Source organism: Solirhodobacter olei, assembly GCF_004010155.1.
Classification (GTDB): domain Bacteria; phylum Pseudomonadota; class Alphaproteobacteria; order Rhodobacterales; family Rhodobacteraceae; genus Solirhodobacter; species Solirhodobacter olei.
The window spans coordinates 1-112,782 of the sequence record NZ_RRYH01000007.1 but is presented as its reverse complement, the minus strand read 5'-3'; the positions used below and the strand labels follow the sequence as shown (position 1 = coordinate 112,782).

Annotated in this window: 95 protein-coding genes, 1 tRNA gene and 1 pseudogene (1 of these 97 only partly in view); 50 read left to right on the top strand and 47 right to left on the bottom strand. The window is 68.4% G+C overall.

The window, feature by feature from the left end:
• The 8 genes from EIP85_RS06075 to EIP85_RS06040 all read right to left on the bottom strand — a co-directional run.
• Positions 1–546, bottom strand: the 5' portion of a protein-coding gene (locus EIP85_RS06075; protein WP_127901272.1) for a dimethyl sulfoxide reductase anchor subunit family protein. 330 nt of this gene lie to the left of the window's left edge; only the first 546 of its 876 coding nucleotides appear in the window; its start codon is at positions 544–546; its stop codon lies beyond the left edge, outside the window.
• Complete coding sequence (locus tag EIP85_RS06070) at positions 546–1,283, bottom strand: 4Fe-4S dicluster domain-containing protein (RefSeq protein ID WP_127901271.1); 738 nt, start codon at positions 1,281–1,283, stop codon at positions 546–548. Before EIP85_RS06070 ends, EIP85_RS06075 begins: the two co-directional genes overlap by 1 nt.
• A complete protein-coding gene (locus EIP85_RS06065) occupies positions 1,280–4,081 on the bottom strand; it encodes a molybdopterin oxidoreductase family protein (RefSeq protein WP_127901270.1) in 2,802 nt (933 codons plus the stop codon). Before EIP85_RS06065 ends, EIP85_RS06070 begins: the two co-directional genes overlap by 4 nt.
• 32 nt (positions 4,082–4,113) lie before the next feature.
• Positions 4,114–5,256, bottom strand: a complete 1,143-nt coding sequence (locus EIP85_RS06060) for an acetate/propionate family kinase (RefSeq protein WP_127901269.1) — start codon at positions 5,254–5,256, stop codon at positions 4,114–4,116.
• A gap of 3 nt (positions 5,257–5,259) precedes the next feature.
• On the bottom strand, positions 5,260–5,994 hold the full coding sequence (locus tag EIP85_RS06055) for a sulfite exporter TauE/SafE family protein (protein ID WP_127901268.1): 735 nt from the start codon (positions 5,992–5,994) through the stop codon (positions 5,260–5,262).
• Positions 5,995–5,998: 4 nt separating this feature from the next.
• Complete coding sequence (gene xsc / locus EIP85_RS06050) at positions 5,999–7,774, bottom strand: sulfoacetaldehyde acetyltransferase (protein WP_127901267.1); 1,776 nt, start codon at positions 7,772–7,774, stop codon at positions 5,999–6,001.
• Positions 7,775–7,838: 64 nt separating this feature from the next.
• Positions 7,839–8,753, bottom strand: a complete 915-nt coding sequence (gene argC, locus EIP85_RS06045) for an N-acetyl-gamma-glutamyl-phosphate reductase (protein ID WP_127901266.1) — start codon at positions 8,751–8,753, stop codon at positions 7,839–7,841.
• Positions 8,754–8,959: 206 nt separating this feature from the next.
• The gene (locus tag EIP85_RS06040; protein ID WP_127901265.1) at positions 8,960–9,445 is read right to left on the bottom strand and encodes a DUF2938 domain-containing protein; all 486 of its coding nucleotides are present in this window, start codon (positions 9,443–9,445) and stop codon (positions 8,960–8,962) included.
• Positions 9,446–9,689: 244 nt separating this feature from the next.
• Between EIP85_RS06040 and EIP85_RS06035 the strand changes: the two genes are divergently transcribed.
• The 4 genes from EIP85_RS06035 (at position 9,690) to EIP85_RS06020 (ending at position 13,783) form a co-directional block, all read left to right on the top strand.
• Positions 9,690–10,691 (top strand): taurine ABC transporter substrate-binding protein, encoded by a 1,002-nt coding sequence (locus tag EIP85_RS06035; RefSeq protein WP_127901264.1) that lies wholly within the window; start codon positions 9,690–9,692, stop codon positions 10,689–10,691.
• Between the two features lie 57 nt (positions 10,692–10,748).
• Positions 10,749–11,567 carry an ABC transporter ATP-binding protein gene (locus EIP85_RS06030; protein ID WP_127901263.1) on the top strand — a complete coding sequence of 273 codons (819 nt, stop codon included), beginning with the start codon at positions 10,749–10,751 and terminating at the stop codon, positions 11,565–11,567.
• Entirely contained in the window at positions 11,564–12,808 is a 1,245-nt protein-coding gene (locus EIP85_RS06025; RefSeq protein WP_127901262.1) for an ABC transporter permease, read from the top strand. The genes EIP85_RS06030 and EIP85_RS06025 overlap by 4 nt, the downstream gene beginning before the upstream one ends.
• Positions 12,809–12,910: 102 nt before the next feature.
• Positions 12,911–13,783, top strand: a complete 873-nt coding sequence (locus EIP85_RS06020) for a flagellar motor protein MotB (protein ID WP_127901261.1) — start codon at positions 12,911–12,913, stop codon at positions 13,781–13,783.
• 43 nt (positions 13,784–13,826) lie between these two features.
• On the opposite strand, the gene EIP85_RS06015 is transcribed toward EIP85_RS06020, so the two are convergent.
• Positions 13,827–14,675, bottom strand: a complete 849-nt coding sequence (locus EIP85_RS06015) for a helix-turn-helix transcriptional regulator (protein WP_127901260.1) — start codon at positions 14,673–14,675, stop codon at positions 13,827–13,829.
• 99 nt (positions 14,676–14,774) lie between these two features.
• Here EIP85_RS06015 and EIP85_RS06010 point away from each other — a divergent pair, with 99 nt between their 5' ends.
• Positions 14,775–15,671 carry an SDR family oxidoreductase gene (locus tag EIP85_RS06010; protein WP_127901259.1) on the top strand — a complete coding sequence of 299 codons (897 nt, stop codon included), beginning with the start codon at positions 14,775–14,777 and terminating at the stop codon, positions 15,669–15,671.
• A gap of 103 nt (positions 15,672–15,774) precedes the next feature.
• On the top strand, positions 15,775–17,322 hold the full coding sequence (locus EIP85_RS06005) for a flagellar hook protein FlgE (protein WP_338325338.1): 1,548 nt from the start codon (positions 15,775–15,777) through the stop codon (positions 17,320–17,322).
• Positions 17,323–17,372: 50 nt separating this feature from the next.
• Here EIP85_RS06005 and EIP85_RS05995 read toward each other — a convergent pair whose 3' ends face one another.
• On the bottom strand, positions 17,373–17,732 hold the full coding sequence (locus tag EIP85_RS05995; protein WP_127901258.1) for a flagellar biosynthesis protein FlgN: 360 nt from the start codon (positions 17,730–17,732) through the stop codon (positions 17,373–17,375).
• The gene (locus EIP85_RS05990; protein ID WP_127901257.1) at positions 17,719–18,018 is read right to left on the bottom strand and encodes a rod-binding protein; all 300 of its coding nucleotides are present in this window, start codon (positions 18,016–18,018) and stop codon (positions 17,719–17,721) included. The genes EIP85_RS05995 and EIP85_RS05990 overlap by 14 nt, the downstream gene beginning before the upstream one ends.
• A 1,973-nt stretch (positions 18,019–19,991) precedes the next feature.
• Here EIP85_RS05990 and fliK point away from each other — a divergent pair.
• The gene (fliK, locus tag EIP85_RS22740; protein ID WP_164871653.1) at positions 19,992–20,390 is read left to right on the top strand and encodes a flagellar hook-length control protein FliK; all 399 of its coding nucleotides are present in this window, start codon (positions 19,992–19,994) and stop codon (positions 20,388–20,390) included.
• Between the two features lie 11 nt (positions 20,391–20,401).
• Entirely contained in the window at positions 20,402–21,091 is a 690-nt protein-coding gene (locus tag EIP85_RS05980; protein WP_127901255.1) for a flagellar hook capping FlgD N-terminal domain-containing protein, read from the top strand.
• 9 nt (positions 21,092–21,100) lie between these two features.
• Here the strand turns inward: EIP85_RS05980 and ubiB are convergent, their stop codons facing one another.
• Positions 21,101–22,630, bottom strand: coding sequence for a 2-polyprenylphenol 6-hydroxylase (gene ubiB / locus EIP85_RS05975; RefSeq protein ID WP_127901254.1), 1,530 nt, complete (start codon positions 22,628–22,630; stop codon positions 21,101–21,103).
• Positions 22,631–23,383: a bifunctional demethylmenaquinone methyltransferase/2-methoxy-6-polyprenyl-1,4-benzoquinol methylase UbiE gene (ubiE, locus tag EIP85_RS05970; RefSeq protein ID WP_127901253.1), complete on the bottom strand. Its 753-nt coding sequence runs from the start codon at positions 23,381–23,383 to the stop codon at positions 22,631–22,633.
• 117 nt (positions 23,384–23,500) lie between these two features.
• Between ubiE and mutM the strand changes: the two genes are divergently transcribed.
• The 10 genes and pseudogenes from mutM to EIP85_RS05920 all read left to right on the top strand — a co-directional run bounded on the left by mutM (position 23,501) and on the right by EIP85_RS05920 (position 34,710).
• Positions 23,501–24,352 (top strand): bifunctional DNA-formamidopyrimidine glycosylase/DNA-(apurinic or apyrimidinic site) lyase, encoded by an 852-nt coding sequence (gene mutM / locus EIP85_RS05965; protein ID WP_127901252.1) that lies wholly within the window; start codon positions 23,501–23,503, stop codon positions 24,350–24,352.
• Positions 24,353–24,417: 65 nt separating this feature from the next.
• Positions 24,418–25,194, top strand: a complete 777-nt coding sequence (locus EIP85_RS05960) for an enoyl-CoA hydratase (RefSeq protein ID WP_127901251.1) — start codon at positions 24,418–24,420, stop codon at positions 25,192–25,194.
• A 109-nt stretch (positions 25,195–25,303) separates the two neighbouring features.
• Positions 25,304–25,570, top strand: a complete 267-nt coding sequence (gene rpsT, locus EIP85_RS05955) for a 30S ribosomal protein S20 (protein ID WP_127901250.1) — start codon at positions 25,304–25,306, stop codon at positions 25,568–25,570.
• Positions 25,571–26,158: 588 nt separating this feature from the next.
• Positions 26,159–27,556 carry a chromosomal replication initiator protein DnaA gene (gene dnaA / locus EIP85_RS05950; RefSeq protein WP_127901249.1) on the top strand — a complete coding sequence of 466 codons (1,398 nt, stop codon included), beginning with the start codon at positions 26,159–26,161 and terminating at the stop codon, positions 27,554–27,556.
• 98 nt (positions 27,557–27,654) lie between these two features.
• Positions 27,655–28,773 (top strand): DNA polymerase III subunit beta, encoded by a 1,119-nt coding sequence (gene dnaN / locus EIP85_RS05945; RefSeq protein WP_127901248.1) that lies wholly within the window; start codon positions 27,655–27,657, stop codon positions 28,771–28,773.
• 74 nt (positions 28,774–28,847) lie between these two features.
• On the top strand, positions 28,848–29,960 hold the full coding sequence (gene recF, locus EIP85_RS05940; RefSeq protein WP_127901247.1) for a DNA replication/repair protein RecF: 1,113 nt from the start codon (positions 28,848–28,850) through the stop codon (positions 29,958–29,960).
• Positions 29,957–30,376 (top strand): annotated as a pseudogene (locus tag EIP85_RS05935) (VOC family protein); the annotation flags it as partial. The gene recF and the pseudogene EIP85_RS05935, both read left to right, overlap by 4 nt.
• Before the next feature lie 150 nt (positions 30,377–30,526).
• Positions 30,527–32,944 (top strand): DNA topoisomerase (ATP-hydrolyzing) subunit B, encoded by a 2,418-nt coding sequence (gene gyrB, locus EIP85_RS05930; protein WP_127901245.1) that lies wholly within the window; start codon positions 30,527–30,529, stop codon positions 32,942–32,944.
• Positions 32,945–33,175: 231 nt separating this feature from the next.
• Positions 33,176–34,030 carry a universal stress protein gene (locus EIP85_RS05925; protein WP_164871652.1) on the top strand — a complete coding sequence of 285 codons (855 nt, stop codon included), beginning with the start codon at positions 33,176–33,178 and terminating at the stop codon, positions 34,028–34,030.
• Complete coding sequence (locus tag EIP85_RS05920) at positions 34,000–34,710, top strand: exopolysaccharide biosynthesis protein (protein WP_241559908.1); 711 nt, start codon at positions 34,000–34,002, stop codon at positions 34,708–34,710. Before EIP85_RS05925 ends, EIP85_RS05920 begins: the two co-directional genes overlap by 31 nt.
• A gap of 54 nt (positions 34,711–34,764) precedes the next feature.
• Here the strand turns inward: EIP85_RS05920 and EIP85_RS05915 are convergent, their stop codons facing one another.
• Positions 34,765–36,882 carry an FUSC family protein gene (locus EIP85_RS05915; protein ID WP_127901242.1) on the bottom strand — a complete coding sequence of 706 codons (2,118 nt, stop codon included), beginning with the start codon at positions 36,880–36,882 and terminating at the stop codon, positions 34,765–34,767.
• Positions 36,883–37,285: 403 nt separating this feature from the next.
• Between EIP85_RS05915 and EIP85_RS05910 the strand changes: the two genes are divergently transcribed.
• Complete coding sequence (locus EIP85_RS05910; RefSeq protein WP_241559907.1) at positions 37,286–39,925, top strand: cation-translocating P-type ATPase; 2,640 nt, start codon at positions 37,286–37,288, stop codon at positions 39,923–39,925.
• A 3-nt stretch (positions 39,926–39,928) separates the two neighbouring features.
• Positions 39,929–40,939 carry a sodium:calcium antiporter gene (locus EIP85_RS05905; protein WP_127901240.1) on the top strand — a complete coding sequence of 337 codons (1,011 nt, stop codon included), beginning with the start codon at positions 39,929–39,931 and terminating at the stop codon, positions 40,937–40,939.
• A gap of 44 nt (positions 40,940–40,983) precedes the next feature.
• On the opposite strand, the gene EIP85_RS05900 is transcribed toward EIP85_RS05905, so the two are convergent.
• Positions 40,984–42,177 (bottom strand): MFS transporter, encoded by a 1,194-nt coding sequence (locus tag EIP85_RS05900; protein WP_164871650.1) that lies wholly within the window; start codon positions 42,175–42,177, stop codon positions 40,984–40,986.
• Between the two features lie 386 nt (positions 42,178–42,563).
• Between EIP85_RS05900 and EIP85_RS05895 the strand changes: the two genes are divergently transcribed.
• The 6 genes from EIP85_RS05895 (at position 42,564) to EIP85_RS05870 (ending at position 49,427) form a co-directional block, all read left to right on the top strand.
• On the top strand, positions 42,564–43,451 hold the full coding sequence (locus EIP85_RS05895) for a helix-turn-helix domain-containing protein (RefSeq protein ID WP_241559906.1): 888 nt from the start codon (positions 42,564–42,566) through the stop codon (positions 43,449–43,451).
• Between the two features lie 301 nt (positions 43,452–43,752).
• A complete protein-coding gene (locus EIP85_RS05890) occupies positions 43,753–44,808 on the top strand; it encodes an ABC transporter substrate-binding protein (protein ID WP_127901238.1) in 1,056 nt (351 codons plus the stop codon).
• Between the two features lie 100 nt (positions 44,809–44,908).
• Positions 44,909–45,730 carry an ATP-binding cassette domain-containing protein gene (locus EIP85_RS05885; RefSeq protein WP_127901237.1) on the top strand — a complete coding sequence of 274 codons (822 nt, stop codon included), beginning with the start codon at positions 44,909–44,911 and terminating at the stop codon, positions 45,728–45,730.
• The gene (locus tag EIP85_RS05880) at positions 45,727–47,001 is read left to right on the top strand and encodes a sugar ABC transporter permease (protein WP_127901236.1); all 1,275 of its coding nucleotides are present in this window, start codon (positions 45,727–45,729) and stop codon (positions 46,999–47,001) included. The genes EIP85_RS05885 and EIP85_RS05880 overlap by 4 nt, the downstream gene beginning before the upstream one ends.
• Before the next feature lie 24 nt (positions 47,002–47,025).
• A complete protein-coding gene (locus EIP85_RS05875) occupies positions 47,026–47,754 on the top strand; it encodes an SDR family oxidoreductase (RefSeq protein WP_127901235.1) in 729 nt (242 codons plus the stop codon).
• Between the two features lie 26 nt (positions 47,755–47,780).
• Positions 47,781–49,427 (top strand): FGGY-family carbohydrate kinase, encoded by a 1,647-nt coding sequence (locus tag EIP85_RS05870; RefSeq protein ID WP_127901234.1) that lies wholly within the window; start codon positions 47,781–47,783, stop codon positions 49,425–49,427.
• A 10-nt stretch (positions 49,428–49,437) separates the two neighbouring features.
• Here the strand turns inward: EIP85_RS05870 and EIP85_RS05865 are convergent, their stop codons facing one another.
• Positions 49,438–49,890, bottom strand: coding sequence for a MarR family winged helix-turn-helix transcriptional regulator (locus tag EIP85_RS05865; protein WP_127901233.1), 453 nt, complete (start codon positions 49,888–49,890; stop codon positions 49,438–49,440).
• Positions 49,891–50,029: 139 nt separating this feature from the next.
• On the opposite strand from EIP85_RS05865, the gene hmgA reads away from it, so the two are divergent.
• The 3 genes from hmgA (at position 50,030) to EIP85_RS05850 (ending at position 53,083) form a co-directional block, all read left to right on the top strand.
• A complete protein-coding gene (hmgA, locus tag EIP85_RS05860) occupies positions 50,030–51,391 on the top strand; it encodes a homogentisate 1,2-dioxygenase (protein WP_127901232.1) in 1,362 nt (453 codons plus the stop codon).
• A 59-nt stretch (positions 51,392–51,450) separates the two neighbouring features.
• Positions 51,451–52,692 carry a fumarylacetoacetase gene (gene fahA / locus EIP85_RS05855; protein WP_127901231.1) on the top strand — a complete coding sequence of 414 codons (1,242 nt, stop codon included), beginning with the start codon at positions 51,451–51,453 and terminating at the stop codon, positions 52,690–52,692.
• 184 nt (positions 52,693–52,876) lie between these two features.
• A complete protein-coding gene (locus EIP85_RS05850) occupies positions 52,877–53,083 on the top strand; it encodes a cold-shock protein (RefSeq protein ID WP_127901230.1) in 207 nt (68 codons plus the stop codon).
• Positions 53,084–53,570: 487 nt separating this feature from the next.
• On the opposite strand, the gene EIP85_RS05845 is transcribed toward EIP85_RS05850, so the two are convergent.
• Positions 53,571–53,655, bottom strand: a tRNA-Leu gene (locus EIP85_RS05845).
• A 156-nt stretch (positions 53,656–53,811) separates the two neighbouring features.
• Between EIP85_RS05845 and EIP85_RS05840 the strand changes: the two genes are divergently transcribed.
• From EIP85_RS05840 to gltB, 5 genes are all read left to right on the top strand, one after another.
• Positions 53,812–54,798: a complex I NDUFA9 subunit family protein gene (locus EIP85_RS05840; RefSeq protein ID WP_127901229.1), complete on the top strand. Its 987-nt coding sequence runs from the start codon at positions 53,812–53,814 to the stop codon at positions 54,796–54,798.
• Between the two features lie 33 nt (positions 54,799–54,831).
• Positions 54,832–55,635, top strand: a complete 804-nt coding sequence (locus EIP85_RS05835; RefSeq protein WP_127901228.1) for an undecaprenyl-diphosphate phosphatase — start codon at positions 54,832–54,834, stop codon at positions 55,633–55,635.
• A gap of 166 nt (positions 55,636–55,801) precedes the next feature.
• Entirely contained in the window at positions 55,802–57,235 is a 1,434-nt protein-coding gene (locus EIP85_RS05830; protein WP_127901227.1) for an NAD(P)-dependent oxidoreductase, read from the top strand.
• A 154-nt stretch (positions 57,236–57,389) separates the two neighbouring features.
• Positions 57,390–58,130, top strand: a complete 741-nt coding sequence (locus EIP85_RS05825; RefSeq protein ID WP_241559905.1) for a hypothetical protein — start codon at positions 57,390–57,392, stop codon at positions 58,128–58,130.
• Positions 58,131–58,225: 95 nt separating this feature from the next.
• The gene (gltB, locus tag EIP85_RS05820; RefSeq protein WP_127901226.1) at positions 58,226–62,764 is read left to right on the top strand and encodes a glutamate synthase large subunit; all 4,539 of its coding nucleotides are present in this window, start codon (positions 58,226–58,228) and stop codon (positions 62,762–62,764) included.
• Positions 62,765–62,928: 164 nt separating this feature from the next.
• On the opposite strand, the gene EIP85_RS05815 is transcribed toward gltB, so the two are convergent.
• Positions 62,929–64,089 carry a M20 aminoacylase family protein gene (locus tag EIP85_RS05815; protein WP_127901225.1) on the bottom strand — a complete coding sequence of 387 codons (1,161 nt, stop codon included), beginning with the start codon at positions 64,087–64,089 and terminating at the stop codon, positions 62,929–62,931.
• Positions 64,090–64,159: 70 nt separating this feature from the next.
• Complete coding sequence (locus tag EIP85_RS05810) at positions 64,160–65,515, bottom strand: cytochrome-c peroxidase (protein WP_127901224.1); 1,356 nt, start codon at positions 65,513–65,515, stop codon at positions 64,160–64,162.
• Between the two features lie 128 nt (positions 65,516–65,643).
• Here EIP85_RS05810 and EIP85_RS05805 point away from each other — a divergent pair, with 128 nt between their 5' ends.
• A complete protein-coding gene (locus EIP85_RS05805; RefSeq protein ID WP_127901223.1) occupies positions 65,644–67,464 on the top strand; it encodes an autotransporter assembly complex protein TamA in 1,821 nt (606 codons plus the stop codon).
• Positions 67,464–71,006 carry a translocation/assembly module TamB domain-containing protein gene (locus EIP85_RS05800; protein ID WP_127901222.1) on the top strand — a complete coding sequence of 1,181 codons (3,543 nt, stop codon included), beginning with the start codon at positions 67,464–67,466 and terminating at the stop codon, positions 71,004–71,006. Before EIP85_RS05805 ends, EIP85_RS05800 begins: the two co-directional genes overlap by 1 nt.
• Positions 71,007–71,044: 38 nt before the next feature.
• Here EIP85_RS05800 and EIP85_RS05795 read toward each other — a convergent pair whose 3' ends face one another.
• From EIP85_RS05795 to EIP85_RS05785, 3 genes are all read right to left on the bottom strand, one after another.
• On the bottom strand, positions 71,045–71,878 hold the full coding sequence (locus tag EIP85_RS05795) for a YihY/virulence factor BrkB family protein (protein WP_127901221.1): 834 nt from the start codon (positions 71,876–71,878) through the stop codon (positions 71,045–71,047).
• 33 nt (positions 71,879–71,911) lie between these two features.
• Positions 71,912–73,165, bottom strand: a complete 1,254-nt coding sequence (locus EIP85_RS05790; protein WP_127901220.1) for a glycosyltransferase — start codon at positions 73,163–73,165, stop codon at positions 71,912–71,914.
• A gap of 93 nt (positions 73,166–73,258) precedes the next feature.
• Positions 73,259–74,260 (bottom strand): glycosyltransferase, encoded by a 1,002-nt coding sequence (locus EIP85_RS05785; RefSeq protein ID WP_241559904.1) that lies wholly within the window; start codon positions 74,258–74,260, stop codon positions 73,259–73,261.
• Between the two features lie 272 nt (positions 74,261–74,532).
• Between EIP85_RS05785 and EIP85_RS05780 the strand changes: the two genes are divergently transcribed.
• Positions 74,533–77,013 carry a calcium-binding protein gene (locus EIP85_RS05780; RefSeq protein ID WP_164871649.1) on the top strand — a complete coding sequence of 827 codons (2,481 nt, stop codon included), beginning with the start codon at positions 74,533–74,535 and terminating at the stop codon, positions 77,011–77,013.
• Between the two features lie 84 nt (positions 77,014–77,097).
• On the opposite strand, the gene EIP85_RS05775 is transcribed toward EIP85_RS05780, so the two are convergent.
• Both EIP85_RS05775 and EIP85_RS05770 read right to left on the bottom strand, forming a co-directional pair.
• Complete coding sequence (locus EIP85_RS05775; RefSeq protein ID WP_127901218.1) at positions 77,098–77,769, bottom strand: ABC transporter ATP-binding protein; 672 nt, start codon at positions 77,767–77,769, stop codon at positions 77,098–77,100.
• Positions 77,766–78,989, bottom strand: a complete 1,224-nt coding sequence (locus EIP85_RS05770; protein ID WP_127901217.1) for a KpsE/RkpR family capsule polysaccharide export protein — start codon at positions 78,987–78,989, stop codon at positions 77,766–77,768. The genes EIP85_RS05775 and EIP85_RS05770 overlap by 4 nt, the downstream gene beginning before the upstream one ends.
• Before the next feature lie 75 nt (positions 78,990–79,064).
• Between EIP85_RS05770 and EIP85_RS05765 the strand changes: the two genes are divergently transcribed.
• The 3 genes from EIP85_RS05765 to EIP85_RS05755 all read left to right on the top strand — a co-directional run bounded on the left by EIP85_RS05765 (position 79,065) and on the right by EIP85_RS05755 (position 83,136).
• Positions 79,065–79,871 (top strand): ABC transporter permease, encoded by an 807-nt coding sequence (locus tag EIP85_RS05765; protein WP_127901216.1) that lies wholly within the window; start codon positions 79,065–79,067, stop codon positions 79,869–79,871.
• Positions 79,872–79,963: 92 nt separating this feature from the next.
• Positions 79,964–82,144, top strand: a complete 2,181-nt coding sequence (locus EIP85_RS05760) for a glycoside hydrolase family 99-like domain-containing protein (protein WP_127901215.1) — start codon at positions 79,964–79,966, stop codon at positions 82,142–82,144.
• Positions 82,141–83,136 carry a hypothetical protein gene (locus EIP85_RS05755; protein ID WP_127901214.1) on the top strand — a complete coding sequence of 332 codons (996 nt, stop codon included), beginning with the start codon at positions 82,141–82,143 and terminating at the stop codon, positions 83,134–83,136. The genes EIP85_RS05760 and EIP85_RS05755 overlap by 4 nt, the downstream gene beginning before the upstream one ends.
• 73 nt (positions 83,137–83,209) lie before the next feature.
• On the opposite strand, the gene pip is transcribed toward EIP85_RS05755, so the two are convergent.
• Positions 83,210–84,199 carry a prolyl aminopeptidase gene (gene pip, locus EIP85_RS05750; protein ID WP_127901213.1) on the bottom strand — a complete coding sequence of 330 codons (990 nt, stop codon included), beginning with the start codon at positions 84,197–84,199 and terminating at the stop codon, positions 83,210–83,212.
• 70 nt (positions 84,200–84,269) lie between these two features.
• Here pip and ubiG point away from each other — a divergent pair, with 70 nt between their 5' ends.
• A complete protein-coding gene (ubiG, locus tag EIP85_RS05745; RefSeq protein ID WP_127901212.1) occupies positions 84,270–85,010 on the top strand; it encodes a bifunctional 2-polyprenyl-6-hydroxyphenol methylase/3-demethylubiquinol 3-O-methyltransferase UbiG in 741 nt (246 codons plus the stop codon).
• Between the two features lie 6 nt (positions 85,011–85,016).
• On the opposite strand, the gene EIP85_RS05740 is transcribed toward ubiG, so the two are convergent.
• The 5 genes from EIP85_RS05740 to EIP85_RS05720 all read right to left on the bottom strand — a co-directional run bounded on the left by EIP85_RS05740 (position 85,017) and on the right by EIP85_RS05720 (position 88,063).
• Positions 85,017–85,502: a DoxX family protein gene (locus tag EIP85_RS05740; RefSeq protein WP_127901211.1), complete on the bottom strand. Its 486-nt coding sequence runs from the start codon at positions 85,500–85,502 to the stop codon at positions 85,017–85,019.
• Between the two features lie 275 nt (positions 85,503–85,777).
• Entirely contained in the window at positions 85,778–86,224 is a 447-nt protein-coding gene (locus EIP85_RS05735) for a MarR family winged helix-turn-helix transcriptional regulator (RefSeq protein WP_127901210.1), read from the bottom strand.
• Positions 86,224–87,054: a carbon-nitrogen hydrolase family protein gene (locus tag EIP85_RS05730; RefSeq protein ID WP_127901209.1), complete on the bottom strand. Its 831-nt coding sequence runs from the start codon at positions 87,052–87,054 to the stop codon at positions 86,224–86,226. The genes EIP85_RS05735 and EIP85_RS05730 overlap by 1 nt, the downstream gene beginning before the upstream one ends.
• A gap of 3 nt (positions 87,055–87,057) precedes the next feature.
• Positions 87,058–87,315, bottom strand: coding sequence for a glutaredoxin 3 (gene grxC / locus EIP85_RS05725; RefSeq protein ID WP_127901208.1), 258 nt, complete (start codon positions 87,313–87,315; stop codon positions 87,058–87,060).
• A 31-nt stretch (positions 87,316–87,346) separates the two neighbouring features.
• Positions 87,347–88,063, bottom strand: a complete 717-nt coding sequence (locus tag EIP85_RS05720; protein ID WP_127901207.1) for a double zinc ribbon domain-containing protein — start codon at positions 88,061–88,063, stop codon at positions 87,347–87,349.
• Between the two features lie 29 nt (positions 88,064–88,092).
• On the opposite strand from EIP85_RS05720, the gene EIP85_RS05715 reads away from it, so the two are divergent.
• Both EIP85_RS05715 and hemH read left to right on the top strand, forming a co-directional pair.
• Positions 88,093–88,929 (top strand): methyltransferase domain-containing protein, encoded by an 837-nt coding sequence (locus EIP85_RS05715; protein ID WP_127901206.1) that lies wholly within the window; start codon positions 88,093–88,095, stop codon positions 88,927–88,929.
• Positions 88,930–88,989: 60 nt separating this feature from the next.
• Positions 88,990–90,075 (top strand): ferrochelatase, encoded by a 1,086-nt coding sequence (hemH, locus tag EIP85_RS05710; RefSeq protein ID WP_127901205.1) that lies wholly within the window; start codon positions 88,990–88,992, stop codon positions 90,073–90,075.
• A 120-nt stretch (positions 90,076–90,195) separates the two neighbouring features.
• On the opposite strand, the gene EIP85_RS05705 is transcribed toward hemH, so the two are convergent.
• Together EIP85_RS05705 and EIP85_RS05700 are read right to left on the bottom strand one after the other, a co-directional pair.
• A complete protein-coding gene (locus EIP85_RS05705; protein ID WP_127901204.1) occupies positions 90,196–90,387 on the bottom strand; it encodes a hypothetical protein in 192 nt (63 codons plus the stop codon).
• Between the two features lie 145 nt (positions 90,388–90,532).
• Positions 90,533–91,162, bottom strand: coding sequence for a L,D-transpeptidase (locus EIP85_RS05700; RefSeq protein ID WP_127901203.1), 630 nt, complete (start codon positions 91,160–91,162; stop codon positions 90,533–90,535).
• A 168-nt stretch (positions 91,163–91,330) separates the two neighbouring features.
• On the opposite strand from EIP85_RS05700, the gene dalA reads away from it, so the two are divergent.
• On the top strand, positions 91,331–91,849 hold the full coding sequence (gene dalA, locus EIP85_RS05695) for a divisome-associated lipoprotein DalA (RefSeq protein WP_127901202.1): 519 nt from the start codon (positions 91,331–91,333) through the stop codon (positions 91,847–91,849).
• A 63-nt stretch (positions 91,850–91,912) separates the two neighbouring features.
• Here dalA and EIP85_RS05690 read toward each other — a convergent pair whose 3' ends face one another.
• From EIP85_RS05690 to hslO, 7 genes are all read right to left on the bottom strand, one after another.
• The gene (locus EIP85_RS05690) at positions 91,913–92,404 is read right to left on the bottom strand and encodes a L,D-transpeptidase family protein (RefSeq protein ID WP_127901201.1); all 492 of its coding nucleotides are present in this window, start codon (positions 92,402–92,404) and stop codon (positions 91,913–91,915) included.
• A 65-nt stretch (positions 92,405–92,469) separates the two neighbouring features.
• Positions 92,470–93,681, bottom strand: coding sequence for a class I SAM-dependent RNA methyltransferase (locus EIP85_RS05685; RefSeq protein WP_127901200.1), 1,212 nt, complete (start codon positions 93,679–93,681; stop codon positions 92,470–92,472).
• Entirely contained in the window at positions 93,678–95,510 is a 1,833-nt protein-coding gene (locus EIP85_RS05680; protein WP_127901199.1) for an ABC transporter ATP-binding protein, read from the bottom strand. Before EIP85_RS05680 ends, EIP85_RS05685 begins: the two co-directional genes overlap by 4 nt.
• Complete coding sequence (locus tag EIP85_RS05675) at positions 95,507–97,357, bottom strand: ABC transporter ATP-binding protein (RefSeq protein ID WP_127901198.1); 1,851 nt, start codon at positions 97,355–97,357, stop codon at positions 95,507–95,509. Before EIP85_RS05675 ends, EIP85_RS05680 begins: the two co-directional genes overlap by 4 nt.
• An 87-nt stretch (positions 97,358–97,444) precedes the next feature.
• Complete coding sequence (locus tag EIP85_RS05670) at positions 97,445–98,590, bottom strand: CCA tRNA nucleotidyltransferase (protein ID WP_127901197.1); 1,146 nt, start codon at positions 98,588–98,590, stop codon at positions 97,445–97,447.
• Entirely contained in the window at positions 98,587–99,213 is a 627-nt protein-coding gene (locus tag EIP85_RS05665; protein ID WP_422067203.1) for an NUDIX hydrolase, read from the bottom strand. The genes EIP85_RS05670 and EIP85_RS05665 overlap by 4 nt, the downstream gene beginning before the upstream one ends.
• A complete protein-coding gene (hslO, locus tag EIP85_RS05660) occupies positions 99,200–100,195 on the bottom strand; it encodes an Hsp33 family molecular chaperone HslO (protein WP_127901196.1) in 996 nt (331 codons plus the stop codon). Before hslO ends, EIP85_RS05665 begins: the two co-directional genes overlap by 14 nt.
• Before the next feature lie 75 nt (positions 100,196–100,270).
• Between hslO and EIP85_RS05655 the strand changes: the two genes are divergently transcribed.
• On the top strand, positions 100,271–100,705 hold the full coding sequence (locus EIP85_RS05655) for an NUDIX domain-containing protein (protein WP_127901195.1): 435 nt from the start codon (positions 100,271–100,273) through the stop codon (positions 100,703–100,705).
• A gap of 99 nt (positions 100,706–100,804) precedes the next feature.
• On the opposite strand, the gene EIP85_RS05650 is transcribed toward EIP85_RS05655, so the two are convergent.
• From EIP85_RS05650 to EIP85_RS05620, 7 genes are all read right to left on the bottom strand, one after another.
• Positions 100,805–101,281, bottom strand: a complete 477-nt coding sequence (locus EIP85_RS05650) for an RNA pyrophosphohydrolase (protein WP_127901194.1) — start codon at positions 101,279–101,281, stop codon at positions 100,805–100,807.
• A 38-nt stretch (positions 101,282–101,319) separates the two neighbouring features.
• Positions 101,320–102,702, bottom strand: coding sequence for a S41 family peptidase (locus EIP85_RS05645; RefSeq protein ID WP_127901193.1), 1,383 nt, complete (start codon positions 102,700–102,702; stop codon positions 101,320–101,322).
• Positions 102,703–102,711: 9 nt separating this feature from the next.
• Complete coding sequence (locus tag EIP85_RS05640) at positions 102,712–103,857, bottom strand: murein hydrolase activator EnvC family protein (protein ID WP_127901192.1); 1,146 nt, start codon at positions 103,855–103,857, stop codon at positions 102,712–102,714.
• Positions 103,854–105,374 carry a 2,3-bisphosphoglycerate-independent phosphoglycerate mutase gene (gene gpmI, locus EIP85_RS05635; RefSeq protein ID WP_127901191.1) on the bottom strand — a complete coding sequence of 507 codons (1,521 nt, stop codon included), beginning with the start codon at positions 105,372–105,374 and terminating at the stop codon, positions 103,854–103,856. Before gpmI ends, EIP85_RS05640 begins: the two co-directional genes overlap by 4 nt.
• Positions 105,375–105,532: 158 nt before the next feature.
• Entirely contained in the window at positions 105,533–106,003 is a 471-nt protein-coding gene (gene rlmH / locus EIP85_RS05630; RefSeq protein ID WP_127901190.1) for a 23S rRNA (pseudouridine(1915)-N(3))-methyltransferase RlmH, read from the bottom strand.
• Complete coding sequence (rsfS, locus tag EIP85_RS05625) at positions 106,004–106,369, bottom strand: ribosome silencing factor (RefSeq protein ID WP_241559903.1); 366 nt, start codon at positions 106,367–106,369, stop codon at positions 106,004–106,006.
• Between the two features lie 312 nt (positions 106,370–106,681).
• On the bottom strand, positions 106,682–107,200 hold the full coding sequence (locus tag EIP85_RS05620) for a hypothetical protein (RefSeq protein ID WP_127901189.1): 519 nt from the start codon (positions 107,198–107,200) through the stop codon (positions 106,682–106,684).
• A gap of 268 nt (positions 107,201–107,468) precedes the next feature.
• Between EIP85_RS05620 and mtgA the strand changes: the two genes are divergently transcribed.
• From mtgA to EIP85_RS05600, 4 genes are all read left to right on the top strand, one after another.
• On the top strand, positions 107,469–108,227 hold the full coding sequence (gene mtgA, locus EIP85_RS05615; RefSeq protein ID WP_127901188.1) for a monofunctional biosynthetic peptidoglycan transglycosylase: 759 nt from the start codon (positions 107,469–107,471) through the stop codon (positions 108,225–108,227).
• 106 nt (positions 108,228–108,333) lie between these two features.
• Positions 108,334–108,999 (top strand): FtsZ-binding protein FzlA, encoded by a 666-nt coding sequence (gene fzlA / locus EIP85_RS05610; RefSeq protein WP_127901187.1) that lies wholly within the window; start codon positions 108,334–108,336, stop codon positions 108,997–108,999.
• A gap of 73 nt (positions 109,000–109,072) precedes the next feature.
• Entirely contained in the window at positions 109,073–110,116 is a 1,044-nt protein-coding gene (queG, locus tag EIP85_RS05605; RefSeq protein WP_241559902.1) for a tRNA epoxyqueuosine(34) reductase QueG, read from the top strand.
• A 102-nt stretch (positions 110,117–110,218) separates the two neighbouring features.
• Positions 110,219–110,419: a hypothetical protein gene (locus EIP85_RS05600; RefSeq protein ID WP_127901186.1), complete on the top strand. Its 201-nt coding sequence runs from the start codon at positions 110,219–110,221 to the stop codon at positions 110,417–110,419.
• Positions 110,420–110,422: 3 nt separating this feature from the next.
• Here the strand turns inward: EIP85_RS05600 and EIP85_RS05595 are convergent, their stop codons facing one another.
• A complete protein-coding gene (locus EIP85_RS05595) occupies positions 110,423–111,802 on the bottom strand; it encodes a cytochrome P450 (protein ID WP_241559901.1) in 1,380 nt (459 codons plus the stop codon).
• Between the two features lie 200 nt (positions 111,803–112,002).
• On the opposite strand from EIP85_RS05595, the gene EIP85_RS05590 reads away from it, so the two are divergent.
• Positions 112,003–112,692, top strand: coding sequence for a hypothetical protein (locus tag EIP85_RS05590; RefSeq protein WP_206615472.1), 690 nt, complete (start codon positions 112,003–112,005; stop codon positions 112,690–112,692).
• Positions 112,693–112,782 lie beyond the last annotated feature (90 nt).

Genomic DNA, 112,782 nt, shown 5'->3' with positions numbered 1-112,782 from the left:
GCCATCGCCCAGCCTGTAGCTGAAGATCAGCAGAAGCCCGAGCAGGACGCAGAGCGCCGCCGCCAGCCCCGCCTGCGCCGAAAGGATCGCGCCGCCAGTCAGTGCGAACAGAAGGAAGAGGGCCGGCGTCGTCCAGTGGTTCCAGCGCGGTACGGTCTTCAGCTGGGCATAGATCATCGATGTGCAGAACACCGTTGCCAGCGCCAGCAGCGCGCCGGGAAAGCCGAAAGTGGCCGAGGGGAAGCCCGCGAAGATCGCCAGCAGCGCCGCCGGCGCCATGACCAGCAGCGTCGCGACCGAGGTCCAGGCCTCGCGCGAGAGCCAGCTGGTGCGCCATTGCGTGAAGGCGCGCAGCGCCCGCTGCGGATTGCCGAGGTGAAGGGTCGAGGCCAGAAGCCCGGCCACGGCAAAACCATAGGCCAGCCCGTAGATCAGGAAGGCGTAGACCCCCGAGGGCCGGAGGAAGCCCAGGCCGAGATAGGCTAGAAACCCCAGCCCAAGACCCGAAAGCACGGTGAAGACGATGACGGAGGGCGCGGGATGCATCAGAGCTTCTCCAGAAGGCGGTCGAGCCATCCGGCAAGGCCCGTGGCCTGCAGATCGGCGATCGGGGAAAGCGGTTCCGCCGCCGGCCGGTCCTTCGGTTTCGGCGGCAGGTACTTGTTGACGGGCTTGGTGCCCAGTTCCGGCATCAGGTCCATCCCCTCGCGCTCGGCCACGAGGCGGCTGACGTCACTGTCCGGGTCGCCGAGATCGCCGAAATGGCGCGCGCCGGCCGGGCAGGTGCGCACGCAGGCGGGCAGGCGATCCTCCTCCGGCAGGTTCTGGTTATAGATCCGGTCGACGCAGAGGGTGCATTTCTTCATCACCCCGGCGGCCTGGTCGAGTTCGCGGGCCCCGTAGGGGCAGGCCCAGGCACAAAGGCCGCAGCCGATGCAGGCGTCCTCGTTCACCAGCACGATCCCGTCTTCCGCCCGCTTGTAGCTGGCCCCGGTCGGGCAGACCGTGACGCAGGGCGCATCCTCGCAATGCAGGCAGGACTTCGGGAAATGGATGGTCTGCGAGGGGCCCTCCGCCGGTTGCACCTCGAAGGAGTGGATCCGGTTCAGGAAGGTCCCCGAGGGATCGGCGCCATAGGCATCCATGTCCGACAGCGGCGCACCGTAATTCTCGGTGTTCCAGCCCTTGCAGGAGGTCACACAGGCATGGCAGCCGACGCAGATGTCGAGGTCGATGACCAGCCCCAGCTTCTTCTTCGAGGGGGTCGCGGGAAGTTGGGTCATTTCTCGCCCCCCCAGAGACGGTTCTTCGGCGCCTTCGGCACCGGCGACTTGATCACCGGGAAGTCCGGCGAGGTCTGCTCCTGCGGCGGTACCCGCTCGATCTTCACGCGCAGGTCGAACCAGGCGGCCTGCCCCGTCACCGGGTCTGAATTGGCCCAACGCAGCCCGTCGCCCTTCGGCGGCAGCAGCTCGTGGATCAGGTGATTGAGAAGGAAGCCCTTGGTCGCCTCAGGCGCGTCGGGTTCCAGCGCCCAGGCGCCCTTGCGTTTGCCGATGGCGTTCCAGGTCCAGATGGTCTTGCTGTTCAGCCCCGCCATCAGCGCGACCGGCACGGTGATCGAGCCATGCGGCGAGGTCACCTTGGCCCAGTCGCCCTCGGCAAAGCCGTGCTCCCTCCAGATCGCCTCTGGCAGGTAAAGCGGGTTGCGGCCGTGGATCTGGCGAAGCCAGGCGTTCTGCGTGCCCCAGCTGTGATACATCGCCATCGGCCGCTGGGTCAGCGCATGGATCGGGTATTCCCCCGCACCGGCATCACCAAATGGAGGATACCATGCCGGCAACGGGTCCATCGCGCTCTTGATCTGGTCGCGCAGGTGATCCGGCGGCTGGCGGTCGCCGTGACCCTCGGCGGCCAGCTGAAAGCGGCGCATCGGCTCGGAATAGACACTGAAGAGATAGGGCAGCGGCTTGTCGTAAAGCCCGATCGTGACCGCCCAGTCCTGATAGGCGCGGTTCCAGGGCTTGTAGTAGAGCCCCTCCTCCGGAACATGCGTCGCGAAGAAGCCGCCGTTGTCGATGTAGCGTTGCAGCTGCTCCGGGTTCGGCGCGCCCCGGCCGACATCCTCGCCATTGCCACGGAAGCCGGCGAGCGGGCCGACGCCGGGCCGACGCTCGTGCCGGACGATGTAATCGGCGTAGTCCTTGTACTTCGCCGCGCCGTCCTCGCCCACCATCCCCGGCAGCCCCAGCCGCGCGCCGAGGTCGAGCATCACCGACTGGAAGCCCCGCACGTTGCGGTCCGGCTCGATGACGGGCCAGCGGATCGCATCCGCCGCGGCATCGGCCTCGCAGATCGGCCGGTCGAGCAGGCTGATGCAGTCGTGGCGTTCCAGATAGGTCGTGTCCGGCAGGATCAGGTCGGCATAGGCCACCATCTCGCTGGAATAGGCATCGGAATAGATGATCCGCGGGATCACGTATTCGCCGCCCTCGCCCTTGTCGGTCAGCATCTCGATGACCTGGCGGGTGTTCATGGTCGAGTTCCACGCCATGTTCGCCATGTAGAGCAGCAGCGTGTCGATCCTGTAGGGCACCCCGGCATGGGCGTTCGAGATCACCATGTGCATCAACCCGTGGGCCGAAAGCGGCGCCTCCCAGGAAAACGCCTTGTCGATCCGGGCGGGCGTGCCGTCCTCCTTCAGCGCCAGATGCTCCGGCCCCTGCGGATAGCCGAGGTGCGGCCCGTCAAGCGGCGCGCCCGGCGTCACCTTGCAATGGGGAACGGGATGGGCCGTGGCGGGCTTCGGATAGGGCGGCTTGAAGCGGAAGCCGCCGGGCGTTTCGACGGAGCCGATCAGCACCTGCAACAGGTGCAGCGCGCGCGCCGTCTGGAAGCCGTTCGAATGGGCAGAGATCCCGCGCATCGAATGCATGGAGACCGGGCGGCCGACCATCACCTCGTGCCGCTCGCCGCGGAAGTCCGTCCAGGGCTGCCGCAGCTCGATCGCCTCCTCGAAGGCGACGCGGGCGATCTCTGCGGCAAGGCCCTTGATGCGCGCGGCCGTGATCCCGGTGCGCTCGGCCACCGCCTCCGGCGCGTAGTAAGGCGACAGGTACTTCTCTGCCATGTGCTGGAAGACGGTGCGATGACCGTTCCAGCTTGCCCCCAGATCGGGCCGGACGCCGGCCTTGTCATAGGCCGCGGGCTCGCCCGTCACCCGGTCGATCACCAGAAGCTCGCCTGCGGAATCGCGCAGCAACAGACCCTTTTCCGACCCCTCGGTCGCATTCACCAGGCAGCCCGCATTGGTGAATTGCGCGAGATAGTCCAGATCGACCTTCCCGGCCTTCAGAAGCTCGTGGATCAGCGACAGGATCAACAGCCCGTCCGAGCCGGGGGTGACACCGTACCAGTCGTCGGCCACGGCGTTGTAGCCGGAGCGGATCGGGTTGATCCCGATCACCTTGGCGCCGCGCGTCTTGATCTTGCCGATGCCCATCTTGATCGGGTTGGAATCGTGGTCCTCCGCCACCCCGAAGAGCAGGAACAACTTCGTGTGATCCCAGTCCGGCTGGCCGAATTCCCAGAAGGCGCCGCCGATCGTGTAAATGCCGCCGGCGGCCATGTTGACCGAGCAGAAGCCGCCATGCGCGGCATAGTTGGGGGTGCCATAGCTCTGCGCCCACCAGCTGGTGAAGCTCTGGCTCTGGTCGCGCCCGGTGAAGAAGGCGAGCTTCTCCGGCGCCGTTTCGCGCAGGGGTTTCAGCCAGCTCGTGGCGGTCTGAAGCGCCTCTTCCCAGCTGATTTCCTCGAACTCGCCCGATCCGCGCGGCCCGACCCGCTTCAGCGGCGCCCGCAGACGCGAGGGCGCGGTCACCTGCATGATCCCGGAGGAGCCCTTCGCACAGAGCACGCCCCGGTTCACCGGGTGGTCGCGATTGCCCTCTATATAGGCCAGTTTGCCGTCCTTCATGTGGACGTTGATGCCGCAGCGGCACGCGCACATGTAACAGGTCGTCTTGCGAACCTCGTCCGAAACGGGCGGAGAAAGGTCAAGCGCAGGCTGGCGATAGGGCATCACGGCCTCGGAATTTTGTCTGTGGCTTCGCATTAGGACGGGAAATCAGGCCGCGCAAGGGCATCTTGCGCGATAGTTTGTTCTTCATATGCCAAAACTTTCCAGATTGCGATGGCGCTCTGTTCGGCGTGCAGCCGCGCCGCCCCCCTGGCATTCGGCGCCGGATCGATCTTGGCCCCCAGCCAGCCCAGACCCTTCACGATCTCGGCCCGGACATGCGCGTCATGTTCGCCGATCCCGCCGGTGAAGGCGATCGCGTCGAGTCCGCCCATCGCCGCGATCATCGAGCCTGCGTGCCGGACTGCCCAGTAGCAGAAATGCCGGATGGCAAAGCGCGCGGCCTCGCCTTCCGCCGCCTCCAGCACATGCATGTCGGAGGCGCCGCCGAGCGCCTTCAGCCCGCTCTCACGGTTCAGGATCGTCCCGGCGCGGGCGATCCCGTGGTCCTCGGCCAGCCGCAGCACCGCCATGCCGTCGATCTCTCCCGCCCGCGTGCCCATGGTCAGCCCGTCGAGCGGCGAGTAGCCCATCGTGGTGGCGACCGAGCGCCCCTCCCGGATCGCGCAGAGCGAGGCGCCATTGCCAAGGTGCATCGCCAGAAGCCGACCGGGCAGCGGCGCGCCGGAGATGCCCGGCAGGCGGCCCACCAGCCCGGCATATGAGATGCCGTGAAAGCCGTAGCGGCGGATCCCCTTCGCATCCTCCGCTCCGGGCAGGGCATAGCGCAGCGCCTCCTCCGGGTTGGTGGCGTGGAAGGCGGTGTCGAAACTGGCAAATTGCGGCAACTCGGGCGCCAGCCGGGCCACCGCCCGGATCGCGGTCAGGTTATGCGGATTGTGGAGTGGCGCGAGGGGGACGCAGGCCGCGATCTCGGCTGCCACTTCCGGCGTGATCCGGCAGGGTGAGACCAGCTTTCGTCCGCCATGCACAACCCGGTGCGCAGCGGCGGTGAGGCTCCGGGCCGGGTGGCCCTGATCCGCCAGTGCCTGAAGGATCAGGGATATGGCGGCCTCATGATCGGGCGCCTCGACTTCGCGTTCCGTCTCGCCCAGGCGGAGGCGGGACTTGCCGCCGATTTCGGCGACCGAGGCGGAGAGGATCGGGGTCAGCGCGTCGTCGAACAGCAGCGTCTTGATCGAAGACGAACCGGCATTGACGACAAGGATCTTGCGCATCCGTCACACCAGAGAGTGAACCAGGCCCAGCACCGATAGCACGGCAAGAAGGCCGATCGCCATCCGCCGGAAGCCCTGCGGCGTGGCAGCGAGGAAATGGCGGCCGCCGGCCCAGATGCCGAGCGCGATCACCGGAAGCGAGAGGAGCCAGGCCCCGAGCGTCACCCGCGTCACGAGGCCCGCGCGGGCGAAAAGCGGCAGCGCGATGAGGTCGATGAGCGTCAGGTAGGCGACCATTGTTGCGCGGAAGGCCGCCGCCGGGACCGGCTGCGCGGCAAGGAAGGCCGCCACCGGCAGCCCGCCCACCGCCGCGCCGTTGCAGAGGCCGGATAGAAAGCCCACGCCTGCCTGCCCGGCGGCGCCGATCCTGCGGTGGATCGTCCAGCCCGTCAGCAACAGAAGGCAGAAGCCGAAGATGACTACCGAGATCGCAATTCGTGCCTGATCAGGGTCCAGTCTGGCCAGAATCGTCACTGCAAAGGGCATGGCGACGGCGGCCCCGGCCAGCATCGTCAGCACCCGCCGCCAGTCGATCTGGCCGCGGATGCCCCGGGCCTGCACGAGGGTCATCGTCAGTTCGCAAAGGAAGGCGACGGGGACGAAGGGCCTCGGGTCGGTGATGAGCCCGGCCGCGGCGATCATCAGGGCGGAGAAGCCGAAGCCGGAATAGCCCCGCACGAAGGCGGCCAGAAAGAAGGCCGCCCCGAGGGCCGCGATCTGGACCAGGGACAGGCCCAATGGGTCAGGCGCCGGCCTGCGGGCGCATATCCTCGCGCCGGACACCAGCCAGCTTGACCGGCTTCTTCATCGCATCCCGGCGGAACGGTTCGCCCAGCTCCTGGTTCAGCAGCACCTCGATGAAGGTCGTTTTGCCCAAAGCCTGGGCTTTCACCGCCGCGTCGAGCGCCGATGTCAGCTCTTCCATCGATTTCGCCTGCACCCCCTCCAGCCCGCAGGCCTTCGCGATTGCAGCATAGCTGACCTTCTCGTTCAGCTCTGTCCCGACGAAGTTGTCGTCGAACCAGAGCGTCGTGTTGCGCTTTTCGGCCCCCCACTGGTAATTGCGGAAGACGACCATGGTGATCGCAGGCCAATCCTCGCGCCCAATGGTTACCATTTCGTTCATCGAGATGCCGAAGGCCCCGTCGCCCGCGAAGCCGACCACAGGCACGTCGGAGTGGCCGATCTTCGCGCCCATGATCGCCGGGAAGCCGTAGCCGCAGGGCCCGAAGAGACCGGGCGCAAGGTATTTCCGCCCCTCCTCGAAACTCGGGTAGGCGTTGCCGATGGCGCAGTTGTTGCCGATGTCGGAGGAGATGATCGCCTCTTTCGGCAATGCCCGCTGGATCGCCCGCCAGGCCATGCGTGCGCTCATCCAGCCGGGCTTGGCGGCACGCGCACGGGCGTTCCATGTGGTGCCCTCGTCATCCGCCTCGTGATCCATCGAGGAAAGCTCCTGCGCCCAGGCGGATTTGGTCTGTGCGATCATGGCCTTGCGCTCGGCCCGCCCAGCCTCGCCCGCCTCGGGGGAAAGGCGCGAAAGCAGGCTCTCCGCCACCAGCCTGGCGTCGCCGACCACGCCGACCGTCACCGGTTTGGTCAGCCCGATCCGGTCGGGGTTGAGGTCCACCTGGATGATCGAGGCATCCTTGGGCCAATAGTCGATGCCGTAACCCGGCAGCGTGGAAAACGGGTTCAGGCGCGTGCCGAGGGCGAGGACGACATCGGCCCTGGCGATCAGCTCCATCCCCGCCTTGGACCCGTTGTAGCCGAGCGGACCGGCGAAGAGCGGGTGGGAGCCGGGGAAGGCGTCGTTGTGCTGGTAGCCGCAGCAGACCGGGGCATCGAGCCGCTCTGCGAGTGCCATGGAGGCCGGGATCGCGCCGGACAGGACCACGCCCGCACCGTTGAGGATGACCGGGAATTTAGCCTTGGACAGAAGCGCTGCCGCGCGGGAGAGGGCGTCCGCGCCGCCGGTCGGACGCTCGAATTCAACGACCTTCGGCAGCTCGATATCGATGACCTGCGTCCAGAGATCGCGGGGCACGTTGATCTGCGCCGGGGCGGAGGCGCGCTTGGCTTTCAGGATAACGCGGTTGAGGACCTCGGCGATGCGGGACGGGTCGCGGACCTCCTCCTGATAGGCCACCATGTCCTCGAAGAGCTTCATCTGCTCGACCTCCTGGAACCCGCCCTGGCCGAGGGTCTTGTTCGCGGCCTGGGGGGTGAGAAGGAGGAGCGGCGTGTGGTTCCAGTAGGCGGTCTTGATCGGGGTGACGAGATTGGTGATTCCGGGTCCGTTCTGGCCCGTCATCATGCAGATCTTCCCGGTGGCGCGGGTATAGCCGTCGGCCATCATGCCGGCGTTGCCCTCATGCGCGCAGTCCCAGAAAGTTATGCCCGCCTCGGGGAAAAGATCGGAGATCGGCATCATGGCGGAGCCAATGATGCCGAAGCAGTGTTCGATCCCGTGAAGCTGCAGAACCTTGACGAAGGCTTCCTCGGTCGTCATCCGCATGGCGTTCCTCCCTGGCCGGTTTTGCACCGAGCCTAGGCCGGAACGCCCTGCGGTGAAAGGCCGGTCAGAGACCGGCGGTTTCGGGCAGGCCGAGCATCAGGTTGAGGTTCTGCACCGCTGCGCCTGAGGCGCCCTTGCCGAGGTTGTCGAGGACGGCGACCAGAAGGGCGGTGCCGGTCTCGGGGCGGCCATGGAGGGAGAGTTCCAGCCGGTTGGTGCCGTTCAGCGCCTGCGGGTTGATGCGAGGGCCGTAGTGGTCGGCGGGGACGACGGCAACGAAGGGTTCGTTCGCGTAATGCGCCTTGAGCGCCGATTCGACCGCCGCGAAGCCCTTGGCGTCGAGGTGGAGCGGCAGGTGGACGGCCATGCCCTGGGCATACTGGCCGACGGAGGGCGCGAAGATCGGCGGGGTGGTGAGGCACCCGTGGGCCACGATCTCGGGCAGGTGCTTGTGGGTCTGACCCATGCCATAGAGGAAGCCGCCGGTGACCTCGCCACCCTCGAATTCCGCGATCATCGACTTGCCGCCGCCGGTGTAGCCGGAGACGCCGGCGAGGCTGAGCGCCTGCTCCGGGGCGATCAGACCGGCCTCGACGAGGGGCCGGATCATCGCGATGGCGCAGGTTGCCCAGCAGCCCGGATTCGACACTTTCGCTGCAGTTTTGATGATGTCCCGCTGGCCCTGGGTCATCTCCGGGAAGCCGTAGATCCAGTCGTCCGCGGTGCGGTGCGCGGTCGAGGCGTCGATCAGCCGGACGGGAAGATGCGCGGTCTCGGCCGCGATCTCGCGGGCGGCGGCATCGGGCAGGCAGAGGATCGCGACCTCGGCCTCGGCGAAGGCGGCGAGGCGGGCGGCGGGGTCCTTCCGCCGCTCGGGGTCGATGCGGATCAGCTCGATATCGGCGCGCGGGGCAAGGCGCTCGCGGATCTGCAGACCCGTGGTACCCGCTTCGCCATCGATGAAGACCTTATGCGCCATGTTCGCCTCCGTTTGCCGTTGGGATATGCGGCGGGGGAGGGAAAGTGCAAGAAAAACCTAAAGCCGCGCGCGGTGGGGCGGCGGTGTCATGCTGCGGCGCGACGAAATCCTGGGGTCAAGGTTCTGAAAAGGTGCGAAAAAACCGATACCGTTAAAGCACCGCTTTTGCACCGCTTTCGCACCGCACAAGACCGGCGTTCGCGGCCCTAGCCGAGCGCGGCCAGGACCAGCGCCGAAAGCCAGAGGCCGAGGCCGAAGACGACATGCGCGGCCAGCCCCAGCCCCCGCGCCGTCCAGGGATTCGGCGCGCGGGAGGCGGCGATGCCGTTGCCCATGCAGGGGCTCATCACCAGCCAGCCCAGAAGCACCGTGCCGACGCCGACCACCATCGCCGGGCCGAGCGTCGGCGCGGCGGCCCAGGCGGGGCCCTGCCAGATCAGGAGACCTGCCGCGAAGACGATGCCGGTGAGGTAATGGCCGAGCCAGCCGATCGCCGACTCGCCCCGTACCGGCGCCGCTGCGGAGATATCGGCATGGCAGAGGCGGCCACGGGCAAGATGGGCGAACCAGCGGCCGGGCAGTTTCCAGGCCGGTGGCGGCGTGCCGCGCAGGCGGGCGACGAGACGGCCCCAGAGATCGAAGAGGAGCGTCGTAGCGATGCCCATGAACAGGCTCTGTTCCAGCAGGATCATGCGTTTCCTTCCCCGTGAGCTTGGCGGCAGGCTGGCCGCAACGCGCGGCGGGCGCAATGCCAAAGCGGCAGGACCCCCCGCGGCGCGTGGGCCGGACGGGGCGCCCAAATAATGGGCAAAACGGGCATTTCGGGGCAGGGCGAGGGGAAAAGTCCGGCACGGCCTATGGGATTCCGGCGCCACCGGCGCTACAATCGGAAATTCGTGATTGCAACAAAACCAATAGAACAGGGGGGCTTGACCGATGAAGAGATCATGGTTCGCCGGGCTGATATTGGCAGGGATGCTGAACGTGCCTGCGGGCCCGGCGGCGGCGCAGAGCGGGATCACCATCGCATATTTCCAGGAATGGGCGATGCCGTTCGAATATGCCAAGGCCAAGGGCGAGATTTCCAAGGCGATGGGCGTTCCTGTGACCTGGCGCAGCTTCGACACCGGTACGGCGATGAGCGCGGCGATGGCCTCGGGTGACGTGCAGCTGGCGATCAGCCAGGGCGTGCCGCCCTTCATCGTGGCGGCCTCTGCCGGCCAGGACCTGCAGGTGGTCGATGTCGCGGTCAGCTATTCGGGCAACGACAATTGCGTCGTCTCGAATCGGCTGGACATCGACAAGACCAACGCGAAGGAGCTTGCCGGCAAGAAGGTCGCGGTGCCGATCGGCACGGCGGCGCAATACGATTTCCTGAAGCAGATGGCGCATTTCGGGGTGGATACCTCGGGCATGCAGGTGGTCGACATGGCCCCGCCGGAGGGCGCGGTTGCGCTGGCGCAGGGCAATGTGGACATGGCCTGCGGCTTTGGCGGCGGCCTTCAGCGGATGGAGCAGGTGGGCCATGTGCTGCTGACCGGGCCGGAGAAGGACGCGATCGGCCTGCATGTCTATGACGTGATCTCCTCTCCCGCGCAGTTCGTTGACGAGCATCCGGGCCTGGTGACCAAGTTCCTGGGCGAGATGCACAAAATGAACGACATGTGGAACTCCGGCGCGGCGGCGCAGAAGGAGATGCTGCCTGTCATCGCCAAGGACGCGGGCATGGATCTGCCGGCGGCGACCTCGATGATGAAGGGGTTCAAGTTCCTCAGCCTCGATCAGGCCCTGTCCAAGGACTGGATGGCCGGTGGGGTGGCCGCGAACCTGAAGGACGTGGGCGACTTCTTCGTGAAGACCGGGAACATCCCGAAGGCGCGACCGAGCTATGCGGATGCCGTCAACATCGGGCCGCTGAAGGCGCTGAAGGGCATGTAGCTCTGCCTGCCGGGCGGCCGTAACCCGCGGTCCGGCAGGCGTGAGATCGGGGAAACCATGACGCACGCGAATTCCGGCCTGTCGGTCCAGAGTGTTTCCATGCGCTTCGACCTGCCGAATGGGGTCTCCGTTCAGGCGCTGCAGGATGTCTCCATCGACCTCGCGGAGGGGGAGCTTCTGTCGGTGCTCGGCCCCTCCGGCTGTGGGAAGACGACCCTTCTGAACATCATCGCGGGCTTCCTGGCCCCAAGCGCGGGGCGCGTGACGCTGGACGGCAAGCCGGTCGAGGGGCCGGGGCCGGAACGGGGCATGGTGTTCCAGCAGGGCGCGCTTTTCGAGTGGATGAACGTCCGCAAGAACGTGGATTTTGGCCCTAGAATGAAGGGGATGGCCCGAACAGAGCGGGATCGGATCACCGATCATCTGCTCGACACCGTGGGCCTTTCCGGGTTCAAGGAGAAGGCGGTCTACGAGCTTTCCGGCGGGATGCAGCAGCGCGTGGCGCTGGCGCGGTGCCTGGCGAACGACCCCGAGGTGATCCTGATGGACGAGCCGCTCGGCGCACTCGACGCGCTGACGCGGGAGAAGATGCAGGGGCTGGTCCTGCGGCTGTGGAAGGAGACGGGGAAGACCGTCGTCCTCATCACCCATTCCGTGGAAGAGGCTCTATTACTGGGCGAAAGGCTCATTGTCATGGCGCCGCGGCCGGGGCGGATCTTTCGCGAATACCGCCTGCCCTTTGCCGAAAGGGGGGTGGGCGCGGATCTGCGCGAGGTGAAGAAGTCGGAAGGCTTCGCCGAGACCCGTGACGAGATCCTGGAGATGATCTGGGGCATGGAGGAGGAGATCATGGGCCGCGCGGAGGCGGCGCTATGATCCTGCTGCTGCTCTATGCCTGCCTGTTCGCGGCGGCTTTCGTCGTGGTGCAGTTCCTGCGGGGAAAGACCCAGAAAAAGGGTCTGTCCCGGCTGAAAACGGTTACATTCGGCGATGCGAGCGCGGTCGAGGCGGACCGGGCGGCCTCTGTCATCTCGGTGCTGGTGGTGTTCCTGGTCTGGGGGGCGTTCACCGGCTCCGCCTGGGTTCCGGTGCATGTGCCCGGGCCGTTCACGGGCACGACCTCCTTCACCTATACGCTGCGGGACCCCGCCGGGGCGAAGGCCGAGGGCAAGGTGGATGTGCAGGTCTACCGCGTCGGGCATGAGCCGACCCTTCCGAAGCCCGCGCCGGCGGCCGGCTTCGCGCCCAACGCGGTGGCCAAGGTCGCGGCCTGGCGCACGGTGCTGGTGCGCCACGGCGGGCCGAAGGGGGCCAAGGTCGTGGCCGTCGACGGCAAGCCGGTGGTCACGGACAAGCCGATGCGGGTGGCGGACGGCACGGTAACGGTGACACGGCGCGGATCCTTCAGCTTCGCGCCGGACCAGGGCATGCAGATGCAGCCGATCTGGCTGCCGCCGCCCGAGGCCGTCGTCGCCCGCTTCATCGACATCTCCGAGAACGGGTTCCAGAACATCCCGCTGTGGGTTCACCTCGGATCCTCGCTGATGCGGGTGCTGGCGGGCTTCGCGCTGGGCTCGATCGTCGGCATCCCGCTGGGCTATGCGATGGGCCTTTCGGGCTGGTGGAGAGGCTGGTTCGACCCGATCGTGGAGTTCATGCGCCCGGTCCCGCCGCTGGCGCTGATCCCGCTTGTCATCATCTGGTTCGGGATCTGGGAGACCGGGAAGATCGTGCTGCTGTTTCTCGCCGCGCTCTGGATCATGGTGATCGCGGCGCGGGCGGGGGTCTCCGGCGTGCGGATCTCGAAGATCCACGCGGCCTATTCGCTGGGGGCCTCGCGCTGGCAGATCCTGTGGCACGTGATCGTGCCGAACTCGCTGCCGGAGCTTTTCACCGGCGCGCGGGTGGCGATGGGGGTCTGCTGGGGCACGGTGGTGGCCGCCGAGCTGGTGGCGGCGCAGAAGGGGGCGGGGATGATGATCATCGTCGCCTCCAAGTTCCAGATGACCGACGTCGTGGTGATGGGGATCATCCTGATCGGCATCATCGGCTACGGCATCGACATGCTGATGCGCCTGGCCGAGCGGGCGCTGGTGCCCTGGAAGGGGCGCGGATGATGCCCCGCAAATGCCCCGTTTCCGCCTGTTTCGGTTAAAGCCGCGTTCATAGCGCGCCCCTACTCCTTCGCCCCGGGTGGACGAACAGGTGGGACACGGGACATGCAGGCGAATGCAGCGCCAATCATCATCAAGCGCAAGAAGGTCGTCGCGGGCGGCGGGCATCACGGCGGGGCTTGGAAGGTGGCCTATGCCGACTTCGTCACCGCGATGATGACCTTCTTCCTGCTGATGTGGCTTCTCAACGCGACGACCGAAAAGCAGCGCAAGGGGATCGCGGACTATTTCAGCCCGAACATTCCGATCAATCGCGTCTCCGGCGGCGGCGACGGTGCATTTGGCGGCGACAGCATTTTCACGGAAAAGACCATGGCCCACAGCGGCACCGGCGCATCGCGCATGCATCCGACCGCAAGCCACAAGGCCCGCGGCGTGACCGGCACGACCAGCGTCACCGCCCCGGGCCGGCAGGACAGCACCGCCGTCGCCGGGGCTCAGCCGAACACCGCCGCCGCGCTGAAGAGCGTGGAGAAGGACCTGCTGGGCACCAGCGGCGAAAGCAACGAGATGAAGGACCCGCTGCGCCATATCGTGACCCGGATCACCGACGAGGGGCTGATCGTGGAGATCTTCGACCTGCAGGATTCGCCTCTCTTTCAGCCCGAAACGGCCCAGCCGCGGCCCGTGATGCGCGATATCGCGAAGCTCCTGTCGCAGGCCTTCGGGATCGTCACCAACCGGGTCGCGGTGAACGGCCATGTGAAGAGCTACCCGGTGGTGCTGAAGAACAACCCGGTCTGGGACCTCTCCACCGCGCGGGCGCAAAAGGTGCGCGACCTGCTGCAGGGCGCGGGCCTCGACCGGATGCGGATGGAGCGGGTGACGGGCTACGCCGACCGCAAGCCCGCCGTCCAGAACCCCGAGGCGATCCGGAACAACCGCATCGACGTCATCCTGCTGCGCGACGGCAAGTAAGCTGCGGCCGTTCGGGGACTGGGCGGGGGTGCGGCCCTGCCCCTTACGGCGCTGCGGCCTGCGCCAGGATCCGGGCGGCATCCTCCGGATCGGTGGGGTTGTAGACGACCATCGCCAGGTCGGGCCGGCCATCGACCGAGAACGACGAATACTCGATCTCCACCTCCCCCAGCAGGGGATGCAGCATGGTCTTCAGGCCGCCGCCGAGGGTCGCGATCTCTGTCCCGCGCCAGAGCGCCTCGAACTCCGGGCTGCGGCGGCAGAGGTCGGCGACGCGGCGCTCGACCTCCTCCGCGCTGCCGGCGCGGGCGACATCGGCGCGGAAGGCACCGACGATGAACCGTGTCGCGGCGGTCCAGTCCGGAAAGCGGGAGCGCACCGCCGGATTGCAGAAGAGCTGGACCAGAATATTGCGGTCTTCAGGTGGAATAGAGCCATAATCGCCCAGAAGCACCGGCGCCGTCCGGTTCCAGGCCACCACGTCCCAGGCCAGGGTGCGGATCATCGCGGCGGCCGGCACCATCGCGTCGAGCACGCGCTGCAGGCGGGGCGAAACCCCGGCCTCCTGCTGGCGCAGATGTCGTTCCGGCGGGCGGCCGAGGCCGATCAGGAACAGATGCTCGCGCTCCGCGTCCGTCAGCATCAGTGCGCGGGAGAGCCGGTCGAGCACATCGGCGGAGGGCGCCCCGCCGCGGCCCTGTTCCAGCCAGGTGTACCAGGTCGGGCTGATATTGGCCCGTGCCGCGACCTCCTCCCGTCGCAGGCCCGGGGTGCGGCGGCGGCCGGGCGGAAAGCCGAACGCCGCCGGGTCGAGCTGCGCCCGCCGGTCCTTCAGGTAGCAGCCGAGCGGATTGCCGGCAGGCGAGCGCGCGGAGATGGGGCGGGCGGGCATAGGCAGCCTGTTAGCTTAAATAATAGGATAAAGTCACTACTTTAACAGGATAGCATGGGCGCCGAGATATGTCTCCAGTGAAACCAGGGAGACTCGGGCATGCGGGTTTTTGTGACAGGCGCCACCGGCTTCATCGGCAGCGCGACGGTGAAGGATCTGATCGCGGCGGGGCATGAGGTGACCGGCCTCGCGCGTTCGGCGGAGAAGGCGAAGGCGCTGGCGGCGGCCGGGGCGGAGGTGCTGATGGGCACGGTGGAGCAGGCGGAGATCCTGCGCCAGGGCGTGGAGCGGGCGGATGGGGTGATCCATACCGCGTTCAACCACGATTTCTCTCAATTCAAGCTGAATTGCGAGAATGACCGGCGCGTCATCGGCACCCTGGCCGAGGCGCTGGCGGGCAGCGACAGGCCGCTTCTGGTGACGTCGGGCACCGGTGCCGCCACGGGAGTGACGGGCCGACCGGTGACCGAGGAGGATTCGGCGCTGAGTGCAGACGAGATGCCCCGCGGCGCCTCGGAGGAGGCCGCGCGGGCGGCCAGGGCCGAGGGCGTGAACGTCACCATCATGCGGTTGCCGCAGGTGCATGACAGGACGCGCGCGGGGCTGGTGAACGTCCTGCTGGCGCTGGGGTATCAGCATGGCTTTCTCGGCTATCTCGGGGATGGGTCGAACCGATGGCCGGCGGCGCATGTCACCGACGTCGCGCGGCTCTACCGGCTGGCGCTGGAGGCGGCGCGGCCCGGTACGGTCTGCAACGCCGTGGCCGAAGAGGGGATCGCGGTGAAGCAGATCCTCGAGGTGCTGGGCACACGGCTGGGCATGAGGGTCGCCCCGGTCGCGCCCGAGGCGGCGGAGGGCTATTTCGGCTGGCTCGGTCCCCTTGCCGGCACCGACCTCGCCGCCTCGAGCGCGCTGACGCGGGAGCGGCTGGGCTGGGCGCCCGCGGGCCCTGCGCTGCTGGACGATCTGGCCGCTTTCGAGCCGGCGCAGGGCTAGGGCCGGGCGCGGCGGCGGGGGGGCCCGCCGCCGTTAGCCTCTTCTTAAGCCGCGGCTGCGAGAGTGCCGGCGTCAGACTCGACGCAGCAGAAAGGCGCAGCCGATGACGATTTCCTCCTCGCTCCACGCGGCCGTGGCCGGGCTGAACGTGAATGCCTCGGCGCTGGGCGCGATCTCGGACAATATCGCGAACTCGAACACCTACGGCTACAAGCGCACGGTGACCGATTTCGAGTCGCTGGTGACGACCGGGTCCGCCTCCACCGCCTCCTATTCCTCGGGTGGGGTGCGGGCGATCTCCAGCCGCGCGGTGGACCAGACCGCCTCGCTGGTATCGACCCAGAACCCGCTGGACATCGCGGTGAACGGGCGCGGGATGCTGCCGGTCACCAGCGCAGCATCGGTGGCGGACGGGACCGCCGAGCTGCCCCTGATGATGACGGCGACGGGGGCCTTCCACACCAATTCCGATGGCGTGCTGGAGACGACATCGGGCCTGGCGCTGCTGGGCTGGCCGGCCAATGCCGATGGCACGATCGACACCTTCCCGCGCGACACGATCACCGGGCTGCAGCCGGTGGTGATCCGCCCCAACCAGACCGCCGGCGACCCGACGACGAAGATGACGCTGGGGGTGAACCTGCCGGCGACGGCGACGGAATCCACCGCGAGCGGGGATACAGAGCCGCTTTCGGTCGAATATTACGGGAACCTCGGCGAGGCGCAGCAGCTCAATATCACCTTCGTGCCGACGATCCCGGCCACGGGCGCCTCCAACGAATGGACGATGACGATCAAGGATTCGGCGCAGGCGGGTGCGGTGATCGGGCAGTATACGCTGACTTTCGACGATACCCGCGGGGCCGGCGGCACGCTCGCCTCCGTCACCACGCTGTCAGGCGGGGCCTATGACGCGGCCAACGGCACGCTGGCGCTGACCGTGGCGGGCGGGCCGATCACCATGACCATCGGCAAGGTCGGCGATACGAACGGGCTGACCCAGCTTTCGAACACCTTCGCGCCGACCGCGATCACCAAGGACGGCTCTCCGGTCGGCAACCTGACCTCTGCCACGATCGACAAGAACGGGCTGATTACGGCGAGCTATGACACCGGCTTCACCCGCGTCATCTACCAGGTGCCGGTGATCGACGTGCCCAGCCCCAACGGCCTGACCGCGCTCGACAACCAGGCCTATGCCGTCTCGCCGCAAAGCGGTTCGTTCTTCCTCTGGAACGCCGGGCAGGGCCCGACCGGGACGATCTCCGGCTACGCGCTGGCCTCCTCCAACACCGACCTGGCGCAGGAACTCACGAACCTGATCCAGACACAGCGGGCCTATTCCTCCAACGCGAAGGTCGTACAGACTGTGGGGTTATCGCCGGCCATCGATACGGTCTTGCCGGTGGAGATCTGGTTTTGCACGGTGCCGAGCTGGTCGTTGATATTCTGCAGCGACTGCAGCGCAACCATGGCGCTGGAGTTGGTCAGGATTGAAGACATAGGGTTTCCCTTTGCAATGCGGCGCTTTTCGCCGGTTTGGAACGGCCGCGTTTGGCGGCGTTTCCGGCGTTCTGACCGGTACGGCGGGGATCGCCCGGCCGCGCCATCCTGCTTGGATGCGGGCCCATTGATGGACCCGGAATCCTAAGGCTTCGCTAAGGTTCCCTGGCCTTTTTCGGGCATTTCCGTGAAATTCGCCTACGCGCGCCGCTCGAGTTGACCAGCGCCGGGTGCGAGGCCATTGCGGCGGCCCTCTGCATCGTAGGTTTGCGGCCGGGTGGAGCCCGCGATCTCGGCCAGACGCCGGGCCGCCGCGCGCAGGCCCTGGCGCGCGGCCTCCAACGCGCCGGCATTGCGGAGCGCCTGGTTCCGCAGCCGTTCCAGCGCCTCGGGCGCGGGGGCGGGGCCGGCGAGGAGGGCGGCAAGCAGCGCCTCCTTCCGCTCGGCCACACCGTCGAGGCCGGGGAAATCGGCGCGTCGAATCAGGTCCATCTCGGACTCGAGGAGGTCGCTCAGCGCCTGCATCGGCCCCTCTGCGGCACTCTTAACGCCCGGCATCGGCGCGCTCCTTCAGCTCGGCATAGAGCTTGTCGGCGAGGCCAATTCCACCGTGTTTCACCATGGCCTCCGCCTGCGCCTGATCCAGGAAGGAGGCGAATTGCGCCTCCCCAATGCCTCCGCCGAAGGCCTGTGGCGGTTTGTTGACCCCGGCGAAGTTGAGCATTTCGGCGAGGAACGAAGATTCGAGCTGCTCCGCCGCCTTGCGCAGGGCGGCATCGCGGGGAGGCGGCAGGGGGGACGGCCCCGTCGCGGGTGCGGTGATGGGCAGGATGGCATCCGGCATCGCGGCTCCTTTCTCTGACTTTTCGGCAGGATGGCCGTGATCGGGTAAAGATCGGGTAACCTGTGGCTGTCACAGTGAGGGCCGTCGGGAGAAACCGGTGTGCCATGATCTTCGTGATGCCCAGTTCGGATACGATGCCCCGGAAGCCAGGGCGGTCCCACGCGCCTGCGGGCGGGGGCGGCGGGGCTGCGTTCCTTTCGGATATGGACGCACTGCTGGCCGTCGATTCTGCAGCTGGACAGGGCGCACCGGAGCCGGGGGCGGCAAAGCCGGATAAGATTGGGCCGGCGGATGCGGCCAAGGAATCGGCTCTGACTCAGCCTGATCGGGCAAAAGTGGCGCGGTCGGAGGGGCCGCTTAAGCGGAATCGGAAGGGGTTCGCTGCGGAACAGGCCGCAGCTGCGGCGGGATTCGTGGTGCCTGCCCTGGAGACGCCTGGCCCGCCCCCGGCGCAGGATGTGCCTGTCGCCACCCCCGGACAGATCCGGCTGGCGGTGCGTGCGGCGGCGGGGGGTGGTCAGGGTGTGCTTCAGCCGACCGTCGTGACAGGGCGGGTGGATTTGGAGCCGCCCGGAGCAGCGGCTGTGTCGACGGTGGACACCGGGAGTGAGACCGCTCCGGTTGTGGCATCTTCGACCCCGGTGCGCGCAGCGATTGGGGGCGCGGCGATGGCCGCAGCGGGGGCGCTGACAGATCATGTGGCTCAGTGGGTCGAAACCGTGCCAGCCAGGCCGCAGGCGGCAGCGTGGGAGTCGGGGCGGCTTCAGGCGCCGGGCGCTGAGTTGGCGAAACGCGCGGTGTCGCCGGTTCGGGGGCCGGACATGAACCCCGAAGCGGCGAGGCAGCAGCACGTGCCGGAGGGCAATGCACCGGTGCGGCGAAGCGATCATGGCGGGCGGGTTGCCCGGGCATTTGTGCCGGATGGGCCCGCTTTAGGGGTGGCCGGCAGCGCGAAGGCGAGGGTGCCGGAGGGAGGGCCGAAACCCCATGTGGAAGGTGCGCGCCCGCCGCGCGGTCGGGGACCGGCAAGTTCGGAGCGCGCGGCAGTGGGCTGGCGCCCTGAGCCGGAGACTGGCGGCGGCGATGCGGCCCGGGCGGAGGCCGCCGGAAGGCGGGCAACGAGGCTCTCCGGGACCGCCCGGAGGGTCGTCGCTCAGCCCAGTGGGGCGGGGCGAGTAGTTGTGGGGCATGTCCCTGACGGGTCGGTGGTGTCGGCATTCGATGTCTCTGTTAAAGCCAAAGAGCTTAAATCGATGGTCGGGTCGTCGTCTGGTCCTCCGGCCTCTCAAACGGACTCTGGAGCGTCCGGGCAGGACACTGTATCGGCGGCGCGGTGGCCGGTTGTGAGCGGACGCGAGGCGGCGGTGTCTGCCCCCGGGCAGGCGAAGGGGCAGGGCCTGGTTGTGCCGAGCGCGGCGCGCGGTGAGCCGCAGACCATGGCACGGACTGCGGAGGCAGGCCCCGTTTCTCCCAGCGATAAGACGGGGACGGTGGCGCCGATCGTCGCCGCGCCTGTCATGCCTCACGCCAGGCCCGGTGGCGGTGAACCGGCAATCGGGGCGAGGGGTCGGCGCGAGACGCCTGGCATTGGTCATGTGATGGACACGTCAGGTTCTGTTAAGACCGGGGCAGTTCAACCAGTCACGGCCGTTCCCGGCGAGGCGAGTTCCCGGCAGGTGCCCCGGGCGGCAAGCCAGACCCTTCGGGATCCGGCCGAGAGGGTGGTGGGACCGCGGCATGACGCAGACGCTCATGTGCAGGCCGGTGTCGTGACGCAGCAACCGGCACAGCCCCTGGGGAGCGCGGAAGAAAAGACCCAGGAAAAGCCGGATGTCGCACAAGGGGCGGTGACGGATGCAACTCCGGGGGCGGAGAACCTGGGGACCTCGGTCCTCGCTTCCGGGGGGGCGGTGTCTGCGCCCGGCCCGGTGGCAGCGGCGGCTCCCGGGCATGACGCGCCCCCGGCTTCGCCCATGGCGCAGATCGCGCGGCATGTGGCAGCCGATCCCTCGGCACGCTCGGTCGAGCTGCGGCTTTCGCCGGCCGAGCTGGGGCCAGTGCAGATGGTGCTGCATCATGCGGATGCGGGGCAGATCGCCGTTACGATCCATGCCGGCCGGCCCGACACGCTCGATCTGCTGCGAAACAACATCCATGTGCTGGCGCAGGAGTTCCGCGACATCGGCTTTTCCGGGACGAGCTTCTCCTTTGGGCAGGGGTCTCAGGGCGGGGCGTTTCAGCCGATGCCGGATCACGCCCCCGCCACCCCGCCGCCGGAGGCCGCCAACGCCTTGCCGGTTCCGGAGCGACCGTTTCCGCCGCCCGGTGCCGCGCGGGCGGCGGGCGGCGGCGGACTCGACGTCAGGTTTTGAAAGGAGCCGAGATGACCAGCGATATAGCCGGCGCGACGGCGCCCAGCCCGGGGGCGAATTCGGGGTCGGGCGCGGCAAGCGGCCCGGCCTCCGCGATTACCACGAATGACGCGAATTTCAACATGTTCCTGAAGCTGCTGACCACGCAGCTGAAAAGCCAGGACCCGCTCAACCCCATGGATTCGACAGACTTTGCGGTGCAGCTTGCGACCTTCTCGGGCGTCGAGCAGCAAACCAAGACGAATTCGCTGCTGCAGAATCTTGTCGACCAGCTCGGGCAGGGCGGCATGTCGCAGTTGGCCGGCTGGATCGGGATGGAGGTGCGCAGCAGCGCGCCTGCGGCCTTTTCCGGCACGCCTCTGACGCTGGCGCCAGCGCCGGAGGCGGGGGCGGATGCTGTGACGCTGGTGGTGAAGGGCACCGACGGCACCGCGGTGGCAAGCGGGTCGATCCCGGTTTCCTCCGATCCGTTCAAGTGGGATGGCAAGGATGCCTCGGGCAATCCGCTGCCCGCCGGAAATTACACGTTCGAGCTTCAGAACTATCAGAACGGCAAGCTCGTCGGCACCGACCCGGTGGAGGCCTATTCCCGCGTGACGGAGGCGCAGACCGGCGACAGCGGCCCGGTGCTGGTGCTGGCAAGCGGGGCCAAGGTTGCGGCTTCGGATGTTACCGCGGTTCGGGCCGCGACAGAGCCTTAAGGACCGCGCCTAGAGGTGCGCGCCGATCCAGATGCCGGCCGAAGCGATCACCGCGCCGCTGAGCATCCAGACGATCGGCAGCAGCCCGCGGCGCTTGGCGGGTGGGGCTGCGTGCTCCGTCTGGCGCAGAAGCTGCGATTCCACCAGATGCGGCAGGCGCGGGCCGAACCTGGCGAGCACGCGGGCGGTGCGGGCCAGATCGCGCAGCGCCGCGGCAGGGCCCACGTTCTGGCGGATATAGCCTTCGACGATCGGTCGGGAGACTTCCCAGATGTTGATATGGGGGTAGAGCGAGCGAGAGACGCCCTCCACCACCACCATGGTGCGCTGCAGCAGGATCAGCTCGGTTCGGGTCTGCATCCCGAACCGCTCGGTTACCTCGAAGAGATAGGCCAGGAGGCGGGCCATGGAGATGCGGGAGGCGTCCATGCCGAAGATCGGCTCGCCCACGACCCGTAGCGCCCGGGCAAAATCGTCCACGTTGCGGTCTGCGGGGACATAGCCGGCCTCGAAATGCACCTCGGCCACCCGGGTATAGTCGCGCTTGATGAACCCGTAGAGGATCTCGGCATAGACCCGGCGGGTATACTCGTCGATCCGGCCCATGATGCCGAAGTCATAGGTGACGATATCGCCGTTCGCGGCGACCTTCATGTTGCCCTGGTGCATGTCGGCGTGGAAGAAGCCGTCGCGCAGCGCGTGGCTGAGGAAGAGGCGCAGGACCCGCTCGCCAATCTCCGCCCGGTCGATGCCGGCGGCGTCGAGCTGTGCATTGTCGCCGATCGGCATCCCCTCGGCCCAGGTGATGGTCATCACCTGCCGGGCGGAATAGGCCCAGACCGGTTCTGGCACGCGGATGCCTTCGTCCTTGGCCGTGTTGGCGGCGAATTCGGAGGCGGCGGAGGCTTCCAGCCGCAGGTCCAACTCGCCCAGCACGACGCCCTCAAAATGGGCGACAACCTCGGTCGGGCGCAGGCGGCGGGTGCCGGGCAGGAGGAGCTCGATCGCAGAGGCGGCGAAGTAGAACGCGTCTATGTCGCGGCGGAAGGCGCGCTCGATCCCCGGCCGCAGGATCTTAACCGCCACCTCGCGCCCATCCTCGGCCAGCCGGGCGCGGTGCACCTGGGCGATGGAGGCGGCGGCGACCGGCTCGGAAAATTCCGAGAAGATCGCGTCCACCTTCACATCCAGTTCCTCCTCCAGCATGCGCTTGGCGGTGCCGATCGGGAAGGGCGGGAGCTTGTCCTGCAGGTAGCGGAGCTGGTCGGCCATCTCCTGGCCCACCACATCGGGGCGGGTCGAGAGGATCTGGCCGAACTTGATATAGGCCGGCCCCAGCGCGGTGATCGCGCGGGTCGTCGGCGGCAGGCTGGTGTCGCCCTTCAGGCCCAGCCATTTGAACGGCCAGCCCAGCACCCGGGCGGCGAGGCGCAGGCGGGGCGGGGCGTTTACCGCCTCGAGAACGGCATGCATCGCGCCGGTGCGTTCCAGCGTGGCGCCGGTGCGGATCAGCCGCCAGATGTTGTGGGGGCCGCGCACCTAGAGCTTCCAGCCCGAATGCAGCGCCGCGATGCCGAGTGTCAGGTTCCGGTATTTCACCTGTCCGAAGCCGGCCTGACGGATCAGGGTGGCGAAGCTCTCCTGATCGGGGAACTTGCGGATCGATTCCACGAGGTACTGGTAGCTGTCGCGGTCGTTCGCCACGATCTGGCCCATCACCGGGATCACGTTGAAGGAATAGCGGTCATAGGCCCATTGCAGCCCGTCGTTCGGGATCCGGCTGAATTCGAGAACCATCAGCCGCCCGCCAGGGCGCAGGACGCGGTAGGCCTCGGCCAGCGCGTCGGGGATGCGGGTGACGTTCCTGATGCCGAAGCTGATGGTGTAGACGTCGAAGCTGTTGTCGGCGAAGGGCAGGGCCATCGCGTCGCCCACCACCCAGTCGAGGCTGTCGGCCATCTGCTCCGCCTCGGCGCGGTGACGGCCCTCGACAAGCATCGATTCGGTCATGTCGAGCACGGTGGCCTGCGCGGTCGGGGCGCGCTTGAGAAACCGGAAGGAGATGTCCCCGGTGCCGCCGGCAACGTCGAGCAGCTTCTGGCCCGGCCGCGGCGCGAGCCAGTCCATCATCGCGTCTTTCCAGAGCCGGTGGACCCCGCCGGACATCAGGTCGTTCATCAGATCGTATTTCGAGGCGACCCGGGTGAAGACGCCATGCACCATGCCGGCCTTGTCTTCCTCGGCCACGGTCTGGAAGCCGAAATGCGTCGTCTTTGCGCTGTCTTCGCTCATCGGGCCTTGCCGTCGGTTCAAAGGTGCCCCCCTTATAGGCCGCCGGCGCGCCGACACAATGCGACAGTGCGGCGAGCCGCTGGGGCGAAAGTGACGGCGCGCCGCTTGGAGGGAGATATGCCGGAACTGCCTGAAGTCGAAACGGTGCGCCGCGGGTTGATCCCGGCGATGGAGGGCAGGCGGATCGCGCGGGCGGAGGTGCGCCGTCCCGATCTGCGCTGGCCCCTGCCGGAACGGATGGCCGAGCGTCTGACCGGCGCGCGCGTGGAGCGGCTGCGGCGGCGCTCGAAATACATCCTCGTCGATCTCGACACCGGCGAGACGCTGATCGTGCATCTGGGCATGTCGGGGCGGATGCTGGTCTCCGGTGCGATGCTGGGACAGTTCCACCAGGATCATCCGGCGCCCGCCAAGCACGACCATGTCGTGCTCGACATGGAGGGCGGCGCGCGGGTCACCTTCAACGACGCCCGGCGCTTCGGGATGATGGATCTGGCGCCCACCGCCTCTGCCGAGGCGCATCCGCTTCTGGCCGGGATCGGGCCGGAACCCTTGGGCAACGCGTTCAGCGAGGCCTATCTCGCCTCCCGGCTGAAGGACCGCAACACGCCGGTGAAATCGGCGCTACTGGACCAGAAGCTGGTCGCGGGCCTTGGCAACATCTATGTCTGCGAAGTGCTGTTTCGGGCCGGAATAGACCCTCGTCACCAGGCCGGGCGGATCGCCCCGGCCCGCGCGGCGGCGCTGGTGCCGGTGATCCGCGAGGTGCTGGGCGAGGCGATCGAGGCCGGCGGCTCCAGCCTGAAGGACTATCGCCAGGCCGATGGCGAGCTCGGCTATTTCCAGCATGCGTTCCGGGTCTACGACCGGGAGGGCGCCCCCTGCGTCACACCAGGATGCACAGGCACGATCCGCCGCGTGGTTCAATCGGGCCGTTCCAGCTTCTTCTGCCCGATCTGCCAGCGCTGAGCCGCGCCCCGGCTTGCGCGGGCGGTCGCGGCTGCTATGCAGGGGCGAACGCGAAGGAGGGCGGGATGGCTTACAACACCCTGATCGTGGAGATCGCCGAGGGCGTGGCGCTGGTTCGGCTGAATCGACCGAAGGCGCTGAACGCGCTGAGTGCGGAGCTTCTGTCCGAACTGGCCGAGGCGCTGGCCGCCCTCGACGCCGACGCGGCGGTGCGCTGCATCGTGCTGACCGGTTCCGAAAAGGCTTTTGCCGCCGGAGCGGATATCCGCGAGATGGCGGAGAAGAGCTTCGTCGAGGTGTTTTCCTCGGACCTCTTCACCCCCGAGACGGAGGCGCTGCTGCGCGTGCGCAAGCCGATGATTGCGGCAGTGGCGGGCTATGCGCTTGGCGGCGGCTGCGAGCTTGCGATGATGTGCGACTTCATCCTTGCCGCCGAGACCGCGAAATTCGGCCAACCGGAGATCAACCTTGGCGTCGTCGCCGGGATCGGCGGCACCCAGCGGCTGACCCGCTTCGTCGGCAAGTCGAAGGCGATGGAGATGCATCTGACCGGCCGGATGATGGATGCGGCCGAGGCGGAGCGGGCGGGTCTCGTCAGCCGGGTGGTCCCGGCCGAGAAGCTGGTGGAAGAGGCGCTGGCCGCCGCGAAGGCCATCGCGGCCAAGTCCGCCGTCACCGTCATGGCGGTGAAGGAGGCGGTCAACCGCAGCTATGAAGTGCCGCTGCGCGAGGGGCTCTTGTTCGAGCGCCGGCTCTTCCATGCGCTCTTCGCGACCGAGGATCAGAAGGAGGGCATGGCCGCTTTTCTGGAGAAGCGGCCGGCGAAATTCACCGACCGCTAGGCCCCGCCGCGAGGCCCCCGCGAAAATCCGCGTCGGGCCTGTTGACTTGCCACCGAGTCGTGCGTAGAAGCGCGGCTTCAGAATTACCCGGACGACATCGGAAGCACATATGGCCAACACGCCCCAGTCGAAGAAGCGCGCCCGCCAATCCGAGGCGCGTTATGCCGTGAACAAGGCGCGTCGCTCGCGCATCCGCACTTTCCTCCGCAAGGTGGAAGAGGCGATTGCCAGCGGGGACCAGAGCGCGGCTGCGGCAGCGCTGAAGACGGCCCAGCCGGAACTGGCGCGTGGCGTCACGAAGGGCGTGCTGCACAAGAACACCGTTGCGCGGAAAATGTCGCGCCTGTCTTCGCGGGTCAAAGCGCTCAGCGTCTGAACCTGTTGAAAACATTGAAGTTTCGCCAAGGGGCGTACCGGGTTCGGTGCGCCCTTTTCGCATTCTCCAAGGCCAGTTCGGGGCGACCGTGCCCTTTTTGCACGGCGCTTCGGATTCGCGGCACGGCAGGACGAGTCAAGCCAGAAGTTCTGTTGCGCTGCCTGAACCCCTGTTGCTAGCTTCCATACAGCGAGTCTGATCGCCTTGGGGGACATGACGCGGAGGACAGGCTCCGGACCCGGAATCGCACTGCCAAGTTGATTCCGACAGGGCCCGGAAACCCGGAAGCCGCAGCGCGGATGAGTCGGCCGAGTGGGCGCGGCTGTTCTTGTTTTGCGCGTTTGCACGCGCCGCTTCATTTGGCGGCGTTGTGGATATGTGTCCCAGGTCGAACCCTCGCGAGGGGATGTCACGCCAGGGCACTGCTCCCAGGCCGATACCCTCTTGCGCAGGCGTCCGTTTGTCCGGTGTGCGGGATGGCAGCACCGGATCTTCGGATCATCCGACCCGCAGTTGTGCGAGTTGATCGGCCCCGGGGAGCGCACCTCGAAGGCCAGTGCCTAAAATGCGCGAAGGTACGGGTGAAAAATGACAGAAGAAACCTGGGGGCAAGTGCGCGGTGAACTGCTGAAGTCGGTGGGCAAGAACAACTTCACGACCTGGATCGAACCGCTTCGCTTCTCCGGCCTGAACGGCGGCGTGGCCCGGTTCACCGTTCCGACCAATTTCTTCGGCAATTGGGTGTCGCGCAACTTTTCGGACCAGATCCTTCAGCAGCTGACCCGCGCGGGTGTCGTGGCCGACCGGCTGGAATTCGATGTCCAGAACGCGGCCGCCCGCCCCGTGAACGCCGCGACCCGCCCCGTGGCCGCCCGCGTCGCGGCCGGTGCCGAGGTCTCGGCCCCGGCCCAGGGCGCGCATTCGGCAGAAGCGCGTGACGAGGAGGGCCTCGGCGCCCCGCTCGACGGCCGCTTCACCTTCGACACGTTCATTGTCGGCAAGCCGAACGAGCTTGCCCATGCCGCCGCCCGCCGGGTGGCCGAGGGTGGGCCGGTCAGCTTCAACCCGCTCTTCCTTTACGGCGGTGTCGGCCTCGGCAAGACGCACCTGATGCACGCCATCGCGCATGAGCTGCGCACCCGCAAACCGAAGCTGCGCGTTCTCTATCTCTCGGCCGAGCAATTCATGTACCGCTTCGTCCAGGCGCTGCGCGAGCGCGAGGTGATGGGTTTCAAGGAGCTGTTCCGCTCTGTCGACGTGCTGATGGTCGATGACGTGCAGTTCATCGCGGGGAAAGACAGCACGCAGGAGGAATTCTTCCACACCTTCAACGCGCTGGTCGACCAGAACAAGCAGATCGTCATCTCGGCCGACCGCGCACCGGGCGAGATCAAGGATCTCGAGGACCGGATCAAGAGCCGCCTGCAATGCGGGCTCGTGGTCGACCTGCATCCGACCGATTATGAACTCCGGCTCGGTATCCTGCAGCAGAAGGCGGAGCAGTACCGCCAGCAATATGCAGGCCTTGTTCTGGCCAATGGCGTGCTGGAGTTCCTCGCCCATCGCATAACCACCAATGTCCGCGTTCTGGAAGGCGCGCTGACACGGCTTTTCGCCTTCGCGAGCCTCGTCGGGCGCGAGATCACGCTGGACCTCGCCCAGGATTGCCTTGCCGATATCCTCCGCGCCTCGGACCGGAAGGTCACGATCGAGGAGATTCAGCGCAAGGTGGCCGAGCATTACAACGTGCGCCTGTCCGACCTGATCGGCCCGAAGCGGGTGCGCACGATCGCCCGGCCGCGGCAGATCGCGATGTATCTTGCCAAGCAGCTGACCCCGCGCAGCCTGCCTGAGATTGGCCGCCGCTTCGGTGGGCGCGACCACACCACGATCATGCATGGCGTGCGCAAGATCGAGGAGCTGATGGGTCAGGATACCCAGATGGCCGAGGATCTGCTTCTGCTGCGCCGCCTTTTGGAAAGTTGAGCAACGGCCGCACCCGGCTGGCCCTTGACGCTCTCGTGAAAGTCTCGGACAGTCGCCGAACCGGCGGGTGCGCCCCGTCGCGACGAGAGGATTGAGGGATGAAGATCAGTATCGAGCGCGCGGCGCTTCTGAAGGCCGTGGCGCAAGCCCAGTCGGTCGTCGAGCGCCGGAATACCATCCCGATCCTGGCCAACGTGCTGATCGAGGCGGAGGGTGACACGGCCAGCTTCCGCGCCACCGACCTCGACATCGAAGTGGTCGACAAGGGCCCCGCCGTGGTCGAGCGGCCCGGCGCGACGACGGTGCAGGCGGTGATGCTGCACGAGATCGTACGCAAGCTGCCCGACGGTGCGCTGGTGCAGCTGACCGACGACGGTGCTTCGGGCCGGCTGACGGTGCAGGCCGGGCGCTCGACCTTCCACCTGGCCACCCTGCCGCGGGAAGATTTCCCGGTCATGGCGACCTCGGAATACACCTCGAATTTCTCGGCCCCGGCGCCGGTGCTGCGGCGGCTCTTCGACAAGTCGAAATTTGCGATTTCGACCGAAGAGACGCGCTATTACCTGAACGGCGTCTACATGCATGTGGCGCAGGGCGAGGATGGCCAGGCGCTGCGCTGCGTGGCGACCGACGGCCACCGGCTGGCCCGGATCGATGCCGCCTTGCCCGAGGGCGCCGCCGACATGCCGGGCGTGATCGTGCCACGCAAGACTGTGGGCGAGCTGCGCAAGCTGCTTGATGACGACGACATGCAGATCGCGGTGTCGGTTTCCGAGACGAAGATCCGCTTCGCCACGCCGCAGATCACGCTGACCTCGAAGGTGATCGATGGCACCTTCCCCGATTACAGCCGCGTCATCCCTACCGGCAATGCCCGCCGGCTGGAGGTGGATGCCGCCGAATTCGCAAAGGCGGTGGACCGGGTCGCGACCGTCTCCTCCGAGCGTAGCCGCGCGGTGAAGCTGAGCCTCGACGAGGACCGGCTGGTGCTTTCGGTCAATGCGCCCGACAGCGGGGCCGCCGAGGAAGAGCTTGCCGTGGCCTATGGCGACGAGGCGCTGGAGATCGGATTCAACGCCAAGTACCTGCTTGAGATCGCGAGCCAGGTGGACCGGGAGAACGCCGTTTTCCTGTTCAATTCCTCCGGCGACCCGACGCTGATGCGGGAAGGGAACGACACCTCTGCGATCTATGTCGTGATGCCGATGCGCGTGTGATTGGGCGCGGCGGCGGGGGGCTGTCTGCCCCCCGCACCCCCCGAGGATATTTCTAGACAGAAGAAGGACGGCCCGTGGGGGATCTGGTTCTTCTCGACCTCGGCCTGAGCCATTTCCGCTCGCATCGCGCGGCGCGGATGGCGCTGGATGGCCGGCCGGTCGCGATCTGGGGGCCGAACGGCGCCGGCAAGACCAACGTGCTGGAGGCGATCTCGCTGCTCTCGCCGGGGCGCGGGCTGCGGCGCGCCGGGGCAGAGGAAATGGCGCGGCGGCCCGAGGGGCTGGGCTGGAAGATCACGGCGACGCTGAAGAGCCTCTGGCAGGTGCACGAGGTCGAAACCTGGGCCGAGCCCGGCGCGGCGCGACAGTTGCGGATCGACGGCAAGGCCGCGACACAGGTGATGCTGGGCAATATCGCCCGGGTCCTTTGGCTGGTGCCGACGATGGACCGGCTATGGCTGGAAGGCGCGGAGGGGCGGCGGCGGTTCCTCGACCGGATCACCATGAGCTTCGAGCCGGGGCATGCCGAACAAGCGCTCACATATGAAAAGGCGATGCGGGAGCGGAACCGCCTGCTGCGCGAGGGCCTGGGCGATCCGTCCTGGTTTGCCGCCCTGGAGGGCCAGATGGCGGAGGCCGGTGCCGCGATGACCGCCGCCCGCCGTCGCAGCCTTTCACGGCTGGCCGCCGCGCAGGAAGGGGCGGAGACGGCCTTTCCCCGCGCCGACCTCGCGTTGCTCGATCCGGAAGGGGACCTGCCGGAGGATCCCGAGAGCCTCGCCACGCTCTGGAGCGCCGGGCGACGGCGGGACATGGCGGCGGGGCGTACCCTCACGGGGCCACACAGGGCGGATCTTTGCGGGGTCTATGCCGCCAAGGGCGCGCCGGCGGACCAGTGCTCCACCGGCGAGCAGAAGGCGCTGCTGATCTCGCTGATCCTTGCCAATGCGCGGGCCCTGGCGGGGGATTTCGGTGCGCCGCCGATCCTGCTGCTGGACGAGGTCGCGGCCCATCTCGACGCCGCCCGTCGCGCCGCGCTCTATGACGAGATCTGTGCGCTTGGTGCGCAGGCCTTCATGACCGGGACCGGCGTGGAGCTTTTCGAGTCGCTCGGGAACCGGGCGCAGGGCTTCGTCGTGAGCGATGTGAACGGCTGTTCTGAAATCAGCGAAGGGAGCCTGCCATGACCCCGCAACGCGTGACGCTCATCACCCTAGGTGTGGCCGATCTCGACCGCGCCAAGGCCTTCTATGCCGCGCTCGGCTGGCAGCCCGCCGCCGCGCCGGAGGGCGTTTGCTTCTACCAGATGCTGGGCGCGGTGCTGGCGCTCTTCGGGCGCGAGGATCTGGCGGAAGATCAGAACCGCCCGGCCGCGGCCCTAGGCACCGGGGCGATGACGCTGGCGCAGAATTTCGCGACTGAGGCCGAGGTGGATGCCGCCTATGCCCAGGCTATCGCCGCCGGGGCGGAGCCGCTGAAGCCGCCGCAAAAGGTGTTCTGGGGCGGCTATTCCGGCTACTTCGCCGATCCCGACGGGCATGTCTGGGAGCTTGCGATGAACCCGTTCTGGCCGCTCGGCGCGGACGGCAGCCTGACCCTGCCGGAGGCGCAGGGGGCTGAGGCGCCCGCCCCCCCGGCGGACCGGCAGGATTTCTGCCAAAGGCCTGCATTGACCGCAAAATCTTGTGGCGAAAGCGTGACAATCCCCCCCTGAGCGCCTATAACGCGGACGCAGGATCAGGAAAGCTTTTTCATGGCCGAAATCGAGCAGCCCGCCGCTGAATACGGCGCAGATTCCATCAAGGTTCTCAAGGGCTTGGAGGCGGTCCGAAAGCGGCCGGGTATGTATATCGGTGATACCGATGACGGCTCGGGCCTGCATCACATGGTTTACGAGGTCGTCGACAACGGCATTGACGAGGCGCTGGCCGGCCACGCAACCGAAGTGACGGTGAAAATCCACGCCGACAGCTCGGTTTCCGTGACCGACAACGGTCGCGGCATCCCGACCGACATCCATGCGGAAGAGGGCGTTTCGGCGGCCGAGGTCATCATGACCCAACTCCACGCCGGCGGGAAGTTCGACCAGAACAGCTACAAGGTTTCCGGCGGTCTGCACGGCGTCGGCGTCTCGGTCGTCAACGCGCTTTCGGACTGGCTGGAGCTCCGGATCTGGCGGGCCGGGAAAGAGCATGTCGCACGGTTTGAGCATGGCGAGACGGTGGAGCATCTGAAGGTCGTCGGCGATGCGGGCGACAAGCGCGGCACAGAGGTGCGGTTTCTCGCCTCGACCCAGACCTTCTCCAACCTCGAATATTCGTTCAAGACGCTGGAAAACCGGCTGCGCGAGCTTGCGTTCCTGAACTCCGGCGTGCGTATCGTGCTTGAAGACGAGCGGCCTGCCGAGCCTTTGCGAACAGAGCTTTACTATGAGGGCGGCGTGCGCGAATTCGTCCGCTACCTCGACCGCTCCAAGACCCCGGTGATGACCGATCCGATCTTCATCCAGGGCGAGAAGAGCGGCATCAGCGTCGAGATTGCGATGTGGTGGAACGACAGCTACCACGAAACCGTGCTTCCGTTCACAAACAACATCCCGCAACGCGATGGCGGCACCCACCTCGCCGGGTTCCGTGGCGCGCTGACCCGCACGATCAACGCCTATGCGCAGTCCTCCGGCCTCGCCAAGCGCGAGAAGGTGGACTTCACCGGCGACGACGCCCGCGAGGGGCTGACCTGCGTGCTGTCGGTCAAGGTGCCGGATCCGAAGTTCTCCAGCCAGACCAAGGACAAGCTCGTCTCCTCCGAGGTGCGCCCCGCGGTCGAGAGCCTGATGAACGAGAAGCTCGGCGAGTGGTTCGAGGAGAACCCCGGTCCGGCGAAGCAGATCGTCGGCAAGATCGTGGAGGCCGCGCTGGCCCGCGAGGCCGCGCGAAAGGCGCGGGAGCTGACCCGCCGCAAGACGGCCATGGACGTGGCCTCGCTGCCCGGCAAGCTCGCCGACTGCCAGGAGAAGGATCCCGCGCTTTCCGAGCTCTTCATCGTCGAGGGTGACAGCGCTGGCGGCTCGGCCAAGCAGGGCCGGGCCCGGAAGAACCAGGCCGTGCTGCCTTTGCGCGGCAAGATCCTGAACGTGGAACGGGCGCGGTTCGACCGGATGCTGTCGTCCGAGACGGTGGGCACGCTGATCACCGCGCTCGGGACGGGCATCGGGCGCGACGAGTTCGACATCGGCAAGCTGCGCTACCACAAGATCGTCATCATGACCGATGCCGACGTGGACGGCGCGCATATCCGCACGCTTCTGCTGACCTTCTTCTTCCGGCAGATGCCGGAGATCATCGAGGGCGGCTATCTGTTCATCGCGCAGCCGCCGCTCTACAAGGTCGCCCGCGCGAAATCCGAGGTCTACCTGAAGGACCAGGGCGCGCTGGAGGAATACCTGATCCAGATGGGCGTCGAGGGCGCGATGCTGCGCCTGGGGTCCGGCGAAGAGATCGTCGGCGCCGACCTTGCCCGGGTGGTGGAGGAGGCGCGCGTCGTCCGCCGCATCCTGCAGGCCTTCCCGACGCATTACCCGCAGCACATCCTTGAACAGGCCGCGATCGCCGGTGCGCTGGTTCCGGGCCGGATCGACAGCGACGCGCAGGGCGCGGCGGACGAGGTTGCCCGTCGGCTCGACCTCGTGGCGCTGGAATACGAGCGCGGCTGGCTGGGCCGGCCAACACAGGATCATGGCCTCCGATTCAGCCGCGTGCTGCGCGGGGTGGAGGAAGTCCGCACGCTCGACGGCCCCGTGCTACGTTCGGGCGAAGCACGGCGTCTGGCCAGCCATACCGAGGCGCTGCAGGATGTTTACGGCAAGCCGGCCATGCTGATCCGCAAGGAACGCGAGCAGGCGATCCACGGGCCGGTGGCGCTGCTGACCGCGATCCTCGCCGAGGGCGAGAAAGGTCTCAGCCTGCAGCGCTACAAGGGGCTGGGCGAGATGAACCCGGAACAGCTCTGGGAGACCACGCTGGACCCGGAGGCACGCACCCTGCTGCAGGTGAAAATCGACGACGTGGCCGAGGCCGACGACATCTTCACCAAGCTGATGGGGGACGTGGTGGAGCCGCGGCGCGAGTTCATCCAGGCCAATGCGCTGAGCGTGGAGAACCTCGACCTCTGAGGCCCGCGGACTCGGGCATGAATTGGCACTGGTAATAGCCAATACTGGTCTAATCGTTGTGCTTTTCCTCCTTTCCGCCTGAATGGTTTGATGGGTTCGCCCCCGTCCCGCCGGCGCATCTCGGAGATGCGTTGATCTGGGTCATGTCCGGTCGGCAGGTTTGCTGCCAGCATTCCCTTGTCCAGCCCGATGAAGGGTCAGGCGGCACGAAAGATCGGGGGAAAGGCGTCCATGACACTCAGGCAGATCCTCGTTGCGACAGACCTGTCGGAGCGGTCTGACCGTGCCGTAAGCCGCGCCTGCCTGCTGGCGCGCCAGACCGGCGCGGCGCTCCACATCCTCCATGTGGTGGACGAGGAACTGCCCGCTCCGGTCGCCGAGGCGGACATCGCCGCGGCCGAGGCTGGCCTGACTGAGCTCGCATCGGCCGGGCGCAACTTCGCCGGCCTGGATGCGAAGGTGGAGATATCGCCCGGTGACGCGTGGCGGACCATCGTGGAGAAGGCGGATTACCTCGACGCCGATCTGGTGGTCATGGGCAGCCATCGCCAGCGCGGGGTCGCGGGCATGTTCGAGGGAACCACGCTTGAACGGGTCGCGCGGGTGTCGCGGCGCGCTGTTCTGCGGGTGACGGCCCGGGCGCTGGGGCCCTATGGCAGGGCTGTCGTCGGTGTCGATTTCTCGGTCTGCGCCCGGCAGGCCGCGCGGCTCGCGTTCGAGCTTGCGCCAGAGGGCGCGGTGAGCCTGGTTCACGCCTATCACGTCCCCTATCGGGCGCTAACGATGCGCACGGGGCCGGAGGGCGATTTGTCGAAGGCAGAGAAGGACGAGATCGAGGCGGAACTTGCAGAGCCGATCGCGACCTTCGTCCGCGAGACTGCCCCAGCCGGTCGGGAGGTCCGAAGCCTCGTTGCCGAGGGCGCGCCGGACCATGTGCTCCGCACTCAGGTCGCAGCGATGAAGGCGGACCTGCTCTGCCTGGGGTACCACGCGCGTTCGTGGCTCCGTGACGCGGTTCTGGGCAGCACGGCGCGCGAGATGCTGGCGGACTGTCCGTGCGACCTGCTGCTGGCACCGGCGAGATAGGCCGCGCGTCCCGGCCAAGGCCCGGCGGGCAGGACAGACGGGAGGGAGTAGGAATCAAACGCGAAACGGAGGCCCGCGGCAACGCCACGCCGTCCCTATCGGAATTGCTGCGACAGCTGCAGGGATCCGGCCCTGACGAGATCACCATCGGTGAGCTGCTCGACCGGCTCTCGCCTAAGGGCTACCCCTTGATCATGCTGATCCTGGCTGTTCCGAACCTCGTCCCGATTCCGGCTCCGGGCCTCTCCGCCATCGTCGGCCTGCCGCTTACCGTGCTGATGCTGCAGATGTCGTTGGGGTACGAAACCCCGCGGCTTCCCCGCGCCCTTGAGCGCCGCAAGATCAGCCTGTCGCAGTTGCGAAGGACCTTGCTGCGCGCAATCGGATATGCGCAGCGGCTCGAGACATTCGTCCGCCCGCGCTGTCTCTTCATGCTGCGGGCGCCGATCGACCGGCTGACCGGAGTGACGGCAACGCTCTTATCTCTGATCATCATGCTCCCGGTCCCGTTCGGCAATGCCATCCCGGCCCTCGCAATATGCCTTATCGCCATCGGCCTGTTGCGGGGCGACGGGCTGACGGTGCTGATCGGGCTCGTCTCAGCGGCGGTCGGCGTCCTGTTCATCGTCTTGTTCGCAGGGGCCCTGATGGCCGCGGTCGGCAGGCTAGCGGAAATCTGACCTCGGACAACGTCGGGCCTCTCCCAAGGTCGGGCCGGGGGCCTTCGGTCGCCCTTACGCCGATGGCGATGTGATCATGTTCGCCTGCGCGATCAGGCGTTTCGCGCCATGTTCGACATGCAGCAGCCGCCGCCGCAGCACCGTCGGCGCGTCGGTATCCCGCAGCTCGAACCAGCCACGGCGGCGGAGTGTCTCCGGCGCTGGACGCGCACTTGTCGCCGAGAGGTCCTCGGCCACTTCCGCCCGGCTTTCGGCCAGGCGCGCCGCAAGGGTTCCGGCCTCGAACTCTCTCGCCCGGGCGCGGATCATGCCGTGGACGGAGGCGAGGTCAGAGGCGAAGAGATACCCCGCCGCCAGAAGCTCGTTCAGGCGGGCCAGCCGGCGGTCGTCGCGCGGAGGCTCGCCGCTCAACCGACGGGCGGTGGTGGCGAGCGCGGTGAAACTGTCGAGCGCCTGTTTGCGGGCGAGGCGGTAGGCGCCGTCCTCCCCCGCCTCGCTTAGCGCCTCGGCTGCGAAGGCGCGGTTGGCCGCGACCATCGCGGAGACGAGGCGCGGGACGTCGTTCCATTCCCAGCTGGGCAGCACATAGGCGAAGGCGGCAGAGAGGACGACGCCGATCAGCGTGTCGATGATCCGGTCGGCGACGTAGAAACTCTGCGGCTCCAGCAGATGCAGCAGCAGAAGCGCCGCAAGCGAGGCCGCGAAGGAGGTGATGCGGTAGTTTACGGTGGCGTAGGCATGGATCACTCCGACCCCGACGATCATGATTCCGACCACCGCGGCCGGAGGCAACACCGGCATCAGCAGGGCCGCCAGCGCGCAGCCTGCGAGCGTCCCGACCAGCCTGTCGTTCCTGCGCTGGCGGGTGACCGCATAGCTCGCCCGCATGATCAGCGCGACTGTCAGCAGGATCCAGCCGCCATGCACGTAACCCGGAAAGGCGAGGGTCACCGCGTAGCCTGCCAGCATCGCCAGCGTCAGCCGGATCGCGTAACGCATCACCGGCGAGGTCAGGCGCAGATGCCCGCGAAGCGTCGCCCGCCAGTCCGCGCGATGCGGAAGGAAGGCCGAAAGTGCGACATCCGGCAGCGCTGGCACCTCCGCCTCGGGCGTGGCGAGAAGCTCCGCCAGCGCCCGGCCACGCCGCAGCGCGCGCCCGAGTTTCAGGCGGGTCGGGTGCAGGGCCGCGCGGGCTTCCGAATGGCCCTCGCGGCCGAGCCGGGCGAGCGCCTCGTCGAGTGCCACGACCATCGCGTCCCGGTCCACTGTCGCCGGCATGCGGCCGGAGACGAGTGCCAGGGCGATCGCCTCCACATCCTCGGCCAGGGCGCGGTTCAGCGCCGCGATACGGCCAAGGGCCGCGCGGTCCGGCGTCTCACGCAGGGCCTCCCAGTCAGCGTCGCTCGAAAGGACCGCCTCGTAGAGGTCGAGAAGCGCGAGGAGCCCCGCGATCCACTTCCGCCGGGCGGCATTCGGGCGACCGGTGAAGATCATGTCGCGCGCGGACTGCAGGCGCTCCATCAGCACACCGTTGCGCTCGATGACGCCGTCCAGGGCCTCGGATCTGGCCGTGTCAGGGTCGAAAAGCCGGGCGCGGGCGCGAAGGTAGTCGGCCGTCGCCAGAAGCGCCTCGTTGAGGAACATCCGCCGGTCGCGGTCGTCGCGGGCGAACGCCAGCCCCATCGCGAGCGCGGTGTAGCCCGCGCCACCGGCAAAGAAGAGCCAGGCCTGCCACAGTGCCGCGGCCGGGTTGGCGGCCGGGATCGCCATGCCGATCACCAGCGCGATCACCCCGGCGATCGCCTGCGGCAGGGCCGAGCGGCCGAGCGCCGCCGCGACCGCAAGGCCGAGGCTCGTCAGCACCACGATCCCGGCCATGGCCAGAGCATGCCCGGTCGAGAGCCCGGCCAGAAGCAGGATCGCCGCGCTTGCGATGAGTGCTGCAAGGAGCTTTCGCAGCTTCGCGCGGGGCGAGCCGGGCCTGTCCGCCATGCTGACGCAGAACGCCCCGATCCCCGCGATCACGGCGGCGAGCAGACCGCCCGCCAGCGCCGCCGCGAGCACCACGAGCGCGACGCAGAGCGCGACCGCCGCCCCATTCTCGATATGGTGGCGCAGCAGAAGGCGGGCGGCGCGTCCGGTCAGATCTCTGGCGGCGGGACTCGGCGTCATCTCGGCTCCGGGGCGGCGGTGGCGGTCCGTTGTGATTACTCCCGCCGCGCGGGTCCGGGATCAAGCGGCAAACGTGTGGGGCCATTCAACTCCGCCCGAGCGCGAGCCGCGCGAGGTCCAGCGGGAACTGGGTCATGAGGAAGGTCGAGAACACTTCCGTCCCCGGCGGAGCGGCCGGTCGCTGGGTTAGCGGGTCTGGAGGCGGCGGGGCGCAACATGACGCTTCCGATAAACCGACCGCATGACAGTTTTGGTGCGGTGCTATGTCAGGGCGCTGGGCCCCCGCCAGCCTGTCCTGCGCCCATTCCGCCTTCGCACCGTGCGGCCTTGTCCCATGTCAATGGGCGCCCGCCTCAACTCGGCTAGGCTTCCGGGAAATGGATCAACCCCCGGGAGCGCCGAGGTGATACGAGAGGTCACGGACACCTGCCCGCCCTACGCGCGCGAGGCCCGGGATGTTCTCGATCTTCAGGGTGTGGACGCCACCCGCGGGCTGAGCGAGGACGAGGCCGAGATACGCCGCGCCCGTTTCGGCCCGAACAACGTGGCGGCGCGCGAGCGGGTCGGGCTTCTGGCGCTGATCCTCAACCAGTTCAAAAGCCCGGTCGTCGCCCTGCTTGCCGGTGCCGCCCTGATCGCCGGCTGGTTCGGCGAGCTGGAGGAGGCGTTGGCCATCGGCGTCGTCCTCGGCCTAAACACCGCCATCGGCTTTTTCACCGAGTTGCGCGCCGTCCGGTCCATCGAGGCCCTGCGCCGGCTGGAGGCGCAGACGGCCCGGGTGCGGCGCGATGGGCACGAGCGGGTGATCCCGGCCGAGCGGCTGGTGCCGGGCGACATCCTGCTGCTGGAGGCGGGCGACGCGGTGCCGGCGGATCTGCGCATCGTCGAGGCGTCGAACCTGAATGTAGATGAATCGACTCTGACCGGCGAATCCGTCCCGGTCGGCAAGGGCGTCCCCCCGGTTCCGGCGGCGGCACGGCTCGGCGACCGGCGCTCGATGCTGTTCAAGGGGACGGCGGTGATCCGCGGCAGCGCGCTAGGTGTGGTCACGGGCATCGGCATGGCGACGGAGCTGGGCCAGGTCTCGCGGCTGGTGACCGAGGCTGGATCGGGCAGCTCCCCGATCGAGCGCAAGCTCGCCCATCTCTCCGCGCAGCTTGTCTGGGCGACGCTGCTGATCGCCGCGGCAATCGTCGGTTTCGGCGTGCTCACCGGCAAGGACGCCCTGCTGATGGTGGAGGCCGGCATCGCCCTTTCCGTCGCCGCGATCCCCGAGGGGCTGCCGATCGTCGCAACGCTGACGCTGGCACGCGGCATGTGGCGGATGGCGGAACAGAACGCGCTGGTCGAACGCCTCTCGGCGGTAGAGACGCTCGGGGCAACGACGATCATCCTGACCGACAAGACCGGCACGCTCACCGAGAACCGGATGACGGTCCGGCGGGTCTGGCTGCCCTCGGGCGAGGTCACGATGGGCGATGAAGGTGCGGCCGGGCTGCCGGTGCGCGACGCCCAGATGGCCGCGCTGATGGAGGTGGCGGTTCTCTGCAACGCCGCCGCGCTCGACCGGCCGGACGACCCGGGCGCGGGCGACCCGATGGAGGTGGCACTGCTCCGCGCCGGGCTCGAGGCGGGCCTTAGCCGCGCCGATCTGCTGGCCCGGGCGCCCCGGGTGCGCGAACATCCCTTTGACAGTGTGAGTAAGCGCATGACGACGGTGCATCGCGTGGGCTCGGCCTACCGGTTCGCCGTCAAGGGCGCACCGGAGGCGGTGCTTCCCGCATGCGAGACGGTCTCGCCCGACGGCGCGCTTCGACCAATGACGGCACATGACCGGCGCGACTGGGCGGAGCGCGTGGCCGAACTGGCCCATCACGGGCTGCGCGTTCTGGCCTGCGCGGAGAAGACTTCGGCGGAGCCCGACGCGGAGCTGGACGCGGGGCTGACCTTCCTTGGCCTGATCGGGCTGGAGGATCCCGCCCGGCTCGACGTGCCCGAGGCGATCGAGGCCTGCCACCGTGCCGGGATCCGGGTGGTCATGGTCACCGGCGACCATGCCGTCACTGCGCGCAGCATCGGCCGCGCCGTCGGCCTTGGCCACCGCCCGGAGGATGTCGCGCTCGGAGGAGAGCTCGCCGGTCTCGCCAGCAACGGGTACCTAGACCGCATCGGCATTTTTGCCCGCGTCAGCCCGCGCGAGAAGCTGGATCTCGTCCGCGCCTACCAGGTAGCGGGAGAGATCGTCGCGATGACCGGCGACGGGGTGAACGACGCGCCCGCCCTGCGCCAGGCCGATATCGGTGTCGCCATGGGCCTGCGCGGCACCGATGTGGCGCGCGAGGCCGCCGCGATGGTCCTGCTCGACGATGCCTTCCCGACCATCGTCGCCGCGATCCGCGAGGGGCGGGTCATTTTCGGCAACATTCGCCGCTTTGCCGCCTACCTGCTGGCCTGCAACCTGGCCGAGGTTATGGTGGTCAGTCTTGCCGTCGCGCCCTCCCTGCCGTTGCCGCTCCTGCCGTTGCAGATCCTCTACCTGAACCTGATCACCGACGTCTTCCCCGCCTTCGCGCTCGCCCTTTGCGAGGGCGAGGGCGACGCCTTGAGCCGGCCGCCGCGCCCGCCGCGGCAGCCGATCCTCGGCCGGCCGCAATGGCGGCGCATCCTGGCGCAGAGCCTGCTGATGGCGGGCGGCACCTTCGGCGCGCTCCTTGCCGCGGGCGCCACCGGCCAGGGGGCGGAGGCGACAGTCACCATAACCTTCCTCACGCTCGCCTTCGCTCAGCTCTGGCATGTCTTCAACATGCGCTCAGATCGGGCCCATCCGCTGGTCAACGAGATCACCAGGAACCGCTGGATCTGGGCGGCGCTGATGCTCTGCTCTGCGCTGCTGGTCGTGCCGCCCTACCTGCCGCCGCTTGCCGATGTGCTGGGCCTGGTCCCGCCCGGGCCGGGCATGTGGGCGCTCGCGCTCGGCTTCAGTTTGCTGCCGACCGCGCTCTGGCAGGCCGCGGCCCTGCTGCGCCGCAAGGGGAGGGGATGAGCCATGACACCGGTGGTCCTGCCCTGGCTGGAACTCGGCCTCTGCGCCGCGGTGATCGCGGTGGCAGGCTCCGTCCTGACCCGCCATGCCGAGGTGCTGGCTCGCCTCACCGGGCTCTCCCGCTCCTGGATCGGGTTGCTGCTGCTGGCCACTGCGACCTCGCTGCCAGAGCTTTTCACCGGCATCAGCGCCGTCGCGGCCACCGGCGCGCCGAATATCGCGGTGGGCGATGCGCTCGGCAGCTGCGTTTTCAACCTGCTGCTGCTGGTGCTGCTGGATGAGCTGAGCCGCGCCGAGCCGCTCTACCGCAGGATCGACCAGGGCCATATCCTGACCGCGGGTTTCGGCGTCATCATGATCGGGGCGGTGGGGGCGCTGATCCTGCTCAGCCGCGAACAGCTGGACCTGCGGTTCCTGCATGTCAGCGGCTATACCCCGATGATCGTGGTGATCTACCTCGTCGCGATGCGGGCGGCTTTCGACTACGAGCGCCGCAGCAAGTCCCGCGACGCCGCCGCGGAGGAGACCGAAGGCCTGAGCCTGCGCACCGCGCTGCTGCGCTACCTGACGGCGGCGGCCTTCGTCGTCGCGGCCGGCAGCTGGCTGCCGTTCATCGGACAGGACATCGCCACCGCGATGGGCTGGAAGACGACCTTCGTCGGCACGCTCCTGATCGCGGGCGCGACCTCGCTGCCGGAGCTGGTGGTGACGATCACCGCGCTGCGCATCGGGGCGGTGGACATGGCGATCGGTAACCTGCTCGGTTCAAACCTCTTCGATGTCCTGATCCTCGCCATCGACGACATCGCCTATCTGAAGGGCCCGCTGCTTTCGGCGGTTGCCCCGGCCCATGCCATCACCGCCTTCGCGGCGGTGATCATGTCCGGGATCTTCATCGTGGCAATGCTCTACCGGCCCGAGACGCGGCTGCGTGGCACGATCGGCTGGGTCAGCCTGTCGATGCTGGTCGTCTACCTGCTCAGCTCCTACGCGATCTACCTGCACGGGCTCTGAGCCCCGGCGCGAGGGGTCGGGGCGGAACCGGGCCGCCGCCCGGCTCAGGCCGGGCGCTGCGCAGCGCCTTTCACCAGCGTCGCCCCCCAGATCACGGCCATGGCCAGGACGAAGGCCAGAAGCGCCGCCTGTCCGCCATGCTCCATGGCCAGTCCACCGACGGTGCCGCCGAAGAAGATGCCAATGAACTGCGAGCTCGAATAGATGCCCGAGGCGGTGCCTTTCGCCGTGGCGGGCGCCGTCTTGGTCAGCAGCGACGGCAGGATCGCCTCGAGCACCGTGAAGGCGGTGAAGAAGATGACCAGCGCCGCCACCACCGCGATGGCGCTGCCGCCGAGAACCAGCATCAGAAGTTCGCTCAGCCCGATCAGGGCGATGGCGAGCAGACGCACCTGGTTCATCCTGCCATGTTTCTCGGCGGCGATGACGAAGGGCACCATCAGCCCGGCGGCAGCGATCAGCACCGGCAGGTAGAGCACCCAGGCCGAGCCGCCATGCAGCCCCATGGTGGCCGAGACGATCCCCGGCACGGCGAGGAACAGCGCTGTCATCGTCGCATGCAGGATGAAGATGGCGAAGTCGAGCTGCAACAGCCCGCGGTTGGTCAGCAGCTGGCGGAAGCCGGTGGGCGCGATACCGACGCCGGCCTCGTGAATCTCGCGCGTCGGCAGCACCGACATGGCGATGGCGATACCGATGACGGCAAGTGCGGCGGTCAACCAGAAGATCCCGGCCAGCCCGGCGAAGGAGGCGACGAGCGGGCCAAGCACCACCGCCACCATGAAGGAGAACCCGATCGAGACGCCGACGATGGCCATGGCGCTGGTGCGCACCTCCGTTCGGGTCACATCGGCCACCGAGGCGAGCAGGACCGAGCCGATCGCCCCGGCCCCCTGCAGCGCCCGGCCCAGCAGGATGCCCCAGATCGAGCCCGACAGCGCCGCCACGATGCTGCCGATGCAGAAGACGATGAGCCCCAGCGCCACCATCGTACGCCGGCCCAGCTTGTCCGAAAGCAGCCCGAACGGGATCTGCAGCACCCCCTGCGTCAGCCCGTAGGCCCCAAGGGCGAGCCCGACGGTGGTCGGCGTGGCCCCGGGCATCCCTTCCGCGAAATGCGCGAAGACCGGGTAGATCATGAACAGCCCGAGCAGCCGCGACATGTAGATCGCTGCGATCGCGGCGGTGGACCGGAACTCGCTCTTGGTCAGGTTGGTTTTGTTTTTCTTGCGGCTCATGGTCCCTCGCTCGGTCGGTCGTCGGGTCTTTGGGTCGTGTCGTCTCCCTCTATGGCCGGGCGGGGGCCGGGGGTGAAGGGAAAAGGGACCAAACAAAACCGTGAGGTGGCCCGCGCGGAAGCGATCTGGACGATCTGACGCAGCGGCCGGCGCCCGGATCCGCGGCCGACAGATCCGGGCGCCGGCCGCTGCGAACCGGCGGGGCCGATGCAATCGCGGCATTCTGCATCCGCAAAATGACAAAAAAGTATCGGTGGGCCGATCGTGGCGTAGTAGCGTGGTCGTGAACAGGCGCGTTACCCTTCCAACATGCCGCAGTTCCACCAACGCTGCGGGGAAGCGAAGCGCGACAACGTACGAAAGCTGCGAGCGTGCTGGGAGGAGAGATGTTGGACCCGGATCTTGAAGTCGTCCAGATCGGACGCGGCGAGTCGTTCAAGGCGTGGGAGCACGGCTACCCGTTCCACACGGTGCGCTGGCACTTCCACCCCGAATGCGAGATCCACCACGTGGTGGAGACGACCGGCAACTATTTCGTCGGCGATTTCATCGGCGCGTTCGAACCCGGCAACCTTGTCCTCACCGGTCCGAACCTGCCGCACAACTGGGTCAGCGACCTGCCGCCCGGCGCCTCGGTGCCGCTGCGCGGGCGGGTGCTGCAATTCACCGAGCAGTTCATCCGCGATTCGGCGGCCCTGCTGCCGGAGCTGTCGGCTTTCCTGCCGGTGCTGGAGCTCTCCCGCCGCGGCGCTCTCTTTCCCGCCGCCACCGCAGCCCGCGTCGGCCCGATGCTGGCCGAACTCGTCGCGGCCAAGGGCATCCGCCGGATCGAGCTCTTCGTCGCCATCCTGGGCGAGATGAGCCGCGCCCAGGGGACAAGGGCGCTCGCCAGCGCAAAGTATCACCCGGACCCCTCGGGCTTCATGTCGACTGGCATCAACGAGGCGCTGGCCTTCATCAATCGCAACCTTACCGAGCCTTTCGGCGAGGCGGAGCTGGCCGCGATCTCGCGCCTCAGCCCGAGCTCCTTCTCGCGCAGCTTCCGGCGGCACACCGGCATGGCGCTTGGCCAATACGTGAACCGGCTCAGGATCAACCTGGCCAGCCAGATGCTGATGAGCGAGCCGGAGATGTCGATCACCGACATCTGCTTCGCCTCCGGCTTCAACAACATTTCCAACTTCAACCGCCAGTTCCTGAGGCAGAAGGGCATGCCGCCCTCGCGCTTCCGGGCGATGCTGGCCGAAAACGCGGGCGCCGCGCAGGCCGCCTGAGAAAGGAGGAAAGCGAAAGCGGCGGAACGCCGATCGCGCCGGGCCAGCCCCGGCAGCGCCGGGATACGACCCCGCCGACCGAGACCGCGACCCGAAGATGCCGGAAAGAGCGCAGCCAGCCGCTGCCGTAAGGAGGTCGGACACCGTTGGAGCGATGTCCGACCCGGAAGCGGATGGCAGGACCCTCGCGCCTCTGCCGGGGAACCTACCAGTCAGAAGAAACGCAGGCAACAACGCCGCCCGCGAGCGCATCCGCTCCGGCGATGGCGGCGGCCTGTCCATCGAAAGGGAGTGAGACCTGATGACGAAGACCACCACCAAGCTGATCGGCGCGACCGCGCTGACGATGAGCCTGATCGGCGCCAACGCGGCCTTCGCCGCGCCCAGCGGCACCGTCGCCTTCCTGATGCCCGACGAAGCCTCCACCCGCTACGAGCAGCACGACTATCCCGGCTTCAAGGCCGAGATGGAGAAGCTCTGCGCCTCCTGCAAGGTGCTCTACCAGAACGCCAACGCCCAGGCCTCGCTGCAGCAGCAGCAGTTCAACTCTGTGATCGCCCAGGGCGCCAAGGTGATCGTGCTCGACCCGGTGGACAGCACCGCCGCGGCGTCGCTTGTCCACCTCGCCCAGAGCCAGGGCATAAAGGTGATCGCCTATGACCGCCCGGTGCCCTCGACGCCCGCCGACTACTACGTGTCCTTTGACAACGAGGGGATCGGCAAGGCCATCGCGCAGTCGCTGGTCGAGCATCTGAAGGCCGAGGGCGTGCCGACCGACAAGGGCGGCCTGCTGGAAGTGAACGGCTCGCCGACCGACGCGGCCGCCGGGCTGATCAAGAAGGGCATCCACGAAGGGCTCGCCGGCTCGGGCTACAAGACGCTTTCAGAGTTCGACACGCCGGACTGGGCCCCGCCCAAGGCGCAGGAATGGGTCAGCGGCCAGATCACCCGCTTCGGCGACAAGATTGTCGGCGTCGTGGCGGCCAATGACGGCACCGCCGGCGGCACGATCGCGGCCTTCAAGGCGGCGGGCGTGAACCCGGTGCCCCCGGTCACCGGCAACGACGCGACCATCGCCGGCCTGCAGCTGATCATCGCGGGCGACCAGTACAACACCATCTCCAAACCGTCGGAGATCGTGGCCGCCGCCGCCGCAAAGATCGCGGTCGACTTCCTCGACGGCAAGAAGCCCGAGGCCAAGACCTCGCTTTACAACACCCCGTCCCAGCTCTTCGTGCCGGCCGTGGTCACCGCGAAGAACCTCAAGGCCGAGATCATCGACAAGAAGATCGAGACCGCCGCCCAGCTCTGCACCGGCCGCTATGCCGAGGGCTGCAAGAAGCTCGGCATCGAGTGATGCCGCTGGGGCGTCCGGCTTTCCCTAAGGCCGGGCGCCCCGCCTTCGCCCCGATCCCCGGGGCGCCCGCGCCCTCGCCTGCAACGAAAGGATCACGCGCATGACCGCCCAAGCCGCCAAGCGGCCCGAGCAGGGAGAGCTGGTGCTCAGCCTGCGGGGCATCTCCAAGCATTTCGGCGCCGTCTCGGCGCTCACCGATATCGAGCTCGACGTTCATGCTGGCGAGGTCGTGGCGCTGGTGGGTGACAACGGCGCGGGCAAGTCCACGCTGATCAAGGTTCTCTCGGGCGTGCATCAGCCCAGTTCCGGCACGATCAGCTTCCGCGGAAAGGAGGTCACGCTGGCCAACCCGGCCATGGCGCTCGACCTTGGCATTGCGACCGTGTTTCAGGATCTTGCGCTCTGCGAGAACCTCGATGTGGTGGCCAACATCTTCCTTGGGCGCGAGCTGAAGCCTTACCAGCTAGACGAGGTCTCGATGGAGGTTCGGGCCTGGACGCTGCTGAACGAACTTTCCGCCCGCATCCCTTCGGTGCGCGACGTGGTGGCATCGCTTTCGGGCGGTCAGCGCCAGACCGTCGCCATCGCCCGCTCGCTGCTTCTCGAGCCGCAGCTCATCATGCTCGACGAACCGACCGCCGCGCTTGGCGTCGCTCAGACGGCAGAGGTGCTAAACCTGATCGAGCGGCTGCGCGACCGCGGCCATGGCGTGATCATGATCAGCCACAACATGGAGGATGTGCGCGCCGTCGCCGACCGCATCGTCGTCCTTCGCCTCGGGCGCAACAACGGTGTCTTCACCCCTGACGCCTCAAACCATGATCTCGTCGCCGCCATCACCGGCGCGACCGAGAATGCCGTTTCCCGCCGCGCCAGCCGGCGCAAGGCCGAAACCGGGATCCAGCCGGAGGACCAGCCATGAGCCACGATCAGAAAGACGCCCCGCAGCCCTCCGCCACCCAGCCCTCCGCGCTGCTCGACCGCAGCGACGTTCGGGTGAAACACGCCGAAGGTCTCGGTGGCTGGCTGAGCGCCTTTGTCGAGCGTGTGCGCTCGGGCGATCTCGGCTCGCTGCCGGTGATCGTCGGGCTGGTCGTCATCTGGACGGTCTTCACCAGCCTCAACCCGATCTTCGTCTCTGCCAACAACATGGTGAACCTGCTATTCGACTGCTCAACTGTGGGGGTCATCTCTCTCGGCATCGTCTGCGTGCTTATGGTGGGGCAGATCGACCTCTCGGTCGGCTCGATGAGCGGCTTCGCCTCTGCGTTGACCGGGATGCTCTGGGTCAATGCCGGGGTGCCGGTGCTGGCCGCGATCTTTCTGGCTCTGGTGGTCGGCGCCGTGGTGGGGGCACTCTACGCGCTTCTCTTCAATCGGCTGGGGATGCCGAGCTTCGTCTCTACGCTCGCGGGCCTCCTCGCGATCCTTGGGATGCAGCTTTACGTTCTCGGGCCGACCGGCTCCATCAACCTGCCCTATGGCTCGGCCATGGTGACCTTCGGTCAGCTCCTGGTGCTGCCGCCGGCCGTGTCGCACATCCTCGCGCTGATCCCCGGAGCGGTGATGCTCTGGGCCGGGTTTCGCACCCGCGATCAGCGCCGCGCCGCGCGGCTCTCGGCCGCCTCGACCGGGGGCATCCTGCTGCGCGCCACGGCACTGACGGTGCTGCTGGAGGCGGTCGTCGCCTACCTCGACCAGGGCCGCGGCGTGCCCTTCATGTTCGCCGTCTTCCTTGGCCTCGCGGTGGCGATGAACTACGCGCTGACACGCACCCAATGGGGCCGCTCGATGATGGCCGTCGGCGGCAATGCCGAGGCCGCGCGGCGGGCCGGCATCAACGTGCGCCGGATCTACACCAGCGCCTTTGTCCTGTGCGCCACGCTGGCTTCGCTTGGGGGCGTCCTTTCGGCCGCGCGGCTCGCCTCGGCCAGCCAGCAGGCGGGGACGGGCGACGTGAACCTCAACGCCATCGCCGCGGCGGTGATCGGCGGGACCAGCCTCTTCGGCGGCCGCGGCAGCGCCTATTCGGCGGTGCTCGGGATCATCGTGATCCAGTCCATCGCCTCCGGCCTGACGCTTCTGAACCTGTCCTCCTCGCTCAGGTTCATGATCACCGGCGCCGTCCTTGCCATCGCCGTCATCGTCGACTCGCTGGCCCGCCAGTCCCGCGTCTCGCATGGCCGCGCCTGACCCCGAATGAAGGAGAGCCAAGACATGACCGACATCCTGACCGGAAAGGTCGCGGCAATCACCGGCGCCGCCTCCGGGATCGGGCTCGAATGCGCGCGCACGCTGATGGCCGCCGGCGCGAAGGTGGTGCTGATCGACCGGGCGGAGGACCGGCTCCGCCAGCTCTGCGCCGAACTCGGGCCTCAGGCGGTGCCGCTGGTGGTCGATCTGCTCAATCCCGGCGAGGTCTCGGCGATGCTCCCCCGCATCGTCGAGGCCGCGGGCGGGCTCGACATCTTCCATGCCAATGCCGGCGCCTATATCGGCGGTGACGTGGTGGAGGGGAACCCGGACGACTGGGATCGCATGCTGAACCTCAACATCAACTCGGCCTTCCGCTCCGTCCACGCCGTGCTGCCGCATATGGTGGCACAGAAGTCGGGCGACATCGTCTTCACCAGCTCCATCGCCGGCATCGTCCCCGTGGTGTGGGAGCCGATCTACACCGCCTCGAAATTCGCGGTGCAGGCCTTCGTCCACACCACCCGCCGCCAGGTCTCTAAACACGGCATCCGGGTAGGTGCCGTGGCGCCCGGCCCGGTGGTCACCGCGCTTCTCGACGACTGGCCGAAGGCGAAGATGGAGGAGGCTCTGGCCTCCGGCAGCCTGATGCAGCCGCAGGAGGTGGCCGATGCCGTCCTCTTCATGGTCTCGCGCCGGCCCGGCGTGACCATCCGCGACCTGGTGATCCTGCCAAACGCCGTCGACCTCTGATCCCTTCCCGAAGCCCGAGACCTGCCATGCCCTCCGCGCCCCCGCCCGCCTCCTCCGATGCCTCTCTCCCCTGCGTCATCGGCGTCGATGTCGGCACGGGCAGCGCCCGGGCGGGGGTATTCGACCTCTCCGGCCGGATGCTGGCGACGGCGAAGCGCGAGATCACCGTCCACCGCGCGGCCGGCAGCATCGCCGAGCAGTCGAGCACTGAGATCTGGGCAGCCATCTGCGCCTCAGTTCGCGAGGCCGTGGCGGCGGCGGGCATCGCGCCCGCGCAGGTTACGGGGATCGGGTTCGACGCCACCTGCTCGCTCGTCGTCCTCGCTTCCGGCGGCGTGCCGCTGCCGGTTGGGCCGTCGGAGGATCCCGACCGCGACATCATCCTCTGGATGGACCATCGCGCGGTGGCGCAGGCCGAACGGATCAACGCCGGGCATCACGCCGTCCTCGACTATGTCGGCGGCATCATCTCGCCCGAGATGGAAACGCCCAAGCTGCTTTGGCTGAAGGAGAACCGTCCTCAGGTCTTCGACGCGGCCTGGCAGTTCTTCGACCTCGTCGATTTCCTGACATGGAAGGCGACGGGGGACCTTTCCCGCTCCACCTGCACCGTCACCTGCAAATGGACCTACCTCGCGCATGAGCGCCGCTGGGATGAGGGGTATTTCCGCACCATCGGCCTCGGCGCGCTCGCCGACGAGGGCTTTGCGCGCATCGGCGAGCGCGTCGTCGATCCCGGCACCCCGCTCGGCGCCGGGCTGACCGCCGCGGCCGCGGCCGACCTCGGCCTCGCCCCGGGCACCGTGGTCGCGGCGGGGATGATCGACGCTCACGCGGGCGGTATCGGCACTGTGGGTGCCGCGGGCGATCCGGCCTCGACCATGGCCTATGTCTTCGGCACCTCCTCCTGCACGATGACTACGACGGCTGATCCCGCCTTCGTGCCCGGCGTCTGGGGGCCCTATTTCTCCGCCATGATGCCCGGCGCCTGGCTGAACGAGGGCGGCCAGTCCGCCGCTGGCGCCGCGATCGAGCGTCTCCTATCGCTCCACCCCGCCACGGCAGGGGCGGCGCGTGCGGCGGCGGCGGAGGGCCGCTCCCTCCCCGACCTCCTGACCGCGCTGGCGGCCGCGCCCGGCACCGATCCGGCCGAGGCCGTCCGCCGCGCCGGGGGGCTGCACGTGGTGCCGGAGTTCCTTGGCAACCGCGCGCCCTTCGCCGATCCCCATGCCCGGGCGGTGATCGCGGGGCTGGGGATGGAGGGGGACCGAGAGAGCCTCGTCGCGCTCTACATCGCCGGGATCTGCGGCATCGGCTACGGGCTACGCCAGATCCTGAACGCCCAGTGCAAGGCGGGCGCGGTAGTGTCCCAGGTGGTGATCAGCGGCGGCGCGGGGCGGTCTGACCTGGTGCGCCAGCTTCTGGCCGATGCCGCCGGCATCCCCATCCTCGCGACCCGGGCGGAGGAGCCGGTTCTCCTTGGCGCCTCCATGCTTGGCGCCGTGGCCTCGGGGGCGTTCCCCAACCTGCAGGTCGCGATGGCCGCCATGTCCGAGGTCGCCGCGACCTATCCGCCAGCGGACGGAGAGGTCTGCCAGATCCACCGGCGCCGTTTCGAGATTTTCGAACGCCTGCAGGCCATGGCGCGGGAGATCCGCGCCATCGAGGGCTGAGGGCGGGGGCCTAGCGCCTCGCGCCCAGCAGCGTCTCAAGCCCCGCGGCGAAAGCGGCGAAGCTCGCGCCCAGCCGCGCCTCGATCTCGCGCTGATAGGCCTCGGCGAGCGGCAGCAGTTCCGCCATCAGCGCCCGGCCCTTCGCCGTCAGCGAGAGCCGCACCAGCCGGCGGTCGGCATCGTTGACGGTCTTGCCGATCAGCCCCGCCGCCTCCAGCCGCGAGGCTGCCCGGCTGACCTTGGACTTCTCCATCGCCACCCGCGCCTCGATCTCTCGCACCGAAACATCGCCGCTGGAGGCCAGATGCACCAGCACCCGCCATTGCGGGATCGAGAGGCCGAAGCGTTCGCGGTAGACCCGCGCCAGTTCCTCGCTCACCCGTTCGGCCGCGACGGAAAGCCGGTAGGGCGTGAAATGGTCAAGGTCGAAGCCGGGCAGCGGCGGCAGGTCGTCGTCGGGCATCTCCAGCTCCTTGTCCTCGCTGCGGCCAATCTGCGCGCATTCGTTGCGTTTGCAACAAATAACTTGACTTCATTGCACATGCAACGAAACTGCGCCCATCGCCGCCCGGGAGAGGGCCGGCCTATTCGGAGGGTCATCCATGACGACGCAAGAGCCGCCGCGCGGCATGGTCCGTGCCACCGGAGCCACCGGCACGACCGAGGGTTACATGCCCGGCTTCGGCAACGACTTCGAGACCGAGGCCCTGCCCGGCGCCCTGCCACAGGGCCAGAACTCGCCGCAGAAATGCGCCTACGGGCTTTATGCCGAGCAGCTCTCCGGCACCGCCTTCACCGCGCCGCGCGGCCAGAACGAGCGAACCTGGTGCTACCGCATCCGCCCCTCGGTGAAGCATGTCGGCCGGTTCAGCCGGATCGAGCTGCCCTACTGGAAATCCGCGCCGCATGTCCGCGACGACATCGTCTCGCTCGGTCAGTACCGCTGGGATCCGGTTTCGCATTCCGAGGCGCCGCTCACCTGGCTCACCGGTATGCGCACAATGACGACTGCGGGCGATGTGCATACCAATATTGGTATGTCGGGCCACATCTACCTCGTCACCGCCTCGATGGAGGACGAGTATTTCTACTCCGCCGACAGCGAGCTCCTCGTCGTTCCGCAGGAGGGGCGGCTGCGCTTCTGCACCGAGTTGGGCATCATCGACCTGGAGCCGAAGGAGATCGCGATCCTGCCGCGCGGCCTTGTCTACCGCGTCGAGGTGATCGAGGGCCCGGCCCGGGGCTTCGTCTGCGAGAACTACGGCCAGAAGTTTGATCTGCCGAACCGCGGGCCGATCGGCGCCAACTGCCTGGCCAACCCGCGGGACTTCAAATGCCCGGTCGCCGCCTTCGAGGACCGCGACGCCCCCTCGCGCGTGGTCATCAAGTGGTGCGGCCAGTTCCACGAGACCTTCATCGACCACTCGCCCCTCGACGTGGTCGCCTGGCACGGCAACTACTGTGCCTACAAATACGACCTGCGCACCTACAGCCCGGTCGGCGCGATCCTGTTCGACCATCCCGACCCGTCGATCTTCACCGTCCTCACCGCGCCCTCGGGGCAGGAGGGGACGGCGAACATCGACTTCGTGCTGTTCAGGGAGCGCTGGATGGTGGCCGAGCACACCTTCCGCCCGCCCTGGTACCACAAGAACATCATGTCCGAGCTGATGGGCAACATCTACGGCGTATATGATGCCAAGCCCCAGGGCTTCGTGCCGGGCGGCATGAGCCTGCACAACTGCATGCTGCCGCACGGGCCCGACCGCCCCGCCTTCGAGGGCGCCTCTAACGAGGAGCTGGCGCCGAAGTACCAGGCCAACACAATGCAGTTCATGTTCGAGACCCGCTTTCCGCAGCACCTGACCGAATTCGCCGCGAAGGAGGCGCCGCTGCAGGATGACTACATCGACTGCTGGACGAGCCTGGAGAAGAAATTCGACGGAACGCCGGGGGACAAGTGAAGGGCGGGGGCACTTCCCCCCCAGGCACGGGACGTTTTCGCCAAGATGAAAGAGACGACATGGCCTTGATGCGCAGCTGGGTGGAAAGCGCGAATTCGCCCGAGACGGATTTTCCGCTGAACAACCTGCCTTACGGCGTGTTCGAGGCGGGTGGGCACGCGCGGATGGGCGTGGCAATCGGGGACAGGATCCTCGATGTCGGTGCGGTCGGGCATGGGCTCGATCCAGCACTTTTTGCAGAGCCGGCCTGGAACGCGGTGATGGCAGCGGGACCAGAGGTCTGGGCGGCGCTTCGCGCCCGGCTGACGGAGCTTCTGTCCGATCCCGCCCATCGCGCGGCGGTGGAGCTGCATCTGGTGGCGCAGGACAGTGCGCGGATGCTGATGCCGTTTCGCGTTAGCGAGTACACCGATTTCTACGCCTCGCGGCACCATGCCCAGAACGTCGGCACGATGTTCCGGGGCCCCGAGAACGCGCTGCCGCCGAACTGGCTTTCGATCCCGATCGGGTACAACGGCCGGGCCTCGTCGGTCGTCGTTTCCGGCACGCCGGTGACGCGTCCCTGGGGGCAGCTGAAGGGGCCGGAAGACACGCTGCCCCGATTCGGCTCCTGCGCGCGTTTCGATCTGGAGCTGGAGCTGGGCGCCATTGTCGGCCAGCCCTCGGAGGGCATGGTCAGCGTGGCCGAGGCCGACCGGATGATCTTCGGCTATGTCCTTCTCAACGACTGGTCGGCGCGGGATATCCAGGCTTGGGAGTACCTGCCGCTCGGGCCGTTCCAGGCCAAGGCCACGGCCACCTCGATCAGTCCCTGGATCGTCACCGCCGCGGCGCTGGAGCCGTTCCGCACCCCCACGCCGAAACGCGAGCGGCCGCTCCTGCCCTATCTGCGCGAGCCGGGTCCGATGCTCTACGATATCGATCTGGAGGTCGCCCTTGCCCCCGAGGGCGGGACGGAAACCGTCATCGCCTGCACCAATTATCGTGAGATGTACTATTCCGCGGCACAACAGCTATGCCACCACACCACCTCCGGCTGTCCGATGCGGGTGGGGGATCTGCTGGGGTCGGGCACGATCTCGGGCGCAGCGCCGGACAGCAGGGGCTCCTTGCTGGAGCTCAGCTGGGGCGGCAAGACGCCGGTGGTGCTGGCCTCTGGCGAGGAGAGGCGGTTCCTTGAGGACGGCGATACGCTGACGCTGCGTGGTGTGGCGCGGGGCGAGGACTACCGCATCGGATTCGGGGCCTGCTCCGGGCAGGTTCGGCCGGCCGTCGACCTGCCCGACTGGGCCGCCGGATGAGCCGGGCTCAGGGGCCGGCGGAGCCTTGCCAGCAGCGGCGCAACCCCTTCCCAATGCACGCTGAAAGTGTTAAAAGCTCCGCGCATCCTGATTTTCGAACCACTGTTCCCTTGCGGCCCAGATTTCGATCTCTAGGCGCCGGGTCGCTGCATACCGCGAGCGACATACAAGAAAGGGATTTCACATGGCCAAGGGCAAAGTGAAATGGTTCAACGCCACCAAGGGTTTCGGCTTCATCGAGCCGGAAGGTGGCAAGAAGGACGTTTTCGTCCACATCTCCGCGGTTGAGCGCTCCGGTCTGTCCACCCTGGCCGATGGCCAAGCGGTGACCTTCGACATCGAGCCGGGCCGCGACGGCCGCGAGGCCGCGACCAATCTGGCTCTGGCCTGATCGGTTCCGGGCGGGGGCGGCGTGCCGTCCCTGCCCACTCCGCTGCCTCTCGCCGGGCGCGTTACCTGGCAGTTACAAGGACCTGCGATAAGGGCCCTCTGATCGAGAGGTCGCGCAGATGTCCGATATCGCAGCCGCCCCGCGCGGCATGGCACATCCCCCCGCTTCACATCCGCCTAAGACGGCCAGTCGCGCTTTCGGCGCGGGCTGATCTTTGCGCTGGTTCTGCGCGTTTGGGGCGTGTGGGTGCGCGAATCCCGAGGACGCGTTCCGCCGGCCCCGGCATGGCGGCAGCGGGAGGTTGGTGAGGCCGGTCAGATTCCCGATGGATAACGAGGAGCTTTGCGTCGCAGGGGCGACGCGACTCGGGCCACTCCGCCTGAACGATGCGCAGCGGGTTTCCTGGACGGCCAAAACGCCCCGGCCCTTACCCGGGCGGGTGCGTCAAACGGCTTATTTTCTTGGGGATGCTTCCCTGCGGGAAGAATGGTGCCCAGAAGAGGACTCGAACCTCCACACCTTTCGGTACAGGTACCTGAAACCTGCGCGTCTACCAATTCCGCCATCTGGGCGATGTCGTGCGGCGGGGTCTATCCGGGCGCGCGGGGGCTGTCAACAGGTCGCAAGCGGAAACCGCAAGGATGAATCGCGCCTTGTTCACGTCCCCGCCGGGAGCTATTGACAGGCAGCGCGGGCCTGGCGCGAAGGACAGCTACGGAGGCTACGATATGTCGCAACTGGTGACCATCATCGGTGGGTCCGGATTCGTGGGGCGTTACATCGCCCGGCGTCTGGCCAAGGCGGGGTGGCGGGTCCGCGTGGCGGTGCGCCGTCCCAACGACGCGATCTTCGTGAAGCCCTACGGCACGGTCGGGCAGGTCGAACCGGTGTTCTGCAACATTCGTGACGATGCCTCGCTCAAGGCGGTGATCATGGGGGCGGACGCGGTGGTCAACTGCGTCGGCGTCATGGACCGTGGCGGCAAGAATTCCATGCAGCGCGTGAATGACGAAGGGGCTGGCCGCGTCGCCCGGATTGCGGCCGAGATGGGCGTGGAACGACTCGTCCATGTCTCCGCGATTGGCGCGGATGCGGCGGGTCCCTCCATCTACGCGCAGAGCAAGGCGGCGGGCGAGGCGGCGGTTACGTCTGCCTTCCCGGGCGCGGTGATCCTGAGGCCCTCGCTGATTTTCGGGCCGGAAGACAAGCTTTTCAACCGCTTCGCCGGGATGGCGGCGCGCGGCCCGGTCCTGCCGCTGGTTGGCGCGGGCACCAAGTTCCAGCCGGTTTACGTGGACGATGTCGCCGCGGCGGCCGAGGCTGCGGTGCTGGGCAAGGCGGCGCCCGGTGTTTACGAACTTGGCGGGCCGGACGTGGTGAGCTTCCGCGAAATGATGAAGGCCATGCTCGCGGTCATCCAGCGGCGCCGGATGATCGTCGGCCTGCCGTTCTGGCTGGGTTCGGTCATGGGCGCGGGCTTCGACCTGCTGCAGTCACTGACGCTGGGGCTGTTGTCGAACAAGGTGCTGACCCGCGACCAGGTGCGCAGCCTGAAGAGCGACAATGTCGTGAGTGCGGGGGCCAAGGGCCTGGCCGACCTTGGCATTGCGCCGACGCCGATGGGGGCGATCCTGCCAGAGTATCTGTGGCGGTTCCGCGTTTCGGGCCAGTATGCGGCAATCCGGGATTCGGCGAAGAACCTCCGTAAAGTCTGACCCGCCGCGGCGGCGCATAGCGAGTAAACCCATATGACCGAACACGTTTTTCTGGTGTCGGCCTTCCTCGGCCTGATCGAGGGGCTGACCGAGTTCCTGCCCGTTTCTTCGACCGCCCACCTTCTGATCGCCGCGCAGTATCTGCACTTCGACGCCTCGGGGAAGACCTTCGAGGTGGTGATCCAGCTGGGCGCGATCCTGGCGCTGCTCTGGGTCTATGCCGGCAAGCTGTGGGAGACGTTCTCCACCGCGCCGAAAAGCGCCGAATCGCGGCGGTTCATCGCCTCCGTCGCCATCGCCTTCCTGCCTGCGGCGGTGATCGGGGTGCTGGCCTATCACACGATCAAGACGGTGTTCTTCGAGTCGGACCTGCTGATCGCCTCGGCGCTGATCCTTGGCGGGATCGTCCTGCTGCTGGTCGAGCGGATGGACCACAAGCCGCGCCATTTCGATGCCACGAAATACCCGCTGCTGATGTCGCTGGGGATCGGCTTTGTGCAATGTCTGGCAATGATTCCGGGGGTTTCCCGGTCGGGCGCCACGATCGTGGGGGCGATGCTTCTGAAGGGCGACCGGCGCTCGGCGGCGGAATTCTCGTTCTTCCTGTCGATCCCGACGATGATCGCCGCGACCGGGTACGACCTCTACAAGTCCTGGCACATGCTGGACTGGAGCGCGCTGAACGAGATCGCGGTGGGCTTCGTGGTCGCCTTCTTCTCGGCGCTGGTGGTGGTGAAGACGTTCCTCGGCTTCGTGCAGCGCTATGGCTACCACGTCTTCGCCTGGTGGCGAATCATCGTCGGGCTGGTGGTCCTGGCGGGCCTCGTGATCCGGTGATCGACAGATAGGTAAACTATACTGACATAAAATTGGCCGGGCCGAGCAGAAATCTGACGGGGCGGGCCAAAAAAGCGATAATTAGGTCAGCATAGCTGACTTTTCATTTCCGCAGGCCGGATTTATCAAGGCGCACCCGCTCGTTTTGCCGCAGGGAGGCGCCGTCATGGCCAAGGAACCTATGCTCAAGTTCGTCTCCGTTGCGAAGGAGATGCCTGAGAAGCGTCCGCCCGATCTACGGGCGCAGGATTTCCATGAGATCTACCGGGAGTACGCCGAGGCCAAGGCGGGCGAGCAGGCCGGGCGTTGCAGCCAGTGCGGCGTGCCCTTCTGCCAGTCGCATTGCCCGCTGCACAACAACATCCCCGACTGGCTTCGCCTGACCGCGATGGGCCGGCTGGAGGAGGCCTACGAGCTTTCCCAGGCAACCAACACATTCCCCGAGATCTGCGGCCGGATCTGCCCGCAGGACCGGCTTTGCGAGGGCAATTGCGTTATCGAGCAGTCGGGCCACGGCACCGTGACCATCGGTGCGGTGGAGAAGTACCTGACCGATACCGCCTGGGAACAGGGCTGGGTGAAGCCGATCCGGCCGGCCGCCGAGCGTGGCGAGAGCGTGGGGATCATCGGCGCGGGGCCGGGGGGCCTGGCGGCGGCGGATGCCCTGCGGCGCAAGGGACTGCAGGTCACCGTCTACGACCGGCACGACCGCGCGGGCGGGCTGCTGACCTACGGCATTCCGGGCTTCAAGCTGGAAAAGACCATCGTCATGCAGCGCATCGAGCAGCTGCAGGCGGCGGGCGTGAATTTCGTGCTGAACTGCAACGTCGGCGTCGATCTGAGCTTCGACGCGATCCGCGGCCAGCATGACGCCGTTCTGATCGCCACCGGCGTCTACAAGGCGCGCGACCTGCGGGCGCCGGGCGTGGGCGTGCCGGGGATCGTCAAGGCATTGGATTACCTGACCCTTTCCAACCGCAGAAGCTTCGGCGACGAGATGCCCGAGTTCGACGACGGCACGCTTGACGCGAAGGGCAAACGCGTCGTCGTCATCGGCGGCGGCGATACCGCGATGGACTGCGTGCGGACCGCCGTGCGGCAGGGCGCGGTGAGCGTGAAATGCCTGTATCGCCGGGACCGCGCGAACATGCCGGGCAGCCAGCGCGAAGTGGCCAATGCCGAAGAGGAAGGCGTTGAATTCGTGTGGCTTTCTGCGCCGAAGGGCTTCACCGGCGCGCCGGTGGAAAGCGTCATCGTGCAGCGCATGCGGCTGGGAGAGCCGGATGCCGGAGGCCGCCAGATGCCGGAACTGATCGAGGGCGCCGATTACGTCGAACCCGCCGACCTGGTCATCATGGCGCTGGGCTTCGAGCCGGAGGACCTGCCGGGGGACTGGCAGGCGCCGGACCTGTCGGTGACGCGCTGGGGCACGGTGAAGGCCGATTTCCGCAGCCACCAGACCTCGGTCCCGGGCGTCTTCGCGGCGGGCGATATCGTGCGCGGCGCGAGCCTTGTCGTCTGGGCGATTCGGGATGGGCGGGAAGCGGCCGAGGCCATTCTCGACTATCTTGCGCAGCCCGCCGCCGTCGCGGCTGAATGAAACCTTAAGGGACCGGACTGGAAACACCGTAACAGCACCGCTTTCGCACCGCTTTCACACCGACGTGTCCCCGGCTTCTGGCCCAGGTGCGCAAAACTGGAACGGACGCGGCGAAATTTGGGACAGCAAGGCTGACCCGACAGGAGGCAATGGAATGAAGAGCATTCAGGCGGTGATGCGGCAGTTCGGCCTGCCGGCGGGGCTCGCGCTCGGGCTTTCGGCGTTCGGCCTTCCGGCCTTCGCGGCGGGGAACTTCACCCCGCCGAAGGGCTGCACGGGGTTCCTGACGGTGCAGATGCACGGCTGCATGGTCTCCAACCACTACCGCTGCGAGGGCGACCCGAAGGGCAACCAGTGGCGGATCGACTTCAACTCCGACGGGCCGGTCTTCGTCAGCCGGATCGATTATGAGACGCAGTGGCTGGAATCCTTCGATCTGGGCGCGGGGACGCATGACGTGCTGAAGCAGCCGTCGAAGGATCCGGCGTCGTTCAGCGATCTGCTGAAGACCGGCAAGGACACCTACGATTTCGAGACCGTCACCGACGGCGGCAAGATCCAGCACATCACCGGCTACGACAAGCTGACCGGCAAGACCAAGGTGCTGGGCGGCGAGACGCTGGAGCAGACCCAGTTCGACACCAAGGAGACCGGGGCAGACGGCAAGATGATCTGGCATTCGACGGGCCATGAATGGATCAGCCGGAAATGGCGGCTGTTCCTGGCCGGGGCCGGGATCTGGCAGGACGACAAGGGCAAGCTGCCCTACGACAACACGCCGATGCTGCTTTTGCAGAAGGGGCAGAAGGGCTTCATGTCCACCACCCCGGAATTCGACTGCAACTCGGTGATGTCGAGCCTTGTGCGGCCCACGCCGAAGAAGGCCGTGGACTAGATTTGAACACGGGCCGGGCGCGCGGGATGGCCGCGCCGGACGGCACGTGAGGATGTGACTGCCCTTCGGGGCCTCTTCGAAGAGGGAAGAGCGCGATGACCAAGTTTGACGATGCCTGGGTGGCGGCCGAGGAAGCCAAGCGCGCCTACATGAACGAGCAATCGCTTTGGCGCGAGGAGGACGAACACGCCTCCTGCGGCGTCGGGCTGGTGGTCTCGATCTCGGGCAAGCCGTCGCGCAAGGTGGTGGAGAACGGGATCGACGCGCTGAAGGCGGTCTGGCACCGCGGGGCGGTGGATGCCGACGGCAAGACCGGCGACGGGGCGGGGATCCATGTGCAGATCCCGGTGCCGTTCTTCAACGACCAGATCCGCCGCACCGGGCACGAGCCCGACCTGTCGAAGCTGATCGCCGTGGGCCAGGTCTTCCTGCCGCGCACCGATTTCGGCGCGCAGGAGCGCTGCCGGACCATCGTGGAGACGGAAGTCCTGCGCATGGGCCACTACATCTACGGCTGGCGGCACGTGCCGGTGAACACCGACGTGCTGGGCGAGAAGGCAAACGCGACGCGCCCGGAGATCGAGCAGATCCTGATCCGCAACGATACCGGCGTGGACGAGGAGGCGTTCGAGCGCGAGCTCTACATCATCCGCCGCCGGATCGAGAAGGCGGCCGCGGCGGCGCAGATCGCGGGGCTCTACCTTTGTTCGCTGTCGTGCCGGAGCGTGATCTACAAGGGGATGATGCTGGCCGAGCAGGTCGCAGAGTTCTACCCGGACCTGCAGGACGAGCGGTTCGAGAGCGCCTTCGCGATCTACCACCAGCGCTATTCCACCAACACCTTCCCGCAATGGTGGCTGGCGCAGCCGTTCCGGATGCTGGCGCATAACGGCGAGATCAACACGCTGAAGGGCAACGTGAACTGGATGCGGAGCCACGAGATCCGCATGGCGTCGTCGACCTTCGGGGAGTGGGCCGAGGACATCAAGCCGATCGTGCCGACGGGGGCGTCCGACTCCGGCGCGCTCGATGCCGTGTTCGAGGTGATGGTGCGGGCGGGCCGCTCCGCGCCGATGGCGAAGACCATGCTGGTGCCCGAGGCCTGGTCGAAGGTCGCGGGCGAGCTGCCGCAGGCCTGGGCCGACATGTACGCCTATTGCAACGCCGTGATGGAGCCCTGGGACGGGCCGGCGGCGCTGGCGATGACGGACGGGCGCTGGGTCTGCGCCGGGCTGGACCGCAACGGGCTTCGGCCGATGCGCTACGTGGTGACGGGCGACGGGATGCTGATCGCCGGGTCGGAAGCCGGGATGGTGCCGATCGACGAGGCGACGGTGCGCGAGAAGGGCGCGCTGGGGCCGGGGCAGATGATCGCCGTCGACATGAAGGACGGCAAGCTCTTCCACGACCGCGAGATGAAGGACCGGCTGGCCGCCGCGCAGCCCTATGCCGACTGGCTGGAGAAGGTCGTCGAGCTGAACACGCTGCTGCGGGACGTGCCCGAGGCCCCGTTGTTCGAGGGCGAGGAGCTGCGCCGCCGCCAGATCGCCGCGGGCTACAGCCTCGAGGACCTGGAGCAGGTGCTGGCGCCGATGGCGGAGGACGGCAAGGAGATGATCGCCTCGATGGGCGACGACACGCCGGCCGCGGTGCTTTCGACCGGGTACCGGCCGCTGAGCCATTTCTTCCGGCAGAACTTCAGCCAGGTCACCAACCCGCCGATCGACAGCCTGCGCGAAAGCCGGGTGATGAGCCTGAAGACGCGGTTCGGCAACCTGAAGAACGTGCTGGACGAGGACAGCAGCCAGACCGAGATCCTGGTGCTGGAGAGCCCGTTCATCGCCAATGCCGAGTTCGCCATGATGGTGCAGCAGTTCGGCGAGAGCGTCGGCGTGATCGACTGCACCTTCGCCGCCGGCGGCGAGCATGACGCGCTGCGCCACGGGCTGGAGCGGATCCGCGCCGAGGCGGAGGATGCCGTGCGTTCGGGCGCGGGGCACCTCGTGCTGACCGACGAGCATCAGGGCGAGGGCCGCGTGGCCATGCCGATGATCCTTGCCACCTCGGCCGTGCATAGCTGGCTGACGCGGAAGGGCCTGCGGACTTTCTGCTCGGTCAATGTCCGGTCGGCGGAATGCATCGACCCGCATTACTTCGCGGTGCTGATCGGCTGCGGGGCGACCACGGTGAACGCCTACCTGGCGCAGGATTCGATCGCCGACCGGATCCGGCGCGGGCTGATCGAGGGTTCGCTGGAGGACGCGATGCGGCGCTACCGCGCGGCGATCGACGCCGGGCTGCTGAAGATCATGTCGAAGATGGGCATCTCGGTGATCTCCTCCTACCGCGGGGGTCTGAACTTCGAGGCCGTCGGCCTGTCCCGCGCGATGGTGGCGGAGTATTTCCCCGGCATGCACAGCCGGATCTCCGGCATCGGCGTGCTCGGCATCCAGCACAAGCTGGAGGAAGTCCACGCCAAGGGCTGGGCCGGCGGCGCGGGCGTGCTGCCGATCGGCGGTTTCTACAAGGCCCGTCGCTCGGGCGAGAAGCACGCCTGGGAAGCGCAGACGATGCACATGCTGCAGGCGGCCTGCGACCGGGCGTCCTATGACCTCTGGCAGCAGTATTCAGCGGCGATGCGGGCCAACCCGCCGATCCATCTGCGCGACCTTCTGGACATCAAGCCCCTTGGCCGGCCGGTGCAGATCGAGGAGGTGGAGAGCATCACCTCGATCCGTAAGCGGTTCGTGACGCCGGGGATGTCGCTGGGCGCGCTGAGCCCGGAGGCGCACAAGACGCTGAACATCGCCATGAACCGGATCGGCGCGAAGTCCGACAGCGGCGAGGGCGGAGAGGATCCGGCGCATTTCCAGCCGGAGCCGAACGGCGACAACCCGTCGGCCAAGATCAAGCAGGTCGCCTCGGGGCGGTTCGGCGTGACCGCCGAATACCTCAACGCCTGCGAGGAGCTGGAGATCAAGGTGGCGCAGGGCGCGAAGCCCGGCGAGGGCGGGCAGCTGCCCGGCCTGAAGGTGACGAAGCTGATCGCGCGCCTGCGGCACTCCACGCCCGGCGTGACGCTGATCTCGCCGCCGCCGCATCACGATATCTACTCGATCGAGGATCTGGCGCAGCTGATCTACGACCTGAAGCAGATCAACCCGCGCGCCAAGGTGACGGTGAAGCTCGTCTCCTCCTCCGGCGTCGGCACGATCGCGGCGGGGGTGGCGAAGGCCAAGGCCGACGTGATCCTGATCTCGGGCCACAACGGCGGCACGGGCGCCTCGCCCGCGACCTCGATCAAATACGCCGGCCTTCCGTGGGAGATGGGGCTGACCGAGGCGCATCAGGTTCTGGCGATGAACAACCTGCGCGAGCGGATCACGCTGCGCACGGACGGGGGCCTGCGCACCGGCCGCGACATCATCATCGCGGCCATGATGGGGGCCGAGGAATACGGCATCGGCACCGCGGCGCTGATTGCCATGGGCTGCATCATGGTGCGGCAGTGCCAGTCGAACACCTGCCCTGTCGGCGTCTGCACCCAGGACGAGCGGCTGCGGCAGAAGTTCACCGGCTCCGCCGACAAGGTGGTGAACCTGATCACCTTCTACGCGCAGGAGGTGCGGGAGATCCTCGCCTCGATCGGCGCGCGGACGATGGATGACATCATCGGCCGGGCCGACCTTCTGACCCAGGTCAGCCGGGGGGCGGCGCATCTCGACGATCTCGACCTCAACCCGCTGCTGATCACCGTCGATGGCGCTTCGAAGATCCGCTACGACCGCTCCAAGCCGCGCAACGCGGTGCCGGAGACGCTGGATGCGGAGATCATCCGCGACGGCGCGCGCTTCTTCGAGGACGGGGAGAAGATGCAGCTGTCCTACGCGGTGCGGAACACCCACCGGACCATCGGGACGCGGGCGTCGAGCCATATCGTCAAGCGGTTCGGGATGAACAACAAGCTGCAGCCCGACCATCTGACGGTGAAGCTGTCGGGGTCCTGCGGGCAGTCGCTGGGCGCCTTTGCGGTCAACGGGCTGCGGATCGAGGTGCAGGGCGACGCCAACGACTATGTCGGCAAGGGGCTTTCGGGCGGGACCATCGCGGTGCGCCCGCCGATGGCCTCTCCGCTGGAGGCGGGGCGGAACACGATCATCGGCAACACGGTGCTTTATGGCGCGACCGACGGGCATCTTTTCGCGGCCGGGCGTGCGGGCGAGCGCTTCGCGGTCCGGAACTCCGGCGCGAAGGTGGTGATCGAGGGCTGCGGGTCGAACGGCTGCGAGTACATGACCGGAGGGGTGGCGGTGATCCTGGGCTCGATCGGCGCGAATTTCGGCGCCGGGATGACCGGGGGGATGGCCTATCTCTACGATCCCGACGGGACGGCGGAGGATTACATCAACGGCGAGACGCTGGTGACCTGCGCCGTGGCCCATCCGCACTGGGAGGCCGAGCTGAAGGGGCTGGTGGAACGCCACGCGCGCGAGACCGGCAGCCGGAAGGCGGCCGCGATCCTGGCCGACTGGGCCGAGGAGCGGGCGAACTTCCTGCAGGTCTGCCCGAAGGAGATGCTGGTGCACCTGGCCTATCCGCTGTCCGAAGGGGCAGAGGCCGTGCCGGCCGAGTAAGGCCCCCGACGGAACCCGCGCGCGCCGGACGACAGGCGCGCGCAGGAGACCGGCATGCGAACGGGATCTGCATGCGAACGAGATCGGCGCCCGGGGGAAACTCTCCCCACTCCCGGTGCCGCATTGGCCCCCCCGGTTCATCCGTGGGGGCCTTTTTTGTCGGCTCAGGCGGCGGCGCCGCGGGTTTCGACCATGCGGGCCAGAAGGGCCGCGCCGACCGGCAGGATCGCGTCGTCCAGCACGAAGCCCGCGTTGTGGAGCGGCACGTCGCCGCCATGACCCACCGTGCAATAGGCGCCGGGGACCTTGGCGAGCATGTCGGCGAAATCCTCCGATCCCATCACCAGGTCGGTCTTGCGGCGGGCGTTGGCGGCGCCGGTGATCTCGGCCGCGGCGGCGAGCATGTGCTCGGAGTGGTCGGGGTCGTTCATCAGGACGTCGAAGACGTTGCGCAGGTCGAGGGTGATCGTGGCGCCGTGGGCGCGGCCGAACCCGTCGCAGATCTCGGCCATGCGGCGGGCGACGATCTCCGCCGCCTCGCGGTCGAAATAGCGGATGGTGCCGCAGAGCGTGGCCTGTTCGGGGATGACGTTATAGGCCGCGCCGGAGTGGATCTGGGTGACGGAGAGGACGACCGGGCTGGTCGAGGGCACCGAGCGGGACACGATGGTCTGGAGCTGGCCAACCAGCGCCGAGGCGATCATCAGCGGGTCGATCGTGGCCTCGGGCCGGGCTGCGTGGCCGCCGCGGCCAGTCACGGTAATGTCGAAGAAGTTGGCGCCGGCCATCGCCGGGCCCGGCTTCACCCCGATCTCGCCCGGTCCGTCGAAGGGGGAGTTGTGCAGCCCGTAGATCTCGTCGCAGGGGAACCGCTCGAAAAGCCCCTCCTCGATCATCGCGCGGGCGCCGCCGAGGCCCTCTTCGGCGGGCTGGAAGATCAGAACGGCGGTGCCGGCGAAATCGCGGTTCTCGGCGAGGTAGCGGGCGGCGCCGAGGAGCATGGTGGTGTGCCCGTCATGGCCGCAGGCATGCATGACGCCGGGGGTCTTGGAGGCATAGGGCAGGTTCGTCTGCTCGTGGATCGGCAGCGCGTCCATGTCGGCGCGCAGGCCGACGGTGCGGCCGGGGCGGTTGCCCTTGATGACGCCGATCACGCCGGTCTTGCCGATGCCGGTCGTGACCTCGATCCCCCAGCCCTTCAGCTTCTCGGCGACGATGCCGGAGGTGCGGACCTCCTCGAACCCCAGCTCGGGGTGTTCGTGCAGGTCGCGGCGGATGGCGGTGAGTTCTTCGGCATATTCGGCGATGCGGTCCTGGGCCGGCATGGGCGTTCCTCGGCTGCTGGGTGGGTGTGCCCGCAGCTATGCATGGCGCCGGCCGGGGTGCAAGGCGGGCTCAGTCCGCGGTCAGCGTGGGGGGCGTGTCGACGGGCAGGCCGCTTGGCACCGCTTTCGGCACCCCGAGACGGCCCTTGAGCGCCTGCGGATCGGTCAGCGTGCCGAGGAAGGCGTAGATCGCGTCGACCTCCGCCGGCGAGAGCGTGACCGGCGTCGCCTTCACCGCGGAGAGGATCGCCTTGCGCTCTGCCGGGTCGTTCCAGGCGGCCCAGTCCTTAAGCGCGCCGGGGTCGTAGCCCTTGGGGAAGACCGCCGAAGGCTTGTAGGCCGCGGCCCCCGCCACGGGATCGGCGTGGTAGCGGATGAACTCCTTCAGGTCGCTGTGCGCGCCGTCGTGGCCCCAGGGGCCGGTCATCATCACGTTCCTCAGCGAGGGGGTGCGGAAGGCATAGATATCGGCCGGGTCGTTGGAGACCTTGTAGCGGCCGAGGTCGCGCTGGTTGGTCTCGAACCGTTCCGTCTTGCCGGGGCCGAGCTGCGGCTCGCCCATGGCGTGGAACTTGTTGTCCGTCAGGAAGGGCCCGGAATGGCAGCTGGAGCAGCGGGCGGCGCCGTAGAAGAGCTTGAGCCCGGCCATCGCCTCGGCCGGCAGGGTGGCCCGGTGGCGGAGGTAGGCGTCGAAGGGCGAGGTGTCGGAGCGCCATTCGACCTCGATGAAGGCGGCGAGCGCGTTGGAGATGTCGGTGAAGGCGATCGGTCGGCCCTTGGCGATCGCCGGGTAGACCTGCGCGAACCGCTCCTGATAGCCGGGTATGGCGCGGATCCGGGCGGCGAGCAGGTCCCAGGCGCCGCCGGGGCCGGAGATGCGGCCCTCGCGCACGACCTTGGAGACGTCGTTCTCCATCGCGTTGCCGGCCATCTCGTCCTGCGCCACCACTGGGAACATGGTTTGTGCGGCCAGCACGGAGGCGAAGCCGCGTACCATCTCGTCCTCCATCGGGGTGCGCAGGCCCGAGGGGCGGGAGGGATCGGCCTCGATCCGCCCGTCGTCGAACATGATGGTGAAGCTCTTGGCGCCGAGGTTGAAGAGCGAGGGCGCGTTGCGGGCGACGCGCCGCTCCGGCACGTTCTTGGGGTCCGGGTGGCGTGCGGGGCCAAGGCCGATGCCGCCCTCGCCGATGTCGAGCGAGACGCCGTCGGAGGTGCCGAAGCGGGTGTTGTGGCAGGTGTCGCAGGCGATGTTGCGGTTGCCGGAGAGGACGGGATCGTAGAACAGGAGCTGGCCGAGCCTAGCCTCGTCCAGGTTCACGGGATTGTAATCCTGCGCCGTGACGGGCGCCGGCAGGTCCCCCGCGCGGGCGGTTGCTGCGGTGCAGAGGGCGATGGCCAATGCGGCCGCGCTGATCCGGTTCATGTTGGCCTTCCTCCCTGCGGCGCAGAAAACCATGTCCGCGCCGCGCAGGGAAGGCCCACCGATGCCCGCCGCGCGCGGTCTTGTGCGATTGAAGGCCCGGCGGCGTCGTGCGAAACTTGGGGCATGACATGGTGGAGGCTGGTGTGACGGGGCGGCTCTGGCAGCGGCGCGGGGACGCGTCCCGAGGTGCGATCCTGGCGGTGGCGCTGCTGGCGGCGGCGCCGGCCGGCGCTGCGACGCTGAGCTTCGAGGCGCCGGGGGCGGACAAGGCGCTGCTGTCCGCGCTGAAGGCGGCCTCGCTGCTGGAATCGACGCAGGCGAACAAGGATGCCAAGGCGCAGGACCTGTTCGCCGCCGCGCGCGCGGATTACCGGCGGCTGGTCGGTGCGCTTTACGACGCGGGCTATTTCGCGCCGGTGATCCATATCCTCGTCGACGGGAAGGAGGCGGCGGGCATCGCGCCGCTCGACGCGCCGGCGAAGATCGGTGCGATCCGGGTCACGGTGGCCAAAGGGCCGCTTTTCACCTTCGGGACGGCGAAGATCGGGCCGCTGGCGCCGAACACGGTGCTGCCGAAAGCCTTCCGGGCCGGCGAGACGGCGAAGAGCGGCGCGATCCAGGCGGCGGTGGACGCGGCCCTGCTTGCCTGGCGCAAGGCGGGGCACGCGAAGGCCACCGTCAGCGGCCAGAAGGTGATCGCCGATGCGCGGACGCACCGGCTGAGCGTCGACATCTCGGTTCTGCCCGGGCCGGCGGTGATGCTGGGGCAGCTTGAGATCACGGGCGCGTCGCAGGTGCGCCGCAAGCGGATCGAGGCGATCGCGGGTTTTCCGGCGGGCACGCCCTATACGCCGAAAAAGCTGCAGGACGTGGCCAACCGGCTGCGGCGGACAGGCGCCTTCGCCTCTGTCGCGCTGACCGAGGCCGACACGCTTGGCCCCGGCGACCGGATGAACGTGACGGCCGCGGTGGTGGACCAGAAGAAGCGGCGGATCGGCTTCGGGGCCGCGATCTCCAGCTCCGAAGGGGCGAGCCTTTCGGCCTTCTGGCTGCACCGCAACCTTTTCGGGGGCGCGGAGAGGTTCAAGCTGAGCGGCGAGATCGACGGGATAGGGTCGCAGGCCGGCGGGCGGAGCTATACGCTTTCGGCGCGGCTGGACCGGCCGGCGACCTTCAACGCCGATACCTCGCTTTACGTGATGGGCGAGCTGCAGCGGAAGAACCTGACCGATTACAACGCCAATATCATGACCCTGGGGACGGGGCTGAGCCGGATGGTCAACGACCGGCTGACACTGAGTTACGGCGTGGGTTTCGACCGCGAGCGGGTGACGGATGCCTCGGGTACCTATTCCTACAAGGACGCGACGCTGCCCCTGCAGGCGGTCTATGACAGCCGCGACAACGCGCTCAACGCCAGGAAGGGTGTCTACCTCGACGCGGGCGTCATGCCGTTCAAGGGGTTCGGCGGCACCGGGACGGGCGCAAAGCTGACCTTCGACGCGCGGGCCTACAAGGCGCTGGGTTCGCGGATCGTGCTGGCGGGGCGCATCCAGGGCGGGTCCATCCTCGGATCGGCGCTGGCGGCGACGCCGCGGGATTACCTGTTCTATTCCGGTGGCGGCGGGACGGTCAGGGGGCAACCCTACCAGTCGCTGGGCGTCTACGGGCTGCCGGGGGGCGTGCGCTCTGGCGGGCGGAGCTTTCTCGGGCTTTCGGGCGAGGTCAGGGCGCAGCTGAAGGGGCCGTTCGGGCTCGTCGCCTTCTACGATGCGGGCTACGTGGGCGAGGGCAGCCTGGGCGGCAAGGGCGCCTGGCAGGCGGGCGCGGGCCTCGGGCTGCGCTATGACACCGGGATCGGGCCGATCCGGCTTGACGTCGGCGCGCCGGTTTCCGGGCATACCGGCAAGGGCATCCAGCTTTATATCGGCATCGGGCAGGCGTTCTGATGCGGCGGGGTATCCTCCTTCTTCTCCTGCTGCTGCTGCCGGGGCTGGCCTGGGCGCAGGACAAGGGATTCGTCGCCTCGACCCTGGAACAGAGCCTTTCGGGGCCGGGGCGCACGGTGACGATCACCGGGTTCGCCGGGGCCTGGTCTTCCAAGGCGACGATGAAGGAGATGACCGTCGCCGATGCCAAGGGCGTGTGGCTGACGCTGAAGGGCGTGACGCTGGACTGGAGCCGGGCTGCGCTGCTTTCCGGCGAGGTGAAGGTGAACGAGCTTTCGGCCGACGAGATCGATGTGACCCGCAAGCCGGTGAGCCCGCCGTCGAAGGCGCCCTCGGCCGAGGCCGGGGGGTTCAGCCTGCCGGAGCTGCCGGTTTCAGTCGACGTGGGCAAGATCCTGGCGAAGAAAGTGGAGCTGGGCGCGCCGGTGCTGGGACAGGCGGCGGTGGTGACGCTGTCCGGTTCGATGAAGCTGGCGGGGGGCCAGGGCGACGCCAAGCTGGAGATCAAGCGGATCGACGGGGTGCGGGGGGTGTTCTCGCTCGACGCGGGCTATGCCAACAAGACCGGCCAGCTGAAGCTGGATCTGACCGCCGACGAGGGGGCGCATGGGCTGATCACCACGCTTGCGGGGCTGCCCGGGGCGCCCGCGATTTCGCTGAGCGTGAAGGGGACGGGGCCGCTTGATGCCTACAAGGCCGATATCCGGCTGGCCACCGACGGGCAGGAGCGGCTGACCGGGGCGGTGACGCTGAAGACGGCGAAACCGGCGGAGGGCGCCACCACGCCGCCGACCCGTGCCTTCACCGCCGATCTCAAGGGCGATATCTCGCCCCTCTTCGCGCCGGAGTACCAGCCGTTCTTCGGGCCCGACATGCAGCTGGCCGTCAGCGGCACCCAGGCGCCGGGGGGGGACCTCGTGCTGTCGCAGTTGAAGCTGAAGGCGCGCTCCATCGACCTGGGCGGACAGGTGACGATCGGGCCGGACGGGCTGCCGACGCTGATCGACCTCAGCGGGCGGATCGCCTCGCAGGACGGCGGGCCGGTGCTGCTGCCGCTGCCGGGGGTGAAGACGAAGATCGGCGGGGCCGACCTGACGTTCGCCTTCGACGCCGGAAAGGGGCAGGGCTGGCAAGGCGGAGTGAAGATTCAGGGTCTGAACAGGCCCGATTTCGCCGCGGAGACGCTCGATCTGGCCGGGAGCGGCACGATCTCGCCCGCGGGCGGCGGGGCGGTGGACGGCACGCTGAAGATCACCGCCGCCGGGTTGAAGCCGCGGGATGCGGCGCTGGCGCAGGCGCTGGGCCAGGCGCTTTCGGGCACGGTGAAATTCGGCTGGAAGGCGGGCGCGCCGCTGGAGCTGCCCGAGGTGGCGCTGGCGGGCGACGGCTATGGGCTGAACGCCTCGGGCCATGTCGACGGGCTGAACGCGGCGCTGAAGGTCGACGGGCAGGCGCAGCTGCATGCCAGCGATCTTTCGCGCTTCGCGGCCCTGGCGGGGCGGCCGCTGGGCGGGGCGGGCGAGGTCTCGGTCAAGGGATCGGCCGCGCTTCTGGCGGGGAGCTTCGATCTGGATGCGACGGTCAAGGGGCAGGACCTGCAGATCGGGCAGGCGGAGGCCGACGGGCTGCTGCGGGGGCAGAGCCGGATCGTCGCTTCGGTGAAGCGGGACGCGGAGGGGACGCGGATCCGCAAGCTTGACGTGACGGCGGGGTCGCTGACGGCGGAGGCTTCGGGCCTGTGGAAGACCGGCGCCTCGGACCTGAGCGCGACGGTCGATTTCGGCGATCTCTCGGCGCTGGGCAAGGGCTTCGGCGGGGCGTTGAAGGCGAAGCTGGGCTACCGCCAGCAGGGTGGCGTCGACCGGGTGAGCCTGACGGGCGAGAGCACGGACCTCGCGGTGGGGCAGAAAGAGGCGGACCGGCTGCTGCGCGGCAAGACCTCGCTGGATGTCGAGGTCAGCCGGAAGGGCGGGAAGATCCTGCTCGACAAGCTGGCGCTCGACAATCCGCAGATTTCGGCCAAGGCCGGCGGCGGCACCTCGGCGGCGGGCGCGGGGCAGGGGCAGGTCGTCGACCTGACCGCGCGGCTGGCCGATCTGGCGCTGATCGCCCCCGGCTTTCCGGGGCCGCTGACGGTGAAGGGCACCGTCGGGCAGAGCGCGCAGGGCTACGCGGTCCGGGTTTCGGCGGCTGGCCCGGGAGGGCTGAATGCCGACATCGGCGGCGACGTGGCGGCTGATTTCGCCACTGCGGATCTGACGCTGAAGGGCGGGGTCGACGCCGGGGTGGTCAACGGGCTGATCGAGCCTCGCTCGATCCGCGGGCCGACGCGGTTCGACCTGCGGCTGAAGGGCAAGCCGGGGCTTTCGGCCCTGTCGGGCACGGTCACGCTGGGCCCTGCGCGGCTGGCGGCGCCGACGCTGGGGATCGCGGCTGATCCGGTGAATGCCACCGTCACGCTTGCCGGCGGGCGGGCGCAGGTGCAGGCCAAGGCCACGGTCGGCGGCGGCACGGTCACGGTGAACGGGCCGGTGACGCTGGCCGACCCATTCCCGGCCGATCTGACCGCCAAGCTTGCCAATGTGCTGTTCAAGAACCCGGATCTTTTCAGCACGCGGGTGAGCGGCGATCTGTCGGTGAAGGGCCCGCTGACCGGCGGCGCGCAGATCGCCGGTGCGCTGCGGCTGGGCCAGACGGAGATCCAGGTGCCCTCGACCGGACTGGGCGGCAGCGCCTCGATCCCCGACGGGCTGACCTTCGTGGACGGCACGGCGCAGGAACGGGCGACGCGGGCGCGGGCGGGGCTGGCCAAGCCCGCGGCGGCGCAGGCGACGAGCCGGGCGGCGCCCTTCGGCCTCGACATCACCGTCTCGGCCCCGAACCAGGTGTTCATCCGGGGCCGTGGCCTTGACGCCGAGCTTGGCGGGCGGGTGAAGCTGGGCGGGACGACGGAGAACGTGCTGCCCTCGGGCGGGTTCGACCTGCTGCGCGGGCGGCTCGACATCCTGGGCAAGCGCTTCGACCTGAGCCAGGCGAGCCTGCAGCTGGAAGGGCGGTTCGTGCCGATGGTGCAGATCTCGGCTTCGTCCGAGAATGACGGCGTGACCTCTACCATCACCATCTCGGGCGAGGCGAGCGATCCGAAGATCACCTTCTCCTCCTCGCCACCGCTACCGCAGAGCGAGGTGCTGTCGCAGCTTCTGTTCGGCAAGGGGCTGAACAAGATCTCTGCCCTGCAGGCGGCGCAGCTGGCCTCGGCCGTCGCGACGCTTGCGGGCAAGGGCGGCGAGGGGATCGTCGGCAAGCTCCGGAGCAACTTCGGGCTCGACAACCTCGACGTTCAGACCGGGACCAACGGCGGGGCGGAGGTGAAGGCGGGGAAGTACCTGTCGAAGCGGCTCTATTCCGAGGTGACGGTGGGCAGCGATGGCAAGAGCTCGATCAGCCTGAACCTGGACCTGACGAAATCCGTGACGGTGAAGGGGACGGCGGGCTCGGACGGCTCGACCGGGATCGGGGTCTACCTGCAGCGGGATTACTGAGGGGCGCGCGCGCCGACGGTGCGCGATGAATGCGCACCCTACGGGCCGTGGTGGCTTTCGAGTTCGGCGTTCAGCGCCGCGCCGAGGAGGATCACGTAGGCGCTGATGTAGAACCACATCAGCAGCGCGATGACGGCGCCGATCGAGCCGTAGACCCGGTTGTAGGACGAGAAATTGGCGATGTAGTAGGAAAAGCCGACCGAGGCCGCGGCCCAGAGCGCGACAGCGAGCAGTAGCCCGGGCGAGAGCCAGGGCGAGCGCCTGTCGGGCCGGTTCGGGCCGTAGCGATAGGCGAGACCGACACCGAAAAGCACCACGCCCAGCGAGATCGCCCATTTCACCACGCCCGCCGCCAGCGCCACGAAGGGGCCGAGCGGCACGATGGCCAGCAGGATCGGCACAAGGATCGCCGCGGCCAGCGCGACCAGCGCCACGCCGACGAGCACCAGCGTCAGCACCGCCGAGGCGAGGATATGGCTGACATTGCCGCGGTCGTTGCCGGCATGGGTGGCGTTCACCCCCTCGATCAGGGCCGCGACCCCGGCGCGGGCGGACCAGAGCGCGGCAAGGGTGGTGACGATGGAGGTCCAGCCAAGGGTCGAGACATGGGTGAGGACCAGCGCCTGAACCTGGGTCTGCACGATCTGGAACGCTTCGGGGGGCAGGAAATCGGCCAGGAGCTTTGCCTGGGTCAGCACCACCTGCGGATCGGCAAAATAGCCGAAGAGCGCGATGACGGCGGCAATGCCGGGAAAGACCGCGAGCATGGAGAAGAAGGCGACGCCCGCCGCGATCAGGCCCAGCCGCGCGTCGGCCACGATGCGGGCGACGCCGCGGATCGTGCGCAGGGTGGCGCTGAGATGGGCAAGCATGGGGGCTCCTCGCAGGGGTTCCGGCCTTCCGGGTTACCCGCTGGGCAAGCGGATGGCCAGCTTTCGGGGCAGGAGGCCGTTGATCTTTTCGATATGGACCGGGAGCGTTCGGGTGAGGAAATCGTAGCGCGCGACGGCGGTGCGGCGCGCGGCGGGGCCGAGATGGGCGAAATCGGCGGGGCGGGCGAGGACCTCCACCACCCGGGCGGCCAGCGCGGCGGGGTCGAGGAAATCGGTGAGGATCGCGGTTTTGCCGTGGCGCAGCACTTCGCGCACGGGGGCGGTGTCCGAGGCGACGATGGTTGCCTCCATCGCCATCGCCTCGATCAGCGACCAGGAGAGGACGAAGGGCACCGTCAGGTAGACATGGCAGCGCGAGATCGAGAGGATGCGCTGGAAATCGGCGTAGGGCACGCGGCCTAGGAAATGGACGCGGGACCAGTCGACACGCTCGCCCAGCTCGCGTTCCATCCGCCCGCGGTACCCGCCGCTTTCGCCGCTTGCGGGGCCGTAGGAGGTCTCGCTGCCGCCGATGAGAAGGGCGCGGGCGGCGGGGCGGGCCTCGAGGATCGCGGGGAGGGCGCGCATGAAGATGTGAAAGCCGCGCGCGGGCTCCATGTTGCGGGCCATATAGGTGAAGACCTCGTCCGCGCGGGTCAGCGGGCGGGCGAGGCGGGCCAGCGGGACGGCGGCCGAGGGGTTCGGCCCGAGGCGGTCGGTGCGGATGCCGTCGTGGCAGATGTAGCTCGCCTGGCGGAATGGCTTCGGGAAGGTGGCCATCTGCCAGTCGGTCGGGCATTGGCCGAGGTCGAGAACCGGCAGGCAGAGATGGTTCAGCGCGTTGCGGGCCCGGGTGGTTAGGGGCGCGGCCTCGGCGGCCGGAAATTCAGGATCGAAGCCGATCGGGCCGCCTTGGGCGAGGTAGTAGTATTCCCAGTAGCCGAGGATCGGGACGGCGGGCCAGACGTCCTTGAGGAAGGTCAGCTCGCCCCAGCCGGTGTGGCCGAGGATGAGGTCGGGCGAGAACCCCTCTTCCTTCAGCGCGCGGGCGGCGAGGAAGGCGCCGTAGGCGGTGCCCATCGCGGCCTCGAAGGGGCGGGAGAGGGCATAGGCCTCGGGCGCGGGGCTGTGGTGCGGGCGGTAGGTCCGCACGGTGACGCCCGGGGCCGGTGGCGGGGCCGCACGCTGGGTCAGGAAGACGATGCGGTGGCGGTCCCGGGCCGCAAGCCAGGCGACCAGCTCGCGGTACTGGCCGGGCATGTTCTGATGGACGAAGAGCAGGTTCATGGCGCTGTCCCGTCGGCCCCCCGGACCCGGCCGCGTGGGCCGTGAAACTGGCCCGGGACCGGAAAAACAGGCTCTATAGAAGCCAAAATCGCGCTACAGCAGCCCCAGCGCGGCGGTCAGCCAGAGGCCGAAGGTGCCGGCCCGGCCCTGGCGGTAGAGGCCGAGCGCCCGGAGCGTCTTCAGGCGCTGGCGTCGCGGGGCGCGGCGGGCGGCGGCGAAACGTTCGACAAGGGCGCGGTTCTCGGGCGTGAGATAGGGGGCGGCAAGCTCCAGCGCCTCGATGTTCGTGTCCTGAAGGCGGCGAAGCTCGCCCGTCAGCCCGAAGCGCATGAGGCCGGGCCAGGCCGCGATGCCATGGCGCGCGCCGATCGCGTTGCACGCGTGCTGGCGGTAGAAGAGGCCGGGCGCGGGGTCGTGGATCACCCGCCCGCCGGCGCCGGTGATCATCAGATAGGCCCACCAGTCGTGCGCGTAGAGCCAGGTGATCCGGCGTGAGGCGGCCTGCAGCAGCCGCAGCGCGGCGCGGTTGATCACGATGGTGTTGCCGGGCGCGATGTTCTGAACCAGCGCGTTGCGGAAGCCCGGCGCCCGGTCGCAGCGGGCGGAGGCACGCAGGCTGCCGAGCCGCTCGTCACAGATCAACCGGCGCGAGGTGTAGAGCGCGGGGGTGCCGGAGGGCACGGCGGACAGCGCGGCCAGGGCGCGTTCCAGCTTTTCGGGAAACCAGACATCGTCCTGGTCGGAGAAGGCGACAAAGGGCGCGTTCGATCCCGCCTCTGCCAGAAGGGCCAGGAAGTTCATCGCGAAGCCCCGGCGCGGGCCGAAGATCAGCCGGACGGTGCGCGGGGCCTGCTGGCTGGTCCAGTTCAGCAGGGTCGCGATGCTTTCGTCGGTCGAGCCGTCGTCGCTGACGATGAGCCGCCAATGGGCATGGGTCTGCGCCGCGATGCTGTCGAGCTGCGGGGTGAGGTAGGCGGCGCCGTCGCGCAGGGCGAGGAGGATCGTCACCTCCGCCGGGCCGGGCGGAGGCGGCGAGAGCAGCGTCACCGTTTCGGCGGGCTGCCAGGGCATCTGGTTCTGCGGCGGATGAGCCATCTGGTCCCCTCGGCGCTGAAGACCAGTGTTGCGGCAGAGGCGTTAACTAACACTGAAACAGAGCCTCTGGCGCGGGACGGCAGCGGCTAAAGGTTGAACGGATGCGGGCGCCCGGCCCCAGGATCTGGCAGTGGTGCCGGCGGCGATTGTCGCGAATTGTCGGGAAACTCCACCCCTGCGCCACAATCGGGCCATGGGCCGGATTTGCCCCGCTGCCATGTTGGCGCCGTGGTGGATTGCGGCCCGGCTGGGGCCGTTCGAAGGGGCTGATCATGGGTGCGTTCGCGAAGCTGCAGGTGCTGCCGGCCGATGCGTCGGGGTTTCTGACCAATGTTGCCGACATGCAGGTGATCGCGGGCGCGGCGGGGCCGATGCTCTATCTCGCGACCGACCGCGGCGGCGGGCTGAGCGCCTATCGTATCGCCGCCGACGGCACGCTGGCGCTGGCCAATACCACCGCCTATGCGGCGCAGTCGGCGCTGCTCGCCTCGACCTCGCTGACCACGGTCGAGATTCAGGGCAAGGCCGCGCTGCTGCCGGTCGGGGCCTATGACCAGCAGCTGACGGCCTATGGGCTGAACGCCGACGGCACGCTGACCGGCACCAAGGCGGCGGTGCTGACGGCGCCCTCGGCGCTGGCGACCGAGACCGCGCATGCGGTGGCCGTGACGCTGGGCGGGGCGAGCTTCGTCTACACCGCCCATGCCGGCATGGCTGCGCCGGTGGGCCATGAGATCGCGGGGGCGACCTCGCTTCTGGAGGTTCCGGCGACCCCCGGAACCGCGGATGGCACGATCACCGCGATGGGCGTGGTCGACACCGGGGCCGGGCAGGTGCTGATCGCGGGCTTCACGGGCGATGACCGGCTGACGAGTTACACCATCGGCGTCGATGGCGCGCTTGCCGAGCATGTCACGCTCGGTGCGCCGGAAGGGCTTTGCATCGCCACGCCAAGCGCCATCGCCTCGGCCGAGGTGAATGGCAGGACCTTTGCCATCGTCGCTTCTGCCGGAACCTCTACGCTGAGCGTGGTGGAGGTCGGCAAGGACGGCTCGATGGTGGCGGTGGACCAGGTCCTGGACGACCTGAACACCCGTTTCACCCATGCCGACCTGGTCTCGACGGTGGAGCAGAACGGCCATGACTTCGTACTGGCCGCCGGGGCAGACGACGGGCTGAGCGCTTTCGTCATGCTGTCGGACGGGCGGCTGGAGCATGTCGCGACCGTGGCTGACCAGACCGGCACGACGCTGGCGCATGTCTCTGCCCTCTCGGCGGTGGCTGCGGGCGATGCGGTAGACGTCTACGCGAGTTCGGCCACCGAGCCCGGGCTGACCGCGCTGAAGCTGGATCTGTCGCAGTTCGGCGAGATCCGCGAGGGCGCGGGTGGCACGGTCACGGGCACGGCGAAGGACGATATCCTGGTCGCCCGTGACGGCGCGACCCATCTGCAGGGCGGCGCGGGGGCGGATCTGTTCGTCTTCGACGCGGCAGGCGCCTCTGCCGACGGGCATCTGGGCTCTGTCGCCGATTACGCGCCGGGGATCGACCGGCTCGACCTGTCGGACCTGCCGATGCTCTACAACGTCGGCCAGCTGACCATCGACGGCACCGCGACCGGCGCGGAGCTGCATTTCGGTCATTACTGGCTGGACGTCATCTCGGCCGCCGGCACGCCGCTGTCGGCGGCGGATTTCTCTACCGCGAGCGTGCTGAACGTGACCCATCAGGCGGTGGGGATGGAGGCGGGCCAGACCTTCGAGGCCAACAGCCTGCCGACGACGCCTGCCGGGATCAGCTTCGACGGCACCTCTGGCAACGACAACGTCACGGGCGGGCTGGGCAACGACTCGCTCGGCGGCGGGGCCGGGAACGACACCATTGCCGGGCTCGACGGCATTGACACGATCCATGCCGGCGACGGCGCCGACGTGGTCGCGGGCGGGCTGGGCAATGACCTGATCTACGGGGGAGCGACCCAGGCCGACGGGGCGGACAGCATCGACGCGGGGGCGGGGAACAACACGGTCGACGGCGGCTGGGGCAACGATTCGATCGCCGCCGGCGACGGGTGCGACCTGCTGGTGGGGGGCGCGGGCAACGACTGGATTAACGCCGGCGATGGCGACAACACGATCCGCGGCGGCGACGGGCTCGACACGCTGATCGGCGGCGCGGGGGCGGATGTGATCCTTGGCGGCGATGATTCAGCGGACCTGCGCGACGTGATCTACGGCGGGGCGGGCCATGACACGATCGACGGCGGCTACGGCAACGACTCGCTTTACGGCGGGGCCGGCAACGACACGATCGACGGCGGCTTCGGGGCCGATTCGCTGATCGGCAACGACGGCAGCGACACGTCGAGCGGCGGCCCGCTGTCGGACCTGATCTTCGGCGGCCCGGGCGACGACTTCATCAACGGCGGGTTCGGCTGCGACCGGGTGAACGGCGGCGCGGGAGCGGACAAGTTCTATCACCTAGGCACGGCAAGCCACGGGTCGGACTGGATCCAGGACTATCATGCGGCGGAGGGCGACGTGCTGGTCTTCGGCAACACCGCCGCGACCGCCAGCCAGTTTCAGGTGAACCTTGCCGCGACCGCCGGCGCGGGCGATGCGGGGGTGGACGAGGCCTTCGTCATCTACAAACCGACCGGGCAGATCGTCTGGGCGCTGGTCGACGGCGCGGCGCAGGCGCATATCGAGCTGCAGATCGCAGGCCATGCTGCGGTCCATGACCTGATGGCCTGAGGCCCCGGGGACACGGGGCGGAAGGGCCGGGGGGAGGCGGGCATCGAGGGGCCCGCCTGCGCCCGCGCCCTGGCCGCGGCGACCTCAGGAGGTGCCGCGCGGCAGGCCGATCATCGCCTGGTAATGTGCGATGGCGGTGGCGATCTTCGGGTAATAGGTGAGCCGCCCGTTCTCCAGCACCGCGCCGGCGTCACAGATCCGCTCCAGCAGCCCGAGCGAGTGCGAGACCACGATCGCGCCGGCATTCCGGGTGCGGGCGCGGAAGACCTCCTCGCTCTTGCGGCGGAAGAGGGCGTCGCCGACCGAGGTCACCTCGTCCACCAGGTAGGTGTCGAACGGGATGCCCATCGAGCAGCCGAAGGCCAGCCGCGCCCGCATGCCGGAGGAATAGCTGCGCAGGGGCAGCGAGAAATGGGGCCCGAGCTCTGCGAAATCGGCGACGAATTCGGTCAGCTCGGCGGAATCCACACCGTAGATCCGGGCGATGAAGCGGGTGTTCTGCGCACCGGTCAGATCGGGGTGGAAGGAGCCCGCGAAGCCCACCGGCCAGGAGATCGTGCCGTCGGCGATCACCGCGCCCCGATCCGGCGCCATCGTACCCGAAATCAGCTGCAACAGGGTCGATTTTCCCGCGCCGTTGCGCCCGATCAGCCCGATCCGCGCCCCGGTCGGAAAGGTCGCGTGGATGTTGCGGGCGACGATCTTGCCGCGGCCCTGCAGGCGGTGCGTCTTGCAGATGTTCTGCAGCCGGATCATCGCCGGTCCCTGAGGCTGTAATAAACCAGCGCCAGCACCGACCAGATCAGGAAGCCGAAGATTGCGACGAGCGCCGTCAGCAGCGCCCGGCGGGGGTATTCCGCCTGCTCCGCCGCTACCGGCTTGCGATAGGCGGCGAGGTAGAGTGCCTGCGCCCGGGCCGAGGCCTCTGCCGCGTCGAGCGCGCCGAGCGCGGTGTCATAGGCCTTCTCGGCGAATGCGAGTTCGCTTGTCAGCCGTTCGAAGGTGCCGGTGAGGGCGGCGAGGGTCGCCTTCTGGCCCGGGCCGCCGGATCCGGCGGCGGACCGGCCGAAGCTGCGCCGCTCCTCGGCGATGCGGGCGCGGATGACGGCGATCTTGCGGGTCTTCTCGGCAAGCCGGGGATCGGTGGCGCCGGTGGTCTGGCGAATCATGTCGAGATCCACCAGCGCGGAGGCCAGCGCTTCCTGCAGGGCCGCGATCACCCCCATGCGGCTGGTGACATCCGCCGTCGGGTCGATCACGCGGCTGGTCTCGCGGAACCGCCTCAGCGCCGCGCGGGCCCGGGTGAGACGGGTTTCGGCATGGGCCAGTTCTGCCCGCGCGGCGCGGGTGGTGTCGCGCCGGGCGGCGTCGGAAAGGTCGTTGATCATCCGGCTCGCCTCGGCGAAGGCGGCAGCGGCGATGGCCTGCGCGTCCCGGGCCGCGAAGGCGTGAACCTCGAGCGAGATCAGCCCGGTGCCGTTGTCGAGCGAGAGCCGCGTCATTCGGTTCCAGTAGTCGGTCAGATCCTCGACGCTGCCGGGGGCGTGGTAGCCGAAGAGCGGGTCGCGCGCGGTGGGGCCGGAGAAGCGCTTGCGCAGGTTGAGCCGGGCGTCGAGCGCCGCGACGAGATCGCGGCTTTGCAGGTATTCGTAGACCATCGCCGATTGCGTGTCGGAGGCGCCGGTGAGCTGCGAGATCCCGCCCGGCAGGCTGAGCGCCGTTGCGGGCTGGGCGCTTTGCACGGCGAAGGCGACCGTGGCGCCGAACTGGTCCGCCGCGCGCAGCCAAAGGTAGCCGGCGGAGAGCCCGGCGGGCAGCAGCACGAGCGCAAGAAAGCTCGCCATGAGCCCGACATGGCGCGGCCGGCGCCGGGCACGGCCGACGGGCGGGGGCACCGGCGCGGGCGGTCGCGGCTTCGGTGCGGCCGGGCGGAAGGGGATCGGGCCGGCGGGGTCCTGCGGCGTGGCGTCGGTCATCGTCTACTCCCGATGCGGGGCCGGCGCGGCGGCCGGCAAGAAAGCGGAAAGGAGGAGGGGCGTATGGGAGGGGGCATGAGCGATGCGAGCCTTTCCCCCCTTCCCCGCCCCGGACTGCGGCCCCGGGCCACGCTGCGCACCGTCGCGGCCCTGATGCTGCGTGAAATGGCGACGACCTATGGCCGGACCCCCGGCGGTTACCTCTGGGCGGTGGTGGAACCCGTTGGCGGGATCGCGATGCTGTCCTATGCCTTCTCGCTGTTCCTGCACCGGCCGGCGCTGGGCGCGAACTTTCCGCTGTTCTACGCCACGGCCTATCTGCCCTTCATGCTTTACGCCCAGCTCGCCCAGAAGATCGGGCAGGCGCTGCAGTTCTCCAGACCGCTGCTGGCCTACCCGTCGGTCACCTTCATCGATGCGATCGCGGCCCGATTCGCCCTGAATGCGCTGACGCAGGTGGTGATCTTCGGCCTGGTGGTCGCGGGCATCCACGTGGTCTTCGGCCTGCGCGCCGAGCCGCGCTGGGAAGCGATCCTGACGGCGCTTGCCATGGCCGCCATGCTTGGCCTCGGCATAGGTACGATGACCTGCTACCTGCGCGGCGTCCTGCCGTTCTGGGACACGGTTTGGGGCATCATCAACCGTCCGATCTTCATCGTTTCGGGGCTTTTCTTCCTTTTCGAGGACGCGCCGCCCGCGGCGCGCGGCGTGCTCTGGTGGAACCCCCTGATCCACGTCACCGGCGAGATGCGGCGGGGGATCTATCCGGGCTATCAGGCCACCTATGTGTCGCCAGCCTATGTCTTTGCAGTGGGACTGGTGCTGCTGGCCCTGGGCCTCGTCCTGCTGAAACGCGCACATCGCGACATCCTCAACGATTGAGACACCAGCCATAGCGGCCCAGGGTTAACGCGATCTTCAGGGCGAAGCGGCTATCGCTGGGCGCGTGAGAGGCACGCGACGGGAGGGCAGCGATGGGACTGGGGCTGACCGGGCCGGCGGGGGGCATGGGGGCCTTCGGCTATCTGCGCGCGATCCGCCGGGCCGGGCATTTCGACCGCGCCTTCTACCGCGCCCGCAACCCCGACCTGCACTCGATCTACCGGGCCTGGCCGGAGCTGCACTACATCCGGTTCGGCGAGCGCGAGGGGCGGGAGCCGAGCGCGGATTTCTCCCCCTTCGCCTACCTGCGCTGCAATCCGGATCTACGGGACTGGGCGGGGCGGCCCTACCTGCATTTCCTGCGCTACGGGCGGCGGGAGAATCGCCCGATGTGGGACGCGCCGGAGGGCGAGGCCGATCTGCGCGCCGCCCCCGCCCTGCGCCCGCGCGCGGGGCCGCGCCAGCGGCAGGCGATCGTCGTCCATGTCTATTACCGCGCGCTGTGGCCCGAGATCGCCGCGCGGCTCGCGTGCCTCGATTTCCCCTTCGACCTCTTCGTCACGCTGACTGACCGGGGCGAAGACGTGGCCGAGCTTGCCGCCGAGATCCGCGAGGCCTTTCCCGGCGCGGTGGCCGTGCCGATGCCCAATCGCGGGCGCGATATCTTCCCCTTCGTGCATCTGGTGAACGCCGGGCTGCTGGACGGCTACCGCGCGGTGGCCAAGATCCACACGAAGAAATCGCCACATCGCGCCGACGGGGGGGCCTGGCGGCAGCGGCTGATCGACGGGATCCTGCCCGAGTCGGGGGCAGGCCGGGTGCTGGAACGCTTCCTGTCGGATCCGGAGGCCGGGGTCTGGGTGGCGGACGGGCAGCTTTTCCGCGGGGCGGAGAACTGGGGCCGCAACCTCGACATCACCGGCTGGCTGCTGCGCCGGGTCGGCATCCGCATGGTGCCGGAGGCGCTGGGGTTCCCGGCGGGTTCGATGTACTGGCTGAAGCCGGTTATGGTCGCGCTGATCAAGGGATTTCGGCTGGAACAGAGCCTGTTCGAGGCGGAATGCGGCCAGCTTGACGGCACGCTGGCCCATGCGTTCGAACGGGCGGTGGGCTATCTCGCCCAAGGGTCCGGCCTGACGGTGCGGGAACGCTCGGCCCTGTCGCTCCGGGCGCACGCGCCCGCAGCGACACGGGTGCGGCCGCGATACGTCTCTGCCTTCTACCTGCCGCAGTTCCACCGGGTGGCGGAGAATGATGCCTGGTGGGGGCCCGGCTATACCGAATGGCAGGCCGCCGCCGGGGCGCGGCCTATGTTCGACGGCCATGCCCAGCCGGCACTGCCCGGCGCGCTTGGCTTCTACGACCTGCGCGAGACCGGGGTGATGGGCGAGCAGGCGGCGCTGGCGCGGAGCGCCGGGATCGACGCATTCTGTGTCTATCACTACTGGTTCGGCGGCCGCCGCCTGCTGGAGGCGCCGATGGAACGGCTGCTTCGAAGGCCGGAGGTGGATTTTCCCTTCTACCTCTGCTGGGCGAACGAAAGCTGGCGGCGGAACTGGGACGGGCTATCGGGCGAGGTGCTGCTGGCGCAGGACTATGCCGAGGGGTTCGAGGAGGGGCTTGCCGTCTCGGCGCTGCCCTACATGCAGGACCCGCGCTACCAGCGGCCCGACGGCACCCGCCCGCGCTTCGTGATCTATCGGCCGGAGGACATGCCGGAGCCGGCGCGGAACGTCGCCCGGCTGCGCGCGGCCTGGCGGGCGCTGGGGATCGGCGAGGTGGAGCTTGGCGCGGTCCGCTTCCATGTCGAGGGGGCGCATCCGGTGGCGGCGGACCTCTTCGATTTCTGGGTGGAGATGCCGCCGCACGGGCTGGTTGGGGCGGAGGATTACCTGTTCGGCGGGCCGCAGGGCAACCGCATGGGCCATGGCCCGGTGCCGGGGTTCCGGGGGCTGATCTACGATTACAACCGGGTGGTGGACCGCAGCCTGTCGCCCGGGTACGCGGCGGGGCTGCCGCCGAACACGATTGCCGGCGCGATGCCCAGCTGGGACAACACCGCGCGTCGCGGGATGGAGGCGCATCTGGCCCATGGCGCCCATCCCGGATCCTTCGCGCGCTGGCTGCGGGGGCTGTCCGAGCATCGCCTCGCCGGTGCCTACCGGCAGGAGGTGATGCTGAACGCCTGGAACGAATGGGGCGAGCGCGCGGTGCTGGAGCCCGACCGGCAATGGGGCCACGCCTGGCTCGACGTGGTGAGGGACTGGCGATGACGTCGCGCATCATTCTGCATATCGGCACCCACAAGACGGCGACGACAACGATCCAGAACACTTTCGCCGCCAACCGCGCACTGCTGGCACGGCACGGGCTGGATTACCCGACGCTGAACGCGGTGCCGGGGCATCACGGGCTGGCGATGAAATGGCTCTGCCTGCCGGACGTCTATGCGCTGCCCGGCGGGGCGGAGGCGGGCTGGGCGCGGGTGGGGGCGCTGGCCCAGGCGGGGCGGACCGTCTTCCTGTCCAGCGAGGAGTTCTCGCGCGGGCTGCCCGCGCCGGGGGTCGACCTGGCGGAGCTGCGCGGGTTCCTTGCGCCCTTCGACGAGGTGCGGGTGCTCTGCACGCTGCGCGACCAGCTGTCCTACCTGCAGTCGATCTATCTGGAGCTGTCGAAGAAATCCGCGCCTCCGCCCTGGGCGCGGTTCCTGGCGGGTGCGCTGGAGACGGGATTCGGCGCGGGGCTGTTCCTCGACTTCAACGCGCTTGACGATCACCTGCGGAGCGCCTTCGGGCGGGAGGAGATCCGTTACATCGACTTCACGACCGCACGGGCGGGGGAGGGCGGCGTGCTGGGCGCGGTGCTGGCCGCCTCTGGCGTGGCGCTTGGGGCGGAGGCGCTGCGGAAGGCGGATGGCGGGCGGGCCAATGTGTCCCCCGATCCGCTGGCGGCCTGGGCGGCGAACCAGATCGCCATGCCGGGCGTGGCGCCGGCGGGGCTTCTGGCGCTGGTAGAAGGTGCCCTGGCAGAGGAGCGCGGCGCGCGGCGCTCGACGCTTTACACGCGGGAGGAGGAAGCGCGGCTTCTGGCCCGTTTCGCGCCGCTCAACGCGCGGTTCAGTGAGAGGATCGCGGCCTCGGTTCCCGGTTTCGCCGTGACGGCCCCGGCGGGCGGGGGCGGGCGGCTTTACCGCGATGACCTCGGCCCCGGTTTCTGGCTGCGAATCGCGCGGCGGCTGCACGGCGGGCGGGATCTGGCGGCGTGACCGGGTCTTTTCCTGGCCCTAGACAGCGGGCGAAGCCTGCCGGGCCAGCGCCCGTCCGCCCCCGAGGGCGGGCTTAGAGGCCCATCGCCCCGGCGCGGTGGCGCAGCAGGTCCATCGTGCGCACGAGCTCTGCGCTGATCCCGGGTTCGGAAAGCGCGTGGCCGGCGGCGGGTATCATGCGCAGCTCCGCCTGGGTCCAGCCCTCGGCCAGCCGCCAGGCGGAGACCGGCGGGCAGATCATGTCGTAGCGGCCCTGCACCAGGACCGAGGGGATATCGGCAATCCGGTGCTTGTTGGCCAGGATCCAGCCGTCCTGCTCGAGGAAGCCGTCATGGGTGAAATAGTGGTTTTCCAGCCGGGCGAAGGCGCGGGCGTAATCGGCCGGGCTTTCGGTCGGTCCGCCTGCCTGGTCCATCGTCGCCAGCGCGTTCTCCCATCCGGCCCAGAGCCGGGCGAAGCGCGTCTCTTCGCCGACCTGGCCGGAGAAGAGGCGGCGGGCATAGGCGGCGATCAGGTCGCCCTGCTCGGCCTCGGGGATCGCGCCGGCGAAGCGCGCCCAGTGTTCCGGCCAGAACGCCCCGGCCCCGCCACCGTAGAACCAGCGAAGCTCTGCCCGGGTCATCAGGAAGATGCCGCGCAGTATCAGTCCGGCCACCCGTTCGGGATGCGTAATGGCGTAGATCAGCGCCAGCGTTGCCCCCCAGCTGCCACCGAACAGCAGCCAGCGCGAGAGGCCGAGCGCCTCGCGAATCCGCTCCATATCCGCCACGAGATGCCAGGTGGTGTTGGCTTCTACCGAGGCGGCGGGACGTGAGCGGCCGCAGCCGCGCTGGTCGAACAGGATGATGCGGTAGGTCGCGGGGTCGAAATAGCGCCGCATCGCCGGGCTGCAGCCGCCGCCCGGCCCGCCATGGACGACGAGAACGGGAATGCCGTCGGGCGCGCCGCATTGCTCGACATAGATTCGGTGGCCGTCGCCCACGTCCAGCATGCGCTGATCGAAGGGCTCGATCGGCGGATAGAGAAAGGCGGCTGCGCTTTTTTGGCCTGCGGTTTTGTCCATGACCGTCCTATATAAGGAGACAGCCTGCCGCGCCATGGGGCGGAGAACAAGACGAAACCGCGAGAGGACTATGAGCGAGACGAGCGTCGACGCGGCCGAGGTCGCCAAATTCGAAGCGATGGCGGCGGAATGGTGGGACCCGAGCGGCAAGTTCAAGCCGCTGCACGAGATGAACCCCTGCCGGCTGCATTACATCACCAGCCAGATCGCGGCGGAGTTCGAGCGGAACATCGCGGAGGCGCAGCCTTTCGCGGGGCTGCGCATCCTCGATATCGGCTGCGGCGGCGGGCTGCTTTCGGAACCGATGGCGCGGCTCGGGGCCGAGGTGGTGGGCGCCGATGCGGCCCCGAAGAACATTCCCGTCGCGCAGATCCATGCCGAACAGTCGGGCCTGGCGATCGACTACCGCAACACCACCGCCGAGGCGCTGGCCGAGGCCGGCGAGCGTTTCGACGTTGTCCTGAACATGGAGGTGGTGGAGCATGTCGCCGATCCGGCCGCCTACCTTCAGGCCTGCCATGATCTGCTGAGGCCCGGCGGGCTGATGATCTGTTCCACCCTCAACCGCAATGCCAAGAGCTTCGCGATGGCCATCGTCGGTGCGGAATGGGTGATGCGCTGGCTGCCGAAGGGAACGCATGACTGGCAGAAATTCATCACGCCGGACGAGCTTTTCGATCTCATCCGGCGTGCAGGGCTGGAACCGCTGGATCGCAAGGGGATGGTCTTCAACCCGCTTGCATGGTCCTGGAGCCTGTCGGACCGGGACCTGTCGGTGAACTACGTTACCGCGAGCCGCCGGCCGGGCTGAGCCGGGTCAAGCCACCGTCCAGCGCAGGATCCCGGGACGGGAGAACAACGGCAGCTTCTCGGCCCAGGCGTCGAGCCCGCAGACATGACCGGCGCGCTTCACCATCAGCAGCGCGAGCACCCCGCCGTCGATGACGTGTTCGTCGACGATGAAGTTCAGATGGTTGCTGATGTAGGGGAAGTTCATGTGGGCCATCCAGTAGAGAAGCATCAGCAGGATCCCGAAGAAGGAGGAGATGCGCACCATGAACCCGAAGATCAGCGAAAGCCCGATCAGCAGGTGGCCGTATTCCACCAGCACCGTCAGGATCGGCGCGGTCGCGGGTCCGGCGAGCGGGGCGAAGAGCCAGTGGAAGGTCTTGGTGCTTTCGAGAAAGCCCGAGACGCTCCACCCCGGCACGAAGATCTGGTGGGTCGAGGCGTAGAAGAACGTCCAGCCCAGACAGAGCCGCAGGAAGAGGATGAGTTTCCGTTCGAATCCGGTGTCGGTCATTTTGGCCTCCCAAGCCTTCAGAATGGGGGGACGCTATGCCGCACCCCGTCGGCACCCCATGATGTGGATCAAAGGAAGATGTTGCGCGGCGCTGGGCGAGGAGGCTGGCCCGCGTAAGGATGATCCGGGCCGGGATCGGCGTCTGGGATCGAATAGAGCCATTAAATATCATTGGCTTGCTCAGACCCTGCGCTGACCGACGCGCCGGTGCCCGTTTTGCCGGCCGCGCGCGCGTCTTGCCGTGCGTCGGGGCCTTTTCACGCGTATGTGAACGGTCAGGGGGTTCCGCGTTCGAAGCGGAGCCGCATCTCGCGCAGCACCGGAAGGACGGCGCGGACACGCTCGGGGCCGAGATCGCGGACGACCTCGGACAGAAGCGGCGTGATGGATTGCAACGCGGCGTCGCGGGCGGCGCGGCCGGCCGGGCTGATGGTGACGAACTTGCGCCGGGCGTCGTCCCAGTCCGGGCGGATGTGGATATGGCCGGCCCATTCGAGCTTTGCCAGCGTGTTCGTCATCGCGCCCCGGGTAACGTGGAAGGTCTTGGCAAGCTGCGCGGGCGTGCGTTCGTCATTGATCCGGGCAAGGTGGTTCAGGACGCCGAAGTGGCTCAGCTCCATCCCGCGCGGCAGCGCCTTGGAGACATGGGTTCGCGCCAGCTGGTCGGCCATGAACAGCTCCGAGAAGAGCGCGTTGGCGATGTCCTCGGGTCGGTCCGCCATCACGGCCCCTCGAAGGCGCGGTCATGGCTGAGCGCGGGGACGCGGGCGCGGGCGCGGGCGACCTCTGCCCGGTCGATCTCTACAAAGGTGACGCCGGGATCGGTGCCTGCGTCGGAGAGGACCTCACCCCAGGGGGCGACGGCCAGGGCATGGCCGTGGGTCTGGCGCTGGCGACCTTCGGCTGCCCGGTGCGTGCCGGTCTGGGCGGGGGCGAGGACGTAGCAGCCGGTCTCGATCGCGCGGGCGCGCAGCAGGGTTTCCCAATGCGCGGCGCCGGTGACCGGGCTGAAGGCGGCGGGGACGGTCAGGATCTCTGCCCCGGCATGGGCAAGGGCGCGGTATAGGGCGGCGAAGCGCACGTCGTAGCAGATCGACAGGCCGAGCGTGCCGAAGGGCGTCTTCGCGGTCACCGCGCGGGCGCCGGGGCGGTAGCCCGCGGATTCGCGGTAGGTCTCGGTCTCTGACACCTGCACGTCGAACATGTGGATCTTGTCGTAGCGGGCGGCGATGGCGCCGTCGGGCGCGATCAGGAAGGAGCGATTGGCGAAGCGGCCGTCGGCGTCGCCGGTCTTCAGCCCGAGCGAGCCGATCAGCAGCCAGATGCCGAGATCCGCCGCCTCCGCGCGCAGCCCGGCGAGGGTGATGTCCTCGGCCTCGGGTTGCAGCACCGCCTCCTGCCTTGTGCGGCTGGCGGAGACGCAATTCGTCACCTCCGGCGTCAGCACGAACCCGGCGCCGCCGGCAGCGGCCTCGCGGATCAGCGCGCGGGTTTCGGGGAGATCGACGGCGGGATCGTCGGAGACGCTGAGTTGCAGAAGGCCGGCCCGCATCCGTCAGCTCGCCAGCAGCGGGTCGAGCTTGCCTGCGCGCTCCAGTGCGTAGAGGTCGTCGCAGCCGCCGACATGGGTGCCGCCGATGAAAATCTGCGGCACGGTGTAGCCGCCGTTCGCGCGATCCATCATCACCCGGCGCAGCGCCGGGTCGGCGGCGACGTCATGCTCTGTGAAGGCAGCGCCCTTCTGGTTCAGAAGGCGCTTGGCGGCCTGGCAGAAGCCGCAATAGGGCGTGGTGTAGATCTCGATCGGCTTCATGATGGTCCCCGGATGGCGCGACTATAATGATTTAGGGCTGCTTCGCAACGCGCGCCAGAGCGAGGGTGCTGACCGAGGCGGCCCCCGCGGCGAGGCAGGCCTCTGCCGCGGCGGCGAAGGTCGCGCCGGAGGTCATCACGTCGTCGACCAGCAGGATCGGGCGGTTCCAGAGCCGCGTAGCACGGCCGGGATGGGCGCGGATCGCGCCGGTCAGGTTGGCGAAGCGGCCATCGCGATCTCGCCCGTCCTGGCTGCCGGTATGGCGGAGGCGCTGGAGGAGGTCCGGGCAATGGTCCAGCCCCGCCAGCCGGGCGAAGGCCGCGGAGATCAGCGCCGACTGGTTGTAGCGCCGTTTCAGGAGCCGCAGCCGGTGTAGCGGGACGGGGGCGACCAGCATCTCCGGCACAAGGATCGGCCCGGCGGCGCGCAGGAGCCAGCCCGCGGCGGGGCGTGCGATGTCCTGCCGGTCGGCGTGCTTCAGGGCGAGCACGAGCTTGCGGCCGGTGCCGCCGTAAGCGAAGGCGGCCCGCCCGCGCGCCCAGGGCCGCGCGAGGGTGAGGCAGTCGTCGCAGAAGACCGGTTCCCCCGCCTCCTCCCCCGGCAGCGGCGCGCCGCATTTGTCGCAGACGAGGCCGGTGAGGAACCCGGTTTCGCGCCAGCAGGCGCCGCAGAGGCCGAAATCCGTCGTCACCAGCGTGTCGCAGCCAAGGCAGCGCGGCGGGTAGATCTGCTGCAGCAGGCTTTGCATTTGCCGTCCGCCCCCTTACATCGCTGGCCATGACACCAGAACTCGCCGACCGCCCTGCCCTGCTTCGTGCCCGCCGCCGCGCCCGCCGCGCGCCGGCCGATTTCCTGCACGAAGAGACGGTGACCGACATTCAGGAAAGGCTCGACGAGGTTAACAGGACGTTTACCGCTCCAGCCGTGGTGACGGGGCATCCGGATCTCTGGCGCGCGGCATTTCCGAACGCTGTCGTGGTGGCGGATGACGATCTGCTGGCACTGGAGCCGGGGGCGCATGACCTGGTGATCCACGCGCTCTGCATGCATTGGGCCGCCGATCCGGTGGGCCAGTTGGTTCAGTGCCGCCGGGCGCTGAAGCCCGACGGGCTGTTCTTAGGGGTCCTGTTCGGCGGGCGGAGCCTGTTCGAGCTGCGCGCCGCGCTGGCGGAGGCGGAGGTGGCAGTCACCGGCGGGCTTTCCCCCCGGATCCTGCCGATGGGCGAGATCCGCGACCTCGGCGGGCTGCTGCAGCGGGCGGGCTTCGCGCTGCCGGTGGCGGATTCCTTCATCCGCAAGGTCAGCTACCGCGACACGCTCCACCTGATGCGCGACCTGCGTGCGATGGGCGAGGGCAACGCGCTTGCCGGGCGCCGCCGCGCCTTCACCCGCCGCGCGCTTTTCGCCGAGGCGGAGGCGATCTACCGCGAGGCCTTCGGAACGGAGGACGGGCGCATTCCGGCAACGTTCGAGACGATTTTCCTGACCGGCTGGGCGCCTCATGAGAGCCAGCAGAAGCCCTTGAAGCCCGGTTCGGCCGCCGCGCGGCTGGCCGATGCGCTGAAGACGGACGAGCGCAAGCTGGACGATCCGCCGCGCGGGCCCGCGGATTGACCTGAGATCAAAACACTCTAAGCCGGGATCTGACGCCCGAGTTTAGAACGGATCGAAATCATGCCGGACAATCCAAAGGCGCTGACGCCATCCCTTCGGCCCGGCGAGGGGCGGCTTGCCCATGCTCCGGCCGACCATCCGCCGGTGAAGCCCGCCAAGGTGGGGGTGCTGATCTCCAACCTCGGCACGCCCGACAGCCCCGACTACTGGCCGATGCGGCGGTATCTGAGCGAGTTCCTGTCCGACCAGCGGGTGATCGACTATCCGCGCTGGAAGTGGCAGCCGCTCCTGCAGCTGATCATCCTGTCGAAGCGGCCGTTCAGCTCCGGGGCGAATTACCGCAAGATCTGGAACGAAGAGCGCGGCGAAAGCCCGCTGATGACGATCACCCGCGATCAGACGCGGGCCCTGTCCGAGGCGCTCGCCGCCCGCTATGGCGACTGTGTGATGGTTGATTTCTGCATGCGCTACGGCAATCCCTCGACCGCGTCGAAGGTGCGGGAGATGGTCGCGGCGGGGGTGGAGAAGCTGCTGTTCTTCCCGCTTTACCCGCATTACGCGGGGGCGACATCGGCCACCGCGAACGATGCGGTGTTCCGTGCGCTGATGGCGGAAAAGCGGCAGCCGGCGCTGAGGACGGTGCCCGAATATTTCGACCATCCCGCCTATATCGAGGCGCTGGCAGGATCGGTGGAGGCCGCCTGGGCGAAGCTCGAGCGCAAGCCCGACATGCTGCTGGCCTCCTACCACGGGATGCCGAAGCGCTACCTGATGGCGGGCGACCCCTACCATTGCCAGTGCCAGAAGACGACGCGGCTCCTGCGGGAGCGGCTGGGCTGGGCGGAGAGGGCTATCCAGACCACCTTCCAGTCGGTCTTCGGGCCCGAGGAATGGCTGCAGCCCTACACCGTCAAGCATGTGGCGGAGCTGGCGCGGGCGGGCAAGAAGCGGATCGCGGTCATCGCGCCGGCGTTCTCGGCCGATTGCATCGAGACGCTGGAGGAAATCCAGGGCGAGATCCAGGAAGCCTTCCTGCATGCCGGCGGCGAGGAGTTCACCTATATCCCCTGCCTGAACGATGCCCCCGCCCATATCGCCGCGCTGAGCCAGGTGATCGAGGCGAATCTGGCGGGCTGGCTCGACTGAGCCGGCCGGGCCGCCGTTCCCCCTTGCCCCGGAATGCGAAAGGGCCGGCAGAGCCGGCCCTTTCGAGATTCATCACAGGCGGGCAGGCAAGCCGCCGCCTGTTTGCTCTCAAGAGAGAGATTAGTTCTTCGAAGCGACCGCCGCGACGACGACGGCGAGAAGAACCAGCGGAACCACGATCGGGCTGGACGACGAGGTCTTCTTCGCCGTTTGCACCATGACGGGCTTTTCCATGACCGGCGGCTTCAGGTTGCCGGCGAAAGCGCTGGACGCGGCGAGCGAGATCGCGGCGGCAAGAGCAATTTTCTTCATAGTGAACCTCCAGAGTTCGCCCCAGGCCGAAGATTTCAGAGGTCGGCGGGGACCAGACTGTACCTCGTAGGCATTTTTCAACCATCAGCCGCGACGGAATGCAACGGAACTTCCCTGCGACATCCGTAGGATGGCCTCAGTGTCGTCAAATAAGCAACACCTGAGTACCAACTTTCGTGAGATTGAAGAGCTGCTCGATGTCCTCGTTATAGAGGCCGATGCAGCCGTTGGACGAGCGCCGCCCGATCTTCCGCGTGTCTTGGGTGCCGTGAATCCGGTAATACTGCCACGACAGGTAGAGCGCCCTTGTGCCAAGCGGATTTTCCGGGCCGGGGGGAATATAATCGGGCCAGCTCGGGTCGCGCAGCTTCATCGCGGGCGTCGGCCGCCAGGACGGGTTCTTAACCTTGCGCACGACCCGGGTGCGGCCCTTGCGGGTGAGGTCCGGGCTCATCGGCACCGAGGTGGGATAGAGCTTGTAGATGGTCTGATCTTCCGACCAGAAGTGCAGGGCGCGCGAGGTCGTATCAACCAGGATGACCCCATTGTGCGTGTTTGCGAAATAATCCTGCCAGCGTTTCGCTGTGAAGCTGGAGATGTTGTGGCGAACCGAGTTCTGCTCGCTCACCTTTGGATCCATCTCTGTCGAGGTCCGTTCCATGTTCAGCTCGCCGGCCGTCTGGCCGTAGGCCGGTAGCGCTGCCGCGCCGAGAGCCGCTGCTGTTGTGCCCAGGAACAGGCGACGATTGAGTTCACCCTTGGTCCGGTCGGCCATGCTTCCCTCCATCGGTCGATCCATCGATCACGCAGGGTTGTACGCCCGCACCGCGTGCGCCGCAATTCAAACAGGCGTCAAACTGCCGTGCTGACCGTATCGTTGCGTTTGAACAGCGCCCGCCGAGAGGGTATGGACGATGCGAACACGCAACCGGGTGGACCCGATATGAAACCTCTTCTCGTCCTGATGCTTTCCGCGATGCTGGCGCTGGCTGGCTGCGCTGGAAGCGGATCCGATACGGTGCAATACGGCCCCGACGGCAAGCCCTTGCCGAAGGTTTACTGGATCCATCCGAACGACGTGTCCAAGGTGACCTACCGCATGCTCGACGGCATCAATGCCGAGCGCAAGCACGCCGGCGAGGCACCGCTGACGCTGAATTCGGACCTGACCGCCGCCGCCGCGACTCATTCGCGCGACATGTCTGTGCAGAACCGGCCCTGGCACTTCGGCTCCGACGGCTCCTCGCCGATCGACCGGGTGAAGCGGACCGGCTATCCGGGCAACTTCCTGGGCGAGGACATCTCGGAAACCTACGAGACCGAGCTGACCACGCTCGCCGCCTGGATGGGCCGGAAGGACACCCGCGACGTGATCCTGAACCCGAAGGCCACCAATGTCGGCTTCGCCTGGTACCAGGAGAACAACGGCAAGATCTGGTGGACGCTGGTTACTGGCGACTGATCGTCCGGGACCGGACTAACGCATGGGGGGCGTTCGGCCAAAGCCGGCCGCCCCTCTTTTGCATCAGGGCATGATGAAGATCGGGGTTCCGTCCTTCACCATCGCGTAGACGTCGCGCATGTCCCTGTTCGGGATGGCGATGCAGCCCGCCGTCCAGTCCGTGATGTTCGTCCGCCGCCCGCGCTGGCCGTGGATGAAGATGTCTCCACCCGGGGACTGGCCCATGGCGCGGGCGACCTCCACATCATGCGGATTGGGGTAGGAGATCCCGAGCGACAGGTAGAAGGCGCTCTCGGGGTTGCGGCGGTTGATGTAATAGAGGCCCTCGGGCGTCTTCTCGTCGCCCTCGACCTCCTTCGGACCCACGGGATCGCCGCCGAGGCTGACGTGATAGGCCTTCAGCACCTCGTTGTCATGCAGGAGGTAGAGCACCCGCTCCGACTTGTAGACCTGAAGCTGTGTCACCTCCGGGCCGTTGTAGGTTTCGAACTTGCTGCTGCAGGCCGAGAGGCCCAGGGCAAGGCCGATTGCGAGCCCGATCCGCGCGATGGTCATGCCTGCCTGTCCCTTTGGCGGGTTTTGCCAGAGTGTACCCGATTCAGGGCGGATTTGCCTAGCGTTCAAAGGCTGAAACAGGCCGCGATCTCGATATGCGGGGACCAGCGGAACTGGTCGACGACCTGCACCCAGTCGAGGCTGTAGCCCGCCCCGGTGAGGATCCGCGCGTCGCGGGCGAAACTGACCGGATTGCAGGAGATTGCGGCGATCCGCGGCACCCGGGCGCGGGCGATCTCGGCCATCTGGGCCTCGGCCCCGGCGCGGGGCGGGTCAATCAGAACCGCGTCGAAGCGCTTCAGCTCCTCTGGCAGGAGCGGACGGCGGAAAAGGTCGCGCGCCTCGGTCGTCACCCGTTTCAGGCCGGGCGCCGCGCGCCAGCCGCGGTCGAGCGCAGCGAGCATGGCGGCGTCGGCCTCTACCGCGTGAAGCTCTGCCTTAGCCGCCAGCGCCAGGGTGAAGGTGCCGCAGCCGGCGAAGAGATCGGCGATCTGGCGGGCCTCGCCAACCGCCTCTGTAGCGGCGGCCAGAAGCGCCGCCTTGCCCTCGGCGGTGGCCTGCAGGAAGGCGCCGGGCGGCGGGATCACCCTGGCCGCGCCGAAGGCCTGGGCGGGGGGCAAGCGCTGGGCCACCGTCTCGCCCTCCCAGCTGAGCCGGGCGAGGCCGTGAGCCTCGGCCAGCCCGGCGAGCGTGGCGCGCAGCGGGCCGTCGAGCGGCTTGCCGCCGGAGACGGCGAGGTCGGGCCCGGCCTCCGACCGGGTGAGGACCAGCGTCAGTTCGCCCTTGCGGGAAGCGCCGGCGGCGGTGATCGCCTCCAGTCCCGGCAGGGCGGCGAGGAGGTCTGGGTGCAAGAGCTCGCAGCCCGGCACCGCCGTGATGGTGCCTGAGGCGCGGCCATGAAAGCCCACGACGGTGGCCTTCTTGGTGCGTCGGCCCGAGAGCGCCGCACGGCGGCGGGTGCGGGGCGGCGAGGTCAGAATGGGCCGAAACAGGGTCGAAAGATCCTGCGCGGCAAGGGCCTGGCGTACCACATCGACCTTCCAGCCGGCGACGAAGCTGTCGGAGGCATGCTGCAGCGCACAGCCGCCGCACTGGGTGTAATGCGGGCAGGGCGGCTTCACCCGGTCGGGCGAGGGGGTGAAGATGCGCGGGGCGGCGAGGCTGGTGCCTTCGGCCTCGCCCTCAACCTCCTCCCCCGGAAGGGTGCGGGGCACGTAGACGGGGCCCGGCCCGATCCCGTCGCCGAGATGGCCCAGGCGTTCGATCGTCAGCCTCACTCGGCCGCCTCCTCGGTTCCGATGAAGCCGCCGGACTGCCGGTTCCAGTAGCGCCAGTAGAGGCCGCGGCGGGCGAGGAGGGCGTCATGGGATCCCTCCTCCACGATGCGGCCCGAATCGAGAACCACGATGCGGTCCATCTCTGCGATGGTCGACAGGCGGTGGGCGATGGCGAGCACGGTCTTGCCCTCCATCACCCGGGCCAGGGCGAGCTGGATCTGGGCCTCGACCTCCGAATCGAGGGCCGAGGTCGCCTCGTCCAGAACCAGGATCGGCGCGTCCTTCAGGAAGGCGCGGGCGAGCGCGATGCGCTGGCGCTGGCCGCCGGAGAGCTTCACCCCGCGTTCGCCGAGGTAGGCGTCGTAGCCGCGCCGGCCCATGTGGTCGACGAGGTCGAGGATGAACTCGTGCGCCTCGGCCCGCTTGGCGGCGGCGACCATCTCCTCCTCCTTGGCGTCGGGGCGGCCGTAGAGGATATTGTCCCGCGCCGAGCGGTTGAACATGGCGGTTTCCTGCGTGACCATCGCGACCTGGCGGCGCAGGCTTTCCTGCGTGACGTCACGCACGTCATGGCCGTCGATCAGGATATGGCCGGCCTCGGCGTCGTAGAGGCGCAGGAGAATCGCGACGAGGGTGGACTTGCCTGCCCCCGAGGCGCCGACGATGCCGAGCTTTTCGCCCGGGTGGATCGTCAGGTTCACGTCGTCGATCCCGCCGGAGCGGCGGCCGTAGGCGAAGCTGAGATGATCGAAGGTAATCTCGCCCCTCACCCGGTCGAGGGTCTTGGCGCCCGGCCGGTCGGTGAGGGTGTGCGGCGGGGTCAGGGTGTTCATCCCGTCCTCGCATTCCCCGATGGAGCCATAGGCGTTCATCAGGGACATCGAGACCCAGCCGGTCATCTGCGCAATGCGGATGGCGATGGCGCCGGCGGCGGCGATGTCGCCCGGCGTCGCCGCGCCCGTGGACCAGAGCCAGATCGTGCCGCCGACGAGAAGCACCGGAAGCACGCCCGCCAGCGTCATCAGCAGGTAGCGGAACCAGGTGGAGACGATGCCGAAATCCACCGCCCGCTCGCGGAAGCCCGCCATGGCGGATAGCGCGTTGCGGTCCTCGTGCTCGGCATGGGCGAAGAGCTTGACGGTCTTGATGTTGGTGATCGTGTCGACGACCTGGCCGGTGACCATGGCGCGGGCCGAGGCGCGGGCGGCGGAACGGCCGCGGACGCGGGGGATGAACCAGCGGATAAGCCCGAGATAGGCGACCAGCCACACCGCGAGCGCCAGCGCCACGCGCCCGTCGATCGCCAGCAGAAAGAGGCCCGAGCCCACCAGCGAGGACAGCGCGAAGGTCACGACGTTGATCGATTCGGTCGCGACATCCGTGGCGGCGCGGGCGGTCTGCATCTGCTTCTGGGCGATGCGGCCGGCGAAGTCGTTGTCGAAGAAGGTCACCGCCTGGCCCATCGTCCAGCGATGGAGCCGCGAGAGCACCAGCGGCATCAGGTTCGGCCCGAGCGTGAGCGAGGTCGTCGCGGTCGAAAGCCCGAAGACCACCGGGCGGATCACCAGGTAGAAGACCGCGAAAAGGACCAGCATCGGCCATTCGTGCTGGAAGACATGCGCCTGCCCCGCCTTCAGCGCGGTGTCGATCACGGTGCCGAGCAGCATCGCCGCCAGCACGTCGAGCACGCCGGCCGCGGCCGAGATGATCGCCGCCCAGATCAGCGCCGGCCAGGCGCCGGAAAAGCACCACAGAAAGAACGCCCCGAGCGTGCGGGGTGGCGGGCCGTCAGCCGGGCGGAAGGCGTCGATCCAGGTCGCAAAGCTCATTCGGCGGCCTCCTCTGCCGGTTCGGTGCCCAGGAACCCGCCGGATTGCCGGTTCCAGAGCCGGGCGTAGAGCCCGCCACGGGCCAGAAGCTCTGCATGGGTGCCTTCCTCGGCGACGCGGCCGTCATCCAGCACCACGATCCGGTCCATATGCGCGATCGTCGACAGGCGGTGGGCGATGGCGATCACCGTCTTGCCCTCCATCAGCCCGTAGAGCGTGTCCTGGATCGCGGCCTCGATCTCGCTGTCGAGCGCGGAGGTCGCCTCGTCCAGCACCAGAATCGGCGCGTCCTTCAGGATGACACGGGCGAGCGCGATGCGCTGGCGCTGGCCGCCGGAAAGCTTCACCCCGCGTTCGCCGACGCGCGCATCGTAGCCGGTGCGGCCCTCGGCATCCTGCAGATCGGGGATGAAATCCGCCGCCGCGCGTTCGGCGGCCGCCGCCACCTCCGCTTCGCTGGCCTCGGGCCGGCCGTAGAGGATGTTTTCGCGTACCGAACGGTGGAGGAGCGAGCTGTCCTGCTGCACCATGCCGATGTTGCGGCGGAGGCTTTCCTGCGTGACCGATGCGATGTCCTGGCCGTCGATCAGGATCTGGCCGGCCTCGGTGTCGTAGAACCGCAGAAGCAGCTTCACCAGGGTCGATTTCCCCGCGCCGGAGCGGCCGACGAGGCCGATCTTCTCGCCCGGCTGCACCGTCAGCGAGACGCCGTCGAGCCCGCCGGAGCCGCGGCCGTAATGGTGGCGGACCTCGCGGATGTCGATCCGGCCCTGCGTCAGCGCGAGCGGCTTCGCGTCCGGCTTGTCGACCAGCGTGACCGGGGCCGTGATCGTCTCCATCCCCTCGGAGACGATGCCGAGGGCCTGCACCAGCGCGGTGGTGGCCCACATGATCCAGTAGGTCATGTTGTTGAGCCTGAGCACCAGCGCGGTGGCGGCGGCGACCATGCCGACGCTGGCCGCTCCCTGGAACCAGAGCGCCAGCGCCCAGCCGGTGACCGATACGATCAACGCGCCGTTCAGCACGGTCAGCATGATGTCCATTCTCGAGATGATGCGCATCTCGGTCCGGATCTTGTCGCGCGCCTGCTCGATCACCTCGCGGGCATAGCCGATCTCGGTGTCGTGGTGGGCGAAGAGCTTCACCGAATGGATGTTGGTGTAGGCGTCGACCACCCGGCCGAGGACGGCAGAGCGGGCATCGGATGCGGCCTTGGACGCCGGACCCGCGCGCCGTAGCGTCCAGCGGATCAGCGCGAGGTAGAGCACCAGCCAGATGACGAGCGGCAGCACCAGCCGGGGATCGGTGCCCGAAAGAACGACGCCGGAGCCGATCAGCATCGTCACCGCGAAGGCGACGGCGTCGAAAAGGTGGAAGACGACGTCGCTCGTCGCCATCGGCGTCTGCGTGATGCGGTTGGCGATGCGGCCGGCGAAATCGTTCTCGAACCAGCCGATCGACTGGCGCAGCACGTGGCGGTGCGCCCGCCAGCGCACCAGCGCGCCGAGGTTCGGCAGGATCGCGTTATGGATCAGCATGGTGCTGACCGCGCCGAGGGCCGGACGCACGAGAAGCACCAGCGCCGCGGCGAACAGGAGTTCTCCGCCATGCTGCTGCCAGACCGTGGCCGGCGTGCCGTGATCGAGGAAGTCGACGATCCGGCCGATGTACCAGATCAGGGACAGCTCCACCGCGCCGACCAGAACCGAGGTGAATCCGGTCAGCGCGAAGACGCGGCGGAAGGGTCGTGTATAGTCACGCAGAAAGGGCCAGAGGCGCCGCGGCGGCGCGTCCAGCTCGGGGTATGCCACGTAGGGGTCGACGAGACGTTCGAAAAAACGGATCAACAGGGCCTCATCACGCAATGACCGGGATATAGGCTCGTTCGGCGCGAAGGGAAACTGCTCTTACGATGTTCGGGTGCCGGGGCGGGCCTAGTCCAGCAGTTCGTCCCGGCCGAGACGGAAGCCGGAGGCTATCCAGCGCGCCTCGATCTCGGCCAGCCGCTGGCCGAGCGCCGGCCCGGAAAGTGCCGGCATCAGGTCCGCCGCCCGAACCGGGAAGACGGCAGCGGCGCCTTCGGCCACCGCGTCGCGCCAGCCGTCGGGCAGCGGCGCACCGGTCAGCGCCGCGCGGCAGAGGAGGATGTCGCCCGCCACCTCGGCCCCGTAGCGGTAGCCGAGTTCGGCGGCAGGTCGGAGCGATCCGATCTCCTCGCGCAGGGTCGCGAGCGCCCGCGTGTCGGCGCGCGACAGCCGCAGCCCCTCGCCCGCCGCCGGCCCGGCGAGAAGCGCAAGGCGGCGAAGCCAGCGGGGCGTCATGCCGTCTTCCAGATGCACCAGCACCGCCAGCGGCGCCGGGTCGGCGCCCGGCAGGACATGGGCGAGAACGCCTGTCCGTCCCATCGACGCAAGGGCCGGTGCCGGATCGGGGGCCGAAAGAAGCTTGCGCATCTCGGCACCCACACGTTCCCTCGACAGGCTCTCTATCCCGTCCGAAAGCTCGGCGCAGGCGGCGAGGCCGTCCGGGTCGAAACCGGCCTCGGGGTCGGCATACCAGGCGTGGAACCGGAAGAATCGCAGGATGCGAAGGTAGTCCTCCGCGATCCGGGCCCGGGCCTCGCCGACGAAGCGCAGGCGGCGGGCGGTGAGATCGGTCAGCCCGGTGCCGAGCGGATCGACCACCTCCCCCCCAGGCGTGGCGTAGAGCGCGTTCATGGTGAAATCGCGCCGCGCCGCATCCTCGGCCACGTCGGTGGAGAAGGCGACGGTTGCGTGGCGGCCGAAGGTCTCCACGTCGCGGCGGAAGGTGGTGACCTCATGGGCGTGCCCGGCGGAGACCACGGTGACGGTGCCATGCTCGATCCCGGTCGGGACGGCCTTCAGCCCCGCGGCCTGGGCCAGCTGCAGGACGGCCTCCGGCCGCGCGTCGGTGGCGATGTCGATATCGGTCACGGCCATGCCAAGAAGCGCGTTGCGGACGCACCCGCCGACGAAGAGCGCACGATGCCCGCCGCCCTCGAGCATGGCGCAGACGGCCTGCGTCTCGGCCCGCGCGAGCCAGTCGGCGGCAAGCCTCATTGCGCCATCCTCTGCGCCAGCCCGTAGAGGATCCGCGCCGTGGCGCCCCAGATGTAATAGGGGCCGTAGGGGACGATGTAATAGCTTCGCCATTCGCCCCGCCAGCGCCGCCGCTCTACCCGGAAGCGGCCGGGATCGGCGAGATGGGCGAAGGGGACGGCGAAGACCTCGTCCACCTCTCCGGGTTGCGGCACCGGGGTGAAGCTGCCCGTCACGCGGCCAAGGATGGGGGTGACGCGGAAATTCGTCACCGTCTCATGCGCGGGCAGCCGGCCGAGGAGGGTGACGCGGGCCGGGTCGAGGCCGATCTCCTCCTGCGCCTCGCGCAGCGCGCCGGACTCGGGGTCCGGGTCCTCGGGTTCGAGCTTGCCGCCGGGAAAGGCGATCTGGCCGGGGTGGTGCTTCAGCCGGGAGGAGCGCTTGGTCAGGATCACCTCCGCCCCCTCGCCGGTGACGAGGAAGGGGACCAGCACCGCGGCGGGGCGCAGAACCCGGCCCGGTGGCAGCGCCGCGCCGGGGTTCAGGTCGAAATCCGACGATGCGCCAGCCGTCCGGTCGAGCGCCCGCAGCACCGGGGCCAGCGGGTCGAGGGCGGCAGGCCCGGGCCGGTCAGCCGGCCGCACCGGTGCCGCCCTTCGCCTCGCGGCCGAGGCTTGCCGGATCGAACTCGTAATGCGCACCGCAGAACTGGCAATCTGCGGTAACGATGCCTTCGGGCGTTGTCATGTCCGCGATCTCGTCAGCCGAATAGATCGACAGGCTCCGGCGCACCTTGTCGGCCGAGCAGGAGCAGCCGAAGGTGACCGGTTGCGGGTCGAAGACACGCGGCCCTTCCTCGTTGAAGAGACGCACCAGGAGGTCGGTCGACTGCACGGACGGGCCGATGAGTTCCTCGGATTCCACGGTGTCGAGCAGCAGGTTGGCACGGTGCCAGTCCTCCTGCTCGTCGCCGTCCAGAATGTCGGTCGCGGCCAGCAGCCCGCCGTCGCCGCTGCCGCCGCCGCTGGCGTGGGGCGAGGCCTTGGGCATGAGCTGGATCATGATCCCGCCGCCGCGCCAGGCCTGCGACCCATCTTCCCCGGCCGGGCCGAAGGAGAGCGCGAAGCGGGTCGGAAGCTGCTCGGACTGGGCGAAATAGGTCTCGGCACAGGCCGAAAGCGAGTCGCCGGAGATCGGCGTGATCCCCTGGTAGGGCACCATGCCGCGGCCCTGGTCGATGACGATTGCGAAATAGCCCTCGCCCAGCAGCGAGAAGGGATCGGCGTCGGGGTCGAGTGCGGCCTCGTCAAAATGCGCATAGGCGCGGACCTGCGCCGGGTTCCCGCCCTCGCTCGGGGCGTAGTAGTCGGTCGCGACCATCTGCACCGGGCCGGTGCCGCGGATCTGTAGCGAAAGCCGCCAGCGCAGCTTGATGGTCTGGCCGATCAGCGCGGTCAGAAGCGCAGCCTCCGCCACCAGCGCAGAGATCGGGGCGGGATAGGCGTGCTGGGAGAGCATCCGCTCCAGTGCGCCGTCAAGCCGCACCACCCGGCCGCGGATATTGGCGCGGTCGAGCTGGAACGGCAGGACGGTATCGTCCCAGGCGATGATAGATCCGATGGTCACGGGGTTTCCTTGGAGAGCCGGTCTTGGCATACCGCAGCCATATAGTCAGGGCAACCGGGCGACCAAGGGGGCGGCATGATCCGGCGATACGGCGAGGCGGTGCGGCACGGCAAGATCTATCGGCGCCGTGCCGGGGTTTACGCGGTGCTGCGCGAGGGCGATTCGCTGCTCGTCACCCACCAGGCGTCCCCGGTGCCGGAGTTCCAGCTTCCGGGCGGCGGCATCGATCCGGGCGAATCGCCGCTGCAGGCGCTCCACCGCGAGGTCTACGAGGAGACCGGCTGGCGCGTCGCGCCGATCCGCCGCCTCGGTGCCTTCCGCCGCTTCACATACATGCCGGACTACGGCTTCTGGGCAGAGAAGCTATGCACGCTCTACCTCGCCCGTCCGGTGCGCCCGCTCGGGCCGCCGGCGGAGGCGGGGCACAGCGCGGTCTGGATGTCGATTGAGGTGGCGGCGCGGGAGCTTGGCAGCGCGGGCGACCGCGCCTTCGTCCGGGCTCTGCTCTGAGCGGCGGGGCCGGGGGGCCTCCGGCAGGAATATCTGGACCAAGGCGAAAGCCCGGGGGCCTGCTTTTCTTCTTGGGAAGAATACTCCCTTCGGCGGCCTTCAGGCGAGCCAGGGCCGGAAGGCCGCGATCACCTCGGAATAGAGCGCGCGCTTGAAGGGGACGATGGAGGCCAGCATCTCCTCCGCGCCGATCCAGCGCCAGTCGGAGAATTCGGGGTGTTCCGTCGCGATGTTCACGTCGGCGTCCCGGCCGAGGAAACGGTAGAGGAACCAGCGCTGCTCCTGCCCGCGGTAGCGGCCCTTCCAGACTTTGCCGAGAAGCTCCATCGGCAGGTCGTAGCGGATCCAGCCGGGCGCCTCGGCCAGCGGTTCGACCAGCGAAGCGGTCACGCCGGTCTCTTCCCAGAGCTCGCGCAGGGCGGCATCCGCCGGGGCCTCGCCCGCGTCGATGCCACCCTGGGGCATCTGCCAGGCCGGGGCGTCGGTGTCGCGGCGGCGGCCGGCGAAGATCAGCCCCTCGGGGTTGATCAGCACCACGCCGGCGCCGCGGCGGTAGGGAAGATCACTCGCTGTCATGCGACACTACGGACCGGGACGTGCCCGGTCCGCCCTTCTCAGTTCTTGGCCGGCGCGGCAGCGGCCGGGGCGGGTGCCCCGCCCCCCAGCGCGGCGCGTTCCTTGTCGACCACGGAGAGGCCGCGCAGAATGTCGATCGCATAGGCGAGCTGGAAGTCCTTGTCGCGCAGCTTGGCGGCCTCGGCGGCGGCCTTCTGCTCTTCCAGGTATTGCTTCTTCTCGCCCTTGGTCATCGAGTCATTCGTCAGGATGTTCTTCAGATCGGCTTCCGAAGTCGGCTGGTTGCTCTGCTCGTCGGCCGGAAGCGGCTTGGCCGATTCCTGCGGCACGACGATGTCGGGCGAGATGCCGAGCGCCTGGATCGAGCGCCCCGAGGGCGTATAGTAGCGCGCCGTGGTCAGACGCATCGCGCCCTCGCCCTTGATCGGGATGATCGTCTGCACCGAGCCCTTGCCGAAGCTCTTGGTGCCGATGACGATGGCGCGGTGATGGTCCTGCAGCGCGCCGGTGACGATCTCTGCCGCCGAGGCAGTGCCGCCGTTGATCAGCACCACCATCGGCTTGCCGTCGATCAGGTCGCCCGCGGTGGCATTCCAGCGTTCGCCGTCTTCCGCGTGCCGGCCGCGGGTGGAGACGATCTCGCCCTTGTTGAGGAACGCGTCGGAGACCTTGATCGCCTGGGTCAGCAGCCCGCCGGGGTTGTTGCGCAGGTCGAGCACCACGCCATTGATCTTGTCCAGCCCGCCGGCCTCGTCCTCGGCCTTCTTCAGGCCGGAGACCAGATCGGGGTAGGTCTGGTCGTTGAAGGTCGTCAGCCGCAGCACCGCGGTATGGCCCTCGAGATAGCCCTTGCCCGCGGTCAGCTTGATCGTGTCGCGGGTCAGCTTCAGGTCGATCGGGTCCTTCACGTCCTTGCGGACAATTTCCAGCTTGATCTCGGAGCCGACCGGGCCGCGCATCAGTTCCACCGCCTGGTCGAGGGTCAGGCCCATGACCGACTTGCCGTCGACCTTCACGATGTAATCGCCCGGCTTCACCCCGGCCTTGGCGGCGGGGGTTCCGTCGATCGGCGAGACGACCTTGATATAGCCCTGGTCCATGGTGACCTCGATGCCGAGGCCGCCGAACTCGCCGCGGGTCTGCACCTGCATCGCGGCGTATTCCTTGGCGTCCATGTAGCTCGAATGCGGGTCGAGCGAGGTCAGCATGCCGTTGATCGCGGCCTCAACCAGCTTCTTGGCGCTGACCGGCTCGACATATTGCGCGCGGATCCGTTCGAAGACCGTGCCGAAAAGATCAAGCTGCTGGTAGACGGTAGAATTGTCCTTCGTGGTCTGCGCCAGCAAGGGCCCGGCGACCTGGGTGGTCACCACGATCCCGGCGAGCGTCCCGCCCACGGCGGCCATCACGAATTTCTTCATCGCGTCGTCCTATTCCTTTGCCTTGGCGAACCAGTCCTCCGGATTGACCGGCGTGGCACCCTGCCTGAGTTCCATATAAAGCGTTTCCGTCGCCCCGGCGCCACCGCCATCTTTGGTGCTCGCCATGAACTCCTTCGGATCCGCGTCCTTTCCGCCCATGAGACCGACAGGCGTGCCGGCCGTTATGATGTCGCCCACATTGCCATATACCTGATCGAGGCCGGCAAGGATGATCAGATAGCCGCCGCCCGGCTCGAGAATCATCACATTTCCGTAGTCGAGGAGCGGACCGCGGTAACGGATCGTCGCATCCCAGGGTGCGGTGACGAGTGCGCGGGGCCGGGTGGCGATGACCACGCCGGGGCGCACGATGCCCGCCGCATCGGCCTGCCCGGCATGGCGCAGGATGGTGCCCTGGACCGGCCAGGGCAACGTGCCCTTGGCTGAGGAAAAGGTCCGTGTCGGGTTTGCCTGGGCCATCCTGCGGTCGGACAGCGCATCAGCGAAATCGCCGAGCGTCTTGACGCCGGAGGCCAGCATGGCGAGGTCGGAGGGGCTTTCGGTGAAATTCTTCGGCAGGTTCTTGCGGTCCGACACCGCCTGGCTGAGGTCGACCCGTGCCGCCTCCACCGCCTTGAGCCCGGCCTTGAGCGCCTGCGCCGCCGCCTCTTGCGAGGCCCGCAGCGCCGCCACCTCGGCGAGCTGCTTGCGCAGCCCCTCGGCCTCGGCCTGAAGGCCGGGCGTCACGTCCGAGACCAGCATGCCGGCGCGCACGGTGCCGAGCGGCCCGTCCGGGTTCAGAAGCGAGATCGGGCCGGGCGAGCGGCCGATGGCACTGAGCACCCCGAGCAATTGCGAGATCCGCTGCCGCTTGGAGGCGAACTCGGCCCTGAGTGCGTCCTCGCGGAAGGTAACTCGGCGCAGTCCGGCGCGCAGCGCGGACAGGCCGGATTCATAGGCCACGATCGTTGTCGTCAGCGCCTTCACGCGGTCGGTCGCGCCCTCGGCCTTCTGCATGGCCGCAATCGAGGCCTGCAGCGCGGCCGCCGCCGCACGGGCCTGGGCCACGGCGTCTTCGGCCGCAGCGGCCGGCCCGGCCGCGAGCAGGGCCAGCGCCAGGACCGGCGCGAGGATCGGGACGCGGCGGGGCGTCATCTGTCGATCAGGCTCTTTCCGGTCATCTCTTCCGGTGGGGCAATCTGCATCAGGTCCAGCAGGCTCGGCGCGAGATCGGCCAGCCGGCCCTCGTGCAGCTTCGCCCCCTCGGGGCCACCGACCAGGATCACCGGCACCGGGTTGGTGGTGTGCGAGGTGTGCGGGCCGCCGGTCACGGGATCGACCATCACCTCGCAATTGCCATGGTCGGCGGTGACGATCATCGCGCCGCCTTCCTGATGCAGCGCCTCCGTGACGCGGGCGAGGCCCAGGTCGACCGCCTCGCAGGCGGCGATGGCGGCCTTCAGGCTGCCGGTATGGCCAACCATGTCGGGGTTGGCGTAGTTGATCACGATCAGGTCGAAGCGCTCGTGGATCGCGGCGACGAGATGGTCGGTCACCTCGACCGAGGACATCTCTGGCTGCATGTCATAGGTCGCGACCTTGGGCGAGGCGGCCATGTAGCGCTCCTCGCCGGTCTCGGGCTCCTCCTTGCCGCCGTTCAGGAAGAAGGTGACATGGGGGTATTTCTCGGTCTCTGCGATGTGGAACTGGCGCAGGCCCTTGCCGGCCACCCATTCGGCGAGCGTGTTGGTGACCACCTGCTTGGGGTAGGCGGTGGTCATGAATTCGTTGTGGGTGGTGGAATAATCCACCATTCCAAGGAGTTTCGCCCATTTCGGCCGGGGGCCGGTGTCGAACCTGTCGAAGCCGGGCTGGCCGATGGCCAGCAGGATTTCCCGCGCGCGGTCGGCCCGGAAGTTCAGGCAGAAGAAGCCGTCGCCATCCTTCGCGCCGGCGTAGCCCTCGATCACGGTGGGGGTGATGAACTCGTCGGTCTCGTCGCGGTCATAGGCGGCCTGCACGGCGGAGGCGGCGTCGGGCGCGGTCGGCCCCTCGGCCTTGACCATGGCGTTGTAGGCCTTCTCCTCGCGATCCCAGCGGTTATCGCGGTCCATGGCGAAATAGCGGCCGACGACGGTGCCGATGCGGGCGCCATCAGGCAGGCTGTCGGCGAGGTCCTGGACGAAGCCCTTGCCCGAGGTCGGCGCCACGTCGCGCCCGTCGGTGATGGCGTGGACGGTGACCGGGACGCCGGCGCCGGCGATGATCTCGATCGCGCGGATCAGGTGGCGGATGTGGCCATGCACCCCGCCGTCGGAGGCGACGCCCATCAGATGCGCGGTGCCGCCGCTTTCCTTCAGCGCGTCGATGAACGCGTTGAGGGCGTCGTTCTTCTCGAAGGAGCCCTCTTCGATCGCCTTGTCGATGAGGCCGAGATCCATCCAGACGATGCGGCCCGCGCCGATGTTCATGTGGCCGACCTCGGAGTTGCCCATCTGCCCGTCCGGCAGGCCGACGTCGCGGCCGGAGGTGTGCAGGATCGCATGCGGGCAGGTCTCCATCAGCCGGTCGAAGGTCGGCGTCCTGGCGAGATAGGGCGCGTTGGCGGATGTGTCCGGGCTGAGGCCCCAGCCGTCGAGAATGCAGAGAACGACGGGCTTCGGTGCAGGCATGGGAGGCTCCTCTCGCGGGTCCGGCCCGTTCTACGCCGAGGCCAAGCGGGGGGCAACCGCGGGGCGGGACGGGTCACGCAGGATTTTGCGGCGCTACCGGGGGCATTCCGCCCCCCTCCTGTCCCCGAATATCGCCGCGGCAGGCGGGATATCTGCCGTCAGGCGCGGTGGTAGGGGCTGCCCGCAAGGATCGTGGCGGCGCGGTAGAGCTGTTCGGTCAGCATCACCCGGGCCAGCAGATGCGGCCAGACCATCCGGCCGAAGGAGATCGCGAAATCCGCGCCCTGCCGCAGCTCCGGCGCCAGCCCGTCGGCGCCGCCGATCAGGAAGGCCACGTCCTGCCGGCCGGCATCGCGCCAGCGGCCGAGCTGATCGGCAAAATCAGGCGATTTCAGGGACTTGCCGCGTTCATCGAGGAGGCAGGTCAGGGCGCCGGAGGGGACTGCCCGCGCCAGAAGCGCGGCTTCCGCCTCCATCCCGCCGCCCTTCTTGTCCTCGACCTCGGCGAGGATCGCCGGGCCAAGGCCCAAGGGCCGCCCGGTCCGGTCGAACCGGGTTAGGTAGTCCTGTACCAACTCCCGCTCCGGGCCGGCGCGGAGCCGGCCGACGGCGCAGATATGGACGCGCATTCAGTTCCGCGCGGCCTGCGCGGTGGGCATCCACATCTTTTCGAGCTGATAGAACTCGCGCACTTCCGGACGGAACACGTGAACGATCACGTCGCCCGCGTCGATCAGCACCCAGTCGCCCGTGGCCTTGCCCTCGATCTTGCAGGCAAGCCCGGCGTCCTGCTTCAGGCGGTCGGCCAGCTTCTCGGCGATGGCCGTGACCTGCCGCGAGGAGCGGCCGGAGCAGACGACCATGTAATCGGCGACGTCCGAGCGACCGCGCAGGTCGATCGTCACAACGTCTTCTGCCTTGTCATCGTCGAGGGAGGCGAGGATGCGATCCAGAAGCTCCTTGGCGGAGATCGCGATGCGCGGCGCCGTCGTCATCGGCGCCCTCGTTGCAGCGTCTGTGCCCGCTGCCGGCATGAGTTGAGACAGGACATCGTCCTCCACATGCGCGCCGACTGTACCCCGGCGCTGGGTGATCAAAACGTAACATCGGCCCAGTGAAATCTCAATGACACGCGGGGCGCAGGTTAACAAAGTATTTCAATTGCGTGGCGGTGCTGCCGACTTTTACGGGCGGATCGGGCGCAAGCCCCTAAAAATGCTCGGAAAACCGAATACCGCTAAAGCACCGCTTCTGCACCGCTTTGACACCGTATCGCACCGCCGATCCGGCACCGGCTTGGTGCGGGCCTATTTCGGGCAATCCGCCACGGGAGCACCGCCGAGATAGGCCGCGAGCGTGGTCCCCGCGGGCAGCAGCACCAGCCGCGGCGCGCCCGGCGCGGGCTGGATCGAGAGCGCCATCGCGCCCGAGGTCGCGGCCCCGGGGTCGCTTCGGCAGGGGGTGAAGGCGACGTCAATCTGTGCCGCTGTGGCGATCTTTGCCGCGCGCCAGGCCGCCACCCGGGTTTCGAGCCCGGCGAATTGCGAGCCCGCGGGATCGGCAAGCGCGAAGACCCGCGCCGCGCCGTCGCGGCCTGCCGCCCGGAGCGCGTCGGCCGAAAGCGCGGCCTCCTGCGTTCTGGGATTGGTCGCGGTGACGGTGAGCTGGGCGCTGCCCGCCTCGATCTCGAAGCCCGGGGGCAGAGTGATTGTGACCCGCAGCTCGGCTGGTTTGGCGGCTAGCGGATCGCTGATCCGGTAGGCCTGAGCCGCGGCGGGAAGCAGCATCGCGGCGAGGCAGGCGCTCAGAAGCGGGCGGGCGGTCATCGGTCCAGTCGTCCTTGCTCCATCGGCGCTCCATCGGCGCGTTCCCCGGCCAGTGGCGACCGATGCGCGGAAAGTCGCGCATTTCTCCATGAAACCGTCATAAAGCGCAAGGTGCCGGGCGTGTTGCGGGCGCGCTCGGGCCCCATGCGTGGCGCTTGGGACTCAGATTGCCCGCCTGGCCCGCCGGTCTGGTGCCGGGGAGGGGCTTGGGTTAGGTCTGACGGACGGTCGGGACGGTCGGGTAAAACGTGGGGCGAGACGGCGGGGCATGGCGCAGAAGGGCTCGGGCGGACGGGGCAAGGCGAAGAAGGGCGGGCGCAAGGCGGAGGCCACGCGCGGCGCGCGGCTGCGCGCGCTCTGGCGGCCGGTCCGCTGGTGGCTGCTGCGCGCGCTGGCGGTCGTGGCCGGGATCTTCGTCGCGCTGATCGTCCTTTTCCGCTTCGTGAACCCGCCGACGACGCCCTACATCTTCTCCGAAAGCCTGCGGCTGGGCCATGTCGAGCGGCGCTGGACGCCGCTCAAGGAGTTCTCGCCGGTGATGGCGCGGTCGGTCGTCGCGGCGGAGGATGCCAATTTCTGCGAGCACTGGGGATTCGACATTGCCGCGATCCGGGCCGCCGCAGAGGCGGGGGCGGAGCGGGGCGGGTCGACCATCGATCAGCAGGTGGTCAAGAACGTCTTCCTCTGGCAGGGCCACAGCTGGCCGCGCAAGGCGCTGGAGGCGCTTCTGACGCCGGTGATGGAGATCTTCTGGTCGAAGCGGCGGATCCTCGAGGTCTATCTCAACGTGGCCGAGACCGGCGACGGCGCCTTCGGCTTCACCGCCGGGGCTGCGCGGGCCTTCCGGGTGGAACCGGGCAAGATCACCCCGGAACAGGCGGCGCTGCTGGCTGCGGTGCTGCCCGACCCCAAGGGGCGGGATGCCGCGCATCCCACCGCCTACCTTCGCAAGCGCGCGAGAGAGATCGCCGATGGCGCGGCGACGATCGAGGCCGACGGGCGCGCACGCTGCTTCGAGCGGAAGTGATCGGCATGTGCCGGCCAGCCTTCCCGCCTGCGGCACCGACGAGGATTGAATTTGGCCCCTCGCCGGGGCATTCAGGGAGAACCCCAACCGCCGGACAAGCATTTCGATGAACCGTCTCTACCATTTCGCCCTGTCTCCCTTCTGCCGCAAGGTTCGCCTGACGCTCGCCGAGAAGAGGATCGAGGTCGAACTGGTCGAGGAGCGCTACTGGGAGCAGCAGCCCGAATTCCTGCGCCGCAACCCGGCCGGCAAGGTGCCCGTGCTGCGGCTCGAGGGCCGGATGCATCCGGAGAGCCAGGCGATCTGCGAGCTGCTGGAGGAGAAATATCCCGACCCGCCGCTGATGCCGAAGCGGGCCGAGGAGCGTTACGAGGTGCGCCGCCTCTGCGCCTGGTTCGACGACAAGTTCCATGCCGAGGTGACGGCGAACCTGCTTTACGAGCGGGTCCACAAGAAGGTGCAGGGCGCCGGCTACCCGGATTCGCGGAACGTCAAGACCGGCGCGGCGCGGATCAAGTATCACCTCGACTACATGGCCTGGCTGCTGGACCAGCGCCGGTGGCTGGCGGGCGATGCGATGACGCTGGCGGATTTCGCGGCGGCGGCGCAGCTCAGCTGCCTCGACTACATCTCGGATGTCGACTGGAACCGCAGCCAGGTGGTGAAGGACTGGTACGCCAAGATCAAGTCGCGCCCGGCCTTCCGGACGCTGCTGGTCGACCAGGTGCCGGGCTTCCCGCAGCCGGCGCATTATTCGGATCTGGATTTCTGAGGGCGCGGGCGGGGGCCTGTCTGCCCCCCGCACCCCCCGAGGATATTTCTGGACAGAAAAAGAAGGAGGAGGCGTGGAGCCTTCCATCCTGAAAGGGCGGCTGGAGACGCGGGCGCGGGAAGAGGGGTTCTCGGGCTTCGGGATCTGCCGGCCGGGGGCGATCCCGGAAGCGGCGGGGCGGCTTGAGGCCTTCGTGGCCGCGGGCCTGCATGGCCAGATGGGCTGGATGGCGGAGCGGATGGCCTGGCGCGGCGATCCCGCGGCGCTCTGGCCCGAGGCGCGGTCGGTCATCATGCTGGCGGAGAGCTACGGGCCGGAGACGGATCCGCTGGCGGTGCTGGAGCGGCCGGAGAGGGGTGGCATCAGCGTCTATGCCCGGGGCAGGGATTACCACGACCTCGTCAAGAAGCGGCTCAAGCGGCTGGGCCGCTGGCTGATCGCCGAGGCGGAACGGGCGGGGCAGCCCTGCGAGATCAAGGTTTTCGTCGATACCGCGCCGGTGATGGAGAAGCCCCTGGCGCAGGCGGCCGGGCTGGGCTGGCAGGGCAAGCACACGAACCTCGTCTCGCGCGCGCTGGGCAGCTGGTTCTTCCTCGGCGCGATCTTCACCACGCTGGAGCTGCCGGTGGACAGCGCGGAGACGGATCACTGCGGGTCCTGCCGGGCCTGCCTCGACATCTGCCCGACGCGGGCCTTTCCGGCGCCCTACCGGCTCGACGCGCGGCGGTGCATCTCCTACCTGACGATCGAGCACAAGGGGCCGGTGGCGGAGGAGCTGAGGCCGCTTCTGGGCAACCGGATCTATGGCTGCGACGACTGCCTTGCCGTCTGCCCGTGGAACAAGTTCGCGGCCGCGGCGCATGAGGCGGGCTATGCCGACCGGGTGGGCGAGCCGGAGCTGGCAGAGCTGGCCGGGCTTGACGATGCGGCGTTCCGGGCGCGCTTCTCCGGCAGTCCGATCAAGCGGATCGGGCGGGACAGGTTTCTGCGCAACGTGCTTTACGCCATCGGCAACAGCGGCGACGCGGGCCTGCGGGCGGCGGCGGAGGCGCATCTGGGCGATCCCGATCCGGTGGTGGCGGAGGCCGCGCGCTGGGCCGCCGGGAGGCTCGGCTGAGCCGGGCGGGGGCTCGCCGATCCCGATGATCTGATCGATTCCCCGCCCCGGAGACCGCCCATCCGTGCTAGACTGGCCCCTCAGAGAGACGGGAGGAACGCCATGAGCAAGCATCTCATCGACCGGCCGCGCGGCGGCGAGGGGGACCGTGTGAAGCCCTATCTCGAGATCGAGCGCAGCGTGGGCGGACCCGGAGCACGCGAGAAGGCGCTGCACCGGGGGGCCTCGACCGGGCGCGACCCGGGTCAGCGGATGCGGGAATTCCTGCGGATCGAGCGCGCGCAGAGGGCGGAGGCGGAATAGGCCTCAGGCCCGCTCCACGCCCAGCCAGACGCCGCCTTCGGGGCGCAGCGTCAGGATCAGCACGGGCTTCGGATCGCGGCCCGCCACGCGGGCGAAGCGGAAGCGCGCCAGCAGCGTGGCGAGGATGATCACCGCCTCCTGCACCGCGAAGGAGGCGCCGATGCAGATCCGGGGCCCGTCGCCGAAGGGAAGGTAGGCGAAGCGGTCTATCCCCTCGCGCCCGGCGAAACGCTCCGGGTCGAAGCGGTGCGGGTCATCCCAGAGCAACGTGTTGCGGTGGAGCGCGTAGATCGGCAGCATCACCGTGTCGCCGGGGCGGACCTCTCGTCCGCAGAGCCGGTCGGACTTCAGCGCCGTGCGCGACAGGAAGGCCGCGGGCGGGTAAAGCCGCAGGGCCTCGTCGATAACCTGACGGATATAGGGCAGGCGGGGGATGTCCGCGGCCGTGGCGGCGCGGTCGCCGAGGACCGCCTGCGCCTCGGCCCGGGCGCGGTCCTGCACCGAAGGGTCGAAGGCGCAGAGATAGAGCGACCAGGCCAGCGTCAGCGCCGTCGTCTCATGCCCCGCGACGATGAAGGTCAGCAGGTTGTCGCGAAGCTCGGTCGTCGACATCCGACGCCCCGTCTTCGGGTCCTCGCCGTCAAGGAGGAGGTCCAGCAGGTCCGGCACCGGCTGCGGCCCGCTGCCGCGCCGCGCCTCGATCGCGGCATCGGCCACCTCCTTCATCTCGGTCATCGCCGAGGTGGCGAAGAGGCGCTTGAAGCGCGGGATCCAGGCCGGCGCGCCGATCACGTCGAGCAGCGAGACCTTGGCGGTATCGGCGATATAGGCGTTGATCGCGCGATGCGTCGCCTCGCGGTCGAAGGCCTTGCCGCCGGACAGGGTGACATCGGCGATGACCTCGAAGGTGGCGGCGACCATCTCGTCGAAGAGATTGGCGGCGCGGCCGGCCTGGGCCGCGATGCGGTCGGAGGCGCGCTCTGCCGCCGCCGTCATGACCGGGGCGAGGTTCGCGATGTTGCGATGGGTGAAGACCGGGGCCGCGACCCGGCGCTGCCAGTGCCAGTGCGCCCCCTCGGCAACGAAGAGGCTGTCGCCGATCGCGGGGCGCAGGATCATCTTGGTGACGTCGGACTTGGGGTAGGTCTCCACCGCGTCCTTCAGGATGTGGCGGTTGGACTCCGGGTCCATGACCATGTGCCAGCGCTTGCCGGTGCGGCCGGATACGATGGGGACATGGGTGGCGATCTCGGGGATCAGCTCCAGCACATTGCGGCGCGCGTTGCGGAAGGAGCCGAGGATGCCGAGCGGCTCGGTCACCAGCGGCACCCGGACGGGGTACTCCGCGCCGCCCGTCGCAGCGGCTGTCTGCACCATCGCCATATGGGGACCCCTTCTGCCTTTTAGCGGATATAGGCGGGGCGTCCGGTGCGGGCAACGCGGGCGGGTGGACCGTGCGGGCGCGCGGTCCACGATCCCGCGGGACATTTCGGCCAGACTGCAGGCGAGCGGGGGCTTGCGATTGCCCCCCGGGCGGGGCTGGGGTAAGTCTGCGCGGACCCGGAGGGAGAGCGAAAGAGCCGATGACGTCCCGCATGTTCCGCCCGACCATCGCCGCGCTTCTTCTGGCGCTGACCGCCGCCTGTGCGCCCAAGGATGATCTCAACAAGCCGCCGCCGCCGCTGGGGCGGTTCCTTCTGGGCGTCCATGCAGTGATCGACGACAATATGGAGAAGAGCCCGATCTCGCGCACCGCGACCGAGCAGGAGTGGAAGGACGCGCTGAACAAGGCGATGGTCGACCGCTTCGGGCGCTATGACGGCGACACCTACTATGATTTCGCGATCACGGTGGAAGGCTATGCGCTGGCCCCGCCGGGCATTCCGATCCTGCTGTCGCCGAAATCGGTGCTGGTGATCCAGGTTCTGGTTTTCTACGACGCCAAGCAGGAGATGCTGAACCCCGTGCCGAAGCGGTTCATCGTCTTCGAGGGGACGAGTCCGCAGACGATCATCGGCTCGGGCCTGACCCGCACCAAGGCCGAGCAGATGAAGGTGCTCAGCTACAACGCGGTGAAGGACATCGAGGGCTGGCTGCTGAAGCATCCCGAGTGGTTCCCCGCGACCGGCGAGCCGGTGCCGGAACCGAAGCCCCCGGCGGGCAAGACGTCGGCCAAGACGGGGGACAAGGGGGCGGATGCGGCGGCCAAGCCGGGCGCAGCGGCCTCCGCGAAAGCCGTGGTCCCGGCCGCGACCCCGGCCTTGACGAAGTGACGCTTGATTTTCCCGGGGGCCTTCGCTAAGTCGCGCCCCGTGTTTTCAATGGGCCGGCCCCGGCCCCGATCTCTATGAGGCGCTGCAATC

Excerpts from the sequence above, each read along its gene's own strand:
- EIP85_RS06070 (WP_127901271.1), bottom strand. The coding sequence starts at position 1,283 with ATGACCCAACTTCCCGCGACCCCCTCGAAGAAGAAGCTGGGGCTGGTC.
- EIP85_RS06065 (WP_127901270.1), bottom strand. The coding sequence starts at position 4,081 with ATGCCCTATCGCCAGCCTGCGCTTGACCTTTCTCCGCCCGTTTCGGAC.
- EIP85_RS06060 (WP_127901269.1), bottom strand. The coding sequence starts at position 5,256 with ATGCGCAAGATCCTTGTCGTCAATGCCGGTTCGTCTTCGATCAAGACG.
- xsc (WP_127901267.1), bottom strand. The coding sequence starts at position 7,774 with ATGCGGATGACGACCGAGGAAGCCTTCGTCAAGGTTCTGCAGCTTCAC.
- argC (WP_127901266.1), bottom strand. The coding sequence starts at position 8,753 with ATGGCGCATAAGGTCTTCATCGATGGCGAAGCGGGTACCACGGGTCTG.
- EIP85_RS06040 (WP_127901265.1), bottom strand. The coding sequence starts at position 9,445 with ATGATCCTGCTGGAACAGAGCCTGTTCATGGGCATCGCTACGACGCTC.
- EIP85_RS06035 (WP_127901264.1), top strand. The coding sequence starts at position 9,690 with ATGAAGAGATCATGGTTCGCCGGGCTGATATTGGCAGGGATGCTGAAC.
- EIP85_RS06030 (WP_127901263.1), top strand. The coding sequence starts at position 10,749 with ATGACGCACGCGAATTCCGGCCTGTCGGTCCAGAGTGTTTCCATGCGC.
- EIP85_RS06025 (WP_127901262.1), top strand. The coding sequence starts at position 11,564 with ATGATCCTGCTGCTGCTCTATGCCTGCCTGTTCGCGGCGGCTTTCGTC.
- EIP85_RS06020 (WP_127901261.1), top strand. The coding sequence starts at position 12,911 with ATGCAGGCGAATGCAGCGCCAATCATCATCAAGCGCAAGAAGGTCGTC.
- EIP85_RS06015 (WP_127901260.1), bottom strand. The coding sequence starts at position 14,675 with ATGCCCGCCCGCCCCATCTCCGCGCGCTCGCCTGCCGGCAATCCGCTC.
- EIP85_RS06010 (WP_127901259.1), top strand. The coding sequence starts at position 14,775 with ATGCGGGTTTTTGTGACAGGCGCCACCGGCTTCATCGGCAGCGCGACG.
- EIP85_RS06005 (WP_338325338.1), top strand. The coding sequence starts at position 15,775 with ATGACGATTTCCTCCTCGCTCCACGCGGCCGTGGCCGGGCTGAACGTG.
- EIP85_RS05995 (WP_127901258.1), bottom strand. The coding sequence starts at position 17,732 with ATGCCGGGCGTTAAGAGTGCCGCAGAGGGGCCGATGCAGGCGCTGAGC.
- EIP85_RS05990 (WP_127901257.1), bottom strand. The coding sequence starts at position 18,018 with ATGCCGGATGCCATCCTGCCCATCACCGCACCCGCGACGGGGCCGTCC.
- fliK (WP_164871653.1), top strand. The coding sequence starts at position 19,992 with ATGGCGCAGATCGCGCGGCATGTGGCAGCCGATCCCTCGGCACGCTCG.
- EIP85_RS05980 (WP_127901255.1), top strand. The coding sequence starts at position 20,402 with ATGACCAGCGATATAGCCGGCGCGACGGCGCCCAGCCCGGGGGCGAAT.
- ubiE (WP_127901253.1), bottom strand. The coding sequence starts at position 23,383 with ATGAGCGAAGACAGCGCAAAGACGACGCATTTCGGCTTCCAGACCGTG.
- mutM (WP_127901252.1), top strand. The coding sequence starts at position 23,501 with ATGCCGGAACTGCCTGAAGTCGAAACGGTGCGCCGCGGGTTGATCCCG.
- EIP85_RS05960 (WP_127901251.1), top strand. The coding sequence starts at position 24,418 with ATGGCTTACAACACCCTGATCGTGGAGATCGCCGAGGGCGTGGCGCTG.
- rpsT (WP_127901250.1), top strand. The coding sequence starts at position 25,304 with ATGGCCAACACGCCCCAGTCGAAGAAGCGCGCCCGCCAATCCGAGGCG.
- dnaA (WP_127901249.1), top strand. The coding sequence starts at position 26,159 with ATGACAGAAGAAACCTGGGGGCAAGTGCGCGGTGAACTGCTGAAGTCG.
- dnaN (WP_127901248.1), top strand. The coding sequence starts at position 27,655 with ATGAAGATCAGTATCGAGCGCGCGGCGCTTCTGAAGGCCGTGGCGCAA.
- gyrB (WP_127901245.1), top strand. The coding sequence starts at position 30,527 with ATGGCCGAAATCGAGCAGCCCGCCGCTGAATACGGCGCAGATTCCATC.
- EIP85_RS05925 (WP_164871652.1), top strand. The coding sequence starts at position 33,176 with ATGACACTCAGGCAGATCCTCGTTGCGACAGACCTGTCGGAGCGGTCT.
- EIP85_RS05915 (WP_127901242.1), bottom strand. The coding sequence starts at position 36,882 with ATGACGCCGAGTCCCGCCGCCAGAGATCTGACCGGACGCGCCGCCCGC.
- EIP85_RS05905 (WP_127901240.1), top strand. The coding sequence starts at position 39,929 with ATGACACCGGTGGTCCTGCCCTGGCTGGAACTCGGCCTCTGCGCCGCG.
- EIP85_RS05900 (WP_164871650.1), bottom strand. The coding sequence starts at position 42,177 with ATGAGCCGCAAGAAAAACAAAACCAACCTGACCAAGAGCGAGTTCCGG.
- EIP85_RS05895 (WP_241559906.1), top strand. The coding sequence starts at position 42,564 with ATGTTGGACCCGGATCTTGAAGTCGTCCAGATCGGACGCGGCGAGTCG.
- EIP85_RS05890 (WP_127901238.1), top strand. The coding sequence starts at position 43,753 with ATGACGAAGACCACCACCAAGCTGATCGGCGCGACCGCGCTGACGATG.
- EIP85_RS05885 (WP_127901237.1), top strand. The coding sequence starts at position 44,909 with ATGACCGCCCAAGCCGCCAAGCGGCCCGAGCAGGGAGAGCTGGTGCTC.
- EIP85_RS05880 (WP_127901236.1), top strand. The coding sequence starts at position 45,727 with ATGAGCCACGATCAGAAAGACGCCCCGCAGCCCTCCGCCACCCAGCCC.
- EIP85_RS05875 (WP_127901235.1), top strand. The coding sequence starts at position 47,026 with ATGACCGACATCCTGACCGGAAAGGTCGCGGCAATCACCGGCGCCGCC.
- EIP85_RS05870 (WP_127901234.1), top strand. The coding sequence starts at position 47,781 with ATGCCCTCCGCGCCCCCGCCCGCCTCCTCCGATGCCTCTCTCCCCTGC.
- EIP85_RS05865 (WP_127901233.1), bottom strand. The coding sequence starts at position 49,890 with ATGCCCGACGACGACCTGCCGCCGCTGCCCGGCTTCGACCTTGACCAT.
- hmgA (WP_127901232.1), top strand. The coding sequence starts at position 50,030 with ATGACGACGCAAGAGCCGCCGCGCGGCATGGTCCGTGCCACCGGAGCC.
- fahA (WP_127901231.1), top strand. The coding sequence starts at position 51,451 with ATGGCCTTGATGCGCAGCTGGGTGGAAAGCGCGAATTCGCCCGAGACG.
- EIP85_RS05850 (WP_127901230.1), top strand. The coding sequence starts at position 52,877 with ATGGCCAAGGGCAAAGTGAAATGGTTCAACGCCACCAAGGGTTTCGGC.
- EIP85_RS05840 (WP_127901229.1), top strand. The coding sequence starts at position 53,812 with ATGTCGCAACTGGTGACCATCATCGGTGGGTCCGGATTCGTGGGGCGT.
- EIP85_RS05835 (WP_127901228.1), top strand. The coding sequence starts at position 54,832 with ATGACCGAACACGTTTTTCTGGTGTCGGCCTTCCTCGGCCTGATCGAG.
- EIP85_RS05830 (WP_127901227.1), top strand. The coding sequence starts at position 55,802 with ATGGCCAAGGAACCTATGCTCAAGTTCGTCTCCGTTGCGAAGGAGATG.
- EIP85_RS05825 (WP_241559905.1), top strand. The coding sequence starts at position 57,390 with ATGAAGAGCATTCAGGCGGTGATGCGGCAGTTCGGCCTGCCGGCGGGG.
- gltB (WP_127901226.1), top strand. The coding sequence starts at position 58,226 with ATGACCAAGTTTGACGATGCCTGGGTGGCGGCCGAGGAAGCCAAGCGC.
- EIP85_RS05815 (WP_127901225.1), bottom strand. The coding sequence starts at position 64,089 with ATGCCGGCCCAGGACCGCATCGCCGAATATGCCGAAGAACTCACCGCC.
- EIP85_RS05810 (WP_127901224.1), bottom strand. The coding sequence starts at position 65,515 with ATGAACCGGATCAGCGCGGCCGCATTGGCCATCGCCCTCTGCACCGCA.
- EIP85_RS05805 (WP_127901223.1), top strand. The coding sequence starts at position 65,644 with ATGGTGGAGGCTGGTGTGACGGGGCGGCTCTGGCAGCGGCGCGGGGAC.
- EIP85_RS05800 (WP_127901222.1), top strand. The coding sequence starts at position 67,464 with ATGCGGCGGGGTATCCTCCTTCTTCTCCTGCTGCTGCTGCCGGGGCTG.
- EIP85_RS05795 (WP_127901221.1), bottom strand. The coding sequence starts at position 71,878 with ATGCTTGCCCATCTCAGCGCCACCCTGCGCACGATCCGCGGCGTCGCC.
- EIP85_RS05790 (WP_127901220.1), bottom strand. The coding sequence starts at position 73,165 with ATGAACCTGCTCTTCGTCCATCAGAACATGCCCGGCCAGTACCGCGAG.
- EIP85_RS05785 (WP_241559904.1), bottom strand. The coding sequence starts at position 74,260 with ATGGCTCATCCGCCGCAGAACCAGATGCCCTGGCAGCCCGCCGAAACG.
- EIP85_RS05780 (WP_164871649.1), top strand. The coding sequence starts at position 74,533 with ATGGGTGCGTTCGCGAAGCTGCAGGTGCTGCCGGCCGATGCGTCGGGG.
- EIP85_RS05775 (WP_127901218.1), bottom strand. The coding sequence starts at position 77,769 with ATGATCCGGCTGCAGAACATCTGCAAGACGCACCGCCTGCAGGGCCGC.
- EIP85_RS05770 (WP_127901217.1), bottom strand. The coding sequence starts at position 78,989 with ATGACCGACGCCACGCCGCAGGACCCCGCCGGCCCGATCCCCTTCCGC.
- EIP85_RS05765 (WP_127901216.1), top strand. The coding sequence starts at position 79,065 with ATGAGCGATGCGAGCCTTTCCCCCCTTCCCCGCCCCGGACTGCGGCCC.
- EIP85_RS05760 (WP_127901215.1), top strand. The coding sequence starts at position 79,964 with ATGGGACTGGGGCTGACCGGGCCGGCGGGGGGCATGGGGGCCTTCGGC.
- EIP85_RS05755 (WP_127901214.1), top strand. The coding sequence starts at position 82,141 with ATGACGTCGCGCATCATTCTGCATATCGGCACCCACAAGACGGCGACG.
- pip (WP_127901213.1), bottom strand. The coding sequence starts at position 84,199 with ATGGACAAAACCGCAGGCCAAAAAAGCGCAGCCGCCTTTCTCTATCCG.
- ubiG (WP_127901212.1), top strand. The coding sequence starts at position 84,270 with ATGAGCGAGACGAGCGTCGACGCGGCCGAGGTCGCCAAATTCGAAGCG.
- EIP85_RS05740 (WP_127901211.1), bottom strand. The coding sequence starts at position 85,502 with ATGACCGACACCGGATTCGAACGGAAACTCATCCTCTTCCTGCGGCTC.
- EIP85_RS05735 (WP_127901210.1), bottom strand. The coding sequence starts at position 86,224 with ATGGCGGACCGACCCGAGGACATCGCCAACGCGCTCTTCTCGGAGCTG.
- EIP85_RS05730 (WP_127901209.1), bottom strand. The coding sequence starts at position 87,054 with ATGCGGGCCGGCCTTCTGCAACTCAGCGTCTCCGACGATCCCGCCGTC.
- grxC (WP_127901208.1), bottom strand. The coding sequence starts at position 87,315 with ATGAAGCCGATCGAGATCTACACCACGCCCTATTGCGGCTTCTGCCAG.
- EIP85_RS05720 (WP_127901207.1), bottom strand. The coding sequence starts at position 88,063 with ATGCAAAGCCTGCTGCAGCAGATCTACCCGCCGCGCTGCCTTGGCTGC.
- EIP85_RS05715 (WP_127901206.1), top strand. The coding sequence starts at position 88,093 with ATGACACCAGAACTCGCCGACCGCCCTGCCCTGCTTCGTGCCCGCCGC.
- hemH (WP_127901205.1), top strand. The coding sequence starts at position 88,990 with ATGCCGGACAATCCAAAGGCGCTGACGCCATCCCTTCGGCCCGGCGAG.
- EIP85_RS05705 (WP_127901204.1), bottom strand. The coding sequence starts at position 90,387 with ATGAAGAAAATTGCTCTTGCCGCCGCGATCTCGCTCGCCGCGTCCAGC.
- EIP85_RS05700 (WP_127901203.1), bottom strand. The coding sequence starts at position 91,162 with ATGGCCGACCGGACCAAGGGTGAACTCAATCGTCGCCTGTTCCTGGGC.
- dalA (WP_127901202.1), top strand. The coding sequence starts at position 91,331 with ATGAAACCTCTTCTCGTCCTGATGCTTTCCGCGATGCTGGCGCTGGCT.
- EIP85_RS05690 (WP_127901201.1), bottom strand. The coding sequence starts at position 92,404 with ATGACCATCGCGCGGATCGGGCTCGCAATCGGCCTTGCCCTGGGCCTC.
- EIP85_RS05680 (WP_127901199.1), bottom strand. The coding sequence starts at position 95,510 with ATGAGCTTTGCGACCTGGATCGACGCCTTCCGCCCGGCTGACGGCCCG.
- EIP85_RS05670 (WP_127901197.1), bottom strand. The coding sequence starts at position 98,590 with ATGAGGCTTGCCGCCGACTGGCTCGCGCGGGCCGAGACGCAGGCCGTC.
- EIP85_RS05655 (WP_127901195.1), top strand. The coding sequence starts at position 100,271 with ATGATCCGGCGATACGGCGAGGCGGTGCGGCACGGCAAGATCTATCGG.
- EIP85_RS05650 (WP_127901194.1), bottom strand. The coding sequence starts at position 101,281 with ATGACAGCGAGTGATCTTCCCTACCGCCGCGGCGCCGGCGTGGTGCTG.
- EIP85_RS05645 (WP_127901193.1), bottom strand. The coding sequence starts at position 102,702 with ATGAAGAAATTCGTGATGGCCGCCGTGGGCGGGACGCTCGCCGGGATC.
- EIP85_RS05640 (WP_127901192.1), bottom strand. The coding sequence starts at position 103,857 with ATGACGCCCCGCCGCGTCCCGATCCTCGCGCCGGTCCTGGCGCTGGCC.
- gpmI (WP_127901191.1), bottom strand. The coding sequence starts at position 105,374 with ATGCCTGCACCGAAGCCCGTCGTTCTCTGCATTCTCGACGGCTGGGGC.
- rlmH (WP_127901190.1), bottom strand. The coding sequence starts at position 106,003 with ATGCGCGTCCATATCTGCGCCGTCGGCCGGCTCCGCGCCGGCCCGGAG.
- rsfS (WP_241559903.1), bottom strand. The coding sequence starts at position 106,369 with ATGACGACGGCGCCGCGCATCGCGATCTCCGCCAAGGAGCTTCTGGAT.
- EIP85_RS05620 (WP_127901189.1), bottom strand. The coding sequence starts at position 107,200 with ATGACCGCCCGCCCGCTTCTGAGCGCCTGCCTCGCCGCGATGCTGCTT.
- mtgA (WP_127901188.1), top strand. The coding sequence starts at position 107,469 with ATGGCGCAGAAGGGCTCGGGCGGACGGGGCAAGGCGAAGAAGGGCGGG.
- fzlA (WP_127901187.1), top strand. The coding sequence starts at position 108,334 with ATGAACCGTCTCTACCATTTCGCCCTGTCTCCCTTCTGCCGCAAGGTT.
- EIP85_RS05600 (WP_127901186.1), top strand. The coding sequence starts at position 110,219 with ATGAGCAAGCATCTCATCGACCGGCCGCGCGGCGGCGAGGGGGACCGT.
- EIP85_RS05595 (WP_241559901.1), bottom strand. The coding sequence starts at position 111,802 with ATGGCGATGGTGCAGACAGCCGCTGCGACGGGCGGCGCGGAGTACCCC.
- EIP85_RS05590 (WP_206615472.1), top strand. The coding sequence starts at position 112,003 with ATGACGTCCCGCATGTTCCGCCCGACCATCGCCGCGCTTCTTCTGGCG.